The sequence below is a fragment of the Enterobacter adelaidei genome (assembly GCF_041937165.1).
Classification (GTDB): domain Bacteria; phylum Pseudomonadota; class Gammaproteobacteria; order Enterobacterales; family Enterobacteriaceae; genus Enterobacter; species Enterobacter adelaidei.
Genome location: NZ_CP154353.1, coordinates 3605440 through 3720782, shown reverse-complemented (window position 1 = coordinate 3720782; position 115343 = coordinate 3605440). Strand labels below are relative to the sequence as shown.

109 protein-coding genes, 5 tRNA genes and 2 pseudogenes (1 of these 116 running past the window's edge) are annotated in these 115343 nt (G+C 52.0%); 66 read left to right on the top strand and 50 right to left on the bottom strand.

Annotated features, from left to right (window positions below):
* Window positions 1–6: 6 nt before the first annotated feature.
* The 3 genes from mazG (at window position 7) to eno (ending at window position 4037) form a co-directional block, all read left to right on the top strand.
* Entirely contained in the window at window positions 7–798 is a 792-nt protein-coding gene (gene mazG / locus AAHF05_RS18095) for a nucleoside triphosphate pyrophosphohydrolase (protein WP_129323642.1), read from the top strand.
* Window positions 799–1021: 223 nt separating this feature from the next.
* Entirely contained in the window at window positions 1022–2659 is a 1638-nt protein-coding gene (gene pyrG, locus AAHF05_RS18090; protein WP_028016879.1) for a glutamine hydrolyzing CTP synthase, read from the top strand.
* 82 nt (window positions 2660–2741) lie between these two features.
* Window positions 2742–4037 carry a phosphopyruvate hydratase gene (gene eno, locus AAHF05_RS18085; protein WP_028016878.1) on the top strand — a complete coding sequence of 432 codons (1296 nt, stop codon included), beginning with the start codon at window positions 2742–2744 and terminating at the stop codon, window positions 4035–4037.
* A gap of 55 nt (window positions 4038–4092) precedes the next feature.
* Here the strand turns inward: eno and AAHF05_RS18080 are convergent, their stop codons facing one another.
* Together AAHF05_RS18080 and AAHF05_RS18075 are read right to left on the bottom strand one after the other, a co-directional pair.
* Window positions 4093–5202: an SDR family oxidoreductase gene (locus tag AAHF05_RS18080; RefSeq protein WP_374936405.1), complete on the bottom strand. Its 1110-nt coding sequence runs from the start codon at window positions 5200–5202 to the stop codon at window positions 4093–4095.
* Between the two features lie 347 nt (window positions 5203–5549).
* Window positions 5550–6374, bottom strand: a complete 825-nt coding sequence (locus AAHF05_RS18075; RefSeq protein WP_129323641.1) for a MurR/RpiR family transcriptional regulator — start codon at window positions 6372–6374, stop codon at window positions 5550–5552.
* Between the two features lie 165 nt (window positions 6375–6539).
* Here AAHF05_RS18075 and AAHF05_RS18070 point away from each other — a divergent pair, with 165 nt between their 5' ends.
* Genes AAHF05_RS18070 through queE form a run of 3 tightly spaced genes read left to right on the top strand, consistent with a single transcriptional unit; the run spans window position 6540 to window position 9532 of the window.
* Window positions 6540–8099, top strand: coding sequence for a maltose/glucose-specific PTS transporter subunit IIC (locus AAHF05_RS18070; RefSeq protein ID WP_129323640.1), 1560 nt, complete (start codon window positions 6540–6542; stop codon window positions 8097–8099).
* Complete coding sequence (locus AAHF05_RS18065; protein ID WP_129323639.1) at window positions 8099–8806, top strand: N-acetylmannosamine-6-phosphate 2-epimerase; 708 nt, start codon at window positions 8099–8101, stop codon at window positions 8804–8806. The genes AAHF05_RS18070 and AAHF05_RS18065 overlap by 1 nt, the downstream gene beginning before the upstream one ends.
* 54 nt (window positions 8807–8860) lie before the next feature.
* On the top strand, window positions 8861–9532 hold the full coding sequence (queE, locus tag AAHF05_RS18060) for a 7-carboxy-7-deazaguanine synthase QueE (protein WP_129323638.1): 672 nt from the start codon (window positions 8861–8863) through the stop codon (window positions 9530–9532).
* 28 nt (window positions 9533–9560) lie between these two features.
* On the opposite strand, the gene queD is transcribed toward queE, so the two are convergent.
* Complete coding sequence (queD, locus tag AAHF05_RS18055; protein WP_010434567.1) at window positions 9561–9923, bottom strand: 6-carboxytetrahydropterin synthase QueD; 363 nt, start codon at window positions 9921–9923, stop codon at window positions 9561–9563.
* Window positions 9924–10229: 306 nt separating this feature from the next.
* On the opposite strand from queD, the gene cysJ reads away from it, so the two are divergent.
* From cysJ to cysH, 3 genes are read left to right on the top strand one after another with little or no spacing between them, the layout of a single operon-like run.
* Window positions 10230–12035: an NADPH-dependent assimilatory sulfite reductase flavoprotein subunit gene (gene cysJ, locus AAHF05_RS18050; protein ID WP_129323637.1), complete on the top strand. Its 1806-nt coding sequence runs from the start codon at window positions 10230–10232 to the stop codon at window positions 12033–12035.
* The gene (gene cysI, locus AAHF05_RS18045; RefSeq protein ID WP_049007375.1) at window positions 12035–13747 is read left to right on the top strand and encodes an assimilatory sulfite reductase (NADPH) hemoprotein subunit; all 1713 of its coding nucleotides are present in this window, start codon (window positions 12035–12037) and stop codon (window positions 13745–13747) included. The genes cysJ and cysI overlap by 1 nt, the downstream gene beginning before the upstream one ends.
* A 15-nt stretch (window positions 13748–13762) precedes the next feature.
* Window positions 13763–14497, top strand: a complete 735-nt coding sequence (gene cysH / locus AAHF05_RS18040; RefSeq protein WP_049007376.1) for a phosphoadenosine phosphosulfate reductase — start codon at window positions 13763–13765, stop codon at window positions 14495–14497.
* A gap of 56 nt (window positions 14498–14553) precedes the next feature.
* Here cysH and AAHF05_RS18035 read toward each other — a convergent pair whose 3' ends face one another.
* A complete protein-coding gene (locus AAHF05_RS18035) occupies window positions 14554–15597 on the bottom strand; it encodes an aminopeptidase (protein WP_129323636.1) in 1044 nt (347 codons plus the stop codon).
* Between the two features lie 246 nt (window positions 15598–15843).
* Between AAHF05_RS18035 and cysG the strand changes: the two genes are divergently transcribed.
* From cysG to rpoS, 13 genes are all read left to right on the top strand, one after another.
* Window positions 15844–17193 carry a siroheme synthase CysG gene (cysG, locus tag AAHF05_RS18030; protein ID WP_164989096.1) on the top strand — a complete coding sequence of 450 codons (1350 nt, stop codon included), beginning with the start codon at window positions 15844–15846 and terminating at the stop codon, window positions 17191–17193.
* Window positions 17194–17202: 9 nt separating this feature from the next.
* Window positions 17203–18111 (top strand): sulfate adenylyltransferase subunit CysD, encoded by a 909-nt coding sequence (cysD, locus tag AAHF05_RS18025; protein ID WP_006811770.1) that lies wholly within the window; start codon window positions 17203–17205, stop codon window positions 18109–18111.
* Window positions 18112–18120: 9 nt separating this feature from the next.
* On the top strand, window positions 18121–19545 hold the full coding sequence (gene cysN, locus AAHF05_RS18020) for a sulfate adenylyltransferase subunit CysN (protein ID WP_129323634.1): 1425 nt from the start codon (window positions 18121–18123) through the stop codon (window positions 19543–19545).
* Window positions 19545–20150, top strand: coding sequence for an adenylyl-sulfate kinase (gene cysC, locus AAHF05_RS18015; protein WP_049007380.1), 606 nt, complete (start codon window positions 19545–19547; stop codon window positions 20148–20150). The genes cysN and cysC overlap by 1 nt, the downstream gene beginning before the upstream one ends.
* Window positions 20151–20208: 58 nt before the next feature.
* Window positions 20209–20535: a DUF3561 family protein gene (locus AAHF05_RS18010; protein WP_028016864.1), complete on the top strand. Its 327-nt coding sequence runs from the start codon at window positions 20209–20211 to the stop codon at window positions 20533–20535.
* 165 nt (window positions 20536–20700) lie between these two features.
* Window positions 20701–21012, top strand: a complete 312-nt coding sequence (gene ftsB, locus AAHF05_RS18005) for a cell division protein FtsB (RefSeq protein WP_008499609.1) — start codon at window positions 20701–20703, stop codon at window positions 21010–21012.
* Between the two features lie 19 nt (window positions 21013–21031).
* The gene (ispD, locus tag AAHF05_RS18000; protein ID WP_108091040.1) at window positions 21032–21742 is read left to right on the top strand and encodes a 2-C-methyl-D-erythritol 4-phosphate cytidylyltransferase; all 711 of its coding nucleotides are present in this window, start codon (window positions 21032–21034) and stop codon (window positions 21740–21742) included.
* Complete coding sequence (gene ispF / locus AAHF05_RS17995) at window positions 21742–22221, top strand: 2-C-methyl-D-erythritol 2,4-cyclodiphosphate synthase (protein WP_028016862.1); 480 nt, start codon at window positions 21742–21744, stop codon at window positions 22219–22221. Before ispD ends, ispF begins: the two co-directional genes overlap by 1 nt.
* A complete protein-coding gene (truD, locus tag AAHF05_RS17990) occupies window positions 22218–23267 on the top strand; it encodes a tRNA pseudouridine(13) synthase TruD (protein WP_108091039.1) in 1050 nt (349 codons plus the stop codon). Before ispF ends, truD begins: the two co-directional genes overlap by 4 nt.
* A complete protein-coding gene (gene surE / locus AAHF05_RS17985; RefSeq protein ID WP_028016860.1) occupies window positions 23248–24009 on the top strand; it encodes a 5'/3'-nucleotidase SurE in 762 nt (253 codons plus the stop codon). Before truD ends, surE begins: the two co-directional genes overlap by 20 nt.
* Window positions 24003–24629: a protein-L-isoaspartate(D-aspartate) O-methyltransferase gene (locus AAHF05_RS17980; protein WP_023333224.1), complete on the top strand. Its 627-nt coding sequence runs from the start codon at window positions 24003–24005 to the stop codon at window positions 24627–24629. Before surE ends, AAHF05_RS17980 begins: the two co-directional genes overlap by 7 nt.
* 116 nt (window positions 24630–24745) lie before the next feature.
* The gene (nlpD, locus tag AAHF05_RS17975; protein ID WP_028016859.1) at window positions 24746–25870 is read left to right on the top strand and encodes a murein hydrolase activator NlpD; all 1125 of its coding nucleotides are present in this window, start codon (window positions 24746–24748) and stop codon (window positions 25868–25870) included.
* A 59-nt stretch (window positions 25871–25929) separates the two neighbouring features.
* Window positions 25930–26922: an RNA polymerase sigma factor RpoS gene (gene rpoS / locus AAHF05_RS17970; protein WP_008499600.1), complete on the top strand. Its 993-nt coding sequence runs from the start codon at window positions 25930–25932 to the stop codon at window positions 26920–26922.
* 19 nt (window positions 26923–26941) lie between these two features.
* Here rpoS and AAHF05_RS17965 read toward each other — a convergent pair whose 3' ends face one another.
* Both AAHF05_RS17965 and AAHF05_RS17960 read right to left on the bottom strand, forming a co-directional pair.
* Window positions 26942–27319: a DUF4440 domain-containing protein gene (locus AAHF05_RS17965; RefSeq protein WP_129323633.1), complete on the bottom strand. Its 378-nt coding sequence runs from the start codon at window positions 27317–27319 to the stop codon at window positions 26942–26944.
* Entirely contained in the window at window positions 27316–28524 is a 1209-nt protein-coding gene (locus AAHF05_RS17960) for an MFS transporter (protein WP_129323632.1), read from the bottom strand. The genes AAHF05_RS17965 and AAHF05_RS17960 overlap by 4 nt, the downstream gene beginning before the upstream one ends.
* Window positions 28525–28632: 108 nt before the next feature.
* Here AAHF05_RS17960 and AAHF05_RS17955 point away from each other — a divergent pair, with 108 nt between their 5' ends.
* Entirely contained in the window at window positions 28633–29520 is an 888-nt protein-coding gene (locus tag AAHF05_RS17955) for a LysR family transcriptional regulator (RefSeq protein WP_129323631.1), read from the top strand.
* On the opposite strand, the gene AAHF05_RS17950 is transcribed toward AAHF05_RS17955, so the two are convergent.
* Window positions 29517–29924, bottom strand: a complete 408-nt coding sequence (locus AAHF05_RS17950; RefSeq protein ID WP_049007385.1) for a MarR family winged helix-turn-helix transcriptional regulator — start codon at window positions 29922–29924, stop codon at window positions 29517–29519. The genes AAHF05_RS17955 and AAHF05_RS17950 overlap by 4 nt on opposite strands.
* Before the next feature lie 172 nt (window positions 29925–30096).
* Here AAHF05_RS17950 and AAHF05_RS17945 point away from each other — a divergent pair, with 172 nt between their 5' ends.
* Genes AAHF05_RS17945 through AAHF05_RS17935 form a run of 3 tightly spaced genes read left to right on the top strand, consistent with a single transcriptional unit; the run spans window position 30097 to window position 32348 of the window.
* Window positions 30097–30699 (top strand): non-oxidative hydroxyarylic acid decarboxylases subunit B, encoded by a 603-nt coding sequence (locus AAHF05_RS17945; RefSeq protein WP_049007386.1) that lies wholly within the window; start codon window positions 30097–30099, stop codon window positions 30697–30699.
* Entirely contained in the window at window positions 30689–32116 is a 1428-nt protein-coding gene (locus AAHF05_RS17940) for a non-oxidative hydroxyarylic acid decarboxylases subunit C (protein ID WP_023308982.1), read from the top strand. Before AAHF05_RS17945 ends, AAHF05_RS17940 begins: the two co-directional genes overlap by 11 nt.
* Before the next feature lie 10 nt (window positions 32117–32126).
* Window positions 32127–32348, top strand: coding sequence for a non-oxidative hydroxyarylic acid decarboxylases subunit D (locus AAHF05_RS17935; RefSeq protein ID WP_028016852.1), 222 nt, complete (start codon window positions 32127–32129; stop codon window positions 32346–32348).
* An 81-nt stretch (window positions 32349–32429) separates the two neighbouring features.
* Here the strand turns inward: AAHF05_RS17935 and mutS are convergent, their stop codons facing one another.
* Window positions 32430–34997 (bottom strand): DNA mismatch repair protein MutS, encoded by a 2568-nt coding sequence (gene mutS, locus AAHF05_RS17930; RefSeq protein ID WP_129323765.1) that lies wholly within the window; start codon window positions 34995–34997, stop codon window positions 32430–32432.
* Window positions 34998–35156: 159 nt separating this feature from the next.
* Between mutS and AAHF05_RS17925 the strand changes: the two genes are divergently transcribed.
* Both AAHF05_RS17925 and AAHF05_RS17920 read left to right on the top strand, forming a co-directional pair.
* Window positions 35157–36626 (top strand): tyrosine-type recombinase/integrase, encoded by a 1470-nt coding sequence (locus AAHF05_RS17925; RefSeq protein ID WP_374936404.1) that lies wholly within the window; start codon window positions 35157–35159, stop codon window positions 36624–36626.
* Entirely contained in the window at window positions 36623–37198 is a 576-nt protein-coding gene (locus tag AAHF05_RS17920; RefSeq protein ID WP_374936403.1) for a hypothetical protein, read from the top strand. The genes AAHF05_RS17925 and AAHF05_RS17920 overlap by 4 nt, the downstream gene beginning before the upstream one ends.
* Before the next feature lie 88 nt (window positions 37199–37286).
* On the opposite strand, the gene AAHF05_RS17915 is transcribed toward AAHF05_RS17920, so the two are convergent.
* Complete coding sequence (locus AAHF05_RS17915) at window positions 37287–37853, bottom strand: LysR family transcriptional regulator (protein WP_374936402.1); 567 nt, start codon at window positions 37851–37853, stop codon at window positions 37287–37289.
* A 1038-nt stretch (window positions 37854–38891) separates the two neighbouring features.
* On the opposite strand from AAHF05_RS17915, the gene AAHF05_RS17910 reads away from it, so the two are divergent.
* Window positions 38892–39317 carry a hypothetical protein gene (locus AAHF05_RS17910; protein WP_053071088.1) on the top strand — a complete coding sequence of 142 codons (426 nt, stop codon included), beginning with the start codon at window positions 38892–38894 and terminating at the stop codon, window positions 39315–39317.
* A 137-nt stretch (window positions 39318–39454) separates the two neighbouring features.
* On the opposite strand, the gene AAHF05_RS17905 is transcribed toward AAHF05_RS17910, so the two are convergent.
* The 10 genes and pseudogenes from AAHF05_RS17905 to AAHF05_RS17860 all read right to left on the bottom strand — a co-directional run.
* Window positions 39455–39775, bottom strand: coding sequence for a cell wall-binding protein (locus AAHF05_RS17905; protein ID WP_374936401.1), 321 nt, complete (start codon window positions 39773–39775; stop codon window positions 39455–39457).
* A gap of 26 nt (window positions 39776–39801) precedes the next feature.
* Entirely contained in the window at window positions 39802–40188 is a 387-nt protein-coding gene (locus AAHF05_RS17900) for a hypothetical protein (protein WP_374936400.1), read from the bottom strand.
* A 49-nt stretch (window positions 40189–40237) separates the two neighbouring features.
* Window positions 40238–40510 carry a hypothetical protein gene (locus AAHF05_RS17895; RefSeq protein WP_072010564.1) on the bottom strand — a complete coding sequence of 91 codons (273 nt, stop codon included), beginning with the start codon at window positions 40508–40510 and terminating at the stop codon, window positions 40238–40240.
* Window positions 40511–40698: 188 nt separating this feature from the next.
* Window positions 40699–41904, bottom strand: coding sequence for a relaxase/mobilization nuclease domain-containing protein (locus AAHF05_RS17890; RefSeq protein WP_374936399.1), 1206 nt, complete (start codon window positions 41902–41904; stop codon window positions 40699–40701).
* A complete protein-coding gene (locus tag AAHF05_RS17885) occupies window positions 41901–42308 on the bottom strand; it encodes an ATP-binding protein (RefSeq protein ID WP_082237736.1) in 408 nt (135 codons plus the stop codon). Before AAHF05_RS17885 ends, AAHF05_RS17890 begins: the two co-directional genes overlap by 4 nt.
* A 197-nt stretch (window positions 42309–42505) precedes the next feature.
* Window positions 42506–43459 carry an ankyrin repeat domain-containing protein gene (locus tag AAHF05_RS17880; RefSeq protein ID WP_082237738.1) on the bottom strand — a complete coding sequence of 318 codons (954 nt, stop codon included), beginning with the start codon at window positions 43457–43459 and terminating at the stop codon, window positions 42506–42508.
* A gap of 14 nt (window positions 43460–43473) precedes the next feature.
* Window positions 43474–43914 (bottom strand): hypothetical protein, encoded by a 441-nt coding sequence (locus tag AAHF05_RS17875; RefSeq protein ID WP_374936398.1) that lies wholly within the window; start codon window positions 43912–43914, stop codon window positions 43474–43476.
* A 541-nt stretch (window positions 43915–44455) separates the two neighbouring features.
* Entirely contained in the window at window positions 44456–45448 is a 993-nt protein-coding gene (locus tag AAHF05_RS17870; protein WP_374936397.1) for a DUF4928 family protein, read from the bottom strand.
* Complete coding sequence (locus AAHF05_RS17865) at window positions 45441–46580, bottom strand: DNA cytosine methyltransferase (protein WP_007777519.1); 1140 nt, start codon at window positions 46578–46580, stop codon at window positions 45441–45443. The genes AAHF05_RS17870 and AAHF05_RS17865 overlap by 8 nt, the downstream gene beginning before the upstream one ends.
* Window positions 46581–46745: 165 nt before the next feature.
* A pseudogene (locus AAHF05_RS17860) lies at window positions 46746–46943 on the bottom strand (IS630 family transposase); the annotation flags it as partial.
* A 539-nt stretch (window positions 46944–47482) separates the two neighbouring features.
* Between AAHF05_RS17860 and AAHF05_RS17855 the strand changes: the two are divergent.
* The 4 genes from AAHF05_RS17855 (at window position 47483) to AAHF05_RS17840 (ending at window position 53479) form a co-directional block, all read left to right on the top strand.
* Window positions 47483–48607, top strand: coding sequence for a ThiF family adenylyltransferase (locus AAHF05_RS17855; RefSeq protein ID WP_374936396.1), 1125 nt, complete (start codon window positions 47483–47485; stop codon window positions 48605–48607).
* A complete protein-coding gene (locus AAHF05_RS17850; protein ID WP_374936395.1) occupies window positions 48582–49682 on the top strand; it encodes a ThiF family adenylyltransferase in 1101 nt (366 codons plus the stop codon). The genes AAHF05_RS17855 and AAHF05_RS17850 overlap by 26 nt, the downstream gene beginning before the upstream one ends.
* The gene (locus AAHF05_RS17845) at window positions 49675–51801 is read left to right on the top strand and encodes an ATP-binding cassette domain-containing protein (RefSeq protein WP_374936394.1); all 2127 of its coding nucleotides are present in this window, start codon (window positions 49675–49677) and stop codon (window positions 51799–51801) included. Before AAHF05_RS17850 ends, AAHF05_RS17845 begins: the two co-directional genes overlap by 8 nt.
* 1318 nt (window positions 51802–53119) lie before the next feature.
* A complete protein-coding gene (locus AAHF05_RS17840; RefSeq protein WP_374936393.1) occupies window positions 53120–53479 on the top strand; it encodes a hypothetical protein in 360 nt (119 codons plus the stop codon).
* Between the two features lie 30 nt (window positions 53480–53509).
* On the opposite strand, the pseudogene AAHF05_RS17835 reads toward AAHF05_RS17840, so the two are convergent.
* From AAHF05_RS17835 to AAHF05_RS17825, 3 genes and pseudogenes are all read right to left on the bottom strand, one after another.
* Window positions 53510–53822 (bottom strand): annotated as a pseudogene (locus AAHF05_RS17835) (hypothetical protein); the annotation flags it as partial.
* Between the two features lie 119 nt (window positions 53823–53941).
* Window positions 53942–56827, bottom strand: a complete 2886-nt coding sequence (locus AAHF05_RS17830) for a TrlF family AAA-like ATPase (protein WP_374936392.1) — start codon at window positions 56825–56827, stop codon at window positions 53942–53944.
* Window positions 56828–57232: 405 nt separating this feature from the next.
* Window positions 57233–57463 carry a SymE family type I addiction module toxin gene (locus AAHF05_RS17825; protein WP_028016850.1) on the bottom strand — a complete coding sequence of 77 codons (231 nt, stop codon included), beginning with the start codon at window positions 57461–57463 and terminating at the stop codon, window positions 57233–57235.
* A gap of 175 nt (window positions 57464–57638) precedes the next feature.
* Here AAHF05_RS17825 and AAHF05_RS17820 point away from each other — a divergent pair, with 175 nt between their 5' ends.
* Window positions 57639–57983 (top strand): nitrous oxide-stimulated promoter family protein, encoded by a 345-nt coding sequence (locus tag AAHF05_RS17820; protein ID WP_128347331.1) that lies wholly within the window; start codon window positions 57639–57641, stop codon window positions 57981–57983.
* A gap of 5 nt (window positions 57984–57988) precedes the next feature.
* On the opposite strand, the gene AAHF05_RS17815 is transcribed toward AAHF05_RS17820, so the two are convergent.
* The 10 genes from AAHF05_RS17815 to hypA form a co-directional block, all read right to left on the bottom strand.
* On the bottom strand, window positions 57989–59209 hold the full coding sequence (locus AAHF05_RS17815) for an MFS transporter (RefSeq protein WP_028016848.1): 1221 nt from the start codon (window positions 59207–59209) through the stop codon (window positions 57989–57991).
* A gap of 16 nt (window positions 59210–59225) precedes the next feature.
* Complete coding sequence (locus AAHF05_RS17810) at window positions 59226–59987, bottom strand: ABC transporter ATP-binding protein (RefSeq protein WP_028016847.1); 762 nt, start codon at window positions 59985–59987, stop codon at window positions 59226–59228.
* Window positions 59987–61024 (bottom strand): iron ABC transporter permease, encoded by a 1038-nt coding sequence (locus AAHF05_RS17805; protein ID WP_129324895.1) that lies wholly within the window; start codon window positions 61022–61024, stop codon window positions 59987–59989. Before AAHF05_RS17805 ends, AAHF05_RS17810 begins: the two co-directional genes overlap by 1 nt.
* On the bottom strand, window positions 61024–62022 hold the full coding sequence (locus AAHF05_RS17800) for an ABC transporter substrate-binding protein (RefSeq protein ID WP_028016845.1): 999 nt from the start codon (window positions 62020–62022) through the stop codon (window positions 61024–61026). The genes AAHF05_RS17805 and AAHF05_RS17800 overlap by 1 nt, the downstream gene beginning before the upstream one ends.
* Before the next feature lie 155 nt (window positions 62023–62177).
* A complete protein-coding gene (gene flhA, locus AAHF05_RS17795; protein WP_129324896.1) occupies window positions 62178–64250 on the bottom strand; it encodes a formate hydrogenlyase transcriptional activator FlhA in 2073 nt (690 codons plus the stop codon).
* 62 nt (window positions 64251–64312) lie between these two features.
* Window positions 64313–65323, bottom strand: a complete 1011-nt coding sequence (gene hypE, locus AAHF05_RS17790; protein WP_129324897.1) for a hydrogenase expression/formation protein HypE — start codon at window positions 65321–65323, stop codon at window positions 64313–64315.
* Window positions 65320–66441, bottom strand: coding sequence for a hydrogenase formation protein HypD (gene hypD, locus AAHF05_RS17785; protein WP_129324898.1), 1122 nt, complete (start codon window positions 66439–66441; stop codon window positions 65320–65322). Before hypD ends, hypE begins: the two co-directional genes overlap by 4 nt.
* Window positions 66442–66444: 3 nt before the next feature.
* Window positions 66445–66717, bottom strand: coding sequence for a HypC/HybG/HupF family hydrogenase formation chaperone (locus AAHF05_RS17780; protein WP_129324899.1), 273 nt, complete (start codon window positions 66715–66717; stop codon window positions 66445–66447).
* Window positions 66708–67571 (bottom strand): hydrogenase nickel incorporation protein HypB, encoded by an 864-nt coding sequence (gene hypB, locus AAHF05_RS17775; protein WP_129324900.1) that lies wholly within the window; start codon window positions 67569–67571, stop codon window positions 66708–66710. Before hypB ends, AAHF05_RS17780 begins: the two co-directional genes overlap by 10 nt.
* 3 nt (window positions 67572–67574) lie before the next feature.
* The gene (gene hypA, locus AAHF05_RS17770; RefSeq protein WP_114978638.1) at window positions 67575–67925 is read right to left on the bottom strand and encodes a hydrogenase maturation nickel metallochaperone HypA; all 351 of its coding nucleotides are present in this window, start codon (window positions 67923–67925) and stop codon (window positions 67575–67577) included.
* Window positions 67926–68135: 210 nt separating this feature from the next.
* On the opposite strand from hypA, the gene hycA reads away from it, so the two are divergent.
* The 9 genes from hycA to hycI all read left to right on the top strand — a co-directional run bounded on the left by hycA (window position 68136) and on the right by hycI (window position 75914).
* On the top strand, window positions 68136–68600 hold the full coding sequence (gene hycA / locus AAHF05_RS17765; RefSeq protein WP_129324901.1) for a formate hydrogenlyase regulator HycA: 465 nt from the start codon (window positions 68136–68138) through the stop codon (window positions 68598–68600).
* A 70-nt stretch (window positions 68601–68670) separates the two neighbouring features.
* Window positions 68671–69279, top strand: a complete 609-nt coding sequence (locus AAHF05_RS17760) for a 4Fe-4S dicluster domain-containing protein (protein WP_129324902.1) — start codon at window positions 68671–68673, stop codon at window positions 69277–69279.
* Window positions 69276–71090, top strand: coding sequence for a formate hydrogenlyase subunit 3 (gene hycC, locus AAHF05_RS17755; RefSeq protein ID WP_129324903.1), 1815 nt, complete (start codon window positions 69276–69278; stop codon window positions 71088–71090). Before AAHF05_RS17760 ends, hycC begins: the two co-directional genes overlap by 4 nt.
* 1 nt (window position 71091) lies before the next feature.
* Window positions 71092–72015: a respiratory chain complex I subunit 1 family protein gene (locus tag AAHF05_RS17750; RefSeq protein ID WP_129324904.1), complete on the top strand. Its 924-nt coding sequence runs from the start codon at window positions 71092–71094 to the stop codon at window positions 72013–72015.
* Window positions 72016–72030: 15 nt separating this feature from the next.
* The gene (gene hycE / locus AAHF05_RS17745; RefSeq protein ID WP_028016834.1) at window positions 72031–73740 is read left to right on the top strand and encodes a formate hydrogenlyase subunit HycE; all 1710 of its coding nucleotides are present in this window, start codon (window positions 72031–72033) and stop codon (window positions 73738–73740) included.
* A 9-nt stretch (window positions 73741–73749) separates the two neighbouring features.
* Entirely contained in the window at window positions 73750–74292 is a 543-nt protein-coding gene (locus AAHF05_RS17740; protein ID WP_049006115.1) for a formate hydrogenlyase complex iron-sulfur subunit, read from the top strand.
* The gene (locus AAHF05_RS17735; protein WP_028016832.1) at window positions 74292–75059 is read left to right on the top strand and encodes an NADH-quinone oxidoreductase subunit B family protein; all 768 of its coding nucleotides are present in this window, start codon (window positions 74292–74294) and stop codon (window positions 75057–75059) included. The genes AAHF05_RS17740 and AAHF05_RS17735 overlap by 1 nt, the downstream gene beginning before the upstream one ends.
* Complete coding sequence (locus AAHF05_RS17730) at window positions 75056–75466, top strand: formate hydrogenlyase maturation HycH family protein (protein WP_049006110.1); 411 nt, start codon at window positions 75056–75058, stop codon at window positions 75464–75466. Before AAHF05_RS17735 ends, AAHF05_RS17730 begins: the two co-directional genes overlap by 4 nt.
* Window positions 75459–75914, top strand: coding sequence for a hydrogenase maturation peptidase HycI (hycI, locus tag AAHF05_RS17725; protein ID WP_129324905.1), 456 nt, complete (start codon window positions 75459–75461; stop codon window positions 75912–75914). Before AAHF05_RS17730 ends, hycI begins: the two co-directional genes overlap by 8 nt.
* Before the next feature lie 81 nt (window positions 75915–75995).
* Here the strand turns inward: hycI and AAHF05_RS17720 are convergent, their stop codons facing one another.
* Both AAHF05_RS17720 and ascF read right to left on the bottom strand, forming a co-directional pair.
* Window positions 75996–77420 carry a 6-phospho-beta-glucosidase gene (locus AAHF05_RS17720; RefSeq protein WP_028016829.1) on the bottom strand — a complete coding sequence of 475 codons (1425 nt, stop codon included), beginning with the start codon at window positions 77418–77420 and terminating at the stop codon, window positions 75996–75998.
* Window positions 77421–77438: 18 nt separating this feature from the next.
* Entirely contained in the window at window positions 77439–78890 is a 1452-nt protein-coding gene (gene ascF, locus AAHF05_RS17715) for a PTS cellobiose/arbutin/salicin transporter subunit IIBC (RefSeq protein WP_128347340.1), read from the bottom strand.
* A 214-nt stretch (window positions 78891–79104) separates the two neighbouring features.
* Between ascF and AAHF05_RS17710 the strand changes: the two genes are divergently transcribed.
* The 4 genes from AAHF05_RS17710 (at window position 79105) to AAHF05_RS17695 (ending at window position 84045) form a co-directional block, all read left to right on the top strand.
* On the top strand, window positions 79105–80118 hold the full coding sequence (locus AAHF05_RS17710) for a LacI family DNA-binding transcriptional regulator (protein ID WP_128347341.1): 1014 nt from the start codon (window positions 79105–79107) through the stop codon (window positions 80116–80118).
* A gap of 134 nt (window positions 80119–80252) precedes the next feature.
* Complete coding sequence (gene hydN / locus AAHF05_RS17705; protein ID WP_049006101.1) at window positions 80253–80798, top strand: electron transport protein HydN; 546 nt, start codon at window positions 80253–80255, stop codon at window positions 80796–80798.
* Between the two features lie 6 nt (window positions 80799–80804).
* Complete coding sequence (hypF, locus tag AAHF05_RS17700) at window positions 80805–83021, top strand: carbamoyltransferase HypF (RefSeq protein WP_129324906.1); 2217 nt, start codon at window positions 80805–80807, stop codon at window positions 83019–83021.
* A gap of 1 nt (window position 83022) precedes the next feature.
* Window positions 83023–84045: a HoxN/HupN/NixA family nickel/cobalt transporter gene (locus tag AAHF05_RS17695; protein ID WP_129324907.1), complete on the top strand. Its 1023-nt coding sequence runs from the start codon at window positions 83023–83025 to the stop codon at window positions 84043–84045.
* Here AAHF05_RS17695 and AAHF05_RS17690 read toward each other — a convergent pair.
* From AAHF05_RS17690 to srlA, 10 genes are all read right to left on the bottom strand, one after another.
* A complete protein-coding gene (locus AAHF05_RS17690) occupies window positions 84018–85682 on the bottom strand; it encodes an SgrR family transcriptional regulator (protein WP_129324908.1) in 1665 nt (554 codons plus the stop codon). The two genes, AAHF05_RS17695 and AAHF05_RS17690, sit on opposite strands and share 28 nt — an antisense overlap.
* A 131-nt stretch (window positions 85683–85813) precedes the next feature.
* A complete protein-coding gene (nagE, locus tag AAHF05_RS17685; RefSeq protein WP_129324909.1) occupies window positions 85814–87304 on the bottom strand; it encodes an N-acetylglucosamine-specific PTS transporter subunit IIBC in 1491 nt (496 codons plus the stop codon).
* Window positions 87305–87525: 221 nt separating this feature from the next.
* A complete protein-coding gene (locus tag AAHF05_RS17680; RefSeq protein WP_164881322.1) occupies window positions 87526–87684 on the bottom strand; it encodes a hypothetical protein in 159 nt (52 codons plus the stop codon).
* Window positions 87685–87924: 240 nt separating this feature from the next.
* On the bottom strand, window positions 87925–88890 hold the full coding sequence (gene gutQ, locus AAHF05_RS17675) for an arabinose-5-phosphate isomerase GutQ (protein WP_129324910.1): 966 nt from the start codon (window positions 88888–88890) through the stop codon (window positions 87925–87927).
* The gene (locus tag AAHF05_RS17670) at window positions 88883–89656 is read right to left on the bottom strand and encodes a DNA-binding transcriptional repressor (protein WP_028016820.1); all 774 of its coding nucleotides are present in this window, start codon (window positions 89654–89656) and stop codon (window positions 88883–88885) included. The genes gutQ and AAHF05_RS17670 overlap by 8 nt, the downstream gene beginning before the upstream one ends.
* Before the next feature lie 63 nt (window positions 89657–89719).
* A complete protein-coding gene (gutM, locus tag AAHF05_RS17665) occupies window positions 89720–90079 on the bottom strand; it encodes a transcriptional regulator GutM (protein ID WP_129324911.1) in 360 nt (119 codons plus the stop codon).
* 67 nt (window positions 90080–90146) lie between these two features.
* Entirely contained in the window at window positions 90147–90926 is a 780-nt protein-coding gene (gene srlD, locus AAHF05_RS17660) for a sorbitol-6-phosphate dehydrogenase (RefSeq protein ID WP_023294411.1), read from the bottom strand.
* 14 nt (window positions 90927–90940) lie between these two features.
* The gene (gene srlB / locus AAHF05_RS17655; RefSeq protein WP_049006091.1) at window positions 90941–91303 is read right to left on the bottom strand and encodes a PTS glucitol/sorbitol transporter subunit IIA; all 363 of its coding nucleotides are present in this window, start codon (window positions 91301–91303) and stop codon (window positions 90941–90943) included.
* Between the two features lie 12 nt (window positions 91304–91315).
* Window positions 91316–92275 (bottom strand): PTS glucitol/sorbitol transporter subunit IIB, encoded by a 960-nt coding sequence (locus AAHF05_RS17650; protein ID WP_028016817.1) that lies wholly within the window; start codon window positions 92273–92275, stop codon window positions 91316–91318.
* Window positions 92272–92835 (bottom strand): PTS glucitol/sorbitol transporter subunit IIC, encoded by a 564-nt coding sequence (gene srlA / locus AAHF05_RS17645; protein WP_028016816.1) that lies wholly within the window; start codon window positions 92833–92835, stop codon window positions 92272–92274. Before srlA ends, AAHF05_RS17650 begins: the two co-directional genes overlap by 4 nt.
* Before the next feature lie 252 nt (window positions 92836–93087).
* Here srlA and mltB point away from each other — a divergent pair, with 252 nt between their 5' ends.
* From mltB to AAHF05_RS17550, 19 genes are all read left to right on the top strand, one after another.
* On the top strand, window positions 93088–94188 hold the full coding sequence (gene mltB, locus AAHF05_RS17640; RefSeq protein ID WP_176691090.1) for a lytic murein transglycosylase B: 1101 nt from the start codon (window positions 93088–93090) through the stop codon (window positions 94186–94188).
* A 259-nt stretch (window positions 94189–94447) separates the two neighbouring features.
* Window positions 94448–95101: a metal ABC transporter ATP-binding protein gene (locus AAHF05_RS17635; protein WP_028016814.1), complete on the top strand. Its 654-nt coding sequence runs from the start codon at window positions 94448–94450 to the stop codon at window positions 95099–95101.
* The gene (locus AAHF05_RS17630) at window positions 95098–95958 is read left to right on the top strand and encodes a metal ABC transporter permease (RefSeq protein ID WP_028016813.1); all 861 of its coding nucleotides are present in this window, start codon (window positions 95098–95100) and stop codon (window positions 95956–95958) included. The genes AAHF05_RS17635 and AAHF05_RS17630 overlap by 4 nt, the downstream gene beginning before the upstream one ends.
* Before the next feature lie 14 nt (window positions 95959–95972).
* Window positions 95973–96851 (top strand): metal ABC transporter substrate-binding protein, encoded by an 879-nt coding sequence (locus tag AAHF05_RS17625; RefSeq protein WP_028016812.1) that lies wholly within the window; start codon window positions 95973–95975, stop codon window positions 96849–96851.
* A 131-nt stretch (window positions 96852–96982) separates the two neighbouring features.
* On the top strand, window positions 96983–97480 hold the full coding sequence (gene pncC / locus AAHF05_RS17620) for a nicotinamide-nucleotide amidase (RefSeq protein WP_049006085.1): 498 nt from the start codon (window positions 96983–96985) through the stop codon (window positions 97478–97480).
* An 89-nt stretch (window positions 97481–97569) separates the two neighbouring features.
* Window positions 97570–98628 (top strand): recombinase RecA, encoded by a 1059-nt coding sequence (gene recA, locus AAHF05_RS17615; protein ID WP_028016810.1) that lies wholly within the window; start codon window positions 97570–97572, stop codon window positions 98626–98628.
* Between the two features lie 67 nt (window positions 98629–98695).
* Window positions 98696–99196, top strand: a complete 501-nt coding sequence (gene recX / locus AAHF05_RS17610) for a recombination regulator RecX (RefSeq protein ID WP_129324912.1) — start codon at window positions 98696–98698, stop codon at window positions 99194–99196.
* A gap of 131 nt (window positions 99197–99327) precedes the next feature.
* Entirely contained in the window at window positions 99328–101955 is a 2628-nt protein-coding gene (gene alaS, locus AAHF05_RS17605) for an alanine--tRNA ligase (protein ID WP_028016808.1), read from the top strand.
* Between the two features lie 241 nt (window positions 101956–102196).
* Window positions 102197–102382, top strand: coding sequence for a carbon storage regulator CsrA (csrA, locus tag AAHF05_RS17600; protein WP_000906486.1), 186 nt, complete (start codon window positions 102197–102199; stop codon window positions 102380–102382).
* A 342-nt stretch (window positions 102383–102724) separates the two neighbouring features.
* Window positions 102725–102817: transfer RNA gene (locus AAHF05_RS17595), tRNA-Ser, on the top strand.
* Between the two features lie 4 nt (window positions 102818–102821).
* Window positions 102822–102898: transfer RNA gene (locus AAHF05_RS17590), tRNA-Arg, on the top strand.
* 64 nt (window positions 102899–102962) lie between these two features.
* Window positions 102963–103039, top strand: a tRNA-Arg gene (locus AAHF05_RS17585).
* Between the two features lie 29 nt (window positions 103040–103068).
* Window positions 103069–103145 (top strand) — tRNA-Arg (locus AAHF05_RS17580).
* Between the two features lie 29 nt (window positions 103146–103174).
* Window positions 103175–103251, top strand: a tRNA-Arg gene (locus tag AAHF05_RS17575).
* A gap of 249 nt (window positions 103252–103500) precedes the next feature.
* Window positions 103501–104067, top strand: a complete 567-nt coding sequence (yqaB, locus tag AAHF05_RS17570) for a fructose-1-phosphate/6-phosphogluconate phosphatase (RefSeq protein WP_129324913.1) — start codon at window positions 103501–103503, stop codon at window positions 104065–104067.
* The gene (locus AAHF05_RS17565) at window positions 104064–104492 is read left to right on the top strand and encodes a YqaA family protein (RefSeq protein WP_008499541.1); all 429 of its coding nucleotides are present in this window, start codon (window positions 104064–104066) and stop codon (window positions 104490–104492) included. The genes yqaB and AAHF05_RS17565 overlap by 4 nt, the downstream gene beginning before the upstream one ends.
* Window positions 104493–104575: 83 nt before the next feature.
* The gene (gshA, locus tag AAHF05_RS17560) at window positions 104576–106120 is read left to right on the top strand and encodes a glutamate--cysteine ligase (RefSeq protein WP_028016806.1); all 1545 of its coding nucleotides are present in this window, start codon (window positions 104576–104578) and stop codon (window positions 106118–106120) included.
* 153 nt (window positions 106121–106273) lie between these two features.
* Window positions 106274–106789 (top strand): S-ribosylhomocysteine lyase, encoded by a 516-nt coding sequence (gene luxS / locus AAHF05_RS17555; RefSeq protein WP_008499539.1) that lies wholly within the window; start codon window positions 106274–106276, stop codon window positions 106787–106789.
* 54 nt (window positions 106790–106843) lie between these two features.
* Window positions 106844–107608, top strand: a complete 765-nt coding sequence (locus AAHF05_RS17550; protein WP_129324914.1) for a helix-turn-helix domain-containing protein — start codon at window positions 106844–106846, stop codon at window positions 107606–107608.
* Here the strand turns inward: AAHF05_RS17550 and leuA are convergent.
* The 6 genes from leuA to proX all read right to left on the bottom strand — a co-directional run.
* On the bottom strand, window positions 107595–109250 hold the full coding sequence (gene leuA / locus AAHF05_RS17545; protein ID WP_129324915.1) for a 2-isopropylmalate synthase: 1656 nt from the start codon (window positions 109248–109250) through the stop codon (window positions 107595–107597). The two genes, AAHF05_RS17550 and leuA, sit on opposite strands and share 14 nt — an antisense overlap.
* Window positions 109251–109346: 96 nt before the next feature.
* A complete protein-coding gene (gene emrB, locus AAHF05_RS17540) occupies window positions 109347–110894 on the bottom strand; it encodes a multidrug efflux MFS transporter permease subunit EmrB (protein WP_049006031.1) in 1548 nt (515 codons plus the stop codon).
* A 16-nt stretch (window positions 110895–110910) separates the two neighbouring features.
* Window positions 110911–112083, bottom strand: a complete 1173-nt coding sequence (gene emrA, locus AAHF05_RS17535; RefSeq protein WP_028016802.1) for a multidrug efflux MFS transporter periplasmic adaptor subunit EmrA — start codon at window positions 112081–112083, stop codon at window positions 110911–110913.
* 128 nt (window positions 112084–112211) lie between these two features.
* Window positions 112212–112742 (bottom strand): transcriptional repressor MprA, encoded by a 531-nt coding sequence (gene mprA / locus AAHF05_RS17530; protein WP_028016801.1) that lies wholly within the window; start codon window positions 112740–112742, stop codon window positions 112212–112214.
* 314 nt (window positions 112743–113056) lie between these two features.
* The gene (locus AAHF05_RS17525; RefSeq protein WP_028016800.1) at window positions 113057–114241 is read right to left on the bottom strand and encodes an MFS transporter; all 1185 of its coding nucleotides are present in this window, start codon (window positions 114239–114241) and stop codon (window positions 113057–113059) included.
* A gap of 138 nt (window positions 114242–114379) precedes the next feature.
* Window positions 114380–115343, bottom strand: partial view of a glycine betaine/L-proline ABC transporter substrate-binding protein ProX gene (proX, locus tag AAHF05_RS17520; protein ID WP_028016799.1) — the 3' portion only. 32 nt of this gene lie beyond the right edge of the window; 964 of the gene's 996 nt are visible here — the last part of the coding sequence; its start codon lies off the right edge, out of view — the gene reads right to left on this strand; it ends in the stop codon at window positions 114380–114382.

Here is a 115343-nt window from a genome sequence, read left to right as displayed (position 1 = left end):
AACACTATGACTCAAATCGACCGCCTGCTCGGCATCATGAAACGTCTTCGGGACCCTGAAAACGGCTGTCCGTGGGACAAAGAGCAGACTTTCGCCACCATCGCCCCGTACACACTTGAAGAGACCTATGAGGTGCTGGACGCCATCTCTCGCGAAGATTTTGACGACCTGCGCGGCGAGTTGGGCGATCTGCTGTTCCAGGTGGTGTTCTATGCACAAATGGCGCAGGAAGAGGGACGTTTTAACTTTGACGACATCTGTGCCGCCATCAGCGACAAGCTTGAGCGCCGCCACCCCCATATTTTTGGTGATGCCACTGCAGGGAACAGCGCGGAAGTGCTGGTCCGCTGGGAACAAATCAAAAGCGTCGAACGCGCAGAGAAATCTCAGCATTCCGCGCTGGACGATATTCCTCTGAGTCTGCCTGCGCTGATGCGCGCGCATAAAATTCAGAAACGCTGCTCTGCAGTCGGGTTTGACTGGACGTCCCTCGGCCCTGTACTGGACAAAGTGCATGAAGAGATAGACGAAGTGATGCACGAAGCGCAGCAGGCAGTGGTGGATGAAGCAAAGCTGGAAGAGGAGATGGGCGATCTGCTGTTTGCGACTGTCAACCTTTCACGCCACCTGGGCGTAAAAGCGGAAACCGCGCTGCAAAAAGCCAACATTAAGTTCGAGCGTCGTTTTCGCGAAGTTGAACGGATTGTGGCCTCGCGTGGCCTGGAAATGACCGGTGTAGACCTCGATGTGATGGAAGAAGTCTGGCAGGAAGTAAAACGCCAGGAATCTGATCTCTAACGGATTTTTGCGATCAAGCGCAATTTGTGTGATTTTTTAAATGACAAGCGCTTGATTTGCGTCAAAAACATTTACCCAAAACGGGCTATTTTCTCACTCCTTATGTTTGTCATGGCCTGGAATGGAGACGGAGAATGAAAGTTTGTGGCGCTCGCCGTGTTCGGGTATACTACTTTCCCGTCCTGGTTATTCCATCGTTTCACCCTAACTTCTCAGGTTCAGCATGACAACGAACTATATTTTTGTGACCGGCGGGGTCGTATCCTCTCTGGGTAAAGGCATTGCCGCAGCCTCCCTCGCAGCCATTCTTGAAGCCCGTGGCCTCAATGTGACCATGATGAAACTGGATCCGTACATCAACGTCGATCCGGGCACCATGAGCCCAACCCAACACGGGGAAGTGTTCGTTACTGAAGACGGCGCTGAAACCGATCTGGATCTTGGCCACTACGAGCGTTTCATCCGTACCAAAATGACCCGTCGTAACAACTTCACGACTGGCCGCATCTATTCCGACGTTCTGCGTAAAGAGCGCCGTGGTGACTACCTGGGCGCGACCGTGCAGGTTATCCCACACATCACGAACGCAATTAAAGAACGTGTTCTTGCCGGTGGCGAAGGGCATGACGTGGTGCTGGTTGAAATCGGCGGTACTGTAGGGGATATCGAATCCTTACCATTCCTGGAAGCGATTCGTCAGCTGGCGGTGGATATTGGTCGTGAACACGCGCTGTTCATGCACCTGACGCTGGTGCCTTACATGGCAGCCGCAGGTGAAGTGAAAACCAAACCGACTCAGCACTCGGTGAAAGAGCTGCTCTCCATTGGTATTCAGCCTGACATCCTGGTTTGCCGTTCCGATCGTGCTATCCCGGCGAACGAACGTGCGAAAATTGCATTGTTCTGTAACGTGCCTGAAAAAGCCGTTATTTCAATGAAAGATGTCGATTCCATTTATAAAATCCCGGGCCTGTTGAAATCACAGGGCCTGGACGATTATATTTGTAAACGATTCAGCTTGAACTGCCCGGAAGCAAATCTGTCCGAATGGGAACAGGTTATTTACGAAGAAGCTAATCCGGCTGGTGAAGTGACTATCGGTATGGTCGGCAAGTATATTGAACTGCCGGATGCCTATAAGTCAGTGATCGAAGCGCTGAAACACGGTGGTCTGAAGAACCGTGTCTCCGTGAATATCAAGCTGATTGATTCGCAGGATGTTGAAACGCGTGGCGTTGAAATCCTGAAAGATCTGGATGCAATTCTGATCCCTGGCGGCTTCGGCTACCGTGGTGTAGAAGGCAAGATCGCCACCGCGCGCTATGCGCGTGAGAACAATATTCCATACCTCGGCATCTGTCTGGGTATGCAGGTTGCGCTGATCGAATTTGCGCGCAACGTAGCGGGAATGGAAAACGCGAACTCTACGGAATTTGTGCCAGACTGTAAGTACCCTGTAGTGGCGCTTATCACTGAATGGCGTGACGAAGACGGTAACGTCGAAGTCCGTACCGAGAAGAGCGATCTGGGTGGCACCATGCGTCTTGGCGCACAGGCCTGCCAGCTGTCCGACGATAGCGTGGTTCGCAAGCTGTATGGCGAGTCAACCATCACTGAACGCCATCGTCACCGCTATGAAGTCAACAACATGTTGTTGAAACAAATTGAAGCCGCGGGTCTGCGTGTTGCGGGCCGCTCCGGGGATGATCAGTTAGTCGAGATCATTGAAGTGCCAAACCATCCGTGGTTTGTCGCCTGCCAGTTCCACCCGGAATTTACTTCAACGCCACGTGACGGGCATCCGCTGTTTGCAGGCTTCGTGAAGGCCGCCAGCGACTACCAGAAGCGTCAGGCGAAGTAAAAAAAGTTAGAACGGCAACGCGTACCCCTGGTACGCGTTGTTTGTCTGGAGTTTTAGTTTAACTTGTACTGAGGAAAATCTAATGTCCAAAATCGTTAAAGTCATCGGTCGTGAAATCATCGACTCCCGTGGTAACCCGACCGTTGAAGCCGAAGTTCATCTGGAAGGTGGTTTCGTCGGTATGGCAGCAGCTCCATCAGGTGCTTCTACTGGTTCCCGCGAAGCGCTGGAACTGCGCGATGGCGACAAATCCCGTTTCATGGGCAAAGGCGTACTGAAAGCGGTTGGCGCTGTAAACGGTCCTATTGCTCAGGCAATCCTTGGCAAAGACGCCAAAGACCAGGCTGGCATCGACAAGATCATGATCGATCTGGACGGTACTGAAAACAAATCTAACTTCGGTGCGAACGCAATCCTGGCTGTTTCCCTGGCGAACGCCAAAGCAGCAGCTGCAGCGAAAGGTATGCCACTGTTCGAACACATTGCTGAACTGAACGGCACCCCAGGCAAATACTCCATGCCAGTACCAATGATGAACATCATCAACGGTGGTGAGCACGCGGACAACAACGTTGATATTCAGGAATTCATGATTCAGCCAGTTGGCGCGAAATCCCTGAAAGAAGCGGTACGCATGGGTTCTGAAGTGTTCCACAACCTGGCTAAAGTTCTGAAAGCTAAAGGTATGAACACTGCTGTTGGTGACGAAGGTGGTTATGCGCCAAACCTGGGTTCTAACGCAGAAGCACTGGCAGTAATCGCAGAAGCAGTTAAAGCTGCTGGCTACGAGCTGGGCAAAGACATCACCCTGGCGATGGACTGTGCAGCATCTGAATTCTACAAAGACGGTAAATACGTTCTGGCTGGCGAAGGCAACAAAGCGTTCACCTCTGAAGAGTTCACTCACTTCCTGGAAGACCTGACCAAACAGTACCCAATCGTTTCTATCGAAGACGGTCTGGACGAATCTGACTGGGCTGGTTTCGCATACCAGACCAAAGTACTGGGCGACAAAATCCAGCTGGTTGGTGACGATCTGTTCGTAACCAACACCAAGATCCTGAAAGAAGGCATCGAGAAAGGCATCGTTAACTCCATCCTGATCAAATTCAACCAGATCGGTTCTCTGACCGAAACTCTGGCTGCGATCAAAATGGCGAAAGACGCTGGCTACACCGCTGTTATCTCTCACCGTTCTGGCGAAACTGAAGACGCTACCATCGCTGACCTGGCTGTTGGTACCGCTGCAGGCCAGATCAAAACCGGTTCTATGAGCCGTTCTGACCGTGTTGCTAAATACAACCAGCTGATTCGTATCGAAGAAGCTCTGGGCGAAAAAGCACCATACAACGGTCGTAAAGAGATCAAAGGCCAGTAATAGCCTTTAAGCCTTAGAATGAAAATGCCAGTCGAATGACTGGCATTTTTTTTGGCTATTTAAAATCGACTGCCATCTGTTCGGGGATTGTTAGCCCCTGAGTCGTCTGTACGCAGCGGGCGATATAATCCGTAAAGCGGGGTGGCTTCGGCATCCCCATGCTCAACAGCTTATCGTTGCTGAAGCGCACGTTAAGCGTGGCAAACGCACCGTATAAACGCATTGCTTTTAGCATCAGACGTTCGTTGCATGGACCAAAAATATTTTTCAATTCGCGGCGCATTCTAACCAGCGTTTCGTAGCTGACCTGAGCATACCGATCGCCAACAGGGGCTTTCTCTAGCGCCTGCGCCATGGCCTGATCGATATCCGCAAAGCGAACGCTATTATCTTCCCCAGCAGAAATATGTACCACTTCCCCAGGACGAGCGTTGCTGGTGAGCAGCATTAACAACGCATCGGCGCAATAATCCACCGGAACAACGTCGATTCTGTCTTCCATTGAGCACATAAACTTCTGCAGCATCAGGCCCATGCTAAAGACCCAGAAAATGCTGCTCGACGGCGTGCAGCCGTGACGAGTATGGCCGACGACGATGGACGGGCGAGCGATGAGCAACGGCAGGTTCGGGCACTCCTGGCGCATCAGCTGTTCGATAGTTGACTTCGAAAACGTGTATTCCACCAGGTGTTCTGCATTTTCTCTGAATTCAGCGCTTTCAGCGACCAGGGAATCCTGTTCCGGCGTGCATGACATTGCCGTGCCTACGTGCAGGAAACGCTGTAAGGCCGTCACCCGTTCCATGCGACGCGCCAGCGCCAGCGTGCCCTCGACATTGACCTTCCAGATCAGCGGATTATTACCAAAAGACGCAACAGCTGCACAGTTAACGACGTGCGTGACCTGGTCCAGGCGAGGATCGTCCAGAAATGCTTCCGGCTGGCTGAGGTCACCAATGAGGATATTATCTACGCTCAGAGAAGCCAGTTTATTCTCAGGCACATTGAATTTGCGCATGTTCTCTTGCACACGCTCCAGCCCACCCTGCGGATCGCTGGCACGCGCGAGCAAAAGGAGTTTTACGGGTTTATCATTGGTCAGTATTTTTTCGAGTACTGCACCGCCCAGAAATCCTGTTACGCCTGTAATCAATAACATCTTCATTAATACCGTCTCATTATGGTTGATGAGGCGGATTGTAGGCGCACAAAAGTAAACGGCATTTAAATAATAAAACGCCGAAAATGAAGGCTTCTTAAGCTTATTTTAAGAAAAGGAAATCAGGTGGATGTATTTGACATTGTGGAAAGGTAAAAAATTCAAATTATAAAAAAGAATATTTTAAATTAATGATTTTAAAGATCTTTTATAAGCTCAGTCTTACTATTAATAGTTATTCAAAATGTAATAAGCAAAATACTTTGTTACACCATTCATTTGTCCGGTAAATGATTTAAGTGAAACTGAATACCAAAAACCGCAGGCTGTTTTATTTAGCCTGCGAACTATTTTTAGAGTAACAGAGGGAGCGTAGCGCTGGCCGTTTGCTGGCTAACGTCGCCATAATGGCCATCCAGCGCAATCATGGAGGTGGTCAGCAGCTCGACCAGCAGCATGACGCCAACTTTAGCATTGAGTGCGCCAGCGCTAAGAGGCCCTTCGGGCTTGGCGGCAACCAGCTGAATATCGCTCAGGGAAGCCAGCGGGCTACGGGGGGTATTGCTGAGGGCTAACACCTTGACGCCGCGCTTGCGTGCAAGTTTCACCACGTGGAGTAAATCCCGCGTTGAACCCGAACTGGAGATGGCCACGACCAGGGTCTCCTTCGAAAGGGTCGTCGCATTCATGGCTGCGCGGTGCATATCACTAAACAGCTGTGCGGGTTTGCCCAGCCGCAACAGCTTGTAATGCAGGTACTCACCGAGGATCGCGCTGGCCGCAACGCCATAAATCTGCACGGATTGCGCCTTGTGCAGCGCTAGCGCCGCCTTTTCAAGCAACGCCCGGTCAAGGAGTCTGGCAGTATCCTGCAAAGCCTGTACTGACTCATCAACAACGTTATCAATTTCATCTCCGGTCTGTCGCGCGGGCTGGCCCTGCTGAATATCCAGAGCAAGCGCCATTTTAAATTCGTTATATCCCTTGCAGCCCAGCGTGCGGCAAAGACGCGTGACGCTGGCCTCGCTGGTGCGACTTTCGCGCGCCAGTTCAGTGATCGTCAGGTAGAGCACCCGGGTAGGATCGTTGAGGACAAACTCGCCAAGTTTTTGTTGCGTTGGGCTGTACCCGGAAGCCTCCTGGCGTAGCTTCAGCAGCAGGTTTTCATGGTCTGACATGCTAGATCCTTAATGCGTTTCTCTGCGACTAGTGTGGCGGAAAGCAGGGGAAAGATGCCAGTCATTTTGAAAAAGTATGATCATCCTCCTGGTTTTTGATGGTAATTTTCATGTATTTGTGTTTTTGTGGTAAAAATTTTCATCATTAAATGAGAGGATGAAAAAATGATGCAAATGTTCAGCGGGGCTTCTTCTGGGGGATGGTTTGAAAAAGCGCAGCGCTTTGGCAAATCCTTTATGTTACCTATCGCCGTATTGCCAGCAGCAGGTCTGCTGCTGGGGATAGGTGGCGCGTTATCGAATCCAAATACCCTCGCGGCATATCCGTTTTTGGATGTGAGCTGGCTTCAGGCCATCTTCACTATCATGAGCAGTGCGGGTTCAATTGTGTTTGCGAACCTCTCGGTGCTGTTTGCAGTTGGGGTGGCTGTCGGGCTGGCAAAAAGCGATAAGGGCACGGCAGGGCTGGCGGCGTTGCTCGCTTTTCTGGTGATGAATGCCACCATTAACGCGCTGCTGATCCTCACCGGAAAACTGGCGCATGATAATCCTGGCGCTGTGGGGCAGGGCATGACGCTGGGGATCCAGACCCTGGAAACCGGTGTGTTTGGTGGCGTGGTGATCGGTCTCGTGACCTGCGCTCTCCATCACCGGTTTAATAAAATTGCGCTTCCGCAATTTCTGGGCTTCTTTGGCGGTTCACGTTTTGTTCCCATTATCAGCTCGCTGGCAGCAATACTCGTCGGGGCTGTCATGACCGTCGTCTGGCCGCATTTCCAGAAACTGATCTTTGGTCTGGGTGGGCTGGTGGATGCGACGGGTTATCTGGGCACAATGCTCTATGGATTTATTTTGCGTATGCTCGGCCCATTCGGTTTACATCACATCTTCTATCTTCCTTTCTGGACTACCACGCTCGGCGGGAGTGAGATCGTCAACGGTCACCTGGTCGAAGGCACACAGCGGATCTTCTTCGCGCAACTGGCCGATCCTACGACGCGTCAGTTTTACGAAGGGACGTCGCGCTTTATGTCCGGGCGCTTCATTACGATGATGTTTGGCCTGCTCGGTGCATGTCTCGCGATGTACCACACGGCAAAACCCGAGAACAAAAAACGCGTCGCCGGGCTGCTGCTCTCTGCGGCATTAACCTCGTTCCTGACCGGGATTACCGAGCCTATCGAGTTCTCCTTCCTGTTTATTGCGCCGGTGCTTTACGTCATTCATGCGCTGTTTGACGGGCTGGCGTTCATGCTCGCACACATGCTGCATATCACCATCGGGCAAACCTTCTCCGGCGGTTTTATCGACTTCGTGCTGTTTGGCATTCTTCAGGGTGAGGCCAAAACCCACTGGATGTTCGTACCGCTGGTCGGCGTGCCGTGGTTCTTCCTCTACTACTTCACGTTCCGCTATCTGATTAACCGCTTTGATTTTGCCACGCCGGGGCGTGAAAAAGAGGCGGTGGCGGATGAGGTCAGTCTGCCGCAAAGCGAGCGCGCTGCAGCGGTAATCGCCGGGCTGGGTGGAAAAGACAATCTGGACGAGGTGGACTGCTGCGCCACGCGCCTTCGTGTCACGGTGAAAGACGGCAGCAAAGTGAATGAAGCAGCATTGAAAGCCACCGGTGCACGCGGCGTCATTGTGCGCGGTAACGGTGTTCAGGTCATTTATGGCCCGCATGTCACGATTATCAAAAACGAAGTTGAAGAGATCTTATCGTAATGAAAACTGTACTGGATAACCTGAAAGGAAAACTGGTCGTCTCTTGTCAGGCGCTGGAAAATGAACCTCTGCATAGCCCGTTTATTATGTCACGGATGGCGCGGGCAGCGTTTCAGGGCGGGGCTGCTGCCATCCGCGCCAACAGCGTGGTGGATATTGCGGCCATTAAACAGGAGGTTTCTTTACCCGTTATCGGCATCATCAAACGGGATTATCCTGGTAGCGCGGTGTTTATCACTGCGACAATGAAAGAAGTGGATGAGCTGATGAGCGTCTCTCCGGAAATCATTGCCCTTGATGCGACTGCGCGCGAGCGTCCTGGCGGTGAATCACTGTCAACGCTGGTCAGCCACATCCGTACCCGCTATCCCGGGATAGTGCTGATGGCGGATATATCCAGCGTAGAAGAAGCCGAAACCGCGCAGGAACTGGGCTTTGATTGTGTTGGAACCACGCTTTACGGCTATACGGCGGAAAGTGCGGGTCATGCTTTACCTGATAATGACTGCGCATTCCTGAAGGATGTGCTGGCTGCCGTCACGGTTCCGGTGGTTGCCGAAGGCAACGTCGATACCCCTGAGCGCGCGGCCAGATGCCTGGCACTGGGAGCGCATATGGTGGTCGTGGGTGGGGCAATCACCCGTCCACAGCAGATCACTGAACGGTTTATGGCAGCGATTGGCGCGCAAAGCACCGATCGAGCATGACCATCTGGCGGGGATCTGCGATAATTATCGTTTATCCCCTTTACTGAGATGACTATGCAGTACCCGATTAACGAGATGTTCCAGACCCTGCAAGGCGAGGGTTACTTTACCGGCGTTCCCGCTATTTTCATTCGTTTACAGGGATGCCCGGTTGGCTGTGCCTGGTGTGATACCAAACATACGTGGGATAAGCTCGCAGATCGGGAAGTGTCGCTGTTTAGCATTCTGGCGAAAACCAAAGAGAGCGATAAGTGGGGCGCGGGCAGTTCAGAAGATCTGCTGGTCATTATTGGTCGTCAGGGCTGGACGGCGCGCCATGTGGTGATCACCGGGGGGGAACCCTGCATCCACGATCTGACGCCGCTAACCGAGCTGCTCGAAAAGAACGGTTACAGCTGCCAGATTGAAACCAGCGGTACCCATGAAGTGCGTTGTTCCCACACCACGTGGGTGACGGTATCACCCAAAGTGAATATGCGCGGCGGATACGATGTCCTGTCTCAGGCGCTGGAACGTGCAGATGAGATAAAACACCCGGTAGGTCGCGTGCGTGATATTGAAGCACTGGATGAACTGCTGGCAACCCTCTCGGATGAAAAGCAGCGGGTCATTGCCCTGCAGCCTATCAGCCAGAAAGAGGACGCGACGCGCCTGTGCATTGAAACCTGTATCGCGCGTAACTGGCGTCTGTCGATGCAGACGCACAAGTACCTGAATATAGCCTGAAAAAAAGCCCGGTTTAACCGGGCTTTTTTTACTCGCCGCGATAGACGCAGCCGGCGGTGCAGGTCTCTTTAATCATCACTGCGCTCAGCAGCGGTACCAGCGGTTTCATCTGATCCCAGATCCATTTTGCCAGCACTTCGCTGGTCGGGTTTTCAAGGCCCGGAATATCATTCAGGTAATAGTGATCCAGACGATCGTAAGTTGGCTTAAATGCCGCTTTCAGCTCGGCAAAATCCATGATCCAACCGGTATGCGGATCGACTTCACCGGTGATCTCAAGACGCACCATAAACGAGTGCCCGTGCAGACGGCCACATTTATGTCCTTCAGGAACATGAGGAAGGTGGTGGGCGGCTTCGAAGGTGAAATCTTTAAACAGTGTGGTGGACATGATCGCTCTCAGTAATGCGGAAAAAACCGCCGCATAGTACCGGAAAGCACAATTTTTAGCATTAACTAAAACGGCTCTGAAGCCTGGACCGCAGGAAGTGGCCATTTTTTGTGATCTTTGTTGTGATATTTCAATTAGTTAATTAATCTGTTTTATCGTTAAGCATGATAACTAAAACAGGTTAGTCCATTTGGTTATTTATTATTTCCATCCCTTCTTTAATTGTTAGTATCCTCACCGTTAACCTTATCTTCAGTTTGGATTTATTCGCTTAAAGTCCGCTTGGCTACTGGAACATAACGACGCATGACGACACAGGCCCCACCTTCAAATTTGCTTCCCCTGAACCCGGAGCAACTGGCGCGCCTTCAGGCTGCCACCTCTGATTTTTCTCCCACTCAGCTTGCCTGGGTCTCCGGTTATTTCTGGGGAATGCTCAATCAGCAACCGGGCGCTGTGGCTGCCGCTCCGGCAACGGCCGTAGAAATTCCGGCCATTACGTTGATTTCCGCCTCGCAGACGGGCAATGCCCGCCGTGTGGCTGAAGCGCTGCGTGACGACCTGCTGGCTGCCAGACTGAACGTGAACCTGGTCAACGCCGGGGATTATAAATTTAAACAGATCGCGTCAGAAAAACTGCTGGTGGTTGTCGCCTCAACGCAGGGGGAAGGTGAGCCTGCTGAAGAAGCGGTGGCGCTGCATAAGTTCCTGTTCTCGAAAAAAGCGCCAAAACTGGACGGCACGGCTTTTGCGGTGTTTGGCCTGGGCGATACCTCTTATGAATTCTTCTGCCAGTCTGGTAAAGATTTCGACAGCAAACTGGCTGAACTGGGCGCAGAGCGTTTGCTGGATCGCGTTGACGCCGACGTGGAATACCAGACCGCCGCTGCTGAATGGCGTGCCCGCATCGTTGAGGTGCTGAAAGCGCGTGTCCCGAAAGAGACGCAGGCACAGGCCGCGTTTACCGCGACGGGTGCCGTCAACGACATCCATACCAGCCCTTACACTAAAGAGGCTCCGCTGGCCGCGAGCCTGTCGGTTAACCAGAAAATTACCGGCCGTGATTCTGAAAAAGACGTGCGCCATATCGAAATCGATCTCGGTGACTCAGGCCTGCGTTACCAGCCGGGCGATGCGCTGGGGATCTGGTATCAGAACGATCCTGCTCTGGTAAAAGAGCTGGTCGAACTGCTGTGGCTGAAAGGGGATGAGCCTGTCACTGTGGAAGGCAAAACGCAGCCGCTCTCTGAAGCGCTGCAGTGGCATTTCGAACTGACGGTGAATACCCCGAATATTGTAGAAAATTACGCTACCTTAACCCGCAGCGAATCGCTGCTGCCATTCGTGGGTGATAAGGCGAAGCTGCAGCATTACGCGGCGTCAACGCCAATTGTCGATATGGTGCGTTTCTCTCCGGCTCAACTGGATGCCGATGCGCTGATCGGCCTGCTGCGTCCGCTGACCCCGCGTCTGTACTCCATCGCCTCTTCGCAGGCCGAAGTGGAGAGTGAAGTGCATGTTACCGTCGGCGTGGTGCGCTACGACATCGAAGGCCGCGCCCGCGCGGGTGGGGCATCAAGTTTCCTGGCGGATCGCGTGGAAGAAGAGGGCGAAGTGCGCGTCTTTATCGAGCACAACGACAACTTCCGCCTGCCTGCGAACCCGGAAACCCCGGTCATCATGATTGGCCCAGGCACCGGCATTGCGCCGTTCCGCGCCTTCATGCAGCAGCGCGCGGCAGATGAAGCGCCGGGTAAAAACTGGCTCTTCTTCGGCAACCCGCACTTTACGGAAGATTTCCTCTACCAGGTTGAGTGGCAGCGCTATGTTAAAGAGGGTGTACTGACCCGCATCGATCTGGCCTGGTCTCGTGACCAGAAAGAAAAAGTATACGTACAAGACAAACTGCGCGAACAGGGCGCAGAGCTGTGGCGCTGGATCAATGACGGTGCCCACATTTATGTCTGCGGCGACGCTAATCGCATGGCGAAAGACGTTGAGCAGGCGTTGCTGGAAGTGATTGCCGAATTCGGTGGTATGGATGCCGAAACGGCAGATGAATATTTAAGTGAGCTGCGCGTTGAGCGCCGTTATCAGCGAGATGTCTACTAATGAGCGAAAAACATCCAGGGCCACTGGTGGTCGAAGGTAAACTGACAGACGCCGAGCGCATGAAGCTGGAAAGCAACTACCTGCGCGGCACCATTGCTGAAGATCTGAATGACGGTCTCACCGGCGGTTTCAAAGGCGACAACTTCCTGCTGATCCGTTTCCACGGTATGTACCAGCAGGACGATCGCGATATCCGCGCCGAGCGTGCTGAACAGAAGCTGGAGCCGCGTCACGCGATGCTGCTGCGCTGCCGCTTGCCGGGTGGGGTGATCACCACCAAACAGTGGCAGGCGATCGACAAGTTTGCCGGTGAAAACACGATTTACGGCAGCATCCGCCTGACTAACCGTCAGACCTTCCAGTTCCACGGCATTCTGAAGAAGAACGTGAAGCCGGTACACCAGATGCTGCACTCGGTTGGGCTGGACGCGCTGGCGACCGCCAACGACATGAACCGTAACGTGCTCTGCACCTCGAACCCGTATGAGTCCGAGCTGCACGCCGAAGCCTATGAGTGGGCGAAGAAGATCTCTGAGCATCTGCTGCCGCGCACGCGCGCTTATGCGGAGATCTGGCTCGATCAGGAAAAAGTCGCCACCACCGACGAAGAACCGATCCTTGGCCAGACCTATCTGCCGCGAAAGTTCAAAACCACGGTAGTGATCCCGCCGCAGAACGATATCGATCTGCACGCCAACGACATGAACTTCGTAGCGATTGCTGAAAACGGCAAGCTGGTGGGCTTTAACCTGCTGGTGGGCGGCGGCCTGTCCATCGAACACGGCAACAAGAAAACCTATGCCCGCACCGCGAGTGAGTTTGGCTTCCTGCCGCTCGAGCATACGCTGGCCGTGGCGGAAGCGGTGGTAACCACCCAGCGCGACTGGGGTAACCGTACAGACCGTAAAAACGCGAAAACCAAATACACCCTGGAGCGCGTGGGCGTTGAGACGTTTAAAGAAGAAGTAGAACGTCGCGCCGGCATTAAATTTGAGCCGATCCGCCCTTACGAATTCACCGGTCGCGGCGATCGCATTGGCTGGGTAAAAGGCATTGACAATAAATGGCACCTGACGCTGTTTATCGAAAACGGCCGTATTCTGGATTATCCAGGGCGTCCGCTGAAAACCGGTTTGCTGGAAATTGCGAAGGTCCACAAGGGTGAGTTCCGCATTACCGCCAACCAGAACCTGATCATTGCTGGTGTGCCTGAAAACCAGAAGGCGAAGATCGAGAAACTGGCGCGCGATCATGGGTTGATGAATGCGGTGAAACCGCAGCGCGAAAACTCGATGGCCTGCGTGTCATTCCCGACCTGTCCGCTGGCAATGGCCGAAGCGGAGCGTTTCCTGCCGTCATTCACTGACAAAGTAGAAGCGATTCTGGAAAAACACGGTATTCCGGACGAGCATATTGTTATGCGTATTACCGGCTGCCCGAACGGCTGCGGCCGCGCAATGCTGGCAGAGATGGGACTGGTGGGTAAAGCGCCAGGCCGTTACAACCTGCATCTTGGTGGCAACCGCATTGGTACGCGTATCCCACGGATGTACCGTGAAAACATTACTGAATCGGAGATCCTCGATTCGGTGGACGAACTGGTTGGGCGCTGGGCGAAAGAGCGTGAAGCGGGTGAAGGCTTCGGCGACTTTACGGTGCGTGCGGGCATCATTCGCCCGGTGCTCGACCCGGCCCGGGATTTCTGGGAGTAACAACGCGAGGTGATTATGTCCGTACTCGATCTAAACGCCCTGAACGATCTGCCAAAAGTCGAGCGCATTCTGGCGCTCGCAGAAACCAACGCCCACCTGGAAAAGCTGGACGCCGAAGGGCGTGTGGTATGGGCGCTGGAAAACCTGCCGGGTGACTATGTGCTTTCGTCGAGCTTTGGTATTCAGGCGGCGGTCAGTTTGCATCTGGTGAATCAAATTCGTCCGGACATTCCGGTGATCCTCACCGATACCGGCTACCTGTTCCCGGAAACCTACCAGTTTATTGACGAGCTGACGGACAAGCTCAAGCTGAACCTCAAAGTTTACCGCGCGACGGAAAGCGCGGCCTGGCAGGAGGCGCGCTACGGTAAACTCTGGGAGCAGGGCGTTGAGGGCATTGAGAAATACAATGAGATCAACAAAGTTGAGCCGATGAACCGGGCGCTGAAGGAGCTTAATGCACAGACCTGGTTTGCAGGGCTACGCCGCGAGCAGTCCGGCAGTCGCGCCACGCTACCCGTGCTGGCGGTTCAGCGCGGGGTGTTCAAAGTGCTGCCGATCATCGACTGGGATAACCGGACGGTGTATCAGTACCTGCAAAAGCACGGGTTGAAATACCATCCGCTGTGGGATCAGGGTTACCTGTCGGTGGGGGATACCCACACCACGCGTAAATGGGAACCGGGAATGGCAGAAGAAGAGACGCGATTCTTTGGCCTCAAGCGCGAGTGCGGACTGCACGAAGGGTGATCCCATTTCCTCCCTCTCCCTGTGGGAGAGGGTCGGGGTGAGGGCATCAGGGCGCACTAGGCCTTATTAGCTTTCGCCAGCTCCTTCACCAGCGGCAGCATCACCTTCACTACATCACGACTGCGGTGTTCAATCCGCTGCGGCAGTGCGCTATCAATGTGTTGCTGATTATCCAGCATCACGTTATGCCAGCTAATCCCGTCCGGGAAGGCTTTCGATTTAGCCCGCTGCTGATAGCCATCTTTCTTCCCCAGTGCCCAGTTAGTTGCTTCCACATACAGCACCGGAATACCCGCTTTATCGAACACCTCACCATCGTTACAGCAGCCTGTTCCTCGCGGATAATCAGGATTGCCGCCTGGGTTACTGGTGGCATAGACCCCATGGCTGCGGGCAATCGCCAGTGCCCGGTCGCGCGTCAATTTTCGCACGGTACCCGGCGTACTTTGTCCGCTGTTGAAATAGAGCTTATCGCCGACGATCAGGTTATCGAGGTTGATCACCAGCAGGGTATTTTTCTTCTCTTTGGCGCTCATGCGCTTCAGGAGATTCTCAGCGCCGAGTTTGCCTTCTTCTTCACCACTGGTGGCAACGAAACGAATCCCGTATTTAGTCGGTATATCCTTCATTCGTTCTGCCAGTTCGAGCATCACGCCCAGACCCACGGCGTTATCATCCATACCCTGCAGCGTCAGACCACCGAGATTGTTATCGGTATCGGTGTCGCTCATTGGGGCGTAGGTATCGAGGTGCGCCATAATAATGATCTGCTCATCCGCGCTACCTTCGTGAGCCGCAATAACCGTACTACCGGTCACGTTATGCCAGTTTTTGGTTTTATTGCGTGAGGTATAGATATAGCGGCTGTGAAACGTGCGGATATCGCTCTGGTAACCCATGTCGGCAAACTGCTGACGAATATAGTCGGCGGAGAGCATTTCCGCGGGGGAACCGGTCATGCGGCCAGGAAATACGGTGGCAATATGTCGCGCCTGCGTATTCGCGATTTCACCATACGGTTGATTTTTTGCCTGAGCCGGAAGGATGAAGCAAACGCCGAGCGCCAGGGCAGCAATACGGTGGCGCGTTGCGGAAAACATAGTGAGTCCTTAAAAAACAGAGCAAAATTTTAACCCGCCTAGTATGAAACTGTGATCGTCCATACACAATTTGAATTGCTCTTAAATGCCCGAAATTTCGCGTGTTAAGCACTTTTTGATATTTGCTTTTTCATGGCGTTATTCCATTGAGTAACTACTCATTCCAATTCGTAATTTCATTCGGTCTAAGCCGCCCCCTATAGTCCCTTTATTCCTCGTTGTTAGTGAGTTGCTGCTGTGGACTATCTGCCCTTATTTGCTGCGATTAAAGATAAGCCGGTGCTGGTTGTTGGCACAGGTGAGATTGCCGATCGCAAAATCGTATTTCTGCAGCGCGCAGGGGCGCAGGTGCGGGTCGTTGCAGGGGCGGATTTCGACGAATCACAAATCGACAGCGTGGTGCTGGTGATTGCGGCGACGGATGACCGCGAGCTGAACCGACGGATCTCAGATGCTGCTCAGGCGCGTTACCGTCTGGTGAACGTGGTGGACGATCAGTCTTTATGCTCCTTTATCTTCCCGTCGATTGTTGATCGCTCCCCGCTGCTGGTCGCTATCTCCTCCGGCGGTACCGCACCGGTGCTGGCGCGCGTATTGCGGGAAAAAATCGAAGCGCTGTTGCCAACCAGTCTCGGACGTATGGCAGAGAAAGCGAGCTACTGGCGCAATCATCTGAAAACCCGACTGACCAGCGTGACGGAACGTCGTCGCTTCTGGGAACGCGTGTTTCGCGGCCGCTTTGCCAGCCTGATGCATGCCGGCAATGAGACAGCGGCGCAGAAAATTCTTGAAGACGAACTGGATAACCCCGGCAGCACCGGCGGGGAGATCATTCTGGTAGGTGCAGGGCCGGGCGATGCAGGGCTCCTGACGCTGCGCGGCCTGCAGGTGCTGCAGGACGCGGACGTGGTGTTCTACGATCACCTGGTTACTGACGGCATACGCGAACTGATTCGCCGCGATGCCGAGCAAATCTGCGTCGGAAAACGGGCTGGAGAGCACTCGGTGCCGCAGCACGACACCAATCAGATGCTGGTTGACGCCGCCAAAGCGGGCAAAACTGTGGTTCGTCTGAAAGGGGGCGATCCTTTCATTTTCGGTCGTGGCGGCGAAGAATTGCAGGCAGCAGCCGAAGCGGGGGTGCCGTTCCAGGTGGTTCCCGGCATCACGGCGGCTTCTGCGGTAACGGCTTATGCCGGTATTCCGCTGACCCACCGCGATTACGCCCAGAGCGTGACCTTTGTGACCGGCCACTACAAGGCCGACAGCACGCCGTTCGACTGGTCCCACCTCGCTCAAAGCCGACAGACGTTGGCTATCTATATGGGCACGATGAAGGCGGCGGACATCAGCGAACAACTTATTCAGCACGGTCGCGAGGCGAAGACACCTGTTGCCGTTATTTCTCGCGGTACGCGCGTCGATCAGCACGTTGCTATCGGCACCCTTGACGATCTTGCAACCCTGGCGAAAGACGCCCCTATGCCCGCCCTGATCGTGGTGGGGGAAGTGGTGCAGCTGCACAGCACGCTCGCCTGGTTTCAGCACACAACCGACACAGAAGGCTTTGGTTCTTCTGTTATAAATTTGGCTTAAGGAACGGTTATGGACCAAAAACGTCTTACTCACCTGCGGCAGCTCGAAGCGGAAAGTATCCATATTATCCGCGAAGTGGCCGCCGAGTTTTCTAACCCGGTGATGATGTATTCCATCGGCAAAGACTCCAGCGTCATGCTGCATCTGGCGCGTAAAGCGTTTTACCCGGGTACGCTGCCGTTCCCGTTGCTGCATGTGGATACCGGCTGGAAATTCCGCGAAATGTACGAATTCCGCGACCGTACCGCCAAAGCCTATGGCTGCGAACTGCTGGTGCATAAAAACCCGGAAGGTGTGGCGATGGGCATCAACCCGTTCGTGCACGGCAGCGCCAAGCACACTGACATCATGAAAACCGAAGGGCTGAAGCAGGCGCTGAACAAATACGGTTTTGATGCGGCCTTCGGTGGCGCGCGTCGTGATGAGGAAAAATCCCGTGCGAAAGAGCGTATCTACTCTTTCCGTGACCGCTTCCACCGCTGGGACCCAAAAAACCAGCGCCCGGAGCTGTGGCACAACTACAACGGCCAGATCAACAAAGGCGAAAGCATTCGCGTCTTCCCGCTCTCCAACTGGACCGAGCTGGATATCTGGCAGTACATCTATCTGGAAAATATCGAGATCGTTCCGCTGTATCTGGCCGCTGAGCGTCCGGTACTGGAGCGCGACGGGATGCTGATGATGATCGACGACGATCGCATCGACCTGCAGCCAGGTGAAGTGATCAAAAAACAGATGGTGCGTTTCCGTACCCTCGGTTGCTGGCCATTGACCGGTGCGGTGGAATCCAGCGCGCAGACGCTGCCGGAGATCATCGAAGAGATGCTGGTGTCGACCACCAGTGAGCGACAGGGGCGCGTGATTGACCGCGACCAGGCAGGCTCCATGGAGCTGAAGAAACGTCAGGGTTATTTCTAAGGAGCCGCCATGAACACGACCATTGCTCAACAAATTGCCAAAGAAGGCGGCGTAGAAGCTTATCTGCACGCGCAACAACATAAGAGCTTGCTGCGCTTTCTGACCTGCGGCAGCGTGGATGACGGGAAAAGCACCCTGATTGGCCGTCTGCTGCACGACACGCGTCAGATTTACGAAGATCAGCTCTCTTCCCTGCATAACGACAGCAAACGTCACGGCACCCAGGGTGAAAAACTCGATCTGGCCCTGCTGGTGGATGGCCTGCAGGCGGAGCGCGAGCAGGGCATCACCATTGATGTGGCTTATCGTTACTTCTCTACCGAGAAGCGCAAATTTATTATCGCCGACACCCCGGGGCACGAGCAGTACACCCGTAACATGGCGACCGGCGCCTCCACCTGCGATCTGGCGATCCTGCTGATCGACGCCCGTAAAGGCGTGCTCGATCAAACCCGTCGTCACAGTTTTATTTCCACGCTGCTGGGGATCAAACACCTGGTAGTGGCAATCAATAAAATGGATCTGGTGAATTTCAGCGAAGAAAAATTCGATGAGATCCGCCAGAGCTACCTGACCTTTGCCGAACAGCTGCCAGGTAACCTGGACATTCGCTTTGTGCCGCTCTCGGCGCTGGAAGGCGATAACGTCGCGTCCCAGAGCACGAACATGCCGTGGTACAGCGGCCCGACGCTGCTGGAAGTGCTGGAAACCGTTCAAATTCAGCGTGTGGTTGATACCCAACCGATGCGTTTCCCGGTGCAGTACGTGAATCGTCCGAACCTCGATTTCCGTGGTTTTTCAGGCACTATTGCATCAGGTTCTGTGAAAGTGGGTCAGCGCGTCAAAGTGCTGCCATCGGGCGTAGAATCGGCTATTGCCCGTATTGTCACTTTTGACGGTGACCTGCCGGAGGCGGGAGCCGGTGAAGCGGTGACGCTGGTGCTGAAAGATGAGATTGATATCAGCCGCGGTGACCTGCTGGTGGATGCGCACGAAACGCTGACGGCGGTACAGGGCGCGTCCGTGGATGTGGTGTGGATGGCCGAACAGCCGCTGACCACTGGGCAAAGCTACGACATTAAAATTGCGGGCAAGAAAACTCGCGCCCGCGTGGACGGTATTCAGTTCCAGGTAGATATCAACAATCTGACCCAGCGTGACGTCACCGAGCTGCCGCTGAATGGCATCGGCCTGGTCGATCTGACCTTCGACGAGCCACTGGTGCTGGATCCGTATCAGCAAAACCCGGTCACGGGCGGGCTGATCTTTATCGACCGTCTGACTAACGTCACCGTCGGTGCCGGGATGGTGCGTGAGCCTAATGAACAGGCCGCCGTGGCGTCTGAGTTCAGCGCCTTCGAGCTGGAACTGAATGCGCTGGTGCGTAAACACTTCCCGCACTGGGGTGCGCGCGATCTGCTGGGAGGGAAGTAATGGCTGCTCATGATGAGAACGTCGTCTGGCATCCTCATCCGGTCACTGTCGCTCAGCGTGAGCAACTCCACGGTCACCGTGGGGTTGTGCTGTGGTTTACCGGGCTGTCGGGTTCCGGTAAATCCACGGTAGCGGGGGCGCTGGAAGAGGCGCTGTATCAGCAAGGCGTGAGCACATACCTGCTGGATGGTGACAACGTGCGCCATGGTCTGTGCAACGATTTGGGCTTCAGCGACGAAGACCGTAAAGAGAATATCCGTCGGGTAGGGGAAGTGGCGAGCCTGATGGCGGATGCCGGGCTGGTGGTCCTTACTGCGTTCATCTCTCCGCATCGGGCAGAGCGCCAGATGGTGCGTGAGCGCGTTGGGCAGGATCGCTTTATCGAAGTGTTTGTCGATACGCCGCTGGAGATTTGTGAAGCGCGCGATCCGAAAGGGCTGTACAAGAAAGCGCGTGCGGGTGAACTGCGAAATTTCACGGGAATAGACGCAGTATACGAAGCGCCTGAATCGCCTGAAATTCACCTGGAAGGTCAACAATTGGTAACAAATTTAGTAAGCCAATTATTAGACCTCCTCAGACGGGACGATATTATCAGATCCTGAGACGGTATCGTTTGGGCGCTATTTACCCGAGCGATGAGTCATGGTCACAGGATTAGCTATGCGCAACAGTGAAAACTACATCATTACCACCGGGTCGGAGCCGATAGCGACCGACGACGAGACGACCTGGTCATTTCCTGGGGCCATCGTCGGCTTCGTCTCGTGGTTACTGGCGCTGGGTATCCCGTTTCTCATTTACGGCGGTAATACGCTGTTCTTCTTTCTCTACACCTGGCCATTCTTCCTGGCGCTGATGCCCGTCGCGGTTGTCGTCGGCATTGCGTTGCATTCGCTACTCAATGGCAAACTCCTTTACAGTGCCGTGGTCACGATTGTGACGGTGGTCCTGATGTTTGGACTGTTATTTTTGTGGCTCATGGGCTAACTTCAGCCATAATTCAAACCGTAACCAACTGTGTGACGATATTGTGCAGGGCGATTCTGCGGAAAAAATGTGGTACATTTGCCCGCGATGTTGCGGCATCTCTGTACCCCCGGCGTAGTGCCCTGGGGCGTTTTGGGATGATGATGCCGTTTTTCAGGGGGCAGGATGGGTAAACTAACGCTGCTGTTGCTGGCTTTGCTAATCTGGCTGCAATATTCGCTGTGGTTCGGTAAAAACGGACTGCACGACTATAGCCGGGTGAGCGATGACGTTGCGGCTCAGCAGGCAACAAACGCCAAACTTAAGGCGCGAAACGATCAACTCTTTGCTGAAATTGATGACCTCAATGGCGGGCAAGAGGCGATTGAGGAACGCGCACGCAATGAACTCAGTATGACTAAGCCGGGCGAAACTTTTTATCGTCTGGTTCCGGATGCGTCTAAACGCAATCAGGGCTCAGCACAAAACAATCGATAATCAGGCCCAGGATTACGACATGGCAGTAACTTTTTCGGACGTATGCGCCGTGGTGCCGGCCGCAGGTTTTGGCCGGCGCATGCAGACAGAATGTCCCAAGCAATACCTCTCAATTGGCGATAAAACGATCCTCGAACATGCTGTGGCGGCGCTGCTGGCGCATCCACGTGTGAAGCGTGTGATCATCGCTATCAGCCCGGGCGATGCGCGCTTCGCGCAGTTACCGCTGGCAAATCATCCGCAGATTACCGTTGTCGATGGCGGTGCCGAGCGCGCCGATTCCGTGCTGGCGGGCATTCGGGCCGCCGGGGATGCCCGGTGGGTGCTGGTGCATGATGCCGCGCGTCCATGCCTGCATCAGGACGATCTCGCGCGCCTGCTGGCCCTGAGCGAAACAAGCAAGGTTGGCGGGATTCTCGCCGCGCCGGTGCGTGACACCATGAAACGCGCTGAGCCGGGTAAACGGGCTATCGCTCACACCGTTGATCGCGTCGATTTATGGCACGCGCTGACGCCACAATTTTTCCCCCGCGAATTACTCCATGACTGCTTAACGCGTGCGCTTAAAGAAGGTGCGACCATTACGGACGAAGCCTCAGCGATTGAGTATTGCGGTTTTCACCCTGAGCTTGTTGAAGGACGCGCTGATAATATAAAAGTGACGCGCCCTGAAGATTTACAGCTCGCGGAATTTTATCTTACCCGTTCGACCCATCAGGAGAAGGCATAATGCGAATTGGACACGGTTTTGATGTACACGCCTTTGGCGGAGAAGGCCCAATTATCATTGGCGGCGTACGTATTCCTTATGAAAAAGGGTTGCTGGCGCATTCTGATGGCGACGTGGCATTACATGCTTTAACCGATGCATTACTCGGTGCTGCTGCGCTGGGTGATATTGGCAAGCTTTTTCCTGACACGGATCCGGCCTTCAAAGGTGCGGATAGCCGTGCGTTGCTGCGTGAAGCCTGGCGTCGTATTCAGGCCAAAGGTTACACCCTGGGCAACGTCGATGTGACGATCATCGCTCAGGCACCAAAAATGTTGCCGCACATTCCTCAGATGCGCGTGTTTATTGCTGAAGATCTGGGTTGCCATATGGATGACGTCAATGTCAAAGCAACCACCACGGAGAAACTGGGCTTTACCGGCCGCGGCGAAGGGATTGCCTGTGAAGCCGTGGCGTTGCTGATGAAGGCGAACGCATGACAGACTTCGACAATCTGACATACCTCCACGGTAAACCGCAGGGGAACGGGGTGCTGAAAGCCAGCCCCGAAGACTTCCTCGTAGTCGAGGATCTGGGGTTCGCTCCCGATGGCGAAGGCGAACATATCCTGGTGCGCATTCTGAAAAATGGCTGCAATACCCGCTTTGTGGCCGATGCGCTGGCAAAATTCCTCAAAATTCATGCTCGTGAAGTGAGTTTTGCCGGACAGAAAGATAAACACGCCGTCACTGAACAGTGGCTATGCGCACGCGTTCCCGGCAATACGATGCCTGATTTAAGCAAATTTGAGCTTGAAGGCTGTAAGGTGCTGGAGTACGCCCGCCATAAACGCAAATTGCGTCTGGGCGCCTTGAAAGGTAATGATTTTACGCTGGTGCTACGCGAAATCACAAACCGCGATGACGTCGAGAAGCGTTTGGCTGCTATCAACGCCCATGGCGTGCCTAACTACTTTGGCGCTCAGCGCTTTGGTATTGGCGGCAGCAACCTGCAGGGCGCGCTGCGCTGGGCACAAAGTGATGCACCCGTCCGTGACAGGAATAAACGCAGTTTTTGGTTGTCTGCGGCGCGTAGTGCGTTGTTTAATCAGATTGTGAGCGAAAGGCTGAAAAAACCGGACGCGAATCAAGTTGTTGTTGGCGATGCGCTACAATTAGCGGGACGCGGAAGCTGGTTTGTGGCAACGGCCGAAGAAATGGCCGATGTTCAGTCGCGCGTGGATGCCAAAACGCTGATGATTACCGCCGCGTTGCCCGGTACGGGCGAGTGGGGGACGCAGGGCGATGCGCTGGCTGCGGAGCAGTCTGCCGTTGCGAATGCACAAGAATTACAATCATTGCTGGTGCGGGAAAAAGTCGAAGCAGCACGCCGCGCGATGCTGCTCTATCCGCAGCAGTTAAGCTGGAACTGGTGGGATGACGTAACCGTCGAGTTACGCTTCTGGCTGCCGGCAGGTAGCTTTGCCACCAGTGTTGTCAGGGAACTTATCAACACATCGGGTGATTATGCGAATATTGCTGAGTAACGATGACGGGATCCACGCGCCGGGCATTCAGACCCTGGCGAAACACCTTCGCGAATTTGCGGATGTGCAGGTCGTGGCCCCCGATCGTAACCGCAGTGGAGCGTCTAACTCACTGACGCTGGAGTCGTCGCTTCGCACTTTTACCTTTGAAAATGGCGATATTGCCGTGCAGATGGGCACGCCGACAGACTGCGTATTTCTGGGCGTGAACGCGTTAATGCGACCGCGCCCGGATATCGTCGTCTCGGGTATTAACGCCGGCCCAAATCTCGGCGATGACGTGATTTACTCCGGTACCGTGGCAGCCGCAATGGAAGGACGACATCTGGGGTTCCCTGCCCTGGCGGTCTCGTTAAACGGTCACACGCATTACGACACCGCAGCCGTGGTGACCTGCTCGATCCTGCGCGCGCTCAGCCGTGAGCCGCTGCGTACCGGGCGCATCCTCAATATCAACGTGCCGGATCTCCCTCTGAATGAAATTAAAGGCATTCGCGTCACGCGATGCGGAAGCCGGCACCCGGCCGATCAGGTGATCCCGCAGCAGGATCCACGTGGGAATACGCTTTACTGGATCGGTCCTCCCGGCGATAAGTGCGATGCGGGTCCTGATACCGACTTTGCCGCCGTGGATGAAGGCTATGTTTCGGTTACACCGCTGCACGTAGATTTAACCGCGTATAGCGCGCATGATGTGGTGTCGGGCTGGCTGGATCGCGCAGGAGTGAACGCGCAATGGTAAACAAACGTGTACAAACTCTTCTGGAACAACTACGCGCGCAGGGGATCCGCGACGAGCACGTGCTTGAAGCGCTCGCTCAGGTTCCGCGTGAGAAATTTGTAGACGAGGCGTTTGAACACAAAGCGTGGGAAAACGTGGCGCTGCCTATTGGGCAGGGCCAGACGATTTCGCAGCCCTACATGGTGGCGCGCATGACGGAGCTTCTGGAGCTGACTCCCGACTCCCGTGTACTGGAAATTGGCACCGGATCGGGGTATCAGACCGCCATCCTGGCGCATCTGGTTCATCATGTGTGCTCCGTTGAGCGTATTAAAGGTTTGCAGTGGCAGGCGCGTCGTCGCCTGAAACAACTTGATTTACATAATGTTTCGACACGACACGGTGATGGATGGCAGGGTTGGAAGGCTCGCGCCCCGTTTGACGCTATCATCGTGACGGCGGCCCCGCCTGAAATTCCTGCAGCCCTGTTGTCGCAGCTGGATGAGGGGGGCATTCTTGTTTTGCCTGTCGGGGACGAGCAGCAGCTTTTGAAGCGCGTTCGTCGACGTGGCGGCGAGTTTATTATCGACACCGTGGAAGCCGTGCGTTTTGTGCCTCTGGTAAAGGGGGAGTTGGCCTGAGACTCGGAATTATCCAGGGTTATTAAGGCAAATTCAGCGTATGGTGTGGCGCGAAAGAGTCGTGCCTTCACGGTAAATTTTAAGTCACTGGTAGTTAACACATTCCTGGGGGATAAATGAGCGCGGGAAGCCCTAAATTCACCATCAGCCGTGTTGCGGCATTATCACTGGTTTCGCTTTGGCTGGCAGGCTGTACAAGTTCTAACAACGCGCCTGCGCCCGTCAGTTCCGTCGGCGGAAACAGCGGCTCCGGTAGCACGTCCAGCGGAATGTTGATCACGCCGCCACCTAAAATGGGTACTGCTGCGCCGCAGCAAACACCACAAATTCAGCCTGTGCAACATCCTGTTACACAGCCAATGCAGGTTCAGCCAGTTGAACAACCTGTCCAGACCCAAAATGGCCGCATAGTTTATAACCGTCAGTATGGGAACATTCCTAAAGGCAGCTATACCGGCGGCAGTACCTATACCGTGAAACGCGGGGATACGCTGTTCTATATTGCGTGGATTACCGGGAACGATTTCCGTGACCTCGCCCAGCGTAACAACGTTCAGGCGCCGTATGGACTGGAAGTGGGCCAAACGCTTCAGGTTGGCAACGCCACAGGCAAGCCACTTACGCCAGGTAACACCGTTTCTGCGGCCGATGTGACTGCACAAAATAACAGCGTTAAGCCTGCACAAAAATCCACCACAGTGGTTGCTTCACAACCTGTAATTACGTATTCTGAGGATTCAGGTGATCAGACTGCTAACAAAATGTTGCCGAATAATAAAGGGACTGCGACTGTTGTCACAGCACCCGTGACGGCACCTGTGGTTAGCTCTACTGAACCGACTGCCAGCAGTATGACGTCCAGTTCGCCAATTTCTACATGGCGCTGGCCAACTGACGGCAAGGTTATCGAAAACTTCTCTTCCTCCGAAGGTGGAAATAAAGGGATCGATATCGCAGGGAGTAAGGGACAGGCTATCATCGCGACCGCAGATGGACGTGTTGTATATGCCGGTAACGCTCTGCGCGGTTACGGTAATCTTATTATCATCAAACATAACGATGATTACCTGAGTGCCTACGCCCATAACGACACAATGCTGGTCCGGGAACAACAAGAAGTTAAGGCGGGGCAAAAAATCGCTACTATGGGTAGCACCGGAACCAGTTCTACACGCTTGCATTTTGAAATTCGTTACAAGGGGAAATCCGTAAACCCGCTGCAGTACTTGCCGCAGCGATAATTTGACGGGGCATGCCAGCCAGGGTGTCTCGTTCAGGGATCACGGGTAGGAGCCACCTTATGAGTCAGAATACGCTGAAAGTTCATGATTTAAATGAAGACGCGGAATTTGATGAGAACGGAGTAGAGGCTTTTGACGAAAAAGCCTTAGTAGAAGAGGAACCCAGTGATAACGATTTGGCTGAAGAAGAGCTGTTATCGCAGGGTGCCACACAGCGTGTACTGGACGCGACTCAGCTTTACCTTGGGGAGATTGGTTACTCCCCACTGTTAACGGCCGAAGAAGAAGTCTATTTCGCACGTCGTGCTTTGCGTGGTGATGTTGCCTCGCGTCGTCGCATGATTGAAAGTAACTTGCGACTGGTCGTGAAAATTGCTCGCCGTTACGGCAATCGTGGTCTGGCTCTGCTGGATCTGATTGAAGAGGGCAACTTAGGCCTCATCCGCGCAGTTGAGAAGTTTGACCCGGAACGCGGGTTCCGTTTCTCAACCTACGCGACCTGGTGGATTCGTCAGACCATCGAACGGGCTATTATGAACCAGACCCGTACGATCCGCCTGCCGATTCACATCGTCAAAGAGTTGAACGTTTATCTGCGTACCGCGCGCGAGTTGTCCCATAAACTGGACCACGAGCCAAGCGCAGAAGAAATTGCCGAACAACTCGACAAACCGGTTGATGACGTAAGCCGTATGCTGCGTCTCAACGAGCGCATTACCTCTGTTGACACCCCGCTGGGTGGCGACTCCGAAAAAGCGCTGCTGGATATCCTGGCCGATGAAAAAGACAACGGCCCGGAAGACACCACGCAGGACGATGACATGAAACAGAGCATCGTCAAATGGCTGTTCGAACTGAACGCCAAACAGCGTGAAGTGCTGGCGCGTCGTTTCGGTTTACTGGGGTATGAAGCTGCAACACTGGAAGACGTCGGCCGCGAAATTGGCCTGACCCGTGAACGTGTTCGTCAGATTCAGGTTGAAGGTCTGCGCCGCCTGCGTGAAATCCTGCAGGGGCAAGGTCTGAATATCGAAGCGCTGTTCCGCGAATAAGCAACCTTTTTCTTTTTTTCTACGGCTGTGCTGTTTCGTGCAGCAAACGCCACGTGATCAAATCCCCTTCCAGATTAAGCAGGGCGGTTGACCAGCGCACGTTGACCGGGTGATCGGGACGAGTTTGCGTCTCCCGGTAGTGAAGCAGCGCTCCGTGGCTCCATGTCTGTCGAGTTGTTAATTCATCGATGACGATCTTCAGTCCGGGACGGCTTCCGCGCTGTTTTTCCAGAAAGCTGACAAGACCGTCATAGTTGATATGGGTCCCCCGAGGCGGGACCATCAAAAAATCAGGCCGGAAACGGGCGAGCAGGGCGTCAATATCACCTTCGCCATTACCTAACCAGCTTTCGAGCGCAATGTGGAGGTCGATAATCTCTTGTTCGAAAAGCGTCATGAATTCTCCTGTCGCAGTTGTGTTAGCACCTGCTTATTGTTAAGACGAAAAGCATACAGTACAGGCAATAAGGTGATGCCTGCGGCAAAAATAAACATCCCGTGCCACGCGGCGAGAGGTGTCAGATATATCTGGGCCAGGTTCAGCATCTGTGCCAGTAGCAGGGCTCCGGCAAAAAAGCTCAACTGGCGATTAAGATTCCACAGGGCGCTGGCATCCGGCATCTCTTCCCGGCGCGTCGTCAAAAAAGCACTACTCTGAGCCGTGCTGCTGCAAAGACTGCCTCCTGCTCCCATCAATACAAACGCAACGGTGGGTAACAGCGCTGTTGTGGCTGAGTTGACGTTGAGCAACAGCAAAATGCCCAGCGCCTGAAGCAGGCAACCCGTGACAATAAGTGGCCGAGGACCGATGCGGTTAAAGTAGCGGCCCGTCGCTGTGATCGCCATGAATGATGCCAGAGACCATGGCAGCATGAGCATTCCCGTTTCGGCAGGCGTCATGTTCGCTTCGTTCTGAAGATAAAACATACCCGTTACGTTCACCCCAATAAACATGCCGGGTACACATAAATAGACCAGCATGGAAAAACGCAGAAGTGGATTCATCAGCAAAGGCAGATTTAACAGCCTGGTCGCTTTCATCGGTGGCATTTCGTGTTTCAGCCACAGGGAGGCCAACATAAACGTCACCACCGCAACGGGAAGGGTGGCAAAAAATATCCACCGCCAGCTTAGCATCTGCACCAGAACTCCCCCGATTGCAGGCGAGCAAGCGGGAGCAAGCAACGCCACCAGCATGACCGCTGAAGAAAGTCTGGCACGCTCGTGGGGATTATACTGTTGCCAGGTCAGTGCTTGTCCGACGGGGATCAATAAGCCTCCTCCCACTCCCTGCAGTACTCGCCAGGCAATCAGGCTTCCCAGTGAGGAAGACAAGCCTGCGGCAACAGAGGTTGCGCTGAACAGTAAAAGCGAGAGCAGGATGACGCGCTTTGGCCCGATGCGGCGTGTCAGCACGGTGCTAAAGGGGATCACCAGCGTCAACCCGGCAATATACCCGTTACTGACCCAGGCAAGTGCTGAAGGCGTAGCGTTAAACGTGTGCGCTATTGCCGGAAAGGCGACACTGGCAATAAACATGTTGATCAAATCAAGAAAAAAGCCCAGCAGATAAACAACGGCGACTTTACTGCGATACGTCATGGCGGTTCCTCCCGTGAGGTGGCGTATCGTAGCGGCCCGGGAGGTACGGATAAATGCGACAAAGCGAGATATACTGTCAAATACATTTTGACAGTAAAAAGAGTGACGATGATTAATTTACAGCGGACGGCAATGTTTGTAGCGGTAGCGGATACCGGCAGTTTCACTGCGGCGGCCGACGCGATGGGGCTGACAAAAGCTGTGGTTAGCTTCAATATCCGCCAGCTCGAAGCTGAACTGGGCGTCACCCTGTTGCTGCGTTCCACCCGACGTCTGACCTTAACCGAGGCAGGCGTGCTTTTCCATCAACGCAGCGTCGCGCTTCTGAAAGATGCAGAGCAATTGCAGGACGATGTACGCGCGAATCATGGCGGGCTCACGGGGGAATTGCGGATCACGACAACACCGGAGTATGGCTCACGAGTCGTGGTTCCCTTGCTGGCCAGGTTTAGCCAACAGCATCCTGATCTTCGCGTAAGACATGTTTCGTCGTCGCTGCATGCCGACCTAATTTCAGAGCGCTTTGATGTCGCCATCCGGCTGGGGACGCTCGCCGACTCGCGCTATCACGCAGCTGCGATCTCGCACTTCTCCATCCTGCCCGTCGCGACGCCCGAGTGGCTGGCGAAAAATCCAATTGAATCGCTGGAACATCTGGCACAAGCTGACTGGCTCGTTCACGAGCGTCTGACCTCGCCGTTGCACTGGCAGGTAAAAGATGCCAGCGGGGCATCAGAGACGCTGGAGATTAAAAAAGCACCGCGTTTGTTTGCGGACAGTGCGCAGGCGCTAATGGCCTTTGCACTTGCAGGAAGTGGTGTGGCGTTACTACCGGAATGGCTGGTGCGTGAGGCACTGGATGCGCGAAATCTGGTGTCGGTTTTACCGGGATACACCTTTGCGAAGCAGGGCATCTACGCGGTTTATCCTGATGCCCGGCATGTACCCGCAAAAGTGCGTAGCTTTATCGATTTTATGCGCACCAGCGTGAATTAATCGTGCATCATCTTTTTGATGAGCGCAGAGAACTGCTCCCGCTCGGCCTTGTTTAGACGTCCTAAAAACGCCTCATCCACCTCATTGCCAACCGGTTTACAGCCTGCAAGCAGGGCTTCTCCTTCTGGCGTCAGGAAGACAAACCGGCGGCGCTTATCCGCAGGATCGAGTTCACGTTTGACCAGCCCGCGCGCCTCCATGCGGCTTAGCATTTCTGCCAGCGTCGCTTTTGTGCTAACCGCGACTTCGGTCAATGCCACCTGTTCAATGCCAGGATGCTCGGCAATTGAGCGCATGACCGCATACTGCGGCTTGGTCAGTTCCGGCAATGCGTGCTGCCACTGCGCGGTATGCTGTTGAAAAAGCTGACGTAACAGGTGGAACGCCTCTTGTCTTAGTTCCATGAACACTCCGACGGAAAAAATCTCCCACTATGATAGCCGCTATTGCTCCGGATTTTAACGCGGCATTTTTTAGCGATTCGTGTGATCGTGTGCGAACGATCTTGTCAGGAAAATGGTTCGGGAGTAGTTTAGTTTTAATGTTCGTGTACGAACAAAGCAATTGAGGTGCTGAATGAGATTGATCGTGGGAATGACAGGGGCGACAGGCGCTCCGCTGGGCGTGGCGCTACTCCAGGCCTTGCGGGAGATTCCGGAGGTGGAGACCCACCTGGTTATGTCGAAGTGGGCAAAAACCACCATTGAGCTGGAAACGCCTTACACCGCGCAGGACGTTGCTGCTTTGGCTGACGTTGTCCACAGTCCGGCTGACCAGGCCGCCACCATCTCATCAGGCTCATTTCGCACCGACGGCATGATCGTCATTCCCTGCAGCATGAAAACGCTGGCGGGGATCCGCGCAGGCTACGCCGAAGGGCTGGTGGGACGCGCGGCGGATGTGGTGCTGAAAGAGGGGCGTAAGCTGGTGCTGGTTCCCCGTGAAACGCCGCTCAGCACCGTTCATCTGGAGAATATGCTTGCGCTTTCCCGCATGGGCGTGGCGATGGTGCCGCCCATGCCTGCGTATTACAACCACCCGCAAACCGCCGATGACATTACCCAGCATATTGTGACCCGCGTGCTTGACCAGTTTGGTCTGGAGCATAAAAAGGCACGCCGCTGGAACGGGTTGCAGGAGGCGAAACATTTTTCACAGGAGAATAAAGATGGCATTTGATGATTTGAGAAGCTTCCTGCAGGCGCTCGATGAGCAAGGGCAACTGCTGAAAATTGAGGAAGAGGTAAACGCCGAGCCGGATCTGGCTGCGGCAGCCAACGCAACGGGACGTATTGGCGACGGTGCCCCCGCGCTGTGGTTCGACAACATTCGCGGGTTTACCGATGCCCGTGTCGTGATGAATACGATTGGCTCCTGGCAGAATCACGCCATTTCGATGGGGCTGCCTGCGAACACCCCGGTCAAAAAACAGATCGACGAGTTTATCCGCCGCTGGGATAAATTCCCCGTCACACCGGAGCGCCGCGCTAACCCGGCCTGGGCGCAGAATACGGTGGACGGTGAAGACATTAACCTGTTCGATATCCTGCCGCTGTTTCGCCTGAATGATGGTGACGGTGGTTTTTATCTTGATAAAGCCTGCGTTGTCTCGCGCGATCCGCTGGACCCCGATCATTTTGGCAAGCAAAACGTCGGTATTTACCGCATGGAAGTGAAGGGCAAGCGCAAGCTCGGCCTGCAGCCGGTACCGATGCACGACATTGCTCTGCATCTGCACAAAGCGGAAGAGCGCGGGGAAGATCTGCCGATTGCGATAACGCTTGGCAACGATCCAATCATCACGCTCATGGGCGCTACACCGCTTAAATACGATCAGTCTGAGTATGAGATGGCTGGCGCGCTGCGTGAAAGCCCGTATCCCATTGCTACCGCACCGCTGACCGGTTTCGACGTGCCGTGGGGGTCAGAAGTGATCCTCGAAGGGGTGATCGAAGGCCGCAAGCGTGAGATAGAAGGGCCGTTTGGTGAGTTTACTGGCCACTATTCCGGTGGCCGTAACATGACAGTGGTGCGTATTGATAAAGTTTCATACCGCACCAAACCGATTTTCGAATCCCTCTACCTCGGCATGCCGTGGACCGAGATTGACTATCTGATGGGGCCAGCCACCTGCGTGCCGCTCTACCAGCAGCTAAAAGCGGAATTCCCGGAAGTGCAGGCGGTGAATGCGATGTACACCCACGGTCTGCTGGCGATTATCTCTACTAAAAAACGCTACGGCGGTTTTGCTCGTGCGGTTGGTTTACGTGCCATGACCACGCCGCACGGTCTGGGCTACGTGAAAATGGTCATTATGGTGGATGAGGATGTCGATCCGTTCAACCTGCCACAGGTTATGTGGGCGCTGTCATCGAAAGTGAACCCGGCAGGTGATCTGGTGCAGTTGCCGAACATGTCAGTGCTTGAACTTGACCCTGGTTCGAGCCCGGCGGGTATTACCGACAAGCTGATTATTGATGCTACGACGCCAGTTGCACCGGACACCCGTGGCCACTACAGCCAGCCGGTACAGGATTTACCCGAAACTAAAGCCTGGGCGGAAAAACTGACCGCGATGCTGGCTGCACGTCAATAAGGAGGAAAAGATGATTTGTCCACGTTGTGCCGATGAACACATTGAAGTAATGGCGACATCTCCCGTGAAAGGGGTCTGGACTGTGTATCAGTGCCAGCATTGCCTGTATACCTGGCGTGATACTGAACCGCTGCGCCGTACCAGCCGGGATCACTATCCGGAAGCATTTCGCATGACGCAGAAGGATATTGACGAGGCACCACAGGTGCCGACCATTCCGCCGTTGCTGTAAAAAAAAGCCCGGTGGCGCTGCGCTTACCGGGCTTACGGGTTGTGTAGGCCGGGTAAGGCGAAGCCGCCACCCGGCAAAAAACTACACTAAACTCTTCAACCGATAAATCCACTCCAGCGCCTGACGTGGCGTCAGGGAATCCGGGTCGAGGTTTTCCAGGGCTTCTACTGCTGGCGACGTCTCTTCCGCTGGTGCTAACAGCGACATCTGTGTGCCATCAATCTGCGTTGCAGCCGCATTCGGTGAGAGGCTTTCCAGCTCACGCAGTTTCTGACGCGCGCGTTTAATCACCTCTTTAGGAACACCCGCCAGCGCTGCGACGGCCAGGCCATAGCTCTTGCTCGCCGCGCCATCCTGCACCGTGTGCATAAAGGCGATAGTGTCGCCGTGTTCCAGCGCATCAAGGTGGACATTAGCAACCCCTTCCATTTTCTCCGGCAACTGTGTCAGCTCGAAATAGTGGGTTGCGAACAGGGTCATTGCCTTGATCTTATTCGCCAGACTTTCAGCACAGGCCCATGCCAGTGACAGACCATCATAGGTTGATGTTCCGCGTCCGACTTCGTCCATCAGCACCAGGCTGTGTTCCGTCGCGTTATGCAGAATGTTAGCCGTTTCGGTCATTTCAACCATGAAGGTTGAGCGGCCGCTAGCCAGATCGTCCGCTGCGCCCACGCGGGTAAAGATGCGGTCGATGGGGCCAATCTCCACGTTTTGCGCCGGGACGTAGCTGCCGATGTAAGCGAGCAGCGCGATCAGCGCTGTCTGGCGCATGTAGGTACTCTTACCGCCCATGTTCGGGCCGGTAATGATCAGCATCCTTCTCTGCGGTGACAGGTTCAGGGGGTTAGCGATGAACGGTTCGTTCAGCACCTGCTCTACCACCGGGTGACGACCTTCGGTAATGCGAATGCCGGGTTTGTCGGTAAAGGTCGGGCAGGTATAGTTCAGTGTTTCAGCACGTTCCGCCAGATTCACCAGCACGTCCAGTTCCGCCAGCGCGCTGGCGCTCAGTTGCAGGTCGGCCAGGTGCGGCATCAGCATGTCAAACAGCTCGTCATACAGCTGTTTTTCCAGAGCCAGCGCTTTGCCTTTCGAGGTGAGAACTTTGTCCTCGTACTCTTTCAGCTCAGGAATAATGTAGCGTTCAGCATTTTTCAACGTCTGACGACGCACGTAGTGAATCGGTGCCAGGTGGCTCTGCCCGCGGCTGATCTGAATATAGTAACCGTGTACCGCGTTATAGCCCACTTTCAGGGTGTCGAGCCCAAGTCGCTCGCGCTCGCGGATTTCCAGCTTATCAAGGTAGTCTGTTGCGCCGTCGGCCAGCGCGCGCCATTCGTCCAGCTCCTCGTTGTAGCCTGGGGCAATCACGCCACCATCACGCACCAGAACCGGAGGCGCATCGATAATAGCGCGCTCCAGCAGTTCGCGAAGCTCGGTAAATTCGCCCATGGTTTCGCGGAGTTTCTGAACGGGGCCGCTGTCTACGTCGCTTAACTGAGTACGCAGTTCCGGCAGCTGCTGAAAAGCATGACGCATCCGCGCAAGATCGCGTGGGCGCGCTGTCCGCAGAGCCAGACGGGCCAGGATACGTTCCAGATCGCCTACCTGGCGCAGGACCGGCTGCAGCTCGGTATAACGATCCTGCAACGCAGCAATCGTCTGCTGACGGCAAACCAGCGTATCGGTATCCCGAATCGGCATATGCAGCCAACGTTTAAGCATACGGCTGCCCATCGGCGTCACCGTACTGTCGAGGACCGAGGCGAGCGTATTCTCGACGCCACCCGCCAGGTTCTGGGTGATCTCCAGGTTACGGCGCGTAGCGGCATCCATGATGATGCTGTCCTGCTGGCGCTCCATCGTGATAGAGCGGATATGCGGCAGGGCGGTGCGCTGGGTGTCTTTCACGTACTGCAGAAGACAACCTGCTGCGCACAGTCCGCGCGGGGCGTTTTCGACGCCAAAGCCAATCAGATCGCGGGTGCCAAACTGGAGATTCAGTTGCTGACGCGCGGTATCAATTTCGAACTCCCAAAGCGGACGGCGGCGCAATCCACGACGGCCTTCGATAAGCGCCATTTCGGCGAAATCCTCGGCATAGAGTAATTCTGCCGGGTTGGTGCGCTGCAATTCGGCAGCCATCGTTTCACGGTCAGCCGGTTCACTCAGACGAAAACGTCCGGAGCTGATGTCGAGCGTCGCGTAGCCAAACCCTTTGCTGTCCTGCCAGAGTGCCGCCAGCAGGTTATCCTGACGCTCCTGCAGCAGGGCTTCATCACTGATGGTACCTGGCGTGACGATGCGCACAACTTTGCGCTCAACCGGACCTTTCGAGGTCGCCGGGTCGCCTATCTGTTCGCAGATAGCGACGGACTCGCCCTGATTCACCAGTTTGGCCAGGTAGTTTTCTACCGCGTGATGCGGGATACCTGCCATAGGAATGGGTTCACCCGCCGATGCACCACGTTTGGTCAGCGAGATGTCGAGCAACTGCGATGCACGCTTAGCATCGTCATAAAACAGCTCGTAAAAATCGCCCATGCGGTAAAACAGCAGGATTTCCGGATGCTGTGCCTTCAGCTTCAGATACTGCTGCATCATTGGGGTATGGCTAGAGAAGTCCTTATCAATGTCTTCATTCATATTGATTTTACTCATTTTTTAATTCTTTCAAGTGCTCATGTGGCCCCAAGTAAAACCCCTTTAAACCCACATAAACCCATAAATTTGTAGCTCATTTGTAGCCCAAGGCGTGATAGATTAGTTGTACTCCTTCTTTGGGCTACAAATGGTGGTGATACTTTGAAAACAACTCTCAATCAGGCTTTTATTATCAACAAGTTAAGTATCAATGTTAAGCCTGAACTCAGTAGCTCTGGAAAAGTCGTTTTCGAAGCTAACTCTGACCAAAAACCTTACATAGTTTTTGACGATCATCGAGATTCGCCTGTTGGCTTCGGTGTGAAGGTCAGTTTGACGAAAAAAACCTATGTAATCCAGAGAAGAGTAGCCTCGTCAGATCGTAATGTCAGTGAGGGTAAGAAGCCAAGCTCTGTCTTGAAAGTAAAGGTTGGAAATGTTTCTGATTTTCCAAGTATCGATCAAGCCCGTGAGGCAGCTCGGCAGTTGGTTCAGACAATGATTGCAACAAAGAGAAATCCCAACAAGATTAAAAGGGAACTCGATCTGGCTGAATTGACTGTGAGTGAAGCTTTTGCCCAATACCGGAGTCACTTACTTGGCAGAACCAAACCTGCTAAACCAAACACTCTCAATGTGTTAGACAAAGCTGAGAGTCGGTTGAAAGAATGGCAAAATCTTCGAATCAAGGATCTTACTGGTAATGAAATCCTTCGGAAGTTTGACGAGATTGCTTCAAGAGCCAGAACAGCAGCAGAACAGACTTTTAGGTGGGCCAATGTTGCTGTAAAACACGCAATCGAGATTGAAGCTGGGAATGCTCAGACCCAGCAACGACAACCTTCGTTGTCCTATAATCCTTTTTCAATTTTAAAGGTACAGAAGAAGTTCAGAACACGATCTGAGCTGGAAGATAGCTATCGTGCCAAGGGTGTACGAAATCCATTGTCCCCCAAAGATACTTTGGGACGGTTTCTAGCTGCATTACACAATAAGCGAGGTTTTAATCGTTTGGGTTGTGATTATCTGTTGCTGACCATTTTGACAGGAGCCAGGAAAGAAGAGACAGCAACACTGTGCTGGCGAGAGGCCCTGACAGAAGACGAAGTCAGAACGACAAGCTATGTCGATCTCGAAAACCGGGTTATTCGTTTTTACGACACGAAAAATCGTAACGACCATGAGCTTCCAATCTGTGATGCTACAAAGCGAATTCTGGAAGACCGACGAGATATCGTCAACGATACCGAAATACGGGCAGATAAACGCAAATGGGTTTTTCCGGCTCGTTCATCACGAAGCAAGGTTGGACATTATTCTGACAGTAAAAGCTTGCGCGAGTATATCTGCCAGGAAGCTGGAATAATGAAGCTGGGAATGCACGATCTACGAAGAACCTTTGGTCGAGTTGCAGAAGGGCTTACTTCGTATGCAGTGGTGAAAAGATTGCTTAACCACCGTAATACCACAGACCCTACTGAAAGATATGCTGAGCCTGATAAAGAGCGGGTATTTGAGGCTCTTCAACTGATTGAGCTTCATATGCTGATGACGTCACCAGAATTGTATAATACACTTTTGGCTTCGGCGAAGTACCCACCATTGCCAGAAAATCAGGAGAACAAGGAATGAGTACTATTGATACTTTAAGGGAATACGCCGAAGTATGGCGGCTATTTGGTAGTATGCCAGATGATGCAACCCTGAGTGCTGAAGTTTCGGCCCTTTATCTTGGTGTAAGTGTCAAAACATTGGCTCGTTATCGCCAGACTGGTAATGGCCCTGCTTATATTCAATACCAGGTAGAAGACAGCAAGGCAAGGAATCAACGAGTAAATTATCTTTTAGGTGATTTAAGAACATGGCGGGATCATCATAAAGTGAACAGCACAATGGAAGCAGCACAGATCCGTGGGCTGGCTTTTGCTTCTTTGACTGATTTTACCAAGCCTGAGCCTTTCTGGACTATTGATAATAAAATCTATTCTCATGCTCTTACTGTACCTGACGAAGTATTCAAGGAGCTATTAAATACCTCTCGCGCAGAAGTTATTTGGATCTCTCTTGAAAAAGTGTTGTTTGAGAACTGGCATACTTCGAGAGAGCGTCAGAAATGGAATGACGTTTTTGTTAGAGTACTAAGTGGGATGATTAAATCATGTGAAGTTGAACAAGAACGTCATATACTTAATGATATCTTATGATTAGTTTTATTCCCAATATAAAATTGAATTTGTATTGGGAAGTCATTATCTGCGGAAGTAAAAATTTTCAACAGCATCGTTTATTATTTCAATCAAATGGAATTCCGTCTGGAGGATATCTTCTTCTGGAGTTTTTAATCGGCTTTGTTTTACTCCCTGCTCGATAGAAATTAAACGAATTGGCAAAGTCTTCTGTCTCCAGTCTGGATTTTTTGAATTTATCCATCAGATCTTCATTGAAGCGACGAGGAATCCCTTTAACGCACAAATTAGAATTCAGGTATACCTGATTATCTATGGTGTCACGAATAAGTATTTTTCTCCCAAATAACTCTTTGAATGCACGTGAAACATTTGATTTATTCAGTCCAAGCTCTTTGGCAGTACGTGATTGTGAAAAATCAGGAATAATATTTCCATAATCAATGGCTGAGAAGAGATAAAGCACAATTCTAAATGCTGTGGGAGTCAAATCCATTCTGGCGAGTGCGGCCATATTACCTTTAAAGATCATTGAGAAATCGTCCCTGAAAGACGTTTTTTTATAGCTGTTTGCTTTAATCTTTATTTCTTCCAGATCTTCGGGCATAACCTCTAATGCTTCTGCAATAATGGACTTTTGTTCTTTAGTTAATACGACGCTTGTGATTGACATGATGGCTCCTTTTTATTGTTTTGATTATAGATATGGCATATTTAATTTATTTGTCAATTGGCTTGGTAGAATTATTTTAATTATATTTACTTTGAGTTTTTTTCGGTAGTTATTAGGTGGGAGATGATGGGTTATCAAATTTAAAACAAGGGGTGCTAAATTTCACCATCACCTGTTATTTAATTAATGATTTTTGGTTCTGAAATTAATAACGGCAAGGCTTATCTAATTGTTTGATTTTATTGATTAATTTCCAATTTTATTCTGCAAGATAAAAGAGTGATAAAGAAATAAGAAACCACAGTTTTGCATTAGATCGATACTCAAGGCCTTTGTGTACTTGATGAAAACACTTTTATTATTGTTTTTCTTACATAATATCATTTTATTAAATGAAGCCTGCGCAACTGTGTGTTGCGCCCTTGGGCTTCAGAACATTACTACAGTGTTTTCTATTAGTATAAATACGCTTCGCGTACGAGTTCATAGACCTGAGGTTAACTGTCATTACAAATACGCTTCGCGCAGAAGTTCATACAAATGGGTTTAGCTGTCAGCACAAATACGCTTCGCGCAAAAAAAACAGGAGTCTGAGTTGATCGGGAAAGCGAACACAGATACATGATTTACCCGTTTTCTGACTACGGCTCACGCCGGGACCCTTCGGAAAAATCCTTTCTGCTTCAGCGAGTGAGTGCTGCGGGCACTCAGCGGCGCTGCCAGGGAAACAAAATTACGGTTTTTCAATTGTTCGGTAAAAATAATTAACATTTATCGGTAGTAAGGGCGTAAGCCAGTGCGTAGCACGCTCTCAAAAATATTCCTGTGGTTTCTTATCTGCAATAGGGAAATAACTCAGATAATTGAAATATGAAACAGTAATGCAATCGGTAAGACAAAACATTTCCACAGTAAAAGCTGTTTTTTATTTATAGAAGAAGAAAAACATATATAAATAATAAAATATTCCATTTTACTATTGATTTTAATTTTTAAGATGATAGTACTTAATTATAAAAACAAAAAATGGAGGAAATCATGAGTGCTATTAGTGTTTTATCTCAGGAAGAAAAATTTATACATGTTGTTGATAAATTTATAACCCATCATCACAACAGCGTTAATAACAATACCTTTTATAAAAAACTTTATGTTCTCTTCGCTGGGTATCATCTAAAGTATTTTTATTCACGGGCGCAGTACCGCAACTCTTGTTATCACGTTGATAATATTATGCAGATGTTTACAGGAGTCGTTTCGACCCTGAACACAACGCTGCTCAGGAAGCTTGCAAATAGCGACACGTTGCTGCATTGCCTGAATTCACTCGTGAATTATATTTCAGGCAATCTGGATGAAGCAGAGCATATTTATGCTGATTTGCTGGCACAGTATGAAAAGAAACGCATTACAGGCTCTCTGGCTTATACTCCTCCTGGCTCAGTGATCAGAAAAAGACTGTGACAGCGACAGCGGCGTGGATAGGGTATGGGATACTGGAGATAAATGGAGCTGGCGTATCCGGCAGGACACCAGATGCAATAAAAAAGGCAGGGCCACCCATTCGGTGTCCCGCCTGTCGTGATGGCTTTACGGTAGGTTTACTTATCAACGACCTGCCAGCCATCATCCATTTTGACAAGGATTACAGCAGCACTACGCTTTTCGTTATCAACAACAACCGTCACATTACATTTATAGCTTTTATCCGATACTTCTACGCAGTCATGCTTTTTGACAGATTTTAATTTCCGCAGGGCGTCTTTCGGGACATCTTTACCTGCTATGGATTTAACGATGGCATTCGTCTGCTCCACGACCTTATTCATGGCATTATAAAGATCCTGTTCAGAGGGCTCACTGTTACAGCCGCTCAGCAAAAAGACAGCGGTAACGAGTGTGATAACGGCAGAGGTTTTCATAAATTGATTCCTGGCTGTAGGATGAATTACTGAATAAGACCCGTGTTCATTCTGCTGTTATTTTCAGAGAACGTCCACTTGCTGACCGTTTCGCCTTTAAATTCGATTTCCAGCGTTTTGGCCTGCGTCTGTGAACCCCCTGTCAGCAGTCCAATCACGGGAATAAATGTGGTGGCATCAAATTGATTGTTATCCATGGAATAAGTCCATTCTTCATTGCCACTATCAAGTGTAGTTTTAGTTTCCGGCTCACCTAATGCGGTAATGATTTCTGATTTCGTTGTTTTATTTTTGATGATTTTCGACTGCAGACTTTGTGATGTTTCTTTTTTTAGATGCTGGTTGCCTGATGTTGAACAGCCAGAAATAAGGAAAGCAGAAATAAAAAACACAGCAATCATGAATCTGTTCATAAGTTCTCCCATATTAATTTTTTATGTTTGCGGTGATGTGAAATTAATATCACCGTATAAAAACAACTCTGTCTGCATATTTCTTTTTAATTATGCAGATAAGAATAATGACGCTGGCAAAAAATGTAATGACTGAGACAGGAGTGCTGCCGGTCAATGAAAATACTAACCAGGCGAGACCGAATGCCACGAATTGAAACAGGAATGCCACACTGAGCGGACTTTCACCATAGGCCACTTTTGCATGGCAACCTTTGCAAATCCGCACGCCGTGCGGGCTTTGTGTAAAGCAGAAGGGGCAGCTAATCGTTTTATTATCCATCATGACTCCGTGGCCTGATTTAAGGTGATGTATTTTTGAACATTTTCGATGAATGATCCGCTTTAGTAAAATTGCTTGTACCGATCGATGGATCTTAGTTGATAGTCTATGGCTATTATAACTAGATTATCGATCTATATAAACGATCAATATTTTATTGACTATCACTAAACTATGGACTAGTTAACTTATGGTGCAGCGTGGGGGTTATTTTTAACTAATTGTTCTTTAATGGGATTTGTTGTCATGGAATGACAGGGTGTCAGAAGATGCAGGTGCAGGATTTGGTGGAAAGGATGTGCAGTGGCATGTAACAGAGATATGCCACTGCGCCTGAGAAGTGCCACAATATGGCCGAGCAATACAAGCCACGAATGCAGACGACGCTGGCGGGGTATCTGACGAGCTGTATTGTGCAGTTTGCTCCTGAGTTGAATGACACCCACTGTTTCCTGTTGTCTTTCCAGACGAATTTTTTTTTCAAGCTGAAGGATTTTCTCCAGAATCGTTTCCCGGTTTGCAGCCTGTTCTTCAGGCTCGCATGATGGCATTGGCATTGGTACTGGTACTGGCACAGTCTGCTGTTGCTCTTTTTTCAGTAAAGCCAGGTGCTCTGGTGTAAAATCAATCTGTGTTTGCAGAGAAGACCAGCCATACTTTTTTCCAAGCTGAGACGCTTTAAAGGCAATGCCCTGGTACTGAAATGAAAATCCATTCATTTTTCCGGTCGACGCGATATTAGGTTTACAGGTCACACCTTTCTGTTCCAGCATGTCGATAAAAGTCAGTAAATCGGGACGATGCGTTAAGACATTATCAATCAGGGTCTGCAACTGAGACTTAGGGCAGGGAACTGCTGTTCGTTCTGCCATCATCAGCTCATTGCGTGAGGGTTTTCTTTTAGCCTGAGGGCGACTACTGGTTGCAGGTGTTGTTTCAGTGAGTCCGTGTATTCGCTCCAGTTCGCTGATAATGCGGGTGCTGATGAGATTTTCATTTTTCCCCAGGTACAGCTTTCCACCGACCATGTTAATGCGACTTGCAATGATATGGATATGCTGCCCGTCGGCATCGTCGTGAAGGATATAACAGCGAAGGTGCGTTTCAGTGAACCCCATCCGGGTCATATAATCGTCGGCAAATGCCGCCCACTGTCTGGCTGACAGTGCTTCTCCCTTTGGCAGGCGAAGTGAATTATGCCAGACGGGTTTGGCGACATCGGGACGCAATTGTTTAGAACTTTCAAACTCACCGATAAGCTCAGCCACCGAACTTCCGGTCATATTACCACCGATGACGTAAGGCGTAATTTTGTGGTGTGAACCAGATTTAAGGCTGTAAAGCACCACGCCCGCAAACTGTTTACCCCTTTTTATTTTCTGCATGCCTTTCATCGGTCTGGCTCCAGAAATGTTGAAGGAATAAGGTGATCCCTGAGAGTTTTGATTTGTCTGCGCAGGGCAAAGAGTTCTGTACGGGTTAGTTCGCTGTCAGGGCTTTTCTTGTCGAGATGATTCAGCAGGTAATTTAAATCCTGAGAAAGGCTGCCGAGTGTAATCCATGCTTCGCGATTTATTTCGGGCAGAACCGGTGGGAGTTTGTTCAGGGAAGCCATTCTTAGCCATTCCCCTTTTTTATACTGGCCTCTTTTACTGTCGAGAATAATTAATTCTTCTTCATTTAATCTGACACTGACGCAGTGGCTTCGTATTTCATCAGGGGGAAGTTTGTCAGTATGGAATTTCCCACGCCTTGATAACCTTGTTATGTCATTATGATTGTTTATATCATTATTCATAGTCATCCTTGTATTGTGTATTTATTACTACAGATAACGGATGATATAAATAAGTCAATACGTCATGTGAAATATAATGCATCTGATCAGAGAAAATAAAATGAGTAAGCCATCGGCTGAATGGCTTACTTATCAGGGTTTATCAGGTCAGTTATCATGAAATGAAACCTACTCAGGCTGAATAAAGGGCTAAATTATCACATTCTTTTTCTCTTCGGCGCATGGGTGATTTCTGGTTTCATGATTTTGAGAAAATCTTTTTTCTCTCTTCCGGTTATATAGTCAAAAATTTTATCAGAGTCAGCACGCTGTCTCAGTATATCGTCGTCCACTCTGATACCATTTCGAATAAACCATTTTACTGTCTCAATACCAGTATAGACACCAATATGTCCGTCATGATAACAATTATAAAACTGAACATGACTGATATCGGTATATTTTTTCAGTGAGGTAAAGAAGGACTTCATGTTTTTGACATATAATGCGAAGGTACAGTGTTCAGCGATAAGGATATTACGCCCTTTTTCATGAAGCAAAGCAATCAGAGGCAACGCCTCAGTTGAAATATGTTTAAATAAAACTGGTGTGCTGTCTATTCTATCAACATGGCGTTTGAGGGCATTAATACTGAAATCATATATCCACCACTCGTCGTCAGTCGGAAGATCCAGCACCGCTTTGCCATTATAATCTCTGTGGTTTATGTCACACCCTTTATTTACCCAGTAATCAAAGACGTCATGATCGTGGAGGTTGTAAAGAAGCGTTTGTCCTTCGTTATCTGTGCTGTGGATATCAACGCCCGCGTTAATGAGGAGTTCCGCACAATCTATGTCGTAGTGCTGCCAGTGAAGACAGGACTGGCCTTTATTATTTTTGTGGTGAACGTTAATACCTGATTTTATCAACAGCCCTAGTGCCCGTGGGCTTTTTCTGCTAAACAGGGCATTATTACCATAACAATCTGTATGGTTCAGCGCTATGCCTGCTTCAATCATGGCTTTTAAAGCTCCGATACTGTCGCAACCGAAAAGTGCGTTTTCACCGTGTTCATTTAGTGTGTTAATGTCAATGCCTGCAGCAATGCAATTCTGGACGTCTTTTTTAGATTTACTGTCAAATAAATTATCTTCTGTATAGTTACTCATGGGTGTTCTCCTTTTTAAGCGGCCATTTTGTGCCAGGTGTCATTGTTGTATTCATATTCTTTTATCTTAACGATCTCGTCATAGATCCGTGAAAAGGAAAACCATGAGATCTCTTTCACTTCTCCTTTTTTGTTTGTGTAAATGATATTGCAGCCACGAAAAGAAAATGACTGATAAAAAACGTCGTTATTCTCCTCTTTAAGGAAACGAGTAAAGGCTTTTATGGTCTCTTTTTTGTCCATGCCATAAGAGAAAAAGGTATGGATAGCAAATATGGTCAGAATGTTTCTTTCCGTCACCATATGTCTGGAAAAATAATTAAGATAAAAATCATGATCTTCAGTACTATTTTTACAGATTACTGAGAAGTGTGGATTATACAAACGGTAGAGATCTGTATTCTTTTTTGTTTTAGAGAGGTAACTTGTCATGGTTGAGTGATTTTGTTTTTTCATTTTTATTCTCCTTTATTATTTTTGATGAAATGAATATATGTTATTAAATAAATAAAAATCAAATTTATTTTTAATAATAAAAAATAAGCAAGCGTTTTCTTTTGAAGAAATTAATTTAATGCGATGTTTTATATAAATAAATTTATATTTTGCAAAAAGTGCTGTTTTTATTTCGTGGTTGATTGGCGGACTTTTGTTCCCCAATGCTTAAGAGGAAATATGTTCCATTGAAGATTTTATGTTTGAGGTGAATATTATTGTAGTGGGGGGATATTATATCTTTTACTCCAGGTTTAATTTGCAACTTTGTGTTTGAGACACAATATGTGATGGTGCTATGATAATCGTAAGTATCCCGTCAAAACGAATCATTCGCTTTAAACCTTTTCCGACGTATTGGTTATATATTCTGAGAAAATCATAATGCAAAAGGCCCAGTGTGCAGACTTACGCCAGCCCAACCAAGCCGTAGTGCTTTAGTTCTGGGGCTTAGGTATGGTGGAAAAAAGCGACTCGTTAAGCTGGCTGATCTCTATGTATTTCAGGAGTCGGTCAGTAAGTTAACAATCCAACGAGGCTCATCAATCATAAGGGATTTATCTATCTCGATAGTATTGATACGGACGTTGTACGTACGTATCAGTCTTGCGAGACCCTCACGGATTTTATCGCCGTCATAGATAGCAATCTCTTCAATATTGTTACCGATGAAAGTTTCGGCTGCCTGGACGGCTATCTGTTCAGACATACCAACGTTATCAGCCATCTGGCGTGCTGCAATGACTTTGCTTTCAAGAGTTAGGATGACCGGCCTGTAGCCTGCGCGTTTGTTTTCGACACAGCGCGAAATCAATTTCTCCATAGGTGCGGTGGTCACGTGGAATGCAGTAGTACCCACCTGAAAATCACCCTCACGGTCAGTGTGTAAGTCAGCTGAATTGGCTCTGTCACTGCCGATTTTAACATTGGGAAAGCGCAATTGGAGTTTGGCTCCAATAAGATGCTGTAGCACAACCCCTGTGGGTTTGTCTGAACGTTCCGCCGACGCTTTAAGAATATCGCTTACCACAGATGCAACTGGCTTGTTGTAATCTAGGTCAACTGTTATTCTCTGTTTGTCAAAATAGTCCAGACGCACGCATTGAGTGAAGAAAGCTTCGAGCTGGTTGGAAACTAGTTTTGTGTCGACAGGCTCATTTCCATTTACTTGAGTATTGTTGAGTACATCCCGAAATGCAGCAGCAAGGAAAATAGTCCCTCTGGACGTACGCCCACCTTCACGGGTAAAAACGCGGGTTTCGCCATGTTGTTCCAGAATCTTTGATATGGTGGCACCACTGAGCCCTCGTACTTGGCTTTTTCCTTCGCTGTACAGACGTTCGTCAGTGATAGGCATACCATCAGCCATCATACGTGAGACGATCAGTCCTGCATTCATTACATTGGTATTTATCGCGCCACTCTTGGCTCGTTCACCTTCGTACCAGGCTTTCGCCGCTGCAAGGTACGCTTCGGAGTAATTCAACTTATTCATTCACTTTTATTCCCTGCGCTTTTTTTGCGGCCTCAAGGTGAGGGAGGATCATGTGCCGGGCGACCCAGCCAACAACAGGAACAGCGACGGCATCCCCAAAACCATATTGAATTTGTGAGTCGCGCAAATTTTCCAGCGTGTACCAGCCAGCCCCCATCAGACGTGCATACTCAAGTCCGGTCATCCACCTGATTTTGAGTGCGCCCCTACCCATGATCACCACCGCCTGTTTGGAGGAACCGCCACGTGCTGTGCGTAAACATCCTGAAATGTCTTCTGCTCTCATTTCCCATACGGGAATGCCATTACGAGTTCTACGATAGGCTGTGCGGGCAGTTGTACAGTCTAGATTGACAAAATGTTCTAACCTTTCACGCTGTACCGATGCCATGGACTCTTTAAAAAGAGAAACTTTATCAGCATTCCACCACCGAGGGTCGCTGTCTGGGATAGCCTCAATCTCAAGAGTGAACCCTTGGCTTAGTAGCTCAGGTGCTTTAGGTAAAGGCATCATGAAGGTGCGTACTTCAGCGTCTTTATGCAGCCAGGAAAGCCAGTCTGGCCTCAGGCACGAATCCTGTTCGCCTCCATCAATAGGATTTTTTGCTCCTATCAGGAATAACCTTGGTCGGGACTGTGGCACAAAACGTCGGGCGTCCAGAGTGATTGCGTCAACTGCATAACCTAACTCATTAAATTCTTTAACCGCAGCTCTCAAATCTTCTCTGTTATGGGAGGAGGCAAGGCCTGTGACATTTTCGAGGACGATCACTTCAGGCTTGCGTTCATTCATCCCTGCAAGCAAATCAGTAAAACCGAAGAAGGCGGACGATTCCCGGCCTCCCCGCAGGCCGACACGCTTACCCGCCAGACTAAGATCAGTGCAGGGAGAAGAGGCCCAGGCAACATCTGCAGTTGGAAGGTCTTCGCTATTCAGGGTATGAATGTCTGCCAGAAAAAGCTTGTGAGTTTTCCAATGGCCTTCATACATCGATTTTTTGTTCAGGTCATAGTCATTAGACCAAACAGTCTTGATTCCCGCCTGCTCCATCCCAGCTCTCGCCAGGCCGATACCAGCAAAGAATTCCAAAGCGGTCCATTCGGCATCGCCCCGAATCGGTATAATATTCACTCAAAGTCTCCCGTTTTCATGTGCCTATCATCCCACAAAATACTCAGCTAGGTACATACTCTCAGTGGAACCCCACCTTGATTATTTAGCATCTGCAAGATAGCCATTAAACTTCATGGTATGACTATGCGAGTTGGCATTTATGTAAGCCAATATTGTTGAACGAATTTGCTCTAACGGCCAGCGACGAGAGTGTCCGCTAGGCAACGATTTCTGGTCTTCAATCCCCGAAACTGTAAACCAGTTTATCCAACGCCCAGTGGATGTACGGGCGTAGCAGGGCGTTTTGGCAGTGTCTCTGCCACGGTCACCACGATGCTACATCAGCATGGTGATCAATCTGCGGGTGTGGGTCTTGTCATGGGGTTATGAAGCGTTTTATGTATCGGGCATCGTTCGCTACGGAGAAGTAGTGCTACGATCTGCTTCGCTCAGTGCGTGCTGAGTTCCCTCAAACTGTTTTGCTATTCCGAGCATCTCTTTAGGACGATCTGGTGATGAGATTTGGCATTGAATTCGCACAAAAAATTACCATTCCCATGAACAGAAGTTTTGTGATTTAATCATTATGACGGGTAAGTTTTTTCTTAAAATTAAGCTATATCAAAGAGAATACTTAGCTTGCTAATTAATTGACTTGCAAAGGACCTGATATGCAGTGTTTAGATTTAACATTTGAAGTCATCAGCAATACCAATGCTACCGCCAACTATACGGGGGGTTGCTCTGGAGAGCGTAGCGACTGTTGTACTCGTGTATGCACACGAGCTGGTAACGACGAGCAAAACTCAGCGTCGAATTTAGATGCTTGGGAAAAATACTTGGAGGTTAACGCCGGCGTTCTCCAATATTAATCTAAATTCAAAATCGCCCTTGATGGGCGATTTTATTAGGAATATACAATGGACTCCAAAAAATACAAAATAAAAGAAACTGTAGATATTTTTATATCGAGTGAAGATAATACTGATAATGTTAAACTCACATTCCATGTGATGACAACGCGTGATAGATTAGAAATAAAAACCAATAAAAATGTCGCTCGATTTATTGCCAGCCTTGATGGTATAAAAACTATAAATGATATAGTTACTGAGATGGGGTCCCTACGCTCAAAAGATGTCGATAAATTAATTGCTTTTTTACTAAATCATCATTTTATTTATGATGTAAATAACATTTGCGATATTGAACCTCGTTTTTCACGACAAATTACATTTTGGGACGATTTTGTCCTTGAACGACCTGGTGTAGACACTCAGCATATTTTGGAGAGCAAAAAGGTTGTTTTATTTGGGTGTGGAGCTGTTGGAGCAAAAATTATAGAAATACTTGTCCGCGCTGGTGTTAAAAATATAGTTTTGGTTGATTATAAGTCCCTTACAAAGTCAAATGCAGCAAGGCATTGTTATTATAACTATAAGAAAATCGGAAAACCAAAGGTTGATGTCCTGTCAGAATTTTTGAGTTGGATCGATAGTAGAGTAATTATAACAAAACATTTTGAAAAACTTATACCTACTACTAATCTATCCTCTATCATTCCTGATGATACAGATCTGATTATTAATACTTGTGATGAGCCTTATATAGGTCATACTTCTTTAAAACTTGGTCGATATGCACAAGCAAGAGCTATTCCGCTGTATGTATCAGGTGGATTTGACGCCCACTTAATGAGTTCAGGAGAATTAATATTCCCTCCACATACACCCTGTATAGATTGTGCCCAAAATACATTTTCAAAGGCATTAAAAGGATGGAAGCCTGTATATAGCATAGTCAATAATCCTCAACTGGATCTTTCAAAATCTGTCTATGATAATTATATTCCCGGAGGGCCTGGTGGATTAGCAATGATGAATGGTTTTTCAGCTAACCTAAGTTGCATGAAATTAATTCACTTCCTGTTGGATGATTCAGCGTTTTCATATGTAAATAGTCGGTATGAATACCTTCCAAACGAAGGCAAAATGACTAATTTTGAATTGGTAAAACAAAGTGGATGCAAAATTTGTAATGAATAATTTTAGACTGCGACAAAGTATTGGTATCGTCGTAAATGATGATACTGTAGAGTTTTTTAAATCAAATATTAGAGAAAGTATAAAAATAAAAATCAGCTTTCCAAATATAGTTGAACTCTTAAAGATGTTTGATGGGCAAACTTCTCTTCAAGAAATTGTAGCAAATTATTCAGGAATCGATATTCAACAACTTGAAAAATTAGCTTTGTTTTTGAATGAAAACAATATAATTATCGTTCAAGATTGCCAATACCCTGCAGAGCTTGTCACTGAACAATATAGAATGATCAATACATTTGAAGACTACTGTCATACCACCAGTGAGGTTTTAGAATGTATAATTAATCTTAAAAAATCAAAAGTAATGATTGTAGGTATTGGAGCAGTCGGTAGTAATGTGGCAACGTATCTTGCTCATTGCAATGTTGGTTCGATAATTTTTGTGGATCACGATAATGTAGATATAAGTAATTTACATCGTCAGTTTTATTTTGAAGATGCAATTAACTCTGATAAAAATATGGCGTTACTCAACTCTTTGAAAAAGATATCTCCAGATATTAATATTGACATTATCAATGACATTATCGATGATGATTTTTTTAAAAGAAATATTCTACCCTCTGATATAGATTTGATAATAAACTGCGCTGATGAACCTAATGTGGATTACACCAGTAAAATAATCGCCCTCTTTAGTATGACTCATAATATCCCACATATAGTTGGCGGGGGATATAATCTTCATCAAACCCTTATCGGTCAGACAATTATTCCATTTAAGTCAGCATGTTTTAATTGTTTTAACCTATTTTTGGGAAAAATAAATAGCAAAGACCTTGTCAATGTGAAGAAATTGCACCGGGTAAAACGAAAATTAGGTTCATTTTCACCACTATCAGGTCTGGCTGCAAGCCTTGCAAGCTTGGACGCTATAAAATTACTTGCCGGGAAAGTAGAGCACTTGCAACAAGAAAATAAAAGGGTCGAATTTAGTCTTAGAAGTTTATCTTTTAACGTCCAAGATGTTCCACGTGATCCTGAATGTGATTGGTGTAGAGGAAAGTATGAATAAGATTATTTTTGAGGGAATAGCCACCCATAATTTAAAAAATTTAGATGTTACTATACCATTTAATACAATAACCGCTATTTATGGCCGTTCGGGCGCAGGAAAAAGTTCTTTAGCATTTTCATCAATTTATCAATTATGCAAAGATGAGTTTGATGCTGTAGAAAACGGTTATTTGAATGAAAGTGATTATAAAGTTGTAAATTTCAGTGGGTTAATTCCCGCTGTTGCAATACCACAAAGAAACACAAATAACAACCCTCGTTCAACTATATATTCATATCTGAATATAGCTCAAGCTTTGTCATCTTTAAAAATCAAAAGAAACGTAGCAGTACCTAATTTTGATAAATTAAAAATAAACAATTATAAAAATGAATGTCCTCACTGCTTAGGCCTTGGCGAGATAGTTAGTGTGGATGAATCTGAATTAATTAATGAAAAATGTAGACTAGATCAAAAACCATTTTTATGTTGGCGGACTGGTGAGTTATCTGATTATTATCACCAATTACTTATGGTCTATTGTGATAAAAATAATATAAAAGTAGATGATACTTTTGATTCACTATCACTTGAAAAGAAAAACCTAATATTATATGGAGAAAGCGCTGAGAAATTATCTTTTAGATTTAAACACAAAGGAAAAACGAAGCAAAGAAGAGCGTTTTATAAAGGCGTAATGTCTTTTGCTAATTCGAATATAGGACGGAGCCAAAACAATTCAAAGTATAAAAAGGAAGTAAATTGCTCATTTTGTAATGGAAGCAGAATTAACCAAGAAACAGCCCAACTTGATGTTTTAGGATTTACATTTGATGATTTTTTACTATCTCCTATATCTGAATTATGTAATACCCTGAAAAAAACTTTAGGTGACTCAGTATTAATTAGAGTGTTGTCCGCAATAAATAATATGGGATTGGGATATTTAAATTTGTCTCGTTCAATTCCCAGTCTTTCTGGGGGGGAAATACAAAAACTTATTTTCAGCAGGCTTTTAACATCTAATACAACAGGTATTCTGATTGTTATCGATGAAATATCATCCCAAATTAACCCTGTCGATTTTGAAGATATCTTTCAAAAGTTAAAAAAATTATCAGAAAAAAACACAGTTATTTTAGTAGAGCACTCGCAGTATTTCATAGATCTTGCTGATCAGCAAATCCATGTTGGTAAATACGCTGGTTCTTCTGGTGGGGAAATTTGTGAAAAAGAAAAAATTCAGCCACTAAGGAACCTCAATCCCAAAAATAATATATCTGATTACTATTATTTTGAAGGGCTTAATAAAAATAACGTCATTAATCAAAATATACGTATCCCTAAAGAGTGTGTTACTGTTTTTTCTGGAATCTCCGGATCGGGGAAATCATCTTTAGCTAAAGCTATTTGTAGCCTTACCGATTCGATTTATATAAGCCAAAAATTATCATCATATACAGGACGTTCTACTGTCGCAACTATCACGGATTTGAATAAATTAATTGCAGAATTTTTCTCCGATACAACAAAATTAGATATAGAGTATTTTCTTCCAAACAAACTTGGTGGATGTAAAGTTTGTGAAGGTAAGGGCGTGATAAAATATGAAAGGGGTTTTGAAAAGGATATCTACATATCATGTCATAAATGTGAGGGTAAGCTGTTTGACCACAATATAGATGAAGTAAAGTCTCAGATTAATGGTATGAATATAATAGATGTATATGATACTGAGTTGAAAGAGTTAAGCTCTTTTTTTAATAACACTAAGATTAATACTATTCTTGAAACTATCCATTATCTTGGAATATCACATTTGAAACTTAATAGAAAAACGCAGTCCCTGTCAGGTGGTGAAATGCGTAGAATAAAATTATGTGAAATTCTATCTAAGTCCAGAAAAACAAACAAAATATTGTTTATTGATGAACCTGTCGCTGGACTTGATTCTGAGACGGCTTCGAAGGTGCTGAATTTTATATATCAAAAATCTAAATTATTCAATGCAATTGTCATTATAGAGCATAGGCCTGAGGCAGATGACTATGCCGACTTTAAAGTACTAATTGGTCCTTTGTCAGGAAAGGAAGGTGGGAGAGTTATAGAACAAAATATCATTGAATCAGTTAGATGAATATAATTAACACACTATCTAATTAGTATGTGCAGTTATGATATTAATTTAATGAAATATAAGGGGTAATATTTTGGAAGAGTTAAGAATCGATTTTTAAATTAGTATTGTTATATATTTTAATCACATGATATGAAGACATCTTGTTAAACTTATATACCCATGATCATCAAAGACGGTTGATTGTCTGCAATTGAGATCATGGGCGGTCACCTTTTTAAATTTTTACTGAACGTTATAAAATTGAACTGGAACGTCTGCACAGTTCCTGAGGTGATAAAAGAGTTAATGATTCGATCAAAGCCGTACTTTCGGCTTATGTAGGCTGCAGTTCGTCATGATAATTCCAGTCTACATCTTCACAACATGACCAAAGATAACCACATTTATAATCACTAAATTTAGGAAATGACGCAAGTTCGATGGGCCGGCTTTCCTTATCACTGACAAATTAGACTGAAGAGCATAGTGTGATTCTGGTAATTATCAAACCAGACAAGTCCGTATTGGATAAGATTACCGAAGGTTTTAAACGAATGTACTGGACATAGCTATCATATGTTTAACTGTTCAGAACGCTGTAAGAAGAACGGAAAATTGAAGTGGACTTATTAACGGATTGCAATAATAATTATCTTGTTCAATTCTTTGATAATATTAATCTGGAACTGTGTTCAATGATATCTTGAAATGAACCTCTCTTTACCTCTAACCGGATGGATAGGGTTAAATTAAAAGAATGTACAATTCAAAGTTCGATTTTGAATATTAGTTTACCTACGTGTAAAAACTAACGGGATGCCATGGTATATAAACTTAAATTTATCTTATGCAAAATGATTGATAAAAATGAGAGCTGCAATTTAAGTAATAGTTTTCCATATAAAATATATAGCTGCGATTGTCTAATCTGTTGTCGTAAATGTTGCAGACATTGAAAGAGAAAGACCAGGTTTTTCTTTTCTAACCGAAGGGAAGAAAAGCAAGGGGAAACCGGAGAAGCAAGCGCAGCGGCTTCGCAGAGTTAGCCCTTGCTTCATTTCGTTATAATAATAAAAAATCGCAGTGCCTGATATTTTATATAAAGATATACAGCTTAACTTGCATTTATTTTAAAGCTTCTCTTGCAGCACAGAAGATGCTATAGATTTCCGCTTCGGTTGAATAGATGACACAGTATGTGTGCTTATAATTAAAAAATTATTCACTCAAGCAATTTTTTTATAATAAATGTTATTTATTTCACAAAAACACTTGACATTCTTTCTCAAAGTGATTAATGGTAATGTTGTATAAATTTAAAATAAGAGGTTAAATAATGACTGAATATAATACGGCCTTCAATGAAGTAGACTTGCTTATGAATGAGATGCTTGAAAAATTAAATATATCATTAAATGAAACGAATTTATATCCAACTGATGATATGTTTCGGATAATTGTGCAAGAGATTGATGTTGAAAATTTAAAAATACTATCTTTTATTTATAACGAAGGATCTCAAGAGGTTATAGACAATATGACTCCCGTAATAAAAGAATTTATGTACTGGTGGGGAGATAATTTAGATTATGGTACTATTAATATCCAATCTCTAATTGCAAAAAAAGAAGAAAAAATAATTTCTTCAATCATATTAGAAAGTTCAGATAAAGCTAAAAACATAAAAAGAATTTGATGGTTAATTGCAATCCTGACAATCATGCTCTCATGACCATTTTTTAGAGGGGTGAGGGGCCGTTGCATTCACTTCATAGGAATACCTACTCATAGAGGCTGTCTGGCACGAGCGAAGCTCTTTGATCTGTTTCTTGACTGCGAAGATCTCTGTTTTAGTTAACTCACTATCGCTACTTTTTGCATCAAGATGGCTTATAAGGCGGTTCAGCTTTTGGGATATGTTAGACTGTGATTTCCAAGCTTCAACATTGATAGCAGGAACGACAGGAGGAAGCCTATCAAAGAGGTTAATCGAAGCCATTCGCCTTGCTTTTGTTTCCACGATTAGCATTAAGAAGCTCAGTGTAGGTCAATCTTCGTGGTTAGATTTTGATTTTTTCAACAGAACGGTGAAAAAAGCAAGGGACAAGAGAAGCGGAGCTTCTCTTAGTCATACCTTGCTAACATTCCTATATATCATTTAGAATCTTAGGCCATATTTTATTTCTCTTTCTTTAAATGCATCCTGACCTCCTTCCAGAATTTCACATACATGTTGCCTTATACCCATACTCTTGAGAAGGCAAGTACCCTGTATTTTTTCAAAAGTATTTTCAAGTGCATTACTGATATATTCAAACTGATACTCTTCATTCTCACCATCTTTAATTTGACCAGTTTGGTTTGCAACAATAACACATTCTGAATCAGCGGAAACAACAAGGTTTGCGTTATGAGTAACCAATATTATTTGTCTCGTTTTTTTGCGTTGCTTAATAAACCTGTTTAACTGTTCATAAATAGTTCTGTTATCTAAGTTATCTTCTGGTTGATCTATGAGTATTGGATGCGATGCATTGCTCAGGTGCAGCAATAAATTCAAAAGAACTAACCCTCTTTTACCCGGAGACATTTTTATTATTTCATCATTATTATAGATGATTTCATAATCAATGAAGAAATAGTCATCGTAAAGTGTGTAAAGGATATCCTTTTTAGTAATCCCTTTTTTCACTTTGGGACAGGTTTCTTTTTTTGTATTTGCTAAAATGGTATTTATTTTTTCTATATGGTTTACTACATCAAAAGCAAAAATCTCTTTAGGATCATATGCATCACCCATTAAAGGTTGTAAATTGCCTCTCATGTCATAATTATCTATGAATTTATCAAATCCATCTTTATTGAAACTCAGTTTAGGGATTATTTTCATATCATCAGAAATACTATATTGCTCTGATGATAACTCAATAATATAGTCTTGATATAAAGACATTAATTCTGCATAATTTGTTTGTAAATTAGAAAGGTTGTCTTTTGCATCTACTAATAATTTATCTATTACTTGTTGCAGTCCATTTATTTTGCTTAGTTTTTCTCTTTCGATACTTATTTTTTTTGTAAATAAGTCGAGGCTTTCTTTTTCTTTAACTTTTAATAATAAAGGAGTGATCTCTAACTCTGATTTTTCTTTTATTTGTGTGATTTTATCGATGAGTTTTGGTATTTTATTTGTTTTCAACTCAAAATGCTTTTGAGTTTCTAAGCGAATACTGTCCATACCTTTTTCAATAATGGAATAGTATTTCCTGGAAAAAATAGCAGTATCCGCAACACTTAATGAGGATGCTAAATCAGATTTTAAAGCATTAGTGTAATCTAGAAACCTTTCGTGTAGGCCAGTTATTAGCTTTGTGGAGTTTAAATGATAGTTATCAACTACTCTTAGTCTATTCTCAGAGTTTTTTAGAATGGTATTGAGTTTATTGTATTTTATTATTTCTTGCTGATTGAATCCTGATTTTTCTCTTAGTTTTTTACATTGTTCTTCTAATGAACTGATCTCCTTTTCAATTGAGGATTTATCACCAATCTTATTTCTTTCATCACATAATGTTGTGTAATTATCTGAAAATGTCTGATGAAGTTCAATTCTTTCTTTTATCTCTTTGTTTTTTAACTTAATTTCAGAGTCTTTTACTTCACTGAATTCATAAAAATCTCTATTCTGCTTCAGAATTGACTCGATAAGTTTTTTGAGCTGATTTTTTCCTTCAACTTCCGCAAGTTTATTAATATACAATTGAGGTATGTAAGTTATAGGTTTTGTATCCTCTAAGCCAGAGAGCAAACTAATACTTCCATCATCCCACTCTACCTCAAAGTCAACACCTTGTGTATCATAGTTATCGGTGTCAGCTAAGTTTATATTTTCTAAAACAGCACTTTTATTTATAGCCGCTGCAATGAAGTAAAGTAAAAGTGATTTGCCAGAAGACTTTCCACCTATTATTGTATTCAAATCTTTATTTAAATATATCCAATCTTTGGGGAATTTTTTATCTTCACATATAAACCTTGCTCTTAATATCGTTTGATATCCAGCTTTTGTCTGAGGGTGAGATTCTTGGATTTTAACTCTCGACTCAGGCTCATATATTATTTGTTTTAGCCCATCAAAACTGAGATTAGCTTTTATCCAGGTGTGTCTGTTATCGTCAGGTTTAAACATTTTATCTGAGGAGTGTGCATCTGAACCCCAAACGCAAGGTTTTATGTTTCCAAACTCTTTGAGATAATCTCTTATCGTCTCGTGTTTTTCACCTTTGCAAAAATCAATAGTGCCACTATTTGAAGTGAAGAGCATGTGTGATTGCATTATGAGATGCTTCCGAACGGCATGGCCTTGACTTTTCCAACTGACTTTACTTAGATCCTCATCTGCTGGTAAAGCTAATATATATTTTCCTTTGAATTTTCCGTTCGTGTTTAATATGTCTTTGAGTTCATCAAGATTGAAGCATGAATTTATCATCCCTACAAATAAAGGATCTTGTCCAGCAAAATTATGTTGATGTTGGCATAGTTTTTCGCCAAATTCGATTATATTCTCTTTTGTAAAGTTTCTTCTGTCTGTTCTGGCACCTGGTTCTGAATAAAAATCAAATTTCAGACAGTTTATAATTTCTTTTTCTATGGTTTCTGGAGAAACAGAATCACATAATAAGAGATGGTAATTTACTTTTCTATTCCACTTTAAATCTGATTCTTTTCCGATAACTAATTTATCAATTCTGAACTCGATGTTTGGTAATACCTTTATTTCTTTAACTAACTCATAATTTTCAGTACCTAATAATTGCTCCATTCTTTCATGGTTAGATAAGTAGTCAATTTTTATCTTTTTATATCCATCTATGAAAAAATAATCAGTAATCCCTATTACTTTTACATTTTCTTCGATAGCTTTAGTGAATAAATCAATAATATATTTATCCCAGTCGTCTCTATATTCGTTTCTCAAAACTGATGCAGGAGTATGGACGTGAAGATCCCATTTATTCCATTCTGAGCCTCTACTGATCATTTCTTTCTCCATCTGAATTAAATTTATTTTTTATTTAATAGGATGATGACCTATACTTATTCAGAATATAACTTAAATCTGTGTGAACAAGTAGTATCGTTCCATTATTTTTTGATGACTTGGTATACTCTCCTAAGCTATCTATTATTGCTTTCTTCTAGGATGTGTAGCCCATATGTATACTAAATTTGGTTAGATATTGAATTATTCAATCATATCAATGGGTAAGATGTTGAAGAAAAGTACTGCTGCATCATCGGCGTATGTGCGTCGAAATTGTCGATTGTGCTCATGGAGTTATGATGTCCATTTCTTTGAAAATAAACCGTTTTGATCGGCTCAGTGGCCGTTTGTTCCTTCTATTGTCGCATGAAAAAAAGGTACGGCGCAGAAAAATGTCGCGCTTTACGAGGTGCCTTCCGGCATTAACTCAATGACAATTTTTCCATGCTCTATGCCCACTCTGACCTGGGAATTTGTGGTAAACCCTGCTTGTTCAAGCCAGTCACCTTTTAAGCTCAGCGCCGCATGCACGCTGTAACGCTTTGGTATCTTGGTTTTACGGTCTTCATGACGCTTTCTGAAATATCCCACTTTCAAATGGCGGTAGGGTTTGGTTATCACGATCTCTTGCATAGGGCCTCCTGGCAGCACGGACAATAGTCATTTCTGATGCCTGTATAAAATACCAGTGATTTTCATGAGGTGCAGGCTTAATACTGGAATCAGGCTTCAGAAAAAGGAATGCAACAACTGAAATCTGGAGTTTAAAAGTGTATTATTAATGCACTTTATTGCTGGGTAAGTCGTTATGTCTGGTAAACGCATTTCACGAGAAAAAGAGACAATTGCGAAAATGATCGCGTTGTATGAAAAGCAGTGTCCACAGGCTTCTCAGGAAGAGGGTTATTATCAGGCGCTTAAGGCTTATGCCGATAAACGCCTGGATAAGTGTGTATTTGGTGAAGAAAAACCCGCCTGCAAGCAGTGCCCGGTGCACTGCTATCAGCCTGCCAGACGTGAAGAGATGAAGCAGGTCATGCGCTGGGCAGGCCCGCGTATGTTGTGGCGTCATCCCATTCTGACTATCCGCCATCTGATTGATGACCGCCGTCCCGTGCCGGAGCTACCGGTGAAGTATCGCCCGAAAAAGTGACTGGTTCAGCTTCTGAGTGGGCGGCAAATCACGTTCAGGGCCAGCGCGCTGCAGAGTGGGAAAAGGGCCAGCAGCAGCCATGGATACATTGCCTGCGTTGAGGGCACCAGCGCGCGATCCAGCATGCTGCCAAACAACAAGTTTCCTGCCAGTACCGCAATGCCTCCGGCGGTGGCGAGTGCGCCGTAGTGCGCGCCAAGCGTTGATTCCACGGCGAACCGCGGAATGAGATCTTTTGCCGATGGCACCAGCAGCATCTGTCCCAGCGTCAACAGCGTCACAAAACAGACTGAGGGCAGTAAGCGAAGCCAGCCTTCCGGCGGCGTCATCGGGGCAAACATCGCCACGCTCGCAAAGGCGGTGGAGAGCAGTAAAAAGCCCAGAGGCAGGATCCTCACCGCGCCCACGCGTCGGGCAAAACGCGCCAGCGGTAACTGTAAGGTAATGATCAGAATGGAGGCCAGCATAAAAAGTGGGCCGAGATCTTTCTCGTTACCGCCAGAACGCTGGATCTCCACTGGGAGTGCCAGATAGAGCTGGTTATAGCTTAATAGCCACGAGCTGTAGGCAATGATAAAGGCGACAAAGCGCGGCTGGCGGAACGTTGTCCACCAGGGCTGTATGTGTAGCGTCTGTGAACGGTGGTGTGAAGCTGGGAGGCAGAAGTAGAGCACCACTAGCGCAATGATAAAGACCCCCGCACCTGCCAGCGCCACCTGGCGGAAACCAAGCCCCGTCAGCAGAGCTCCCGCAACCGGGCCCAGCACTGCACCGAGCTCACCACAGACAGCAAAGAGAGCAAACCATTCCGCCCGGCTACGTTTTCCTTTCGCCTCGCTGTGCGTGCCCGCTTTCGCCAGCAGAGCCTCAATGGAAGGGGAGAATAATGCTCCGCCGATGCCGGTCAGACATGCACCGAGAATAATGGGCCACAGAGATTGCCCGAAGGCCAGCAGCAGATAACCCGCGACGCGGATAACGCACCCGCTCAGGATCACGACTTTCGCGCCAAAGCGGTCCGAGAGCGCCCCCCCGACGATAAACATCCCCTGCTGGGAGAACGTGCGTAGCCCCAGGATCAGCCCGATAAGCCCGCCGGAGAGCAGCATATCGTCGCGCAGGAATATCGCCAGGAAGGGGACAACGGCATAAAAACCAATGTTAAAAACAAACTGGCTACCCAGTAAAACGGGCGGCCAGAGTGTGGTGGCAGGGCGAAGGGACATCGTTGTTCACTTGCCCCTAAACGATAAAGTGAATGTGCTTTTTGCCATGGAACGGCGAGATCTCAATTTTGGTTTTTACCCGGAAGACGTCCCAGAGCAGCTCTTCGGATAAGATCTCCTGCGGTGTTCCCGTGGCCACGATTTGCCCTTTCTGCATCACAATCAACGAATCACAGAACATCGAAGCATGATTGAGATCGTGGATAGCGACAATACTGGTCACAGGCAGCTCACTGATCAAATGCATTAACTGCATCTGATGGTGAATGTCCAGGTGATTGGTCGGTTCATCCAGCAGGATTTCAGTGGGAGTCTGGGCCAGCGCACGGGCAATGTGCACCCGCTGGCGTTCACCGCCAGACAGGCTCAGCCAGCCCTGGTCGCTTTTATCCTGCATGTCCACGCGTTGCAGGGCAGCGGTTACGGTCTCGTCATCGTGCGTGCTCCAGTTTGAAAAAGGGGAGTGGTGCGGAATACGACCGAGCTTTACCACGTCACGTACGCGCATATTCGCATCGGTCATCCCGTGTTGCTCAACGAAGGCGACCCGGCGGGCGAGTTGCTTTTTGGCTATCCGGGAAATATCTTGCCCGTCAAGGGTTACGCTGCCGATGTCCGGGCGACGAAGGCCCGCAAGGATACGCAAAAGCGAGGATTTACCGCAGCCATTTGGTCCTAGCAGCCCGACGGTTTCACCCCGGGAGACCTTCAGAGAGACGTCATTAACGATGACTTTTTTGCCTACCTTCCAGGTAATATTTTCAGCGCAGATGCTCATCACTTATTCCTTGAGCGGTAGATAATCACGGCAAAGAAAGGTACACCCACCAGCGCGGTCACCACGCCTACGGGCAGGCTTTGCGGGGCAATCAGCATGCGTGAGGCGATATCTGCCAGCACCATCAGGATCGCCCCTGCCAGCGCGCTGGCAATCAGCAATGTGCGGTGCAGCGGCCCAAACAGGAAACGCATCACATGCGGTACCACCAGCCCTACAAAGCCGATGGAGCCCGCCATGCTGACGATTGTGGCAGTAATCAGCGCGGTAGTGGTAAAGAGTGCCAGGCGCACCCAGGGGACGGCAATGCCCAGGGACGCGGCGGCATCATCACCGAAGGTAAAGGCATCCAGCGCCCGGGAATAGTAGAGGCAAATGGCTAACCCAATGAGTACCACCACCAGCACCAGCTGGAATTCAGGCCAGCGAACGCCGCTGAAGCTGCCCAACAGCCAGAACATGACATCACGCGCTTGCTGGGCACTGGCGGAGGTGCTGATGGTGTAGGCGGTAATGGCGTTGAATAACTGAGAGGCGGCTACGCCTGCCAGAATGGTCCGTTCATTACCGCCACGCGCACCGTTCGTCAGGAAAGCGACGAAGGCAAAGGCGGCAAACGCCCCGGCAAACGCGCCCGCAGAGAGCGACACCGCACCGGTGCCGATACCCAATACCACGACGGAAACCGCGCCGGTAGACGCACCCGCAGATACGCCCAGCACGTAAGGTTCCGCCAGCGCGTTCTTCAGCAGGCTCTGTAATACTGCGCCGCAGATGGCCAGCCCCGCGCCACAGCAGGCTGCCACCAGCGCGCGGCTCAGGCGAAAGTCCCAGATAACACTCTCATAGATACGATTGAGCGGAACCTGGGTAAGCCCCATTTTATTGCTGATAGCATAAAAGACATTTTGCAGTGGGATGGACAGCTCGCCGACGCTGACGCCAAGCGCGATGACCAGAAATAACAGTACAAACGCGAGCAAACATGACGTTGTCAGAACCAGGCCCTGTCGGGCCTGAAGAACAGCGACGGTCATCAGTTCAGCCCCAGCTTTCTGAGCTGTTCGCCGACCTGCTCAGCCCCGTAAATCGTGCGAATCGTCGGGTTCATCGCCTGGCCGTCCATCACTACGATATGACCTTTTTTCACCGCATCCAGCTGGCTGACCGCCGGATCGTTCTTCAGGAATTTGATTTTTTCTTCCGCGTTATCCAGCGCCCAGCGGTTGCGGTCCAGGCTGGACACCACGATGACATCCGGATTTGCGGCAATAATGCTTTCCCAACCTACGGTTGGCCATTCGGTCTCGGACGTAATAGCGTTATGACCACCCATCAGGCTGGCGATAAACCCGGAGGGGCTATTTTTACCACCGACGTAAGCATCTGCAGAAGGGGATGAGCTGGAGAACCAGAAGACAAACGAAAGGTCTTTTTTATTCTTGCCGAATTCCTTACGCAGCTCGGCCTCGCGTTTTTTGAAATCGGCAATCACCGCCTGGCCGCGATCTTCAACGTTAAAGATTTTGGCGAAATCCTCAATCTCTTGATAGAGATACGTCATATCCCACAGCTTCTGGCGGCTGCCATACATATCGCCGGTGGCTTTTTTGGTCGCGCACATGCCCGGTGACACGTAGCTGTTCACGCCGAGGGTCATCAGGTCTTCGCGTTTTGCGACCTTACTTTCCGGCCCCAGCAGCAGCGGCGTCTGGGCGGGGACAAAGTCAGGATTTTGCGCAAGCACGGATTCAAGGGTAGGGATTTCAACTGTCAGGGTTTTGATTTTCGCGTTCTGTTCCGCCAGCTGCGGTAGCACTTTGGTCGGCCAGAAGGCGCTGGCCTTCACCTTATCCTCCAGACCCAGCAGGAGCAAAATTTCGACGGTGTTCTGACCCAGGGCCACGACGCGTTCCGGTGCTTTGGTGAACGTCTCTTTATAGCCACAGTTTTCAATTGTCAGAGGATACGTTGTTGCCAGAGCAGAACTGACCGACGCAACCGCCAGGCCTAACGCGCAGAAGATCTTTTTCATGAAATGCTACCCATCATTAACATTATTTTTTTTGATGCAAATGAAACTCATTATTAAGGCGGAATTTTATACAGAGGAAAATATTGCGTGTCAATGAGGGACATTACGAGGGGGTACAAAAGGCGGTGCCAGAAAAACACCGCCCGAATGACAGCTTAAACCAGGCTCTCTTTATCAATTCCCAAACGCTTCATACGCGACAACAGGGTGGTCCGTTTTAACCCTAAACGCTGTGCCGCCCCTTTTGGCCCGGCTACCACGCCGTTGGTCTCTTTCAGTACGCGCATAATGAGCTGATATTCATCTTCTCCCTCTTTCGCTATCTCGGCGGTGGGCACGGTCATGTCAGAAAGGGTCACCTCAGGCAGGGACAGTTGCAGCACGCTACCTCGCGTTAGTAACACCGCACGTTCAATGACGTTTTCCAGCTCACGCACATTGCCGGGCCACTCCATAGACGAGAGTGTGCGTAACGTTTCGGCAGGAATACTGTCGATGTTTCGCCCCATCCGGCGCGCGATCTTGGCAGTAAAGGCTTTGACCAGCAGAGGGATATCTTCCGGGCGCTCGCGCAGGGGCGGCAGAAAGATCGGGAAGACATCCAGGCGATAGTAGAGATCGCTGCGAAACTCGCGGTCAGCGACCATTTTTTTCAGGTCACGGTTGGTGGCGGCAATGAGCCGTACATCGGTCTGGATCAGCTTGTTGCTGCCAAGACGCTCAAACTCTTGCTCCTGTAATACCCGCAGTAGTTTAGGCTGCAGTTCCAGCGGCATATCGCCGACTTCGTCGAGGAACAGCGAGCTTTTGTCCGCCAGCTCAAAACGACCCAGGCGCTGGCTACTGGCACCGGTAAACGCCCCGCGTTCGTGGCCGAACAGATCGCTTTCCAGCAGACCGGCAGGCATAGCCGCGCAGTTCATTTTCACCATCCGGCGACCATTGCGGTTGCTCAGGTTGTGGATGGCGCGGGCAATCAACTCTTTACCCGTGCCCGTTTCGCCCAGGATCAGAACTGTACTGTCGCTTTGAGCCACCATCTCCACCTGCTTGAGCACGCTGTACATCGCGTCGCTGCGCCCGATGATTTCACCAAACTCGCTGTCCACGTTGTTGAGCTGTTCGGTCAGGGCCAGGTTTTCATCCACCAGCCGCTCTTTCAGACGGTGGATCTCCTGATAGGCCAGGGCGTTATCCAGCGCGATGGAGATTCGCTCGGCGATCTGGCGCAGCAGCTTCAGGTTGGCAGTGGTAAACACTCCTTCCTCACATTGCGCCAGCTTCAGCACGCCGAGCATGGTATTGCCAGACATCAGCGGCAGCAGGCACAGGGTCTGAATTTTGTTGCCCCAGGTGTTAAACAGCATCCGCTCATAGGGGGCTACCGGATCCTGCTCATCAAGGTTAAGCAGCAAGATCTCTTTGCTTTTGAAGACCCGTTCAGACAGCGTACCCGCTTCATCCACTTCGCTTTGCTCGTGTGCCGGGTTGGCTTCATCGAGGTAATGTGTGGAGTAGATATTCAGCTTGCCCTTACGATGCCCCCGCAGCGCAATGCTGATGGCATCAATTTTGAAATAGTGGTGGATCTCTTTCGAGACTTCGCTGACCAGTTCATCCATATCAAGCCGGGAAAGCACGGCGTTGGTAATAGCGACCAGAATGCGGAAGTTGTCGCGCTCGCGGCTCAGCAGGTCGTAATCGACGTTATTGGTGACACGGCTTTGGATCTGCTCCGCGACGACGGCCACAATCTGAGTAAAGGTGTGCAGACGCTCGTATTCCGCCTCGCTCCAGGGCTGGTCGGTTGTGCGGATAAACTCGCAGCCACCAAAAATATGGCCTTCTGCGGCCAGCGGCAACATGCAGTAATGACCGAAAGAGTGATAGAGAGAACTTTCCGCCAGCCTCGGCCAGGCCTGCCGGAACTCCTCAAAATTACAGTGCAGGATTTCAGGCCGGGAGAGAATACGGCGCACCGGGCCATGAGCGAGATAGGTTTCATCTTCGTATTCAAACGTTTTGTCATTACCACGCGTGGAGTAGTAGCTCGCGCGATGCGTTCCGCTATGCCAGAGCACAATGGCGGCGCTGTCTGCCAGTGCAGATTGCCTGACCATGCGCGTCAGGGCATCGCTCAGCGCACCGAGATCGGGCTGCTGTAAAAGTGTGCGCGTGATATCAAACAGGCCCTGCTGTCCAAGATCGCTCATCGGTGTATACGGCATATTGCTTTCCAATAGAAACTGGCAAATAAAAGAATTTCAGCGCTGACTGCTTTTGGCGCGGCCTAGCAAATACGGGGTAATGGTTCAGCGTGTGGTAGATCCAGCGTACGTTTCACGCCGAAAATCCCGGTCAGGCGCACCCCTTTGCGCTCAACCACTTCACCAATAATGGCGGCCTCTTTCCCTAAAGGATGCGCACGTAGCATGTCCAGTACCACGTCAGCGACGTGGCGTTCAACGCCGATCACCAGCTTGCCTTCGTTGGCAAAATTGAGAGGATCAAGACCCAATAATTCACACAGGCCGCGAACGGCAGGCTTAACGGGCAGACTACGCTCGCTAAGTTCAATACCCCACCCGCAGCTTGCCGCGAACTCATGTACCACGGCATTCACGCCGCCACGGGTGGCGTCGCGAAGGGCTTTTACGCCCGGAATGGTACGCAGTGTCTGAATAAGCGGGGTGAGCACCGCGCAGTCGCTACACAGTTCGCCATCCAGCCCTAAACCTTCGCGCAGGTTAAGGATAGTCGCTCCATGACAGCCCAGCGTTCCTGTCACGAGAAGCACGTCGCCGACGTTAAGCTGTTGTGCCCCCCAGTGAATATCGGCAGGGATAGCCCCCATGCCGGCGGTGTTGATGAACAGCTTGTCGGCTGCGCCGCGCTGCACCACTTTGGTATCACCTGTGACGATGGCAATCCCGGCCTCCCGCGCGGTCTTCGCCATACTGTTAACCACTGTTGTAAGCGTCTCCAGCGCTAAACCTTCTTCAAGGATAAATCCGCAGGAGAGGTAGCGTGGAACGGCACCGCTGACAGCGACGTCGTTTGCTGTGCCGCAGATGGCGAGCTTACCGATATCGCCGCCCGGGAAGAACAACGGGTCAATCACATAGCTGTCGGTGGAGAACGCCAGTCTGTCGCCTTGCGCGGTGAGGGTTGCCAGGTCAATGCGCGCCTGATCTTCCTGCTCAGCGAGCCAGGGGTTATTAAACGCCTCCATAAACAGCCGGCTAATCAGCTGCTGCATTGCCTGCCCACCGCTGCCATGCGCCATTTCCACCGTGCTCATGCTTCACACTCCTGATTGCGATACTGATACCACGCGGCACAGGCTCCTTCTGAGGAGACCATCAGCGCGCCAAACGCCGTTTGCGGGTTACAGGTGTTGCCAAATAACGGGCATTGGTGAGGTTTGCATTTGCCCGTGAGGACCTCGCCGCAGCGAGACCGGGGATCGTCGCAAACCTGTTGTGGTTGCGGATGGAAATGCGCTTCAGCATCGAATGATTGATACGCAGGCGTCAGACGCACGCCGGATTCGGCAATCAGTCCCAGGCCGCGCCATTCACTGTCGCCTTCGACGCTAAACACCTCCGCAATGGCTTGCTGAGCGCGTGTATTGCCTGCGTCAGGCACGACGCGGCGGTACTGATTTTCCACCGTACTCAGGGCTGCTATTTTCTGCTCAACCAGCATGGTCACGCCTTGCAGTAGATCAAGAGGTTCGAAACCAGCCACCACTAATGGACGATTGTACTGTTCAGCGATAAAACTGTAGGCGTCTGTACCGATGACCATGCTGACATGGCCTGGTGCCAGGAAAGCGTCAATGCCGTTACCCGGTTCTTCCAGCAGGCTACGCAGCGTGGGGATGAGCGTAATGTGCTGGCAGAAAAAGAAAAAGTTCTTGATGTTGCGGGCTCTGGCCTGCTGTAGCGTGATTGCCGTGGCCGGCATGGTGGTTTCAAAACCCAGACCGAAAAACACGATTTTACGGGTGGGGTTATCCGCTGCCAGCGTCAGGGCATCCATCGGCGAGTAGACGATCCGGATGTCCGCTCCACGCGCTTTAGCCTGCAATAGTGAGCCATTTTTCCCTGGCACACGCATCGCGTCGCCAAAGGTGCAAAAAATGACGTCGGGCTGGCTGGCGATTTCGATACAGCTGTCGATACGTCCCATCGGCAGAACACACACCGGACAGCCAGGGCCGTGAATAAACTCGATGTTCTCTGGCAGAAGCTGGTCGAGACCAAATTTGAAGATGGCATGGGTATGACCACCGCACACTTCCATAATGCGCAGTGGTTTTGCTGCGCTGTAGTCCAGTAGCGCCGCTCGCATTTTCAGGTGTTCGATAAGCTGCATCACCTGTTCTGGCGCGCGGTATTCATCAACGTAACGCATCTGCTATCGCTCCTCGCCGTACAGCAGAGCGCCCACGTCAGGCTCCACATCAAACATATTTTGCAGCGCATCGAGCGTGTCGCGCGCTTCCGCTTCGTTAATCACGCTCATGGCAAAGCCCACGTGCACCAGCACCCACTGGCCGAGGCGTGAAGCGCCAGTTTCATCAACACTGCCGACCAGCGTCAGGTCTACATCGCGCAATAATCCACACACATCCACTCTGGCCTGATTCTCGTCAATGGCGTGAATTTGTCCCGGTACGCCTATGCACATCGTTCGCTCTCCAGCCAGTTCAACCAGTTTTCCATACCGTCACCGCGCGTGGCGGACACCAGCAGGATACTAATGTCCGGGTTGACTTCACGGGCATACGCCAGGCACTTATCCACATCAAAATTCAGGTATGGCAGCAGGTCGACCTTGTTCAGCAGCATGATGGACGCGGCGGCAAACATATGCGGGTATTTCAGCGGCTTGTCTTCGCCTTCGGTCACCGAAAGCACGGCCACTTTATGCCGTTCACCGAGGTCAAAGCTCGCCGGGCAAACCAGGTTGCCGACGTTTTCAATAAACAGGATACCGTTATCTGCCAGTGGCAGACGTGGGGTGGCGTCGGCAATCATCTGCGCATCCAGGTGGCAGCCTTTGCCTGTATTGACCTGAATGGCAGGCGTGCCGGTTTTGCGAATACGGGCGGCGTCGTTGACAGTCTGCTGATCGCCTTCGATCACCGCGCAGGAGACGCGCGCATTCAGGCGTTTGAGGGTCTCTGTCAGCAGCGTGGTTTTGCCGGAACCGGGGCTGGAGACCAGATTCAGCACCAACTGTTTGCGGGTAGCAAAACGGGCACGGTTGCGGGCGGCGATCTGGTTATTTTTGTCCAGCACGTTGATTTCGACTTCCAGCATCTGGCGCTGGCTGATGCCCGGCGCATGTGTCCCCGCTTCACCGTGACCGTAATGCAGGTCACCCGCGTCAGATTGTTGAGGAGCGAAAGTGATACCGGTTAATGCCGATGCAGGGCGCGGGGCGGGTGAAAAGGGCGCGGAGCGAAACGCGGAGTGAGGACGGTGTTCATCCCCTTCTATATACAGGTTGCCTTCGCCGCAACCGCAGGTGCTACACATAATTTACTCCTTCTCGATTTCGAGTCGTTGGATCTGCATGCCGTCATCCGCCACGATGCGCAGCCCGGCACTCTGGCATTGCGGACAGCGCTGAACCTTCGATGAGAGCAGGGTGATGTACTGCTGACATTGTTCACACCAGCACTCTGCCTGCTGCTCTTCAATATGGAGTTCGCAGCCTTCCGCCAGCGTGCCGCGACAAACCAGCTCAAAACAGAAATTCAGGGCGCTGGTCTCGACACAGGAAAATGCCCCGACTTTCAGCCAGACACCGGTGACGCGTTTCGCGTGGTTTTGCACTGCCTGCTGTTCGATAAGCTCCAGAGCCCGCTGGCAGAGGGTGATTTCGTGCATGACGCCTCCTCAATGAATTGCCCCGGTAATGCAATAACAATGCCAGCTTGATTTTTGTTAAGGGGTGACGATGTCAACGCTGTCGAAATGACACGTCGACACCGCGGAGTTGACAGGTGTCTATTATTTTAATTTCTTTAAAATCAATAAAATAAAAACTGGCATGGAATCTGCTTAACAGCCGCTATCTCCATTAACCGGATACCTTTTATGACTATTTGGGAAATCAGCGAAAAAGCGGATTACATCGCGCAGCGCCATCAGCAATTACAGGACCAGTGGCACCTGTACTGCAACTCTCTGGTTCAGGGCATCACCCTGTCGAAAGCACGTCTTCACCACGCAATGAGCTGCGCGGCACAAGGTGATATGCGCTTTGTCCTCTTCGGCCATTTCACCATCAACGTTACCCTGGCGGATAACTTCAACAGCCACACCATCGAGTACTACCTCGAGACAAAAGACGGTGAAAAACAGTGTATTGGGAAGGCACAGCTGATGGTAGACGGCATGGTGGATGGTCACGTCAGTAACCGCGATCGCCAGCAGGTGCTGGAGCACTATCTGGAAAAAATCGCGCCAGTTTATGACGGTTTATACGCCGCCGTTGAACACGATCTCCCGGTCAATCTGGCGCAGTTGATGGATGGGCATGCCTCAGCGAATGTGGCCTGACTCTTACGTGTCGAGAAATGTCGACAAGACAGTTTTTCGTCAAAAATGACTATCACCAGAGGATAACCCGGTGAACCGTTTTGTAATTGCTGACTCGACGGTCTGTATTGGCTGTCGAACCTGTGAGGCGGCGTGTTCGGAAACGCATCGCCTGCATGGGGTGCAGTCCATGCCGCGTCTGCACATCATGCGTAATGAAAAGGAGTCTGCCCCGCAGCTCTGTCATCACTGTGAAGATGCCCCTTGCGCGGGTGTTTGCCCTGTGAATGCCATCACTCGCGTTGATGGCGCTGTCCAGCTGAACGAAAGCCTGTGCGTGAGCTGCAAGCTGTGCGGAATTGCCTGCCCGTTCGGCGCGATTGAATTTTCCGGCAGCCGCCCGCTGCATATTCCGGCTAATGCCAACACGCCGAAAGCCCCTCCTGCGCCCCCGGCCCCCGCGAAGGTAAGTACGCTGCTTGACTGGGTCCCCGGCATTCGTGCCGTCGCGGTGAAATGCGACCTGTGCAGCTTTGATGAGCAAGGTCCAGCGTGCGTACGCACCTGCCCGACCAAAGCGCTGATTCTGGTTAACATCCGCGATATCGCCCGCACCAGCAAGCGTAAACGTGAGCTGACCATCAATAGCGATTTTGGCGATCTTTCGCTTCTGCAGGCGCTTAATGAGGAGGTGAAATGAACGCCATAACCATGATCAACAGCGCCGTGGCGTACTTTACCGCCGCCGCAGTACTGGCGCTGATCTTCTCTTTGCATAAAACCCTGAGCGGCTGGATCGCCGGAATCGGCGGGGCGGTCGGTAGCCTGATGACGCTGGCGGCGGGCGGTGTCGTCCTGCTCGGTGGTCAATCCGTAGAGGCCATGATGCCGCTGATTCGCCACACCGTGGAGATTACGCCGCTAAATGCCATCTGGCTGGTGACGTTTGGCCTGTGCGGTCTGTTTATCAGTCTGTTCAATATTGACTGGCACCGCCATCAGAATATTAAAGCCAACGGCCTGCTGATTAACCTGCTGCTGGCAACGGCGGTCTGTACCGTTATTGCCAGTAACCTCGGGGCGCTGGTGGTGATGGCGGAAATCATGGCGTTGTGTGGTGTCTTCCTGACGGGCTGCAGCGCCTCCGGCAAACTGTGGTTTGCGCTGGGCCGTCTCGGGACGCTGCTGCTGGCGCTGGCCTGCTGGCTGGTGTGGCAGCGCTTCGGCACGCTGGACTTCTCCGCACTCAACGGTCATCCGCTGGGGAATGACGTCTGGCTGCTGGGCGTTATTGGCTTTGGCCTGCTCGCCGGGATCATCCCGCTGCACGGCTGGGTGCCGCAGGCGCATGCGAATGCCTCCGCACCTGCTGCCGCGCTGTTTTCTGTGGTGGTGATGAAGGTCGGTCTGTTCGGCATTTTGGCGATTACGCTGACCGGCGGCCAGCCTCCGCTGTGGTGGGGCGTCGTGCTGCTGATCGCCGGGATGATCACCGCGTTCGTCGGCGGTCTGTACGCCCTGATGGAGCATAATATCCAGCGTCTTCTGGCGTACCACACGCTGGAAAATATCGGCATCATCCTGCTCGGTATTGGCGCGGGCGTGACCGGGTTAGCGCTCAATCAACCGGCGCTGATTGCCGCCGGTTTTATCGGCGGTCTCTATCACCTGATTAACCATAGCCTGTTTAAAAGCACGCTGTTCCTGGGCGCGGGGAGCGTCTGGTTCCGCACTGGCCATCGCGATATCGAAAAGCTTGGCGGCATTGGCAAAAAGATGCCCGTGATTTCACTGGCGATGCTGGTCGGTCTGATGGCGATGGCGGCGCTGCCGCCGCTCAACGGCTTTGCCGGGGAGTGGGTGATCTATCAGTCCTTCTTCGCGCTCGGCCAGAGCGACGCGTTTATCGCCCGTCTGCTGGGGCCGCTTCTGGCGGTCGGGCTGGCGATTACCGGGGCGCTGGCGGTGATGTGTATGGCGAAAGTCTACGGCGTCACCTTCCTCGGCGCGCCGCGCACCCGCGAAGCTGAAAATGCCTGCTGTGCACCGGTGTTGATGGGGGGGAGCGTGGTTGCGCTGGCGCTGTGCTGCATCGCGGGCGGCGTCGCTGCGCCGTGGCTGTTGCCGCTGCTGGGAAGCGCTATTCCGCTGCCGCTGACCGTGGCGAATACCACCGTTTCTCAGCCGATGATTGCGCTGCTGCTGATTGCCGCGCCGCTGCTGCCATTCATTCTGATGCTGTTCTTCAAGCGCGACCGACTCGCCTCCCGCTCGCGCGGTGCGGCGTGGGCCTGCGGTTATGAACATGAACAATCAATGGTGATCACCGCCCACGGCTTTGCCATGCCGGTGAAAGAGAACTTTGCTGCCGTGCTGAAGCTTCGCCACTGGTTGAACCCGGTGGCCTGGATCCCTGGCTGGCAGAGCGCTGCCGTGCCTGCGCTGTTCCGCCGTCTGGCCGTTATCGAGCTGGCGGTGCTGGTAGTGATTGTGATTTCACGAGGAGCCTGACATGAGTTTGTTACTGGCACTACTTCAGGCGCTGGTGTTATTCGCCGTTGCGCCGCTGCTTTCCGGGGTGAGCCGCGTGGCGCGCGCCCGAATGCACAACCGTCGCGGGCCTGGCGTGCTGCAGGAGTACCGCGATCTCTTCAAATTGCTCACTCGCCAGAGCGTGGCCCCGGATGCTGCAGGCTGGGTCTTCCGCCTGACACCGTTTGTGATGGTGGGCGTGATGCTCACCATCGCCACCGCGCTGCCGGTGGTGACGGTGGGTTCACCGTTGTCGGTACTGGGTGATTTGATCACGCTTATCTATCTCTTCGCTATCGCCCGTTTCTTCTTTGCGATTGCGGGCCTGGACACGGGGAGTCCGTTTACCGGTCTTGGCGCCAGCCGTGAGGCGATGCTCGGCGTGCTCGTCGAGCCGATCCTGCTGCTGGGGCTCTGGGTGGCGGCGCAGGTTGCAGGCTCTACCCACATCAGTTTTATCACTAACACCGTTTATCACTGGCCGTTGGCCCGTTCCATTCCGCTGGTTCTGGCGCTGTGTGCCTGCGCGTTTGCCACCTTTATTGAGATGGGCAAACTGCCGTTCGATCTCGCGGAAGCGGAGCAGGAGCTGCAGGAAGGGCCGCTGACGGAGTACAGCGGCTATGGCTTTGCGGTGCTGAAGTGGGGCATCAGCCTCAAACAGCTGGTGGTGCTGCAGATGTTTGTCGGTGTCTTCTTCCCGTGGGGACAGATGACGCATTTCTCGGTGAGTAGTCTGGTGCTGGCCGTGGTCGTTGCGGCGCTCAAACTTCTGGTCGGCGTGTTGGTGATTGCCCTGTTTGAAAACAGCATGGCGCGTCTGCGCTTTGTCGCGACATCGCGCATCACCTGGGCCGGTTTTGGTTTCGCATTTTTAGCGTTCGTCTCCTTGCTGGTGGCGTGATTAAAGAGAGTTTTTATGTCTGAAGAAAAGAAAGGTCAGCAGTATCTCGCCGCGTTACATCAGGCTTTCCCTGGCGTCGTGCTGGAGGAGTCCTGGCAAACCAAAGACCAGATCACCGTCACCGTTAAGGTGAACTATTTGCCGGAAGTGGTGGAGTTTCTCTATTACCAGCAGGGCGGCTGGCTGTCGGTGCTGTTCGGCAACGACGAGCGCCAGCTGTGTGGCAACTATGCGGTGTACTACGTGATGTCGATGGAGCAGTTCGAGAAGTGCTGGCTCACCGTACGCGTTGAAGTGGACCCAAACAAACCGGAGTATCCGTCCGTCACGCCGCGCGTGCCCGCCGCCGTCTGGGGCGAACGTGAAGTGCGCGACATGTACGGGCTGGTGCCTGTAGGCCTGCCGGATGAACGTCGCCTGGTGCTGCCGGACGACTGGCCGGACGAACTCTATCCGCTGCGTAAAGACAGCATGGACTACCGCCAGCGTCCGGCCCCGACCACCGACAGCGAAACCTACGAGTTTATTAACGAGCTGGGCAGTAAAAAGAACAACGTGGTGCCGATTGGTCCGCTGCACGTGACTTCCGATGAACCGGGCCACTTCCGCCTGTTTGTCGACGGCGAGAACATTATCGACGCCGACTACCGCCTGTTTTACGTCCATCGCGGGATGGAGAAGCTGGCGGAGACCCGCATGGGCTACAACGAAGTCACGTTCCTCTCTGACCGCGTGTGCGGTATTTGCGGCTTCGCCCACAGCACCGCCTACACCACCTCGGTGGAGAATGGCATGGGAATTGTGGTGCCAGAGCGCGCGCAGATGATCCGCGCCATACTGCTGGAGGTGGAGCGCCTGCACTCACATCTGCTGAACCTCGGCCTGGCCTGCCACTTCGTCGGTTTTGACTCCGGGTTTATGCAGTTCTTCCGCGTGCGTGAAGCGTCGATGAAGATGGCGGAGATCCTCACCGGCGCACGTAAAACCTACGGTCTGAACCTGATCGGCGGGATCCGCCGTGACCTGCTGAAAGACGACATGATCCAGACCCGCCAGCTGGCGCAGCAGATGCGTCGCGATGTGCAGGAGCTGGTGGATATGCTGCTCAGCACGCCAAACATCGAGCAGCGTACCGTCGGGATTGGTCGTCTTGACCCTGAAATCGCCCGTGATTTCAGCAACGTGGGTCCGATGGTGCGCGCCAGTGGCCATGCCCGCGATACCCGCGCCGATCACCCGTTCGTCGGTTATGGCCTGCTGCCGATGACCGTGCACAGCGAGCAGGGCTGCGACGTGATCTCTCGCCTCAAAGTGCGCATCAATGAGGTGTTCACCGCCCTGAACATGATCGACTTCGGTCTGGATAATCTGCCGGGTGGCCCGCTGATGGTTGAAGGTTTCACCTACATTCCAAACCGCTTCGCGCTGGGGTTCGCCGAAGCGCCACGTGGGGATGATATCCACTGGAGCATGACCGGCGACAACCAGAAGCTCTACCGCTGGCGCTGCCGTGCGGCAACCTACGCCAACTGGCCAACCCTGCGCTATATGCTGCGTGGAAACACGGTTTCCGACGCGCCGCTGATCATCGGCAGCCTTGATCCGTGCTACTCCTGTACCGACCGTATGACGGTGGTGGATGTGCGCAAGAAGAAAAGCCAGGTGGTGCCGTACAAAGAACTTGAGCGCTACAGCATTGAGCGTAAGAACTCGCCGCTGAAATAAGGACTCGTCATGTTTACCTTTATTAAAAAAGTCATCAAAACCGGCGCGGTAACCAGCAGTTATCCGCTGGAGCCGATGCCGGTGAATAAAAACTTTCGCGGTAAGCCGGAGCACAATCCGCAGCAGTGCATCGGCTGCGCGGCCTGTGTAAACGCCTGTCCGTCGAATGCCCTGACTGTGGAAACGGACCTCAAAACCGGTGAACTGGCCTGGCAGTTTAACCTCGGGCGCTGCATCTTCTGTGGCCGCTGCGAAGAGGTCTGCCCGACTGTCGCAATCCGCTTGTCACAGGAATATGAGCTGGCGGTATGGAAGAAAGAAGATTTCCTGCAGCAGTCGCGCTTTGAACTGTGTAACTGTCGCGTCTGCAAGCGTCCATTCGCCGTGCAAAAAGAGATCGACTATGCCATCGCGCTGTTGCAGCACAACGGAGACGCTCGCGCAGAACATCATCGTGAAAGCTTTGAAACCTGCCCGGAGTGTAAGCGCCAGAAGTGCCTGCTACCGTCCGACCGCATTGATATTACCCGCCATATGAGAGAGGCCAGCTGATGGAAAACCTACTGGGCCCGCGTGACGATAACGGCATTCCGGTGCCGATGACGGTGGATGAATCCATCGCCAGCATGAAGGCGTCGCTGCTGAAAAAAATCAAACGCTCGGCCTATGTCTACCGCGTGGACTGCGGCGGCTGCAACGGCTGCGAGATTGAGATCTTCGCCACCCTGTCGCCGTTGTTTGACGCCGAGCGTTTCGGCATCAAAGTTGTACCGTCTCCGCGCCATGCCGACATTTTGCTGTTTACCGGCGCCGTCACCCGCGCCATGCGCTCGCCTGCGCTGCGCGCCTGGCAATCTGCGCCTGACCCGAAAATCTGTATCTCGTACGGAGCCTGTGGCAACAGCGGTGGCATTTTCCACGATCTGTATTGCGTCTGGGGTGGCACCGACAAAATCGTGCCGGTGGATGTTTACATTCCGGGCTGCCCGCCGACACCTGCCGCAACGCTGTACGGTTTTGCCATGGCGCTTGGCCTGCTGGAGCAGAAAATTCATGCTCGTGAACCTGGGGAGCTTGATAACCAGCCTGCGACTATCCTGCACCCGGACATGGTGCAGCCACTGCGGGTGAAGGTCGATCGCACGGCGCGCAAACTGGCGGGCTACCGCTATGGTCGCCAGATTGCCGACGATTACCTGCGTCTGCTGAGCCAGGGTGAGCATCAGGTGGCACGCTGGCTGGAGGCGGAGAACGATCCGCGTTTGAATGAGATTGTGGCAAACCTGAACAACATCGTGGAAGAGGCGCGTATCCGATGAGTGAAACGGTGGTGTTCAGTCAGCTGAGCCGTAAGTTTATTGATGAGAACGATGCCACGCCGGATGCGGCGCAGCAGGTGGTCTATTACAGCCTGGCGATTGGGCATCACCTCGGGGTGATTGACTGCCTGGAAACGGCGTTAAGCTGCCCGTGGCCCGAGTATCTGGCGTGGATCGCCACGCTGGAGGAGGGCAGCACGGCGCGGCGCAAGATGGAAGGCGTGCCGAAGTACGGCGAGATCGTCATCGACGCCAACCACATTGCGATGTTGGCGAACGCGTTTGACGCGGCGCTGAACAGGCAAACCCCTGAGCAGCAGGCGTGGAGCAAAACGCTGCTTAGCATGCTGCACGATATTCATCAGGAGAGCGCCATCTACCTGATGGTGAGGAGATTACGTGACTGACGTTTTACTGTGTGTTGGCAACAGCATGATGGGCGATGACGGTGCAGGCCCATTGTTGGCAGAAATGTGCGCGGCAAATTCTCAGGGTAACTGGGCGGTCATCGACGGTGGCAGCGCGCCGGAAAACGACGTGGTTGCTATTCGTGAGCTGCACCCGGACAGGCTGCTGATCGTTGATGCCACGGATATGGGGCTCAACCCCGGCGAGATCCGCCTGATTGACCCGGATGACATCGCCGAGATGTTTATGATGACCACCCACAATATGCCGCTGAACTACCTGGTCGATCAGATTAAAGACGACGTGGGCGAGGTGCTGTTTTTGGGGATTCAGCCGGACATTGTTGGGTTTTATTACCCGATGACGCCGCCGGTGAAAGCGGCGGTCGAAGTGGTCTATTCACGGCTTGCCGGATGGTGTGGGGACGGGGGATTTTCCCGGCTCTGAACAGCGCCCGGTGGCGCTACGCTTACCGGGCCTACGCTTTTGTAGGCCGGGTAAGGCGAAGCCGCCACCCGGCAAAACAGTCTACTCCAGATCCGCCCCGTTACTTGCAATCACCTTCTTATACCACCAGAACGATTTCTTGCGTTTCCTGTCCAGCGTGCCGTTTCCGGCGTCGTCGCGGTCAACGTACACAAACCCGTAGCGCTTGCTCATCTCGCCCGTTGAGGCGGCCACCAGGTCGATGCAGCCCCAGGTGGTGTAGCCCATCAGCGGCACGCCGTCCTCAATCGCGTCACCCATCGCGCGAATATGCTCGCGCAGATAGCTGATGCGGTAGTCGTCGTTAATCTCGCCGTTTTCATCAATAACGTCTTTCGCCCCGAGACCGTTTTCCACCAGGAACAGCGGCTTCTGGTAGCGGTCGTACATCATGTTCATGGTGATGCGCAGGCCGAGCGGGTCGATGCCCCAGCCCCATTCGCTCACCTGAATATGCGGGTTGCGCAGGGATTTCACGATGTTCGCGGCGCTGGTGTTGCCCGCGTTCATATCTGCCGACGCGCAGCGCGAAGCGTAATAGCTGAACGAGACAAAATCGACGGTGTTTTTCAGCAGTTCGTCGTCGCCAGGATCTTTCACAATCACCACGCCTTTCTCGCGGAACACGCGGGCGGAGTAGGCCGGATAGCTGCCGCGCGCCTGCACGTCGATAAAGAACAGGTTCTCGCGATCTTTCTCCAGCGCCATCCACACGTCTTCTGGCTTGCAGGAGTACGGGTAGAAATTCCCGCCCGCCAGCATGCAGCCGACCTGGTTTTCCGGGTTTACCTCGTGGGCGATTTTGGTCGCCAGCGCGCTCGCCACCAGCTCGTGGTGTGCGGCCTGATATTTCACCTGATCTTCGTTTTCGCCTTCTTCAAATACCAGGCCCGCGCCAGAGAACGGGCTGTGCAACATAATGTTGATTTCATTGAATGTCAGCCAGTATTTCACCAGACCATTAAATTCCTCGAAGCAGGTGCGGGCGTAACGGGCGAAGAAATCGACCATCTTGCGGTTGCGCCAGGAACCGTACTCTGTCACCAGGTGCATCGGCACGTCGAAGTGGCAGAGGGTCACCAGCGGCTCGATGTTGTACTTTTTGCACTCTTCAAACACCGCGCGGTAGAAGGCAATACCTTCTTTATTGGGCAGCGGCTCATCGCCATTTGGATAGAGGCGGCTCCAGGCAATTGAGGTGCGGAACACCGTAAACCCCATCTCCGCCATCAGGGCGATGTCTTCTTTGTAGCGATGATAAAAATCAATCGCTTCATGGCTTGGGTAAAACTCGTCGTCACGCAACGAAAACCGCTTTTCCTTACCGACCTTTACCGCCAGACGATTCGCGCCGTGGGGGATCATATCGACCGTTGTGAGCCCTTTGCCGCCTTCGCGATAAGCGCCTTCACTCTGGTTGGCGGCAAGCGCGCCGCCCCATAAAAATCCTTTTGGAAAAACAGACATTCTTACCTCACTCTCAATTTATGCTTTTGCTGCTTTGCTCTGTACCGGGGCACTCTGGAGGGCGCGCGCTTTTTCAGCATTGTCTTCGACCGGGATATCTTCAAAACCTAATATCAGGGTCAGAACGAACGACAGCACCACCGCCAGCGCCATGACACCGAACACCCAGACGATGGTCATCGGGTTTGCCGGATCGAAGAACTGCACGCTGGTAAACAGCCCCGGTGCGGCCATCGAATGGCTGGCAAGTCCGGCAATGCCGGCCACCGCACCGCAGATAAAACCGCTGATCAGGCTCGCAATCAGTGGACGTTTCAGCCGTACCGCTACACCGTACAGCGCGGGTTCAGAGATCCCCGCCATGATGGCAGAGGCTGCCGCCGCTAACGCCGTCTGGCGCAGCTCCGGGTTTTTGGTTTTCCAGGCTACCGCCAGAGACGAACCGCCAAGGGAGAGGTTGGCGCCGATTTCCGACGGCATGACCATCCCTTCTTTGCCTGTTTCGGCAATGGTCTGGATGATGGTTGGCGTAAAGACGCGGTGCATCCCGGTCATCACCAGCAGCGGCCAGAGTGCTCCCATGATCGCCACGGAGAGCCAGCCCAGATAGCCGTGAATGGTGTAAACCAGCGCGGAGATGGCGCTACCGATCCAGATCCCCAGCGGCCCAATCAGCACAATGGCGAGCGGGGCGGCAATCAGCACGATCAGCATCGGTTTGAGGAAGTTTTTGGTCACTGCCGGGGTAATGCGATCGACCCAGCGTTCGATGTACGACAGGCACCAGGTCATCACCAGCGCCGGGATCACGGTGTAGGTGTATTTCACTGCCGTTACTGGAATGAAGGCGAACTCAACATGCTCGCCCTGCGCGGCTTTCGCCATCAACTCGATAAAGCTCGGATGAACCAAAACCCCTGCAATGGCGATCGCCAGCGACATGTTGGTTTTGAATTTCACCGCTGCCGAGGCCGCCACCATCAGCGGCAGGAAGAAGAAGGCACCGTCGCCAATCACGGTGAGAATGGTGAGCGTCGGCGCGCCTTTAGGCAGCACGCCGGTCATCTCAAGGATCATCGCCAGCAGTTTAACCATCGAGCCACCGATGATCGCCGGGATCAGCGGCGACATGGTGCCGATGAGCGCATCCAGGATCCCGGCGCCAATGCGGCGCAATGTCAATTTCTGTGGACCTTCCGGTGATGCAGGCTGCAGGTCGGCTGGCAGCAGGCTGACTACCTCGCGGTAGGCCTGAGAAACGGTGTTGCCAATGATCACCTGGCACTGGTTGTCGTTGCGCACTACGCCGAGCACGCCGCTAATGCTTTTCAGACGCGCAGCGTCGGTGAGGCTTTCGTCTTTCAGGACGAAGCGCAGACGCGTCATGCAGTGGGTGACGGCGACGATGTTCTCTTTGCCGCCCAGCGCGCTGACGACATCATTCGCCAGCGCAGCGTAATTTTTGGCCATCGGATGAGATCCTGTTATCGTTGTGAGAAATGTAGGAAACCGGTTCCATATAATCATCATGAGTTTATTTGAATGAAACAAGATCACATTTCGACCATTTTTTCATTTCGTGATGATGATCACCAGGCGGTGCAAAAAGCGTGATTTCATCGCTGCGACAATTTTTCTGCAGTGCAGTACACTGCGCTCCATCAGTTTCAGACGGAATAACAAGATGACCACGATGCTTGAAGTGGCGAAGCGGGCAGGCGTTTCGAAAGCAACGGTATCCCGGGTGCTGTCGGGAAATGGCTATGTCAGCCAGGAGACCAAAGACCGGGTGTTTCAGGCCATTGAAGAGAGCGGCTATCGCCCGAATTTACTGGCGCGCAACCTGGCGACCAAACGCACCCAGACGCTGGGGCTGGTAGTGACAAACACCCTGTATCACGGCGTCTACTTTAGCGAACTGCTGTTTAACGCCGCGCGGATGACAGAAGAAAAAGGGCGGCAGCTGATCCTTGCTGACGGCAAGCACAGCGCCGATGAAGAGCGTGAGGCGATCCAGTATTTACTCGATATGCGTTGCGATGCGGTGATTATCTACCCGCGTTTCCTGAGCGTGGATGAGATGGATGAGATCGTCGAGAAGTGTGAGCAACCGATTATGGTGCTTAACCGCCGCTTGCGGAAAAACAGCAGCCACAGCGTCTGGTCCGATCATAAAGCTTCCTGTCAGGAGGCGGTGTCGCAGCTGATTGAGAAAGGGCACAGAGAGATCGCATTTATCACGGGTTCGCTGGATTCACCCACCGGGGTTGAACGTCTCTCCGGCTACAAGGACGCACTGGTTCAGCACGGTATTCCGCTACACGAAGGGCTGATTGCGCAGGGTAAGTGGAACCCGGCCAGTGGTGCAGCGGCGGTTTCCGAGCTGTTGGCTCGGGGGGCAACCTTTACGGCGCTGGTGGCGAGTAACGACGATATGGCAATCGGTGCCATGAAGCAGCTGCACGACAGCGGCGTGGTCACCCCGGACGCGGTATCGGTAATCGGTTTTGACGACGTGGCCATCGCACCTTATATCGTGCCGTCGCTTTCCAGCGTTCGCATTCCGGTGACGGAGATGATCAAAGAAACCATCAGCCGACTGATCTTTATGCTCGACGGCGGGGAGTTTAAATATCAGCAAACGTTCTCCGGCGAGCTTGTCCTTCGCGACTCCGTCATTGACGGCCCTCATCGTTGATGTCGACAGCTGTCATCGTCAGAAGTGACGATGACAGTGCCAGCGTCATTTTTAAATTTATTTAAAATCAATGCCTTAATAATTGGCACGGTTTATGAATATCTCCGCGCATAACAGTAATGCTGGAGAAGCAGATGAACCGTTTTATTATGGCCGATGCCAGTAAGTGCATTGGTTGCCGTACCTGTGAAGTGGCGTGCGTGGTTTCCCATCAGGCGGAGCAGGATTGCGCGTCGCTTACCCCTGACACATTTTTGCCGCGCATCCATGTCATTAAAGGCGTGAATATTTCCACCGCCGCCATCTGTCGTCAGTGCGAAGACGCACCGTGCGCGAATGTCTGCCCGAACGGGGCGATTAAACGCGAAAAAGGGTTTGTGCACGTGATGCAGGAGCGCTGCATCGGCTGTAAAACCTGCGTGGTTGCCTGCCCGTATGGCGCGATGGAAGTGGTTGTCCGTCCGGTTGTGCGTAACAGCGGCATGGGACTGAATGTGCGCACGGACAAAGCCGAAGCCAACAAGTGTGACCTCTGCTACCACCGTGAAGCGGGCCCGGCCTGCATGGAAGCCTGCCCGACGCACGCCCTGGTGTGTGTTGATCGCGATAAGCTCGAACAGATGAGCGCGGAAAAACGCCGTCGTGCAGTGTTCGATACCTCCTCATCTCTGCTGTTCTGATCCGCCATGTGCAGTAACGGCGTACAGCTGCGCGTGCGCGGCAAAGTGCAGGGCGTGGGATTTCGTCCCTTCGTCTGGCAACTGGCGCAGTCGCTTCAGTTAAACGGCGACGTCTGCAATGACGGAGAGGGCGTGCTGGTGCGGCTCGCGGGTAATGGGGGGGCCTTTACCGCGAGGCTGCGCCAGGACTGCCCACCGCTGGCGCGTATTGACGCGATCGACTTGCAGCCCTTCACCTGGAGGCGTGTGCCGGAGGACTTTACCATCCGTCACAGCGCGGGCGGGGCGATGGACACCCAGATTGTACCGGATGCCGCTACCTGTCCGGCATGCCTGGCTGAGATGCGCGATCCCCGTGAACGCCGTTATCGCTATCCGTTTATCAACTGCACCCACTGTGGTCCGCGTTTTACCATTATCCGCGCCATGCCTTATGACCGCCCGGCCACGTCGATGGCGACATTCCCGCTGTGCGAACCGTGTGAAACGGAGTATCGCAACCCCGCAGACCGCCGTTTTCATGCGCAGCCCGTCGCCTGCCCGGACTGCGGGCCGGAGCTGGAATGGCGTGCGGGGGACATCATTACTACCCGCGAGTCTGCGTTAAGCGCTGCGGTAGAGATGCTGAAAAACGGTGGCATTGTTGCCATCAAAGGGTTAGGGGGTTTTCACCTCGCCTGTGATGCGCTCAATCCGCAGGCGGTCGCACGACTTCGATCACGCAAACAGCGTCCTGCGAAGCCGCTGGCCGTGATGATCCCGCAGGCGGAAGCGCTGCCGACGGCGATTCAGACGCTGTTATGCTCACCCGCAGCCCCCATTGTGCTTACGCCAAAGGTGTGTCTGCCCGCGTTACCCGACGAGATAGCTCCGGGCCTGGACTCGGTAGGCATCATGCTGCCCGCAAACCCGCTGCAACATTTGCTCATGCTCGACTGCCGGCGTCCGCTGGTGATGACTTCCGGCAATCTCAGCGGCAAACCGCCCGCTATCAGTAATCAGCAGGCGCTGGACGAGCTTGGGGAGATTGCAGACGGTTTTCTGCTCCACAACCGCGACATTGTGCAGCGGATGGATGATTCGGTCCTGCTTCAGGACGGGACAATGCTGCGCCGTGCGCGCGGTTTTGTACCGGATGCCATCACGTTGCCTGCAGGTTTTAGCAATATACCCGCTATGTTGTGTACAGGTAGCGAGATGAAAAATACGTTCTGCCTGGTGCGCGGGAACCAGGCAGTGCTAAGCCAGCATTTTGGCGATCTCAGTGATGAGGGTGTCGAAGCCCAGTGGCGTTCGGCACTGGCGGTGATGCAGCAGATCTACACCTTTCAACCGGAGCGTGTGGTGTGCGATGCCCATCCGGGTTACCACTCCCGACAATGGGCACACGAGCAGGCGTTGCCGGTCGACACCGTGTTGCACCATCACGCACACGCGGCGGCGTGCCTGGCTGAAAACGGCTGGCCGCTCGACGGTGGCGATGTTATCGCGTTGACGCTGGACGGGATCGGCATGGGCGAGAACGGTGCGCTGTGGGGGGGGGAATGTCTGCGGGTGAACTACTGCGACTGCGAGCATCTCGGTGGATTACCTGCCGTGGCGTTGCCTGGTGGGGATCTGGCGTCCGTTCAGCCGTGGCGCAATTTACTCGCACATTGCCTGGCGTTTGTGCCTGACTGGCAGCACTACCCGGAAACGCGTGCGGTACAGCGCCAAAAATGGCCGCTGCTGGCGACAGCAATCGGGCGTGGCGTCAATGCGCCGCTGGCCTCGTCATGCGGAAGGCTTTTCGATGCAATCGCCTGCGCGCTGGGCATAGAAACGCAACGCTACGAAAGTGAAGCGGCTTGCCGGCTGGAAGCACTGGCTTCACAGTGCGCCGGTGTCGCGCACCCGGTCACGCTTTCGGTGGATAATCTCTCCCTCTTCTGGCAGCAATGGCTGAACTGGCGGGCGGAGCCCTGCGAACGCGCATGGGCGTTTCACGATGCGCTGGCAAAAGGGTTGGCGCAATTAGTCAAATTGCATGCCATGCGTTTATCACTTTCCACGGTGTGCTTCAGCGGTGGGGTGTTACACAACCGCCTGCTGCGTGCGCGTCTGCGTCATTATCTTTCTGACTTTACGCTTCTTTTTCCTTCGCGCCTGCCCGCAGGTGACGGAGCGATCTCCTTCGGGCAGGCGGTGGTCGCCGCCGCCCGGTCATGTTCACAAAGGACTTAAAATGTTACGACTCTTACGCAATGAACCTCGTGCCGCGCTTCTGCTACTGGCTCTGGTAATGGCAAACCTGCTGGCCTGGGGATGGGCGTGGCAAACCTTCAGCGGCAGCACGGCGTTGATGGCGGCAAGCCTGCTTGCCTGGTGTTATGGACTTCGCCATGCGGTGGATGCCGACCACATTGCGGCCATTGATACCGTCACGCGTAAGATGATGCAGCAGGGCAAACGCCCATCCGGCGTAGGGGCCTGGTTCTCGCTGGGTCATTCCACCATCGTGGTGCTGGCCTCCATTGCCATTGCTGCCACCGCTACGGCGTTTCAGAAAAATATGGCATGGTTTCACGAGACAGGGAGTCTGATTGGAACAGCCGTTTCCGCGACTTTCCTGCTGGCGATGGCGCTGGTCAATATGGTGATTTTACGCGGCGTCTGGCGCAGTTTTCAGGCGCTGAAAAAGGGGCGCGCGACAAGCAGTGAAGTAGAGTTACCTGCACAGGGCGGCGTCATGAACTGGTTATTTGGCGCAACCTTCCGGCTGGTCAACAAAAGCTGGCAGATGTACCTGGTCGGATTCCTGTTTGGTCTGGGGTTTGACACTGCCACCGAGATTGGCGTGTTGGGCATTTCTGCCGCCAGCGCCTCTCACGGGATGTCGGTGTGGTCAATCATGATCTTCCCGGCGCTCTTCGCCAGCGGTATGGCGCTGGTCGATACCCTCGACAATTTGTTGATGGTCGGTGCTTACGGATGGGCGTTTAACAAACCGCAACGTAAGCTCTACTACAACATGACCATTACCGGGACATCTGTGGTGGTGGCGCTGTTTATTGGCGGGCTGGAAGCGCTGGGTCTGCTGATGGATAAATTCGCCCTAAGCGGTGGCGTCTGGGATCTGATTGGCGCGGTAAACGACAACCTGGGCAACGCCGGATTTGTGGTGGTCGGGCTGTTTGTCGCCTGCTGGCTGATCTCCATGGTCAACTACCGCTGGCGCGGCTACGATGCGCTGGTCGTGCGCTCCTGAGCCGGCGGTAGCCAGGCGCGGGTGAAATCAAGCCAGCCGCTGGCAGTCAGCACAATGTTCTGCACATTTTCCATCGTGTTGATGCGATAGCGGTAGTGGAAAAGCGGCGTACAGGCGCCGCTTTCAAGCAGGCGATGAAAGAAGGCGGGCAAGTGTGCTCTTAGCGTTTCCTCACTTTCGCAATACGCCATCAGCGTCTGCTTTGCGTTTTGCCACGCGCTCTCACCCAGCGCGGCGATCCACGCGGGTTCTTCAGTAAACCACTCTGCCAGCGCAAAGACCGGTACTTCACCGGCAAGATAATCCCCCAGTAAGATATCCGCTTGCGCCAGCGCGTCAGGCGCATGCCACTCTTCGCGATCTTTCCAGTGAATCGTGACGTCGCAGCCACGCTTTTTCAGGCGAGTTTGCAGCATGCCGGCGAGATCGCACAGCACCGGCGTGTGATAGCAGACCAGTGAAAGGGCTGGTGGAAGCGTCACGTCAGGCGCTTCAGGATACGCGGGTGTCGTGATCCCGGGCAGTATTTCCGTACGGGTTTCAACATCATCCCGGCGGATGAACTGCTGGTTAAGATGCTGGATTTCCTGGCGTAACCAGGCGGCCAGCGGTTTTGGTAACCGGGCATTCACCATCAGCCAGGAAAACCCACCGCTGGTGGTGGTGATGGACTCCTGGGCGTTTTCTCCTTTACCAACGGTTATCCATGCCGGTTTTTCTGTTCCGGCGCGGGTTCGCCAGAACTCAATTGCATGCAGCAGGGGATGTGTCGCAAAGTACCACGGCTGACGCTCAAGGCGCAGATAGTGCGAGTGATGATGAGCAATTGCAAAGGGGCCTGCACCCACATTCGGTTGTTGCGGATGTGGCAAACGGCAAACATGATGCGCGAGACGATGCGCCAGCATGGCGTCTGGCGCGTTAAGCGTGATTTCCAGACACCACGGTGCGATAAGCATCACTTTACTCACGTGAGTTAGCCCTGTATTACGTGCGGGATCGGCCAACAACTGGTGCAGCGCGCCGAGAATATCTTCATCGCTGATCGCTTGTCCGTTATGCCAGTGCGCACCGCTACGCAGGTAAAAGCTCCAGCGAAGTTTGTCGTCACTGCTCTCCCAGTGATGGGCTAAATCGGCCACCGGCTGCGGGTTGCCGGGGAGGTAACGCGTCAACCCAGCGTGAACCGCGCAGATAATATGCTGTTCGGCACGGCGACGCTGGAGAGCGGGATGAAGCGAGGTGAGCGGGCGATACCATGGAATACGGAGCGTCGGCTGGTGTTTAAGCCATTTCCCCCCTAAAAACGGCGTGATGATGTGATGCAGGCTAGCCGGGTCGCCATCGGCCAACTGCAGCGCGCTCTGGTAGTCCCCTTTTTCCAGGCAGGCATGCATCAGCGGTGCGCTCAGTTCGCTGGTGGTCGTCAGGCAATGCAGGATGGCACGATGTCCGCGTCCTGGTTGCGCCTGCCAGCTTAACCATCCGTTTTGCGTAAGCTGGCGCAGCAATGTGCGTGCATGGCGCTCACTGCATAACGCGACACCGGCCACTTCCGCGATGGTCGTGGGCTTTGGCTCTGTGCCGTAGTGCTGATAAAGCCGTTGATACTGTCGGATTTTCTGAAGCTGGCGCATGACGGCGTACCGGTAACAAAAGGAGAATGGTGAGAGTGTAGGGGGTTTTGCGGAATAAATAAGGGTGGGATATATAAAGTGTTCCGGTTTTATTCCCTCTCCGGTGAGAGAGGGAACAGGATTGTGCAGCGTCAGGCTTCGATCTGCGCCCGAATCTTCAGCGCGATGCTTTCGGCCTGTGGGCCCAGAATCACCTGTGCGTTCTGCGTACCCATTTTCAGAATGCCTTTCGCCCCCAGTGATTTCAGCGCCTGTTCTTCCATCACGCTGTTATCTGTGAGCGTTAAGCGCAGGCGAGTTATACAGGCATCGACAATCTTCAGGTTATCTTTGCCACCCAATGCTGAGATGTATTGGGCAATGGCCTCGTTTTGATCGTCAGAATCACCCGTTACCGTGTCGTCGTCTTCGCGACCCGGCGTTTTCAGCTTGAAAAAGCGAATCGCGAACGTGAATACCACAAAGTAGATCGCAAAGAACAGAGCAATCAGAGGGATCAGGAGCCACGGCTTCGTGGCAAGACCCCAGTTCAGGACGAAGTCGATAAGCCCGGCGGAAAAACCAAAGCCATGCAGCACGCCGAGGCTGTTGGCGATCACCATACTCACACCAGCAAGTACCGCATGCAGGGCATACAGGGCTGGAGCGAGGAACAGGAAGGAGAACTCAATTGGCTCGGTAATGCCCGTCAGGAAGGCGGTCAGGGCGACAGAGAGCAGCATCCCGCCGACGGCTGAGCGACGTGCTTTTGGCGCGGCGAAATACATCGCCAGTGCCGCACCCGGAAGACCGCCCATAAAGATCGGATATGCCCAGGCCATGTAGACCCCCGCATGCGGGTCACCGGCGAAGAAGCGGTTAAGATCGCCCCGGGTTAAGTCGGTGGCAATCTGCGTGATGCTGGATCCGTCAATACCTGGCACGGCGCTGCCAACGACCAGACCTTTCACCACGTCCGGCGCGAGACAGATGTTATGTACCGCGCTGGCAGCATCGTAAGTCACTTTCAGACAGTCACCGAGGCTGAACCAGAAGACGGAATGCAGTATGTAGTGCAGGCCGAAAGGAATTAACGCGCGGTTAAGGACACCGTAAATAAACCAGCCGGGCTCACCGCTACGGGACACCAGCAAACTGAAGGTATCAATGCCGTGCTGCACGGAAGGCCAGACGTAGCCGCAAATCCATGCGATGAACAGACAAATTAACCCGGTCATGATGGGCACCAGACGTTTACCAGCAAAGAACGCAAGGAAATCCGGCAGTTTAGTATTGGAGAAGCGGTTATAGCAGTGACCGGCCACCACACCCGCAATAATCCCGGCAAAGAAGGACATGTTAATGGAGGCGTTAATCACCGCTGTGGCTTTGGTGAGGACCAGAAAGCCGACAGCACCCGCGAGAGCTGCAGCACCTGCATTGTCTTTTGCCAGACCAATGGCGATACCCAGAGCAAACAACAGCGGCAGGCTGTCGAAGATCCCGCCACCGGCACTGGCAATAAACGGAATATTAAATACGTCAGGCTGGCCGAGGCGTAATAATATGGCTGCAACCGGTAAGGTGGCGATAGGCAACATCAGGGCTTTACCCAGACGTTGAAGATAACTAAATGCATTCATGAGAGAGGATTCCAAAAAGACTTAATTCACATCGGAAAATAACAGCTTTTATTTTAATGTGGAAGCAGGGGAGATAAAAATGTGATGCGATATAAATTAATTTCTATTATATTCCTCAGATGAGTCATTCCTGAAATAAACAATGATGCATTCTATTATTTGTTCCGGTTTTTGCTGGTGGCGCTTCACACATTTGCTGAAGGAGAAGCGCCGCCAGACCTTCAGTTATCACGTTTGCTTACCGGAATCATCAGCTCCCGCAGGCGCTCGATACGAGCTTCAGGACTCAACCATAGCCAGCGAAATAAAATGTGCTCTGCTTTTCTGACCTGCTTAAAATAGTGAGCGAGATAGTTAAGCTCTTCGGTGAAATGTGCCATGAAATACCCCTTTCGCGTTAATGTGTGATCAGGATAGATTGTTATTAGGGAATAAAACAGGGCAATGTTTTTCAGGTGTTCCGGTTTTAAGTATTGATGGGAATAATAAATAAAGGATTGATAGCGATGATTTATCTTATTTGTATTTACTTTATGAATAAATTGCGTAAAAAAAAAAGCGTTTAGACTTTTGAACTTCGCCAACCTGCACCGGCTGGCGAAGTGTCCTGGGCTCAAAGATTAGATAATTCCAGCCTGATAGAAATCCTGCAGGTTGATGGCGCCGCACAGCTTGCCGCTGTCATCCACCACCGGCGCGGCGGTGATTTTACGTTTCATCAGAACCTCTTTGGCCTCAATGGCGCGGCTGTCGGCGTTCAACGTCAGCCCGCCCTGGGTCATCGCTTCAGAAACCGGCGATTCCAGCTTGCCGCCGCCGACCAGCCAGCGACGCAGATCGCCGTCGGTAAATACACCTTTAACAAAGCTGTCGCTGTCACACACGGCGACCAATCCCAGCCCGGTACGGCTCAGTTCCAGCATCGCGTCCATCACGCTGGTATCGAGTTTGACCTGTGGGATGGCATCGTCGATGCGCATCAGGTGATGAACCTTGTTGAGCAGGCGTGCGCCGAGCGCACCCGCCGGATGCGAACGGGCGAAATCTTCTTCGTTAAAGCCGCGCGCCTGCATCACCGCCATCGCCAGCGCGTCGCCCATCATCAGCGTATTAACGGTGCTGGATGTGGGGGCGAGGTGCATCGGACAGGCTTCACGCTCAACGGAAATATCCAGCGTGGCCTTGGCTGCCAGCGCCAGCGGCGAACGGGATTTGCCGGTCATCGCCAGCAGAGCGACCGTTTTTTCCTGCAGGCGCGGAATGATGAGATCCAGCTCTTTGGCCGAACCGGAGTAGGAAATAAACAGCATCACATCGCGGCTTTCGATCATCCCCAGATCGCCGTGCAGTGCTTCTGCCGGATGAACGAAGAAGGCCGGAGTACCGGTGCTGGCAAGCGTCGCCGCAATTTTCTTACCGATGTGACCCGACTTACCTATTCCGGAGACAATCACCTTACCTTCGCACTGAATAATGGTGTTGGCCGCGCGAACAAAATCCTCGCCCAACCGTTCGGGAAGGCGGCTGGCTTCCTGTAGCTCCAGCATCAGGGTCTGGCGGCCAGCGTTTAACAGAAAATCACTCATCTTTCTCTCCGGTTACGATCACGTCGATGCCTTTCTCTTCCAGCGCTTTTTTGAACGCCGGGTCGATACCTGCGTCGGTAATCAGTTTGTCGACGCTTTCCAGGCTGCAAACGATATTGGGGCTTTTACGGCCAAACTTCGATGAATCTGCCATCAGAATCACTTCCCGCGCGGCATTGCACATGGCTTTGCTGACGCTGAACACCTCGTTGAAGGTGGTCACGCCCGCGTTCAGGTCGATGCCGTCTGTGCCCATAAAGAGTTTATCAAAGCTGAAGTGGTCGAAGGCGTTCTCTGCCAGCTGGCCGTGGAATGACGCCGATTTCTTACGGAAGGTGCCACCCGGCATCAGAATGGTTTGCTCGCTATCGAATTCAGAGAGGGCGTTGACGATATGCAGGCTGTTGGTCATCACCGTGATGTTGTTAAAGCGACTGAGCAGCGGGATCATTTGCAACACGGTACTGCCTGCGTCAAGAATGATGGAATCGCCATCGTGAATAAATTTCACCGCCGCTTCGGCAATCAGCGCCTTCTGGTGGGTGTTGATCAGCGTTTTGTGATCGATAGGCGGGTCGGCTTCATCCTTATTGAGCACCACACCGCCGTAAGTCCGAATGACGGCGCCAGAGTTTTCGAGCAATACCAGGTCTTTGCGTATTGTTGTGCCGGTGGTGTCAAAGTAGTGGGCCAGATCGTCTACCGAGCATTTCCCCTGCTTCTGCAGATGCTCAAGAATGGCCGCCTGCCGCTGACGTGGTTTCATAGGCGCTTCGTTCCTTAGGTTGCGAAATGATAATTTCGCAAGTCTATAGCTTTCACAACGAAATTATCCATGTTTCAGATTAAGCGCTAATGATAGTGCATTCTGACAGAGTGGATCATGGGGAAAGATCACATCAGGCTGCAATTCCTGCAACGACAGTCCGTTAATCGCCTGGATTTTCGCCGGGCGGGCGAAAACGGTCATGCCGCGCATGATGAGGGAATCGCAGACCTTGTCATCTTCGTCCAGCGCAACGGCAACCACCACGCGTGGTTTGAAACGTCCACCAGAACGCCCGACGCCCACGCGGCCTTTCTGACACAGCGCATCAAATGCGCGGTTAAACTGATGGATCTGCCAGCCGCCAAAAGCCATCTGGCAGAGCCAGGCGAGGGCGGCGACGGTGATGAGTGCTGTGACCATATCGGCTCCTTGTTGTGTTCCCTCTCCCACCGGGAGAGGGTTAGGGTGAGGGCATCAGCCTGCTCGATCAGAACATGACCTGCCCGCCGGTGACGTTAATTGACTGCCCGGTGCAGTACGAAGCTTTTGGACTGGCGTAAAACAGCAGCATATTCAGCACGTCCTGATAGTCGCATCCGCGCTTGAGCGGCACTTTATCAATGTAATATTGTTCCACTTCTTCAGCTTTGATACCGAGCTTGGTGGCATACTGCGGCAGCAGGGACTGGAACATCGGCGATTTCAGCAGGTTGCCCAGCATCAGCGAGTGAACGGTAATGCCATATTCGGCCAGATCCAGCGCCAGAGACTGCGTTAGCCCGACGCCGCCAAACTTCGCCGCGCTATAACCGGAGTTGTGCTTGCTGCCCACTTTGCCGGATTTCGAGTTAATCTGAATAATGCGCCCCTGAATGCCGTCGCGGATCATCAGGCGGGAAAACTCGCGGGCGCAGAGGAAATAACCCACCAGGTTCACCTGCAGCGAGCGGTCAAAATCCCCCAGTTCGAAATCGCTGATAAAGGCCGCTTTTGCAATTCCCGCGCTGTAAACCAGCAGGTCGGTACGGCCAAAAATCTCGTCCACACCGCGGGCAAGCGCCATTACGCTCTGCTCGCTGGTGGCATCGGCGCCAAACCCGTATGCCATCCCTTCGCCAAACTCGGTGTTGATGGTATCCGCCACGCGGGCAGCTTTTTCACTCTGAATATCCACTACCGCCACGCGGTAACCCTCTGCGGCAAGCCCACGGCAGAGGAACTCACCTAACGTTTGTCCCCCACCAATGACAACGGCAACCTGACTCATGTGATTCTCCTTAATTACGCAACAAATTTTAATGTACAGCCTGGGGTAACAGCCTGCGGAACCGGGCCATCGACGTGAACCGTGCCGGGGTATTCCGCCTGCGGCTGGCCGTCAAAACGCAGGGTGATATGGCCCAGCTCGCGCAGGTTTTGTTCGGCTACCTCACCGACGGCGGTCACGGCATAACGCGTTTCACCCAGCTCCAGCTGGCTGCCGGGCTTGAGTTCACCGTTCAGAACGCCATGGCAGTGGATAAAGCAAAACTCTTCGATATCCGCCGGGGCACCTTCGCGGAAGGTGATCAGCATCTGGTCGCTCAGTGCCTCCGCCGCGCTCTGGCCGATGCGGGTAATGGTGGTTTGGTAAATCACGGTCATAACAAGAACCTCTTATTGATAAATAAAGCCAGAGACAAACCAGGCAATCAGCACCGTCGGCGCGCCCGTCAGGAAGCGGCTTACCAGCACGGACGGCACGCCCACGCGCACGGTGTCCTGGCGCGCTTCGGCTAGCGACAACCCAACGGGAATGAAGTCGCATGCCGCCTGGGCGTTAATGGCAAACAGGGCGGGCAGAGCAAGGTGCGGGGGAATATTACCCAGACCAATTTGCACACCAATCAGCACGCCGATGACCTGAGCAATCACCGCCCCAGGGCCGAGAAACGGCGACAGCAGCGGGAAGGAGCAGATCAGCGCCAGTGTGACCAGCCCAAGCGGATGGCTGGCGAGCGGGGCGAGTCCGTGGGCAATCCAGTCACCCAGACCGGAGGCCATGATGATGCCGATCAGCGCCGAGACGAATGCCATAAATGGCAGAATGGTTTTCAGCACGGTATCAATAGTGTCGCGCCCGGACTGGAACAGCACCGCCACGGCGGACCCCATGCCCATGCCGACTTTTGCCAACAGACCATCGCTCTGTTCGGTGATTTTTTTGCTGGTGTCGTAATCACGCGGTGTGGCTTTTTGTGGGGCAGGGGAGCCATTCACCAGAGTGATGTTGTCCTCTTTCACGCCCGACACATAAATGTCTTCCAGGATGTATTGCGCCAGCGGGCCTGACTTGCCGGTGGAGTGAATATTCACCGTCGGAATGCGACGCTTAGGATAGATGCCGCAGCGCAGCGTGCCGCCGCAGTCGATCACCGCCACGCCGATTTCCGCTTCCGGTGGCTCGCCCTCTTTAAAGCCGTCAACCGCTTCCCAGCCGGTCAGCTCGCGTAGTTTGTCAACGATCGCCGGGCGTGTGCCTGCGGTGATGTAGACGATCTTTTTGCCTTCTGTTGCGTCGAACTCCAGCGGGCCGCCCCAGCCGCCCGTGCCTTTCTCAATGCGGATCCGGTTCATGCTGTGGCTCCTGAAAGATGGACTTTCTGTTCAAGCTGGATGCCCATTTTTTTCTCGAAAATGGCGGTGGTGAGGTCTGTCACCCAGCCGCGGAAGAAGTTGGTGACGAGGCCAACCAGCAGATAGCTCACTGCCAGTGGTCCGAGTGGCAGACCAAGGGTGGTAAGGCCGCTGGCGATCCCGAGATAGACAAACAGCTCGCCGGGGTTGATGTGCGGGAACAGACCGTTCATCGAATGGCAGCTGTAGGAGGCCGCTGCGTAGTAACTTGGTTTGTACTTTTCTGGCATAAAACGCCCGAGGCTTAAGGTCATCGGGTTGCAGAAAACGAAGGTACCGATACAGGGTAATACCAGGTAGCGGGACAGTGGGTTACCCGCGCAACGCTGAGCGAAGCGTTCAATGCGCTGCTGGCCGATAAAGTTGATCAGCGCGTTCATGATCACCAGCAGGCTGATCAGCAGGGGCAGGATCCCGGTCACCATGCCGGTGAACACTTCTCCGCCTTTCTGAAACAGCCCGATGAACCACTCGGCGCCGTGGGTGATGGTTTCTATCATTCTTCTCTCCTGTGGGGCTTTTTTGTTTTTGTCTGACCGGGCTAATAATAATCACTTTGAAAGGTTTTAAAGTGTTAGTTAGATCTCACAATGAAAGAAAAATGTATTATTTTGAAAGTTTATTGATGAGGTCAATGATTTTCGGTGGAAAAAAGCGAGGATTTGCGTGGGGGAGGTGCGTACTGCTTCCTTGAGGTGTTGCGGATGCTTTACCATACTGAGCTCTTATCGAACCCGTTAAATGGATGTCTCATGTTCAAGCGTCGTTATGCAGCGTTGTTACCTGCGCTTATTCTGCTGTCTGCCTGTAGTAGCAAACCTAAGACCGAAACCGTTCAGCAAACGGCAGGCGCGCCTTCCGGAGGATTCCTGCTGGAGCCGCAGCACAATATGATGCAGATGGGTGGCGACTTCGCGAATAACCCGGCGGCCGAGCAGTTCATTGATAAAATGGTGAGCAAACACGGCTTTGACAGGCAACAACTGCACGAAATTTTATCTCAGGCGAAGCGTCTTGATTACGTGTTGCGCCTGATGGACAGACAGGCACCGACGGCCCAGGCGCCGAGCGGGCCAAATGGCGCATGGTTGCGCTATCGCAAACAGTTTATTACCCCGGACAACGTGCAGAATGGCGTCGTGTTCTGGAATCAGTATGAGGATGCGCTGAACCGTGCGTGGCAGGTCTACGGCGTGCCGCCGGAAATTATCGTCGGGATTATCGGCGTGGAAACCCGCTGGGGCCGCGTGATGGGCAAAACTCGCATCCTGGATGCGCTGGCGACACTGTCCTTTAACTACCCGCGCCGTGCCGAATATTTCTCTTCCGAGCTGGAAACCTTCCTGCTGATGGCGCGTAATGAGCAAGATGATCCGCTCGATCTGAAAGGTTCGTTTGCCGGTGCGATGGGTTATGGCCAGTTTATGCCGTCCTCCTATAAACAATACGCCGTCGACTTTAACGGTGATGGTCACATCAACCTGTGGGATCCGGTGGATGCCATTGGCAGCGTGGCGAACTACTTCAAAGCGCACGGCTGGGTGCCGGGCGGCCAGGTGGCGGTGCAGGCTAACGGCCAGGCGCCGGGGCTGGAAAACGGTTTTAAAACCAATTACAGCATTTCGCAGCTGGCAGCAGCAGGCTTAACGCCAACGCAGCCGCTGGGCAATGCGCAACAGGCAAGCCTGCTGCGTCTGGATATCGGTACCGGTTACCAGTACTGGTACGGTCTGCCGAACTTCTACACCATCACCCGCTATAACCACAGCACCCACTATGCGATGGCCGTGTGGCAGCTGGGGCTGGCGGTATCGCAGGCGCGTGTGCCAGCCGCGTCGCCGTTTAGTCAGTAACTCGCTTGATTCAGCCCTCTCCCTGGTGGAGAGGGCTGAAGATGGTCCCCTATTTTTCGCTGAAACATTTCGCCACACTCCCTTTTCAAACACACCATTTACAACGTCAATACCTTTCATTATTGTTATGTTATAACATTATTGCGAGTGTCGAGATGTCAATTTCCCTTTTTTCGCTCTCTGCGCCAGTTCGCCTTCTGCTGGCGCTGGCCATTATTGTGTTTATCAGCCTGGCGGTGAGCTGGGCGGTAGCGCTGCCATGATCGTAATGAATGAACTGACCGCAGGTTATGAACGTCAGCCCGTCACGCGGCCGTTATCCGGCGTCATTGAACGCGGGAGTATGACCGCAATCGTGGGCGCCAACGGCTGCGGGAAATCGACGCTCCTGAAAACGCTCGCAGGGTTTATCGCTCCCGTGGGCGGGAGTATGCGCTGGCAGGAAAAGCGCCCGGTGATTGGCTGGCTGGCACAACGCCACGCGCTGGAAGCGCAATTTCCGTTGACCGTGCAGGACGTCGTCAGTATGGGGTGCTGGCCGGGCATTTCGCTTTTATCCGGCTTTCGTCGTGAAACACGCTTGCGGATTGCCGGCGCGATTGAGCGTGTAGGGCTGGAATCCATGGCGCTATCCACCATCGATGAGCTCTCCGGCGGCCAGTTTCAGCGCATGCTCTTTGCCCGTGTCCTGGTGCAGCAGGCGCCGCTGGTAATGCTTGATGAGCCCTTTACCGGCGTCGATGAAGCCACCTGCAACGTGCTGATGGATTTGATGCTGGAGATGTATATGCAGGGACAAACCTTGTTAGCGGTACTCCACGACAGTGAACGCGTCTCGCGCCATTTCCCGCAGACATTACGGCTGGATGCTGACGTTCCCCAATGGAAAACCGAGCGGGTGAGGGTGGCATGATTTGGCAGCTCTTTTTCCAGCCGTTTATCGAGTACGGCTTTATGCGTCGCGCACTGGTGGTTTGCCTGGCGCTGTCGGTCAGCACCACGGCGCTCGGGGTTTTTCTTCAGCTACGCAGGATGAGCCTGATGGGGGATGCCCTTTCTCATGCCATTTTGCCGGGTGTCGCAGTGGGATATTTGCTCAGCGGCATGTCATTGCTGGCGATGAGTATCGGCGGTTTTATCGCTGGTATTGCCGTTGCGCTGGTGGCCGGGTTGGTCAGTCGACGCACGCCGCTAAAAGAAGATGCCAGTTTTGCCGGGTTCTATTTGGGATCGCTGGCATTAGGCGTCACGCTGGTGTCGCTGCGTGGGTCGAATGTCGATCTGCTGCATTTGCTGTTTGGTTCTATTCTCGCCGTGGACAACGATGCCGCACTGTTTGTGGCTGGGGTTTGTATTTTCACGTTAATCGTACTGGCTGTCTTTTATCGCGGGCTGGTGACAGAGGCGTTTGATACGGCGTGGCTGCAGGTGAATGCCCGTTGGTTACCCGGTCTGTTGCATGGCCTGTTTCTGGCGCTGCTGGTGCTTAACCTGGTGGCGGGCTTTCAGGTGCTTGGCACGCTGATGGCCGTCGGGTTGATGATGTTACCCGCCGTGGCCGCGCGATGCTGGGTACGCACCCTACCTGGATTACTTCTGATGGCAGGGATGAGCGGTATTTTCTGTGCATGGTTCGGGTTAAGCCTTTCCTGGGCTGTGAGCCTGCCTGCGGGGCCGTCTATTGTGCTCACCGCCAGCGCACTTTTCTTTATTTCTATTTTATTTGGCACGCGAAGCCAGCTCGCTGGCAGCCTGCGTGCGTTTTTTTAACGCAAGGGGAAACGATGAAACGTACAGGATTAGCAGTGGCGCTCGCGCTGGGGATGATGTCGCACGGTGTGATGGCAAAAACGCTGAATGTGGTCACCAGCTTTTCGATACTGGGGGACATTACCCAGGAGGTGGGCGGTGACCATGTGAAGGTGACGACGCTGGTGGGGCCGGACGGCGATCCGCATACCTTCGAGCCGTCGCCGAAAGACAGCGCGGCGCTGAGCAAGGCCGATGTGGTGGTGGTGAACGGCCTGGGGCTGGAGGGCTGGCTTGATCGTCTGGTGAAAGCCTCCGGATTTAAAGGCCAACTGGTCGTCGCTTCAACCGGGGTGAAAACCCACACGCTTGAGGAAGATGGAAAGACCGTGACCGATCCTCACGCGTGGAACAGTGCGGCGAACGGGGCGCTGTATGCGCAAAATATTTTGAACGGGCTGGTAAAAGCCGATCCAGAAGACAAAGCAGCACTGGAGGCCTCAGGGAAGCCGTATATCGCGCAACTGACTCAACTGGATAACTGGGCCAAAACCCGCTTTAGCCAGATCCCACAGGCGAAGCGTAACGTACTGACCAGTCATGACGCTTTCGGTTATTTCAGCAGGGCCTATGGCGTCACGTTTATGGCGCCACAGGGGCTGTCGTCAGAGAGCGAAGCCAGTGCGGCGCAGGTTGCTGAGATTATTAATCAGATTAAAGCGGACGGCGTGAAAACCTGGTTTATGGAAAACCAGCTCGACCCGCGTCTGGTTAAACAGATTGCGTCAGCCACGGGCGCTCAGCCGGGTGGTGAACTTTATCCGGAAGCCCTGTCGGCAAAAGGCGGAGTGGCAGACACCTACGTGAAGGCGTTTCGTCACAATGTGAATACCCTCGCCGACAGCATGAAATAACATTCTCTAATGGCCGGTGCGCCCGCATCGGCTTTTTTCTGAAGCCCCCTCGTAAAACCTGAAGCGCATCCCCATATCTGACGAGAAAGTGCTATCTTGTGCTGCACGTTTTTCTGATGCCTGGAGCGAGAATGACTGACCATGAATTGATGCAGCTTAGCGAGATAGTTGGGCTGGCGCTTAAGCAACGTGGTGCGACAATCACCACTGCAGAGTCCTGTACTGGCGGCTGGGTGGCGAAAGTGATTACTGATATCGCCGGTAGTTCCGCCTGGTTTGAACGTGGCTTTGTGACCTACAGTAACGAGGCTAAAGCGCAAATGATTGGCGTGCGTGAATCCACGCTGGAACAGCATGGCGCGGTCAGCGAACCGGTGGTGATTGAGATGGCAATTGGTGCGCTCAAAGAGGCGCGTGCGGATTACGCCATTTCAATCAGCGGTATCGCAGGCCCGGATGGCGGCAGCGACGTGAAGCCTGTTGGCACAGTCTGGTTTGGTTTTGCCACGTCCAAAGGTGAAGGGATCACCCGCCGGGAGTGTTTTAGCGGCGATCGCGAAAGCGTGCGCCGTCAGGCAACGGAATATGCGTTAAAAACGCTCTGGCAACAATTTCTACAAAATACTTGATACTGTATGACCATACAGTATAATTGCACCAACAGAACAGAAATCCACGGTGAAGCAGAGTTGCTTCTCCCGGCATGACAGGAGTAATAATGGCTATCGACGAAAACAAACAGAAAGCGTTGGCGGCAGCACTGGGCCAGATCGAAAAGCAATTCGGTAAAGGCTCCATCATGCGCCTGGGTGAAGACCGTTCCATGGATGTGGAAACCATCTCCACCGGTTCGCTTTCTCTGGATATCGCACTGGGCGCTGGCGGTCTGCCGATGGGCCGTATCGTAGAAATCTACGGACCAGAGTCCTCAGGTAAAACGACGCTGACGCTGCAGGTTATCGCTGCGGCACAGCGTGAAGGTAAAACCTGTGCATTTATCGATGCCGAGCACGCGCTGGACCCTGTTTATGCTCGCAAACTGGGTGTTGATATCGACAACCTGCTCTGTTCTCAGCCGGACACCGGTGAACAGGCGCTGGAAATTTGTGACGCACTGGCGCGTTCTGGTGCTGTTGACGTTATCGTGGTCGACTCCGTTGCCGCACTGACGCCAAAAGCCGAAATCGAAGGCGAAATCGGTGACTCTCACATGGGCCTCGCGGCACGTATGATGAGCCAGGCAATGCGTAAGCTGGCCGGTAACCTGAAACAGTCCAATACGCTGCTGATCTTCATTAACCAGATCCGTATGAAAATTGGTGTAATGTTCGGTAACCCGGAAACCACCACCGGTGGTAACGCGCTGAAATTCTACGCGTCTGTCCGTCTTGATATCCGCCGTATCGGTGCGGTAAAAGAGGGTGAGAACGTCGTCGGAAGCGAAACCCGCGTGAAGGTTGTGAAGAACAAAATTGCCGCGCCGTTTAAACAGGCTGAATTCCAGATCCTCTACGGTGAAGGGATTAACTTCTTCGGTGAGCTGGTTGACCTGGGCGTGAAAGAGAAGCTGATTGAAAAAGCGGGCGCCTGGTATAGCTATAACGGTGACAAAATTGGTCAGGGTAAAGCAAATGCGATCTCCTGGCTGAAAGAGAACCCGGCTGCGGCGAAAGAAATTGAGAAGAAAGTGCGTGAGCTTCTGCTGAACAACCAGGACTCCACACCCGACTTCGCAGTTGATAGCGTGGATGCTGAAGAAACTAACGAAGATTTTTAATGCTTCGTATAAAGACGAAGGGCTGCTGATGCGGCCCTTTTTGCATTTCTGAACCAGCAGGTTTTTTATGAGTGAACCTACCCCACGTCGACCCGCGTACGCGCGCTTACTGGACCGGGCAGTACGTATCCTTGCTGTTCGTGATCACAGTGAGCAAGAGTTGCGGCGAAAATTGTCGGCTCCCGTAATGAGCAAAAATGGCCCGGAAGAGATTGATGCCACGGCGGAAGATTACGAACGCGTGATTGCCTGGTGCTACGAGCATCACTATCTGGATGATGAGCGCTTCGCTTCCCGGTTTGTCGCCAGCCGTGGTCGGAAAGGATACGGCCCCGCGCGCATACGTCAGGAGCTGAACCAGAAAGGAGTCGCCCGCGAGTCCATTGAAAAAGCCATGCGAGAATGCGATACCGACTGGTGCGAGCTGGCAAAAGAACAGGCGATTCGGAAATACGGTGAACCCCTGCCGCGTGATTTTTCAGAAAAAGTGAAAATCCAACGCTTTTTGCTCTACCGTGGCTTCCTGATGGAAGATATTCAGGATATCTGGCGTAATTTTGCCGATTGAACGCATGCGGGATTTTACTTCCCACTAAAGAAAACTTATCTTATTCCCACTTTTTCCAGTAGCTGGTCTGTCCAACTGTTTACAGGTACAGGCTTGCTACGACATTTCGTTAGCTTGATTTCAGGATAATTATGAGCAAGAGCACCGCTGAGATCCGTCAGGCGTTTCTCGATTTTTTCCATAGTAAGGGACACCAGGTTGTTGCCAGCAGCTCCCTGGTACCAAATAACGACCCGACTTTACTGTTTACCAACGCCGGGATGAACCAGTTCAAGGATGTGTTCCTTGGTCTCGACAAGCGTAATTATTCCCGTGCCACAACGTCACAGCGTTGCGTACGTGCGGGCGGTAAACACAACGACCTGGAAAACGTCGGTTACACCGCACGTCACCATACGTTCTTCGAAATGCTGGGCAACTTCAGCTTCGGCGACTACTTCAAACACGATGCCATTCAATATGCGTGGGAACTGCTGACCGGTGAAAACTGGTTCAACCTGCCGAAAGAGCGTCTGTGGGTTACCGTCTATGAAACCGATGACGAAGCCTACGAAATCTGGGAAAAAGAAGTCGGTATCCCGCGCGAACGTATTATTCGCATCGGTGATAACAAAGGCGCGCCTTACGCGTCTGACAACTTCTGGCAGATGGGTGACACCGGTCCTTGCGGTCCGTGCACCGAGATCTTCTACGATCATGGCGACCACATCTGGGGTGGCCCTCCAGGCAGTCCGGAAGAAGATGGCGATCGCTACATTGAGATCTGGAACATCGTCTTTATGCAGTTCAACCGTCAGGCTGACGGTACAATGGAGCCGCTGCCGAAGCCTTCCGTTGATACCGGTATGGGTCTGGAGCGTATTGCTGCGGTTCTGCAGCACGTTAACTCCAACTACGAGATTGACCTGTTCAGCACCCTGATCAAAGCCGTTGCGGAAGTGACCGGCGCGACCGACCTGAACAACAAATCCCTGCGCGTTATCGCGGACCATATTCGTTCCTGTGCGTTCCTGATTGCCGACGGCGTTATCCCATCGAATGAAAACCGTGGCTACGTGCTGCGTCGTATCATTCGTCGTGCTATCCGTCACGGCAACATGCTGGGCGCGAAGGACACCTTCTTCTATAAGCTCGTTGGGCCACTGATTGGCGTGATGGGTGCTGCCGGTGATGAGCTGAAACGCCAGCAGGCGCAGGTAGAGCAGGTTCTGAAAACCGAAGAAGAGCAGTTTGCCCGTACGCTGGAGCGCGGTCTGGCGCTGCTGGACGAAGAACTGGCAAACCTTAAGGGTGACACGCTGGATGGCGAAACCGCTTTCCGCCTGTACGACACCTACGGTTTCCCGGTTGATCTGACGGCGGACGTTTGTCGCGAGCGCAACATCAAAGTTGACGAAGCGGGCTTCGAAGCCGCGATGGAAGAGCAGCGTCGTCGTGCGCGTGAGTCCAGCGGTTTCGGTGCAGACTACAACGCGATGATCCGCGTTGACAGCGCGTCTGAATTCAAAGGTTATGAAGCGCTGGAACTGACCGGCAAAGTGACCGCCCTGTTTGTTGACGGTAAAGCCGTAGACAGCATCAGCGCAGGTCAGGATGCGGTTGTCATTCTGGACAAAACACCATTCTATGCGGAATCTGGTGGTCAGGTTGGCGATAAAGGCGAACTGAAAGGCAATGGTTTCAGCTTCAGCGTAAGCGACACCCAGAAATACGGTCAGGCGATTGGTCATCAGGGCAAACTGGTTTCCGGTTCTCTGAAAGTGGGTGAGGGCGTACAGGCTAATGTGGATGAAGCTCGCCGCGCGCGCATTCGTCTGAACCACTCTGCAACTCACCTGATGCATGCTGCCCTGCGCGACGTACTCGGTACCCACGTTGCACAGAAAGGTTCTCTGGTTAACGACAAAGTGCTGCGTTTCGACTTCTCGCATTTTGAAGCGATGAAACCGTCTGAAATCCGCGCGGTGGAAGATCTGGTGAACGCGCAGATCCGTCGTAACCTGCCAATCGAGACCCACATCATGGATCTTGAGGACGCGAAGAAAAAAGGTGCGATGGCGCTGTTTGGTGAGAAATATGACGAGCGTGTTCGTGTGCTGAGCATGGGCGACTTCTCGACTGAACTGTGCGGTGGTACTCACGCATCGCGCACTGGTGACATCGGCCTGTTCCGCATTGTTTCCGAGTCGGGTACGGCGGCAGGCGTGCGTCGTATCGAAGCGGTGACCGGTGAAGGTGCGATTGCCAGCCTGCATGCGCAGAGCGATCAGCTGCACGACATCGCACAGCTGCTTAAAGGCGATAGCCAGAACCTGGGCGAGAAAGTGCGCGTTGCGCTGGATCGCACGCGTCAGCTGGAAAAAGAGCTGCAGCAGCTAAAAGAGCAGGCTGCGGCGCAGGAGAGTGCAAACCTCTCCAGCAAAGCTGTAGACATTAAGGGCGTCAAACTGCTGGTCAGCGATCTGGCGGGCGTTGAGCCTAAGATGCTGCGTACTATGGTCGACGATCTCAAGAACCAGCTTGGTTCTACCGTTATCGTGCTGGCGACAGTGGCAGAAGGTAAGGTTTCTCTGATTGCGGGGGTCTCTAAGGATGTGACTGACCGCGTAAAAGCAGGGGAACTGATTGGTATGGTTGCCCAGCAGGTGGGCGGCAAGGGTGGTGGTCGTCCAGACATGGCGCAAGCCGGTGGTACGGATGCGGCGGCACTTCCGCAAGCTTTGGCCAGCGTTGAAAGCTGGGTAAGCGCGAAACTGTAATAATTACAAAGCACAAGCAGACGCCATAGCGGTAACGTTATGGCGACTTGTTCACTGTGCTATCGATAACGATAAAGTCAGGTTGAGTTTGTGTATATCGGCTAAACTTACGTTTAACAGAATGTGATGCCGTGACTGCTTACACTTTACGTGTTTGTCATCGCTTACTTTTTGGCGTTATATGATGGATAATGCCGGGATACAAGAGACCCGACTCTTTTAATCTTTCAAGGAGCAAAGAATGCTGATTCTGACTCGTCGAGTTGGTGAGACCCTCATGATTGGGGATGAGGTCACCGTGACAGTTTTAGGGGTAAAGGGTAACCAGGTACGTATTGGTGTTAACGCTCCTAAAGAAGTATCTGTCCACCGTGAAGAGATCTACCAGCGTATCCAGGCTGAAAAATCCCAGCAGTCCAGTTACTGATATTGTCGCGTCTCGCTGTCGGGCGAGACGCAACCCTCCTGTCATTTTTCCTGCCCAAAGTTACCGTTTAATTTCAATTGCTCTCTTTTTAACCACTCCGTTACTCTTAACTCGTTCTGACACCGCCATTTCTGCATAGGTTTTCTGTGAAGATGCCTGCAAAATCCGCTTATAAAACACCCTCTTTGCGGCTTTTACATGCGAATTGCGTGTGATTTGTGCAAACGATAAAAGCTTTTGGAAAATTGTTTGACTTATAAGTCCCAGAAAGTAATATATGCGCCACGCAGCGACGAGAAGCTCTTAACGAGTTACTCGAAGCACTCGAAAGAGGCGTTGTGTGGTGAGGTGGCCGAGAGGCTGAAGGCGCTCCCCTGCTAAGGGAGTATGCGGTCAAAAGCTGCATCCGGGGTTCGAATCCCCGCCTCACCGCCATTTTGCATCCGTAGCTCAGCTGGATAGAGTACTCGGCTACGAACCGAGCGGTCGGAGGTTCGAATCCTCCCGGATGCACCATCTATTACTTCATATTGCTTTCGAAGTGATATGAATATCGAGTAGTACAATAGTAAATCCCGATGCATCCGTAGCTCAGCTGGATAGAGTACTCGGCTACGAACCGAGCGGTCGGAGGTTCGAATCCTCCCGGATGCACCATTTACTATTTCTGAAAGCAGTACCCTGATGCATCCGTAGCTCAGCTGGATAGAGTACTCGGCTACGAACCGAGCGGTCGGAGGTTCGAATCCTCCCGGATGCACCATTTTACTGTTTCTGAAAGCATTTCCCGATGCATCCGTAGCTCAGCTGGATAGAGTACTCGGCTACGAACCGAGCGGTCGGAGGTTCGAATCCTCCCGGATGCACCATATTCTCCGAGATAATAGCTACGCTGTTGTTTCAAGGTTTGCGAGTTAATCGCGAGCACCAGGGAGGATAACGTTGCTTCAGCAACGGCCCGCAGGGCGAGGCGCAGCCGAGTAATCCTCCCGGATGCACCATCTTCTCCTTCTTTGTTTATTCCTTCGACGTTCCGTCAGCAATCACACTCTCAGTCAGCGACAAAAATAACCTTTTACGATAAAGTAATGCTTTGTTAATCGTTTAGCGAGAGCACGATGTACGCACAGTATGACGGTCTGATCTTCGATATGGATGGCACCCTCCTTGATACCGAGCCTACGCATCGTCAAGCGTGGACTGATGTCCTGGGCCGCTACGGTATGCGTTTCGACCTTCAGGCGATGATTGCCCTTAACGGATCCCCAACCTGGCGTATTGCACAGGCCGTGATTGAAATGAATCAGGCCGATCTCGACCCGCACCTGCTCGCCCGTGAAAAAACCGATGCAGTAAAAGCCATGCTTTTAGATACCGTACGCCCGCTGCCGCTGCTTGATGTCGTGAAAGCGTGGCACGGACGTCGCCCGATGTCGGTGGGGACGGGCAGCGAAAGCGCGATTGCAGAGGCTTTGCTCAATCATCTTGGCCTGCGCCATTATTTTTCTGCCGTGGTTGCCGCCGATCATGTTAAAAATCACAAGCCCGCACCAGATACCTTCCTGTTCTGCGCAGAATTAATGGGTGTACCGGCGGCAAAATGCGTCGTGTTTGAAGATGCTGATTTCGGTATTCAGGCCGCACGTGATGCTGGCATGGCCGTGGTGGATGTGCGCTTACTGTGAGTGACGCGCTGTCGCTTGCTTCATTATTCGCCAGCAGTTTTTTAAGCGCCACGCTCTTACCGGGCAATTCGGAAGTGGTGCTGGTGGCGATGCTGTTGTCCGGCGTGAGTCAGCCCTGGTTGCTTGTGTTAATAGCAACAATGGGTAATAGCCTTGGAGGGCTGACTAACGTTATTCTTGGGCGTTTCTTTCCGCTGCGCGAAAAATCGCGATGGCAGGAAAAGGCAGTCGGCTGGCTAAAACGCTATGGCGCTGCCACGCTGTTATTAAGCTGGATGCCTGTAATAGGTGATTTACTGTGTCTGCTGGCGGGATGGATGCGCATCTCCTGGGGACCGGTGCTCTTTTTTTTGTGCCTTGGCAAGGCGTTGCGATATGTTCTCGTGGCATGGGCAACTCTGCAGGGTATGACGTGGTGGCACTAATTGGTGGAATGAATACGCGACCTTCAATCGTCAACCATTACAATTATGCTGAGTAACATTACTTTGACAGGCGGGAGGTCAATTTGATCCCGGACGTATCTCAGGCGCTGGCCTGGCTGGAAAACCACCCTCAGGCATTGAAGGGTATTCAGCGTGGTCTTGAGCGTGAAACGCTACGCGTAAACGCGGACGGCAGTTTAGCGACGACGGGTCACCCGAAGGCGTTAGGCTCGGCGCTGACACATAAATGGATCACAACCGATTTCGCTGAAGCGCTGCTGGAGTTCATCACTCCGGTAGAGGGTGATATTGATCATATGCTGACGATCTTGCGCGACATTCATCGCTATACCGCGCGCAACCTGGGCGATGAGCGTATGTGGCCGCTCAGCATGCCGTGCTATATCGAGCAGGGACAGGAGATCGAGCTGGCTCAATATGGCACATCTAATATTGGGCGGCTCAAGACGCTCTATCGTGAGGGGCTGAAAAACCGCTATGGCGCGTTAATGCAGACCATCTCTGGCGTGCATTACAACTTCTCTTTGCCCATGGCGTTCTGGCAGGCGAAATGTGATGAAACGGATAAGGATGCGATCTCTGCGGGCTACTTCCGCCTGATCCGCAACTATTATCGTTTCGGCTGGGTGATTCCGTACCTGTTTGGTGCGTCGCCTGCCATTTGCTCATCGTTCCTGCAGGGGAAACCGACTACGCTGCCGTTCGAGAAAACCGAGTGCGGGATGTACTATCTGCCGTACGCGACTTCCTTGCGCCTGAGCGATCTTGGTTATACCAATAAATCGCAAAGCAATCTCGGTATTACGTTTAACGAATTGCACGAATATGTGGCAGGATTGAAGCGGGCGATCAAAACCCCGTCGGAAGAGTACGAGAAAATCGGCCTCGAGAAAGACGGCAAGCGTCTGCAAATCAACAGCAATGTGCTGCAGATTGAGAATGAACTGTACGCGCCAATTCGTCCTAAGCGCGTGACGCGCAGCGGTGAAACACCGTCGGACGCGCTGCAGCGCGGCGGGATCGAATACATTGAAGTGCGCTCGCTGGATATCAACCCGTTCTCACCGATTGGTGTTGATGAGCAGCAGATTCGCTTCCTGGATCTGTTTATGGTCTGGTGCGTTCTGGCGGATGCGCCTGAAATGAGTTCAGACGAGCTGCTTTGTACCCGTACAAACTGGAACCGCGTAATTCTGGAAGGCCGTAAACCGGGTCTGACGCTGGGCATTGGCTGCGAAACAGCACAGTTCCCGCTGACGAAAGTCGGTAAAGATCTGTTCCGTGATCTTAAACGTGTTGCCCGGACGATGGACAGCATCGACGGTGGCGACGCATATCAACAGATCTGCGACCAGCTGGTGGAATGTTTTGATAATCCGGAACTGACGTTCTCAGCACGCATTCTGCGTTCAATGATTGATCAAGGTATTGGTGGCACGGGGCGTTCACTCGGAGCAGAATACCGTGAGATGCTGATGCAGGAGCCGTTAGAAGTGCTGAGCGAAGCGGATTTTGTAGCAGAACGCGATGCATCTATTGTGCGTCAGAAAGAGGTTGAAGCGGCGGATACCGAGTCGTTTGAGGCGTTTCTGGCGAAGCAGGCTTAAGCAGAAAAGAAAAAGGCCACATCGCTGTGGCCAAAATATACATCTCTGAATTCAGGGATGATGATAACAAATGCGCGTCTTTCATATACTCAGACGCGCATTCTGTAGAAGAGTTCAGTTTATTTTAAAAAAAATCACTATCGGAGGTGACGTATGCCGTTATTAGATAGCTTTACTGTCGACCATACCCGTATGGAAGCACCTGCAGTTCGCGTGGCGAAGACCATGCACACCCCGCACGGCGACACGATCACCGTCTTCGATCTGCGTTTCTGCGTGCCAAATAAAGAAGTGATGCCAGAGAAAGGTATTCACACTCTGGAGCATCTGTTCGCTGGTTTTATGCGTGACCACCTGAACGGCAACGGCGTTGAGATCATTGATATCTCTCCGATGGGCTGCCGTACTGGTTTTTACATGAGCCTGATTGGTCAGCCGGAAGAGAAACGCGTCGCAGATGCCTGGAAAGCAGCCATGGAAGACGTGCTGAAGGTGAAAGAGCAGAACCAAATCCCTGAGCTGAACGTTTACCAGTGTGGTACTTACCAGATGCACTCCCTGGAAGAAGCACAGGAAATTGCGCGTCACATTATTGAGCGTGATGTTCGCGTGAACAGCAATGAAGAGCTGGCTCTGCCGAAAGAAAAACTGCAGGAACTGCACATCTAGTGCGCCTTTTCCCTCTCCCGTTGGGAGAGGGGAGAGCGAGGGTTGTTTAACCCCATGACCACAACCTCAACGTTCACCTTTACCCATCGTCCCCTCGTTCCTTTTGCCCATGATTATGTTCATGGCGACAGCGAACCCTGGCATGAGCATGACTGCGCGCAACTGCTGCATGCTCTGAGCGGGGTGGTGCGGGTTGATACCGCATCCGGTTGTTGGGTGGTTCCTCCTGGCCGCGGCGTCTGGCTGCCAGCGGGGACGCGCCATTCGCTTCGTATCACCGGCAACGTTGCGGCGCGCACGCTGTTTATCGATCCGCTGGCGCGTGCCGATCTCCCAGCAGCGTGCCAGATCGTGCAGATCTCCCCACTGTTACGTGAACTGATCCTCGCTTCTCTCGCACTGCCTGAATCTTACTCGCCGGGGAGTCGAGATGAGCGCGTGTATGAACTTATTCTGGATGAAATTCGCATCATGCCTGTGCTGCCATTTCATCTGCCTGAGCCGGAGAGCGCCCCGTTACGCCACCTGTGCCAGCAGATCCGTCAGTCACCAGGAGATCGCTGGAACAGCCTTCAGGCCGCGAGTTCGCTTGGAATGAGTGAGCGCACGATGAACCGGCATTTTCAGCAGCAGACAGGATTACGCTACTTTGAGTGGCTGAGAAGGGCTCGCTTGCTGGAGGCGTTAGTGCGGCTGGCACAGGGTCAGCCGGTGCTACGCGTGGCACTGGAACTGGGTTACGGCAGTCACAGTGCCTTTACGGCGATGTTTCGTCGGGTGATGGGTGTCTCTCCCAGCGATTACTTTAAAAACGGCTGACGGCGTTAAAGAGCGCCTGAAGCGACGCACGCGCCACGTCGCTGTCAATGCCCACGCCCCAGCGGCTGGTGCCGTCCTGGAACAGGCAGCGGATATAGGCCACCGATCGGCTGTCGCTGCGTTCGCCTAAGGTATGCTCGTGATAATCCTTAATTACAAACGGGGCGTTGACCCAGCGGCTTAAGCCCTGAGCGGCGGCGGAGAGCAGACCGTTACCCTGGCCCTCCAGCTGGCGTGTTCCCCCCTGCGTGGCGATGCTTGCCGTTAAGCGCAACTGCCCGTCCTGCTGGCTGTCGCTGCGGTACGATTGCAAGGCAAATTGTGGCGTTGCCACCAGGCCGTAACGGGTACGGAACAGTAGCCACAGTGCATTTTGCGTCATCTCTTTTCCGTGGCGATCCGTTTCCTGCTGTACGTGCTGGCTGAAATCCTGCTGCAGCGCGCGGGGTAATTTCAGGCCGTGGTTCTGTTCAATAAGCCACGCGCTGCCGCTTTTCCCGGACTGGCTGTTCACGCGGATCACCGCTTCGTAGGTGCAGCCGATATCCTGCGGGTCCACTGGCAGGTAAGGTATCTCCCAGCGTTCGCCAGGCTTGCGGGCATCAAAGCCTTTTTTGATCGCGTCCTGATGTGAGCCGGAGAAGGCGGTATAGGCCAGCCGTCCTGCCCATGGATGGCGCGGATGCACGGGAAGCTGGTTGCAGGTTTCGACCACTTCCACCACCCGATTCATCTCGCTAAAGTCGAGATTCGGGTTAACGCCCTGACTGTAGAGATTCATCGCCAGCGTCACCAGACAGACGTTCCCCGTACGTTCCCCATTGCCAAACAGACACCCTTCCACGCGGTCGGCACCTGCCATCACGGCCAGTTCAGCGCTGGCGACACCCGTACCGCGATCGTTATGCGGATGGACGCTGATGCAGACATCGTTACGGCGGCTGAAGTGGCGACAGAAATACTCAATCTGATCGGCATAGACGTTCGGCGTGCTGACTTCGACAGTCGCGGGTAAGTTGACCACCATTGGTCGCTCATTGCAGGGCTGCCAGATCTCTGCCACGGCTTCACAAATCTCCAGCGCAAACTCCGGCTCGGTAAAGCAGAAGGTTTCCGGGGAGTATTCGTACTGCCAGCGGGTTTCCGGGTTCTCTTCACAGAGCTTGCGGATAAGCCGCGCGGAGCGTGTTGCCAGCTCCACGATTTGCGCTTTCTCCATGCCAAAAACCAGGCGGCGGAACAGCGGGGCGGTGGCGTTATACAGATGGACGGTGGCCCGTTTCGCGCCGCGTAACGATTCAAAGGTGCGGACGATCAGGTCTTCCCGCGCCTGGGTTAACACCTGAATGGTGACGTCATCCGGGATGCGGTTCTCTTCAATTAACTGGCGAACAAAGTTGAAATCCGTCTGTGAGGCGGAAGGAAAGGCGACTTCAATCTCTTTAAATCCGCAGTTCAGCAGCAATTCCCAGAACTGCAGCTTGCGCGTGCTGTCCATGGGCTCGGCCAGGGCCTGGTTGCCGTCACGTAAATCGGTGGAGAGCCAGCGCGGCGCGCGGGTGATGCGTTGCTCCGGCCAGCGGCGGTCGGGCAGTGAAAGGGGGGGGTAAGGCTGGTATTTGTCGGCGGGTGTGTTCAGCATGATGCGCTCCTGTTGTCTTTTCACTATCGTGAATGGATTTCAGGAGCGCTGCTTTATCGAAACTGACAATAACTGTCGCGTTTTGGACAACGCGCTTTAGTGCGCGCCACCGCCTCCACCACCGGCACCAAACGGTGGACGGGCAAACCACACCAGACCCAGCAGAACGAGGAAGATCCCGGCCGACACCCAGAAAATCTCGTTTGCGGAGATAATCAGCCCCTGGTTGGTGATCTGCTGGGCGATCCAGCCGGAAGCCTGCTGTTCCGTCATTCCCATTCCCTGAAGCTGGGCATACATCTGCTGAGAATTAGGGTTGAACGGATTTACCGCTTCAGTGAGTTGAGCGTGGTGCATCGACTCACGGTTGGTCCACAGCGTCGTGGTGATCGACGTCCCGATGGAGCCTGCCAGCGTACGCGTAAAGTTCGACAGGCTCGATGCCGCCGCCATGCGCTCAGGCGGTAAGCCAGAAAGCGTGATGGTGGTCAGTGGCATAAAGAAGCACGCCACCGCAAAGCCCTGAATAAACTGCGGCCACGCAGAGGCGCCAAAGTCCATTCCCGGTTCGAACGTATACGCGCGCCAGTAGAAGCACACGGCGTACATGATAAAGCTGAATGTCACCAGCCTGCGCATGTCGAGCTTGTGGGCGAAACGGCCGATGATCGGCGACAACAGGACCGGAATCAATCCCACTGGCGCAGAGGCAAGACCCGCCCAGGTTGCGGTATAGCCATATACCTCCTGCAATAGCTGCGGCAGCAGAACAATAGCGCCGAAGTAGAGCATGTAGGCGAGGCTAATACACAGACAGCCTATGGTGAAGTTTCGCGACTTAAACAGCGACAAGTCGACTATCGGGTTATCGTCGGTTAACTCCCAGACAATCAGGAAGCTCAGCGACACCACCGCGACAATCGTCAGGATGATGATCTCCCGGGAGTTGAACCAGTCCAGCTCTTTGCCCTGGTCGAGCATGACCTGCAGGCTACCGATGCCGACAACCAGCAATGCCAGACCAATGGCGTCGATACGGCGCTGTTCCGTCCGGGTTTCTCTGCCGCGTAGCGACTGCAACGTCATCATGACTACCACGGCGCCAATCGGTACGTTGATAAAGAAGATCCAGCCCCAGTGATAGTTATCGCTGATATAGCCGCCTAAGATAGGCCCACAAATCGGCGCGACGATCACCGTCATCGACCACAGCGCCAGCGCGATAGAGCGTTTGGCGGGTGGGTAGTTGTTCAGCAGTAAACTCTGTGACAGGGGAATCAACGGCCCGGCCACAATCCCCTGAATGACGCGGAAGAAAATCAGCATCGTCAGGCTGGTGGACATGCCGCACGCCCAGGAGGCGAGAACAAAGGCAATTGTCGACCACAGGAACAGCTTCACTTCACCGACGCGCTTCGCCAGCCAGCCGGTAATGGGGATTGAGATGGCGTTTGCCACCCCAAACGAGGTAATTACCCAGGTCCCCTGGCTCAGTGACGAGCCAAGGTTACCGGCGATGGTCGGGATCGCCACGTTTGCGATGGTTGAGTCCAGCACCTGCATGAATGTCGCCAGCGACAGCGCGATGGTCATAATGACCAGCTGCGCGCCTTCCAACGGTTTTTGCGGCTTTTGCTGTTGCATAACGCTCACCTTCGGATTAACCAGCGTTTGCCTTCACGATGTCATCGATCAGCTTGTTGACCGGATCGAGGCTAATTTCACGGGCGTTACTTTCATAAGCCGGGCTGCTACGCACCTGGCTTGCCAGGATTTGACCTTCGCGGTTGGCGGTATCCACAGTAACCAGCGTTGAGAGGCCGATACGCAGCGGGTGATCTGCGAGCTGTTTTGGATCCAGCTCAATACGTACAGGCAAGCGCTGAACCACTTTGATCCAGTTACCGGTGGCATTCTGTGCTGGCAGCAGGGAGAAGGCACTGCCGGTCCCCATATCCAGACCCACCACTTTCCCGGTGTACTTGACGTCATCGCCGTAAATATCGCTGATAACTGTCGCCGCCTGGCCGATACGCATATGCGCAAGCTGCGTCTCTTTAAAGTTGGCATCGACCCACAGATTGTCTGCCGGAACAACGGCCATCAGCGGTGTGGTCGGGCTAATCTGCGCTCCAGGCTGTACTGAACGGCGGGAGACATAGCCGGTCATCGGGCTGACGATTTTAGTACGCTGCAGGGCAAGCCATGCGTTACGGACTTCTGTCGCCGCCTGTTGCACGGCAGGCTGGTTTTCCAGGCTGGTACCCAGCACCATCGCCTGGTTGGCGTTGTACTGTTGAATAGCCACATCCAGCTGGGCCTGAGCACTGGCAACGGCATCGCGCGCATGTTGCAGCTCTTCACGGCCAATCAAGTTGGCGGTACCGAGCGGAACACGGCGGTTCAGGTCGCTCTGCGCCTGGGCGAGTGCGGTTTTCTGCACGTCAATGTTGGCCTGCAGCTGTTTGCTGTTGATCATCAGCTGGCGAGTCTGACGGACGCTGGAGGCCAGCGCGGTCTGTGCTTTCTCAAAGGCCTGCTGGGCGTCGGTCGGATCGAGGGTCACCAACACATCGCCTTTTTGCACAAAGTCGGTGTTATCAGCCCAGACTTTCGTCACGCTGCCTGACACCTGCGCCATAATCTGTACCTGGTTCCCTGCCACGTAAGCGTCGTCTGTCTCTTCAGCATGACGCAATACTAAAAACCAATAGATCCCATATGCCACGGCAATAATGATAAAGAGCAAGGTCAACAGAAGAAGGGCACTCTTACGTTTGCCTTTCTTGTTGGCCGGTTGCTGCGGGGTAGTGCTCTCCGCATTTGCGCTCATTGTTGTTCTCCACGATCTTCTTATTTTCACATCGGCTGAGCCGACCTGTTGTCAGAAAGGCCAGCAGTGTGACGTGCTGGCCTGTCAGTTTTCTTTTTTAAATCTGGATGTTCGAGCGTGTCGTCGCGTTAGCGCAGCGCCTCAAGAATAGCGCCGTCTTCATCCATCTGGTCCAGACGGGTAAGCAGCTTGCGAGTGATGTGCTCAAGCTGGTCACGCTCGGTGGTGCTGAGGGCAGACCAGAGTTTATGCAGGCAATTGTGCTGAGGTGGCAGCACCTCTTGCAGGAACTGGTGACCTTTATCGGTCAGTTGCAGATGCAGGCAGCGGCGATCGTTGTCGCTTTCACGGCGCTCAATCCAGCCGCGTTTTTCCAGCTCATCAGCAATACGGGTCGCATTGGTACGGGAGGAGCCCAGTGCGCAGCTCAGTTCGGAAGGCTGAATACTGTGATTTTCCTGAGACTCCAGCGTAATCAACGCCATAAACAACGTCTCGTTAATCCCTTGAGCTTTCAGCATTTTATTACGGTTTTCCAGTAGCTTACCCTGCATGTGCATGCACAGGCGAGTCAGCAGGATTTCCTGATACGGGAAGTCCTCATGGCGACTGGCGCGGAATTTAAGCATTTGTTCAATGGGCGTAAACGAACTATCCATTTGGGCATAACCTCATTAATTACAGCCGATATAGTAACGATAGTGACAAATAATGTAAATGAATTATTTGTGCGGTTATATCCGCCAAACTTATGTCACCATCAGAAAGCGCCGGGTAAGTCCGTGACCCGGTGAGCACAGAAAGCGTAGGGTGTGAACCCGCTGAAGAGAGGGTGTGAGGACGGGGGTCTGAACTATTCATGCCGATTGTAAATATGTCACCCACATTAAAATTTCTGGGATAAATGATTACGTTTACATTAACAGACTGAAGGGCCTCTTTATACCCTAAGAGGCCCAACGCAATGTAAAACTTAGTTAATCGCATCCTGACGATGGTAACCGCGCCACCATACAAGCAGGTTCAGCGCGGCGACGATAGCCCCAATTCCACATACGCCTGACCAACCCGCATGCTGCCACGCAGAGGCGGAAATTAATGAACCCGCTGCGCCGCCAATAAAGTAGCTGGTCATGTATCCGGCCGTCAGGCGGTTACGTGCCTCTGGCTTCACGCGATAGATCACGGTCTGATTGGTGATGTGAACGCCCTGCACGGTGAGGTCGAGCACCAGAATACCGACGATTAGCGCCAGTACCGAGACGTGCCCATACCAAATCGCCGCCCAGGAGAGCAGAAGTAAAATCAGCCCTGCGGAGGTGGTCAGATGGGATTTGCCCTTATCGGCAAGCCCGCCAGCGGGACGCGCACCCAGAGCACCAGCGGCGCCAGCCAGACCGAACAGACCAATCGTCGCTTCAGAATAGTTAAACGGTGGCGCGGCCAGCAGAAAAGCCATCGACGTCCACAAAATACTGAAATTGGCGAAGGTGAAACACCCCAGCAGGGCACGAGTGCGCAGGAGTTTATCCTGCGTAAACAGACTGAAAACGGAGGCCAGAAGCTGCGGATAGTTCAGGTGATTCTCCTGCTTTACCTTCGGCAGGCCGCGCCACAGGGCCAGCGCCATCACGACCATCAATACGCTCGCCACCCAGTAAACGGTGCGCCAGCCACCGAGGCTTGCCAGCAACCCTGCAACGGTACGAGCCAGTAAAATCCCCAGCAGCAAGCCACTCATGATGGTGCCCACCACCTTGCCACGCTTTTCGGGGGAGGCGAGAGTGGCGGCGAGCGGGACCAGAATTTGCGCCACGACAGAGAACAGCCCTGTGAGCGCGGTGCCGATAATCATCATTGTTAATGACTGGCTGCTGGCGGTGATCAGCATCCCGCCGGCGGCCAGCAGGGTCATGGAGACAATTAACATTCGGCGCTCAAACATATCCCCCAGCGGCACCAGGAACAGCAGCCCGGCGGCATAGCCGAGCTGTGCAGCGGTGACGATAAAGCCTGCGGAACTGGCGGAGAGATTGAACGCACGGGCGATGGTATCAAGCAGAGGTTGTGCGTAATAGTTGCTGGCAACCGCCAGACCCGTTGCCACGGACATTAAAAGGATGAGTGCGGGGCTAAGCCCTTGCGTTGTTTTGGTCATTGGTTTCAGAAATCATTAGTTGAGTGATTATTTTTCCGGAAACCATCATACCCAATGATTGTGAAAGTTGGGGGAGTGTTGGGTGTTGTATTGTGCGGTTTAGGTTCCCTCTCCGGGGGGGAGAGGGAATTCGGAATATTACTTCTGCGCCTCAAGCGCCTCTTTCACCCAGCCGTCGAACTGCTGCTGGTGGGCTTTTATCCAGCCGTCCACATGACCTTTGATATCAGCCTCGGACGATTTACCTGCATGCATCATGGCATTCTGGGCGTTGATGTCGGCCAGCGGCAGTTTCATCACTGAGAACAGCTTCGCTGCCGCCGGGTTTTTCTCCGCCCAGGCTTTGTTGGCGACGATATGCATGGTGTTTACCGGGAAGCCGTAGTTCATACCGTTCGGCAGTTTAGTGTCGATATCTTTCTGCTCACCCGGCAGGGAGGAGAACGGTACCTGCAGCCACACCACGTCTCTACCCGGTTTCAACACGTCGCTGACCCAGTACGGGGTCCAGGTGTAGTAGATAACCGGTTTGCCCTCTTTGAAACGGGCAATGGTGTCGGCCATCATCGCCGAGTAGTTACCGTGGCTCACATCGACCGTTTTTGCCAGATCATAGGCTTTGTTCTGGTGGTTAATGACCGCTTCACAACCCCAGCCCGGTGAGCAGCCCATCATGTCGGCTTTGCCGTCACCGTTGGTGTCGAACAGTTTGGCGATCTTCGGATCTTTCAGCTGTTCAATATTGGTGATGTGGTACTTATCGGCGGTTTTCTTGTCGATCAGATAACCCTGTGCCGCACCGGTCACGAAGGTGCCCTCGCGGTAAAATTTCTTGTCCCCCCCGGCGGCGGCATACATATCGTCATGCAGTGGCTGCCAGTTGACGGCGGTAAAGGTGGCATCGCCGGAGGCAATCGAGGTGTAGCCAACGTTGTAATCCACTTCGCTGGCGGTATTCACCGTATAGCCCAGTTTCTCCAGCGCACGGCTGACAATCTGGGTCTGGAAGGACTCTTCCGAAATGGTGCTCTGAACCGGTTGCACGGTAATGCCTTTGCCCGGCAGGTCGGCCGCATAGGTGCCGGTGGAGACAAGGGTGGCA

Coding starts and splice junctions, on each gene's coding strand:
- mazG (WP_129323642.1), top strand. CDS start 7: ATGACTCAAATCGACCGCCTGCTCGGCATCATGAAACGTCTTCGGGAC.
- pyrG (WP_028016879.1), top strand. CDS start 1,022: ATGACAACGAACTATATTTTTGTGACCGGCGGGGTCGTATCCTCTCTG.
- eno (WP_028016878.1), top strand. CDS start 2,742: ATGTCCAAAATCGTTAAAGTCATCGGTCGTGAAATCATCGACTCCCGT.
- AAHF05_RS18080 (WP_374936405.1), bottom strand. CDS start 5,202: ATGAAGATGTTATTGATTACAGGCGTAACAGGATTTCTGGGCGGTGCA.
- AAHF05_RS18075 (WP_129323641.1), bottom strand. CDS start 6,374: ATGTCAGACCATGAAAACCTGCTGCTGAAGCTACGCCAGGAGGCTTCC.
- AAHF05_RS18070 (WP_129323640.1), top strand. CDS start 6,540: ATGATGCAAATGTTCAGCGGGGCTTCTTCTGGGGGATGGTTTGAAAAA.
- AAHF05_RS18065 (WP_129323639.1), top strand. CDS start 8,099: ATGAAAACTGTACTGGATAACCTGAAAGGAAAACTGGTCGTCTCTTGT.
- queE (WP_129323638.1), top strand. CDS start 8,861: ATGCAGTACCCGATTAACGAGATGTTCCAGACCCTGCAAGGCGAGGGT.
- queD (WP_010434567.1), bottom strand. CDS start 9,923: ATGTCCACCACACTGTTTAAAGATTTCACCTTCGAAGCCGCCCACCAC.
- cysJ (WP_129323637.1), top strand. CDS start 10,230: ATGACGACACAGGCCCCACCTTCAAATTTGCTTCCCCTGAACCCGGAG.
- cysI (WP_049007375.1), top strand. CDS start 12,035: ATGAGCGAAAAACATCCAGGGCCACTGGTGGTCGAAGGTAAACTGACA.
- cysH (WP_049007376.1), top strand. CDS start 13,763: ATGTCCGTACTCGATCTAAACGCCCTGAACGATCTGCCAAAAGTCGAG.
- AAHF05_RS18035 (WP_129323636.1), bottom strand. CDS start 15,597: ATGTTTTCCGCAACGCGCCACCGTATTGCTGCCCTGGCGCTCGGCGTT.
- cysD (WP_006811770.1), top strand. CDS start 17,203: ATGGACCAAAAACGTCTTACTCACCTGCGGCAGCTCGAAGCGGAAAGT.
- cysN (WP_129323634.1), top strand. CDS start 18,121: ATGAACACGACCATTGCTCAACAAATTGCCAAAGAAGGCGGCGTAGAA.
- cysC (WP_049007380.1), top strand. CDS start 19,545: ATGGCTGCTCATGATGAGAACGTCGTCTGGCATCCTCATCCGGTCACT.
- AAHF05_RS18010 (WP_028016864.1), top strand. CDS start 20,209: ATGCGCAACAGTGAAAACTACATCATTACCACCGGGTCGGAGCCGATA.
- ftsB (WP_008499609.1), top strand. CDS start 20,701: ATGGGTAAACTAACGCTGCTGTTGCTGGCTTTGCTAATCTGGCTGCAA.
- ispD (WP_108091040.1), top strand. CDS start 21,032: ATGGCAGTAACTTTTTCGGACGTATGCGCCGTGGTGCCGGCCGCAGGT.
- ispF (WP_028016862.1), top strand. CDS start 21,742: ATGCGAATTGGACACGGTTTTGATGTACACGCCTTTGGCGGAGAAGGC.
- truD (WP_108091039.1), top strand. CDS start 22,218: ATGACAGACTTCGACAATCTGACATACCTCCACGGTAAACCGCAGGGG.
- surE (WP_028016860.1), top strand. CDS start 23,248: ATGCGAATATTGCTGAGTAACGATGACGGGATCCACGCGCCGGGCATT.
- AAHF05_RS17980 (WP_023333224.1), top strand. CDS start 24,003: ATGGTAAACAAACGTGTACAAACTCTTCTGGAACAACTACGCGCGCAG.
- nlpD (WP_028016859.1), top strand. CDS start 24,746: ATGAGCGCGGGAAGCCCTAAATTCACCATCAGCCGTGTTGCGGCATTA.
- rpoS (WP_008499600.1), top strand. CDS start 25,930: ATGAGTCAGAATACGCTGAAAGTTCATGATTTAAATGAAGACGCGGAA.
- AAHF05_RS17965 (WP_129323633.1), bottom strand. CDS start 27,319: ATGACGCTTTTCGAACAAGAGATTATCGACCTCCACATTGCGCTCGAA.
- AAHF05_RS17960 (WP_129323632.1), bottom strand. CDS start 28,524: ATGACGTATCGCAGTAAAGTCGCCGTTGTTTATCTGCTGGGCTTTTTT.
- AAHF05_RS17955 (WP_129323631.1), top strand. CDS start 28,633: ATGATTAATTTACAGCGGACGGCAATGTTTGTAGCGGTAGCGGATACC.
- AAHF05_RS17950 (WP_049007385.1), bottom strand. CDS start 29,924: ATGGAACTAAGACAAGAGGCGTTCCACCTGTTACGTCAGCTTTTTCAA.
- AAHF05_RS17945 (WP_049007386.1), top strand. CDS start 30,097: ATGAGATTGATCGTGGGAATGACAGGGGCGACAGGCGCTCCGCTGGGC.
- AAHF05_RS17940 (WP_023308982.1), top strand. CDS start 30,689: ATGGCATTTGATGATTTGAGAAGCTTCCTGCAGGCGCTCGATGAGCAA.
- AAHF05_RS17935 (WP_028016852.1), top strand. CDS start 32,127: ATGATTTGTCCACGTTGTGCCGATGAACACATTGAAGTAATGGCGACA.
- mutS (WP_129323765.1), bottom strand. CDS start 34,997: ATGAATGAAGACATTGATAAGGACTTCTCTAGCCATACCCCAATGATG.
- AAHF05_RS17920 (WP_374936403.1), top strand. CDS start 36,623: ATGAGTACTATTGATACTTTAAGGGAATACGCCGAAGTATGGCGGCTA.
- AAHF05_RS17915 (WP_374936402.1), bottom strand. CDS start 37,853: ATGTCAATCACAAGCGTCGTATTAACTAAAGAACAAAAGTCCATTATT.
- AAHF05_RS17910 (WP_053071088.1), top strand. CDS start 38,892: ATGAGTGCTATTAGTGTTTTATCTCAGGAAGAAAAATTTATACATGTT.
- AAHF05_RS17905 (WP_374936401.1), bottom strand. CDS start 39,775: ATGAAAACCTCTGCCGTTATCACACTCGTTACCGCTGTCTTTTTGCTG.
- AAHF05_RS17900 (WP_374936400.1), bottom strand. CDS start 40,188: ATGAACAGATTCATGATTGCTGTGTTTTTTATTTCTGCTTTCCTTATT.
- AAHF05_RS17895 (WP_072010564.1), bottom strand. CDS start 40,510: ATGGATAATAAAACGATTAGCTGCCCCTTCTGCTTTACACAAAGCCCG.
- AAHF05_RS17890 (WP_374936399.1), bottom strand. CDS start 41,904: ATGAAAGGCATGCAGAAAATAAAAAGGGGTAAACAGTTTGCGGGCGTG.
- AAHF05_RS17885 (WP_082237736.1), bottom strand. CDS start 42,308: ATGAATAATGATATAAACAATCATAATGACATAACAAGGTTATCAAGG.
- AAHF05_RS17880 (WP_082237738.1), bottom strand. CDS start 43,459: ATGAGTAACTATACAGAAGATAATTTATTTGACAGTAAATCTAAAAAA.
- AAHF05_RS17875 (WP_374936398.1), bottom strand. CDS start 43,914: ATGAAAAAACAAAATCACTCAACCATGACAAGTTACCTCTCTAAAACA.
- AAHF05_RS17870 (WP_374936397.1), bottom strand. CDS start 45,448: ATGAATAAGTTGAATTACTCCGAAGCGTACCTTGCAGCGGCGAAAGCC.
- AAHF05_RS17855 (WP_374936396.1), top strand. CDS start 47,483: ATGGACTCCAAAAAATACAAAATAAAAGAAACTGTAGATATTTTTATA.
- AAHF05_RS17845 (WP_374936394.1), top strand. CDS start 49,675: ATGAATAAGATTATTTTTGAGGGAATAGCCACCCATAATTTAAAAAAT.
- AAHF05_RS17840 (WP_374936393.1), top strand. CDS start 53,120: ATGACTGAATATAATACGGCCTTCAATGAAGTAGACTTGCTTATGAAT.
- AAHF05_RS17830 (WP_374936392.1), bottom strand. CDS start 56,827: ATGATCAGTAGAGGCTCAGAATGGAATAAATGGGATCTTCACGTCCAT.
- AAHF05_RS17825 (WP_028016850.1), bottom strand. CDS start 57,463: ATGCAAGAGATCGTGATAACCAAACCCTACCGCCATTTGAAAGTGGGA.
- AAHF05_RS17820 (WP_128347331.1), top strand. CDS start 57,639: ATGTCTGGTAAACGCATTTCACGAGAAAAAGAGACAATTGCGAAAATG.
- AAHF05_RS17815 (WP_028016848.1), bottom strand. CDS start 59,209: ATGTCCCTTCGCCCTGCCACCACACTCTGGCCGCCCGTTTTACTGGGT.
- AAHF05_RS17810 (WP_028016847.1), bottom strand. CDS start 59,987: ATGAGCATCTGCGCTGAAAATATTACCTGGAAGGTAGGCAAAAAAGTC.
- AAHF05_RS17805 (WP_129324895.1), bottom strand. CDS start 61,024: ATGACCGTCGCTGTTCTTCAGGCCCGACAGGGCCTGGTTCTGACAACG.
- AAHF05_RS17800 (WP_028016845.1), bottom strand. CDS start 62,022: ATGAAAAAGATCTTCTGCGCGTTAGGCCTGGCGGTTGCGTCGGTCAGT.
- flhA (WP_129324896.1), bottom strand. CDS start 64,250: ATGCCGTATACACCGATGAGCGATCTTGGACAGCAGGGCCTGTTTGAT.
- hypE (WP_129324897.1), bottom strand. CDS start 65,323: ATGAGCACGGTGGAAATGGCGCATGGCAGCGGTGGGCAGGCAATGCAG.
- hypD (WP_129324898.1), bottom strand. CDS start 66,441: ATGCGTTACGTTGATGAATACCGCGCGCCAGAACAGGTGATGCAGCTT.
- AAHF05_RS17780 (WP_129324899.1), bottom strand. CDS start 66,717: ATGTGCATAGGCGTACCGGGACAAATTCACGCCATTGACGAGAATCAG.
- hypB (WP_129324900.1), bottom strand. CDS start 67,571: ATGTGTAGCACCTGCGGTTGCGGCGAAGGCAACCTGTATATAGAAGGG.
- hypA (WP_114978638.1), bottom strand. CDS start 67,925: ATGCACGAAATCACCCTCTGCCAGCGGGCTCTGGAGCTTATCGAACAG.
- hycA (WP_129324901.1), top strand. CDS start 68,136: ATGACTATTTGGGAAATCAGCGAAAAAGCGGATTACATCGCGCAGCGC.
- hycC (WP_129324903.1), top strand. CDS start 69,276: ATGAACGCCATAACCATGATCAACAGCGCCGTGGCGTACTTTACCGCC.
- AAHF05_RS17750 (WP_129324904.1), top strand. CDS start 71,092: ATGAGTTTGTTACTGGCACTACTTCAGGCGCTGGTGTTATTCGCCGTT.
- hycE (WP_028016834.1), top strand. CDS start 72,031: ATGTCTGAAGAAAAGAAAGGTCAGCAGTATCTCGCCGCGTTACATCAG.
- AAHF05_RS17740 (WP_049006115.1), top strand. CDS start 73,750: ATGTTTACCTTTATTAAAAAAGTCATCAAAACCGGCGCGGTAACCAGC.
- AAHF05_RS17735 (WP_028016832.1), top strand. CDS start 74,292: ATGGAAAACCTACTGGGCCCGCGTGACGATAACGGCATTCCGGTGCCG.
- AAHF05_RS17730 (WP_049006110.1), top strand. CDS start 75,056: ATGAGTGAAACGGTGGTGTTCAGTCAGCTGAGCCGTAAGTTTATTGAT.
- AAHF05_RS17720 (WP_028016829.1), bottom strand. CDS start 77,420: ATGTCTGTTTTTCCAAAAGGATTTTTATGGGGCGGCGCGCTTGCCGCC.
- ascF (WP_128347340.1), bottom strand. CDS start 78,890: ATGGCCAAAAATTACGCTGCGCTGGCGAATGATGTCGTCAGCGCGCTG.
- AAHF05_RS17710 (WP_128347341.1), top strand. CDS start 79,105: ATGACCACGATGCTTGAAGTGGCGAAGCGGGCAGGCGTTTCGAAAGCA.
- hydN (WP_049006101.1), top strand. CDS start 80,253: ATGAACCGTTTTATTATGGCCGATGCCAGTAAGTGCATTGGTTGCCGT.
- hypF (WP_129324906.1), top strand. CDS start 80,805: ATGTGCAGTAACGGCGTACAGCTGCGCGTGCGCGGCAAAGTGCAGGGC.
- AAHF05_RS17695 (WP_129324907.1), top strand. CDS start 83,023: ATGTTACGACTCTTACGCAATGAACCTCGTGCCGCGCTTCTGCTACTG.
- AAHF05_RS17690 (WP_129324908.1), bottom strand. CDS start 85,682: ATGCGCCAGCTTCAGAAAATCCGACAGTATCAACGGCTTTATCAGCAC.
- nagE (WP_129324909.1), bottom strand. CDS start 87,304: ATGAATGCATTTAGTTATCTTCAACGTCTGGGTAAAGCCCTGATGTTG.
- AAHF05_RS17680 (WP_164881322.1), bottom strand. CDS start 87,684: ATGGCACATTTCACCGAAGAGCTTAACTATCTCGCTCACTATTTTAAG.
- gutQ (WP_129324910.1), bottom strand. CDS start 88,890: ATGAGTGATTTTCTGTTAAACGCTGGCCGCCAGACCCTGATGCTGGAG.
- AAHF05_RS17670 (WP_028016820.1), bottom strand. CDS start 89,656: ATGAAACCACGTCAGCGGCAGGCGGCCATTCTTGAGCATCTGCAGAAG.
- gutM (WP_129324911.1), bottom strand. CDS start 90,079: ATGGTCACAGCACTCATCACCGTCGCCGCCCTCGCCTGGCTCTGCCAG.
- srlD (WP_023294411.1), bottom strand. CDS start 90,926: ATGAGTCAGGTTGCCGTTGTCATTGGTGGGGGACAAACGTTAGGTGAG.
- srlB (WP_049006091.1), bottom strand. CDS start 91,303: ATGACCGTGATTTACCAAACCACCATTACCCGCATCGGCCAGAGCGCG.
- AAHF05_RS17650 (WP_028016817.1), bottom strand. CDS start 92,275: ATGAACCGGATCCGCATTGAGAAAGGCACGGGCGGCTGGGGCGGCCCG.
- srlA (WP_028016816.1), bottom strand. CDS start 92,835: ATGATAGAAACCATCACCCACGGCGCCGAGTGGTTCATCGGGCTGTTT.
- mltB (WP_176691090.1), top strand. CDS start 93,088: ATGTTCAAGCGTCGTTATGCAGCGTTGTTACCTGCGCTTATTCTGCTG.
- AAHF05_RS17635 (WP_028016814.1), top strand. CDS start 94,448: ATGATCGTAATGAATGAACTGACCGCAGGTTATGAACGTCAGCCCGTC.
- AAHF05_RS17630 (WP_028016813.1), top strand. CDS start 95,098: ATGATTTGGCAGCTCTTTTTCCAGCCGTTTATCGAGTACGGCTTTATG.
- AAHF05_RS17625 (WP_028016812.1), top strand. CDS start 95,973: ATGAAACGTACAGGATTAGCAGTGGCGCTCGCGCTGGGGATGATGTCG.
- pncC (WP_049006085.1), top strand. CDS start 96,983: ATGACTGACCATGAATTGATGCAGCTTAGCGAGATAGTTGGGCTGGCG.
- recA (WP_028016810.1), top strand. CDS start 97,570: ATGGCTATCGACGAAAACAAACAGAAAGCGTTGGCGGCAGCACTGGGC.
- recX (WP_129324912.1), top strand. CDS start 98,696: ATGAGTGAACCTACCCCACGTCGACCCGCGTACGCGCGCTTACTGGAC.
- alaS (WP_028016808.1), top strand. CDS start 99,328: ATGAGCAAGAGCACCGCTGAGATCCGTCAGGCGTTTCTCGATTTTTTC.
- csrA (WP_000906486.1), top strand. CDS start 102,197: ATGCTGATTCTGACTCGTCGAGTTGGTGAGACCCTCATGATTGGGGAT.
- yqaB (WP_129324913.1), top strand. CDS start 103,501: ATGTACGCACAGTATGACGGTCTGATCTTCGATATGGATGGCACCCTC.
- luxS (WP_008499539.1), top strand. CDS start 106,274: ATGCCGTTATTAGATAGCTTTACTGTCGACCATACCCGTATGGAAGCA.
- AAHF05_RS17550 (WP_129324914.1), top strand. CDS start 106,844: ATGACCACAACCTCAACGTTCACCTTTACCCATCGTCCCCTCGTTCCT.
- leuA (WP_129324915.1), bottom strand. CDS start 109,250: ATGCTGAACACACCCGCCGACAAATACCAGCCTTACCCCCCCCTTTCA.
- emrB (WP_049006031.1), bottom strand. CDS start 110,894: ATGCAACAGCAAAAGCCGCAAAAACCGTTGGAAGGCGCGCAGCTGGTC.
- emrA (WP_028016802.1), bottom strand. CDS start 112,083: ATGAGCGCAAATGCGGAGAGCACTACCCCGCAGCAACCGGCCAACAAG.
- mprA (WP_028016801.1), bottom strand. CDS start 112,742: ATGGATAGTTCGTTTACGCCCATTGAACAAATGCTTAAATTCCGCGCC.
- AAHF05_RS17525 (WP_028016800.1), bottom strand. CDS start 114,241: ATGACCAAAACAACGCAAGGGCTTAGCCCCGCACTCATCCTTTTAATG.